Annotated in this window: 95 protein-coding genes, 2 tRNA genes, 1 other RNA gene and 2 pseudogenes (1 of these 100 cut by a window edge); 46 read left to right on the forward strand and 54 right to left on the reverse strand. The window is 68.4% G+C overall.

The genetic code is table 11. The features are described 5' to 3' along the window. Positions 1–62 precede the first annotated feature (62 nt). From VN461_14605 to VN461_14615, 3 genes are all read right to left on the reverse strand, one after another. Positions 63–138, reverse strand: a tRNA-Ala gene (locus VN461_14605). Positions 139–563: 425 nt separating this feature from the next. Then, positions 564–2,561: a glycosyltransferase family 39 protein gene (locus VN461_14610; GenBank protein ID HXB56013.1), complete on the reverse strand. Its 1,998-nt coding sequence runs from the start codon at positions 2,559–2,561 to the stop codon at positions 564–566. 192 nt (positions 2,562–2,753) lie between these two features. Then, the gene (locus tag VN461_14615; protein HXB56014.1) at positions 2,754–5,033 is read right to left on the reverse strand and encodes a glycoside hydrolase family 3 N-terminal domain-containing protein; all 2,280 of its coding nucleotides are present in this window, start codon (positions 5,031–5,033) and stop codon (positions 2,754–2,756) included. Positions 5,034–5,230: 197 nt separating this feature from the next. Between VN461_14615 and VN461_14620 the strand changes: the two genes are divergently transcribed. Together VN461_14620 and VN461_14625 are read left to right on the forward strand one after the other, a co-directional pair. Further along, positions 5,231–5,953, forward strand: a complete 723-nt coding sequence (locus VN461_14620; GenBank protein HXB56015.1) for a TetR family transcriptional regulator — start codon at positions 5,231–5,233, stop codon at positions 5,951–5,953. A 531-nt stretch (positions 5,954–6,484) separates the two neighbouring features. Further along, entirely contained in the window at positions 6,485–7,147 is a 663-nt protein-coding gene (locus tag VN461_14625; GenBank protein ID HXB56016.1) for a LysE family translocator, read from the forward strand. Between the two features lie 146 nt (positions 7,148–7,293). Here VN461_14625 and VN461_14630 read toward each other — a convergent pair whose 3' ends face one another. Then, positions 7,294–8,760 carry a PLP-dependent aminotransferase family protein gene (locus VN461_14630; GenBank protein HXB56017.1) on the reverse strand — a complete coding sequence of 489 codons (1,467 nt, stop codon included), beginning with the start codon at positions 8,758–8,760 and terminating at the stop codon, positions 7,294–7,296. 948 nt (positions 8,761–9,708) lie between these two features. Between VN461_14630 and VN461_14635 the strand changes: the two genes are divergently transcribed. The 3 genes from VN461_14635 (at position 9,709) to VN461_14645 (ending at position 14,091) form a co-directional block, all read left to right on the forward strand. Continuing rightward, entirely contained in the window at positions 9,709–10,398 is a 690-nt protein-coding gene (locus VN461_14635; GenBank protein ID HXB56018.1) for a hypothetical protein, read from the forward strand. Further along, positions 10,352–12,538: a protein kinase gene (locus VN461_14640; protein HXB56019.1), complete on the forward strand. Its 2,187-nt coding sequence runs from the start codon at positions 10,352–10,354 to the stop codon at positions 12,536–12,538. Before VN461_14635 ends, VN461_14640 begins: the two co-directional genes overlap by 47 nt. Positions 12,539–12,711: 173 nt before the next feature. Further along, positions 12,712–14,091, forward strand: a complete 1,380-nt coding sequence (locus tag VN461_14645; GenBank protein HXB56020.1) for a hypothetical protein — start codon at positions 12,712–12,714, stop codon at positions 14,089–14,091. Between the two features lie 11 nt (positions 14,092–14,102). On the opposite strand, the gene VN461_14650 is transcribed toward VN461_14645, so the two are convergent. Beyond that, entirely contained in the window at positions 14,103–17,624 is a 3,522-nt protein-coding gene (locus VN461_14650; protein ID HXB56021.1) for an EAL domain-containing protein, read from the reverse strand. A gap of 268 nt (positions 17,625–17,892) precedes the next feature. On the opposite strand from VN461_14650, the gene VN461_14655 reads away from it, so the two are divergent. Continuing rightward, positions 17,893–18,375 carry a (2Fe-2S)-binding protein gene (locus VN461_14655; protein HXB56022.1) on the forward strand — a complete coding sequence of 161 codons (483 nt, stop codon included), beginning with the start codon at positions 17,893–17,895 and terminating at the stop codon, positions 18,373–18,375. Further along, on the forward strand, positions 18,368–20,530 hold the full coding sequence (locus VN461_14660; GenBank protein ID HXB56023.1) for a molybdopterin cofactor-binding domain-containing protein: 2,163 nt from the start codon (positions 18,368–18,370) through the stop codon (positions 20,528–20,530). Before VN461_14655 ends, VN461_14660 begins: the two co-directional genes overlap by 8 nt. Before the next feature lie 89 nt (positions 20,531–20,619). On the opposite strand, the gene VN461_14665 is transcribed toward VN461_14660, so the two are convergent. Next, complete coding sequence (locus VN461_14665; GenBank protein HXB56024.1) at positions 20,620–23,271, reverse strand: TonB-dependent receptor; 2,652 nt, start codon at positions 23,269–23,271, stop codon at positions 20,620–20,622. A gap of 431 nt (positions 23,272–23,702) precedes the next feature. Between VN461_14665 and solA the strand changes: the two genes are divergently transcribed. Beyond that, positions 23,703–24,860 (forward strand): N-methyl-L-tryptophan oxidase, encoded by a 1,158-nt coding sequence (gene solA / locus VN461_14670; GenBank protein HXB56025.1) that lies wholly within the window; start codon positions 23,703–23,705, stop codon positions 24,858–24,860. A 49-nt stretch (positions 24,861–24,909) separates the two neighbouring features. Here solA and dapB read toward each other — a convergent pair whose 3' ends face one another. The 3 genes from dapB to asd are packed head-to-tail and all read right to left on the reverse strand — an operon-like array spanning position 24,910 to position 28,027. After that, positions 24,910–25,617 (reverse strand): 4-hydroxy-tetrahydrodipicolinate reductase, encoded by a 708-nt coding sequence (gene dapB / locus VN461_14675; GenBank protein HXB56026.1) that lies wholly within the window; start codon positions 25,615–25,617, stop codon positions 24,910–24,912. Positions 25,618–25,619: 2 nt separating this feature from the next. Further along, on the reverse strand, positions 25,620–26,981 hold the full coding sequence (gene lysC / locus VN461_14680; GenBank protein HXB56027.1) for a lysine-sensitive aspartokinase 3: 1,362 nt from the start codon (positions 26,979–26,981) through the stop codon (positions 25,620–25,622). After that, positions 26,978–28,027 (reverse strand): aspartate-semialdehyde dehydrogenase, encoded by a 1,050-nt coding sequence (gene asd / locus VN461_14685; protein HXB56028.1) that lies wholly within the window; start codon positions 28,025–28,027, stop codon positions 26,978–26,980. The genes lysC and asd overlap by 4 nt, the downstream gene beginning before the upstream one ends. Positions 28,028–28,083: 56 nt before the next feature. Between asd and VN461_14690 the strand changes: the two genes are divergently transcribed. After that, on the forward strand, positions 28,084–29,238 hold the full coding sequence (locus tag VN461_14690; GenBank protein ID HXB56029.1) for a deoxyguanosinetriphosphate triphosphohydrolase: 1,155 nt from the start codon (positions 28,084–28,086) through the stop codon (positions 29,236–29,238). A gap of 72 nt (positions 29,239–29,310) precedes the next feature. Here VN461_14690 and panC read toward each other — a convergent pair whose 3' ends face one another. The 3 genes from panC to panB are packed head-to-tail and all read right to left on the reverse strand — an operon-like array spanning position 29,311 to position 32,015. Then, positions 29,311–30,123 (reverse strand): pantoate--beta-alanine ligase, encoded by an 813-nt coding sequence (gene panC / locus VN461_14695; GenBank protein ID HXB56030.1) that lies wholly within the window; start codon positions 30,121–30,123, stop codon positions 29,311–29,313. Between the two features lie 14 nt (positions 30,124–30,137). After that, a complete protein-coding gene (locus VN461_14700) occupies positions 30,138–31,097 on the reverse strand; it encodes a 2-dehydropantoate 2-reductase (protein HXB56031.1) in 960 nt (319 codons plus the stop codon). 3 nt (positions 31,098–31,100) lie between these two features. Next, positions 31,101–32,015 carry a 3-methyl-2-oxobutanoate hydroxymethyltransferase gene (gene panB, locus VN461_14705; GenBank protein ID HXB56032.1) on the reverse strand — a complete coding sequence of 305 codons (915 nt, stop codon included), beginning with the start codon at positions 32,013–32,015 and terminating at the stop codon, positions 31,101–31,103. A 395-nt stretch (positions 32,016–32,410) separates the two neighbouring features. Between panB and VN461_14710 the strand changes: the two genes are divergently transcribed. Both VN461_14710 and VN461_14715 read left to right on the forward strand, forming a co-directional pair. Next, a complete protein-coding gene (locus VN461_14710; protein HXB56033.1) occupies positions 32,411–33,490 on the forward strand; it encodes a P1 family peptidase in 1,080 nt (359 codons plus the stop codon). A 224-nt stretch (positions 33,491–33,714) separates the two neighbouring features. Then, the gene (locus VN461_14715) at positions 33,715–35,388 is read left to right on the forward strand and encodes a hypothetical protein (GenBank protein ID HXB56034.1); all 1,674 of its coding nucleotides are present in this window, start codon (positions 33,715–33,717) and stop codon (positions 35,386–35,388) included. Here VN461_14715 and VN461_14720 read toward each other — a convergent pair. From VN461_14720 to VN461_14735, 4 genes are read right to left on the reverse strand one after another with little or no spacing between them, the layout of a single operon-like run. Then, complete coding sequence (locus tag VN461_14720) at positions 35,370–36,374, reverse strand: asparaginase (protein ID HXB56035.1); 1,005 nt, start codon at positions 36,372–36,374, stop codon at positions 35,370–35,372. The two genes, VN461_14715 and VN461_14720, sit on opposite strands and share 19 nt — an antisense overlap. Next, entirely contained in the window at positions 36,371–37,231 is an 861-nt protein-coding gene (locus VN461_14725; protein ID HXB56036.1) for a DMT family transporter, read from the reverse strand. Before VN461_14725 ends, VN461_14720 begins: the two co-directional genes overlap by 4 nt. Further along, positions 37,228–38,433, reverse strand: a complete 1,206-nt coding sequence (locus tag VN461_14730; protein HXB56037.1) for an alanyl-tRNA editing protein — start codon at positions 38,431–38,433, stop codon at positions 37,228–37,230. The genes VN461_14725 and VN461_14730 overlap by 4 nt, the downstream gene beginning before the upstream one ends. Next, positions 38,430–39,599, reverse strand: coding sequence for a threonine synthase (locus VN461_14735; GenBank protein ID HXB56038.1), 1,170 nt, complete (start codon positions 39,597–39,599; stop codon positions 38,430–38,432). The genes VN461_14730 and VN461_14735 overlap by 4 nt, the downstream gene beginning before the upstream one ends. A 58-nt stretch (positions 39,600–39,657) precedes the next feature. On the opposite strand from VN461_14735, the gene VN461_14740 reads away from it, so the two are divergent. Beyond that, the gene (locus VN461_14740) at positions 39,658–39,795 is read left to right on the forward strand and encodes a hypothetical protein (protein HXB56039.1); all 138 of its coding nucleotides are present in this window, start codon (positions 39,658–39,660) and stop codon (positions 39,793–39,795) included. Positions 39,796–39,962: 167 nt separating this feature from the next. Here the strand turns inward: VN461_14740 and frr are convergent, their stop codons facing one another. The 12 genes from frr to VN461_14800 all read right to left on the reverse strand — a co-directional run bounded on the left by frr (position 39,963) and on the right by VN461_14800 (position 48,523). Continuing rightward, positions 39,963–40,523 (reverse strand): ribosome recycling factor, encoded by a 561-nt coding sequence (gene frr, locus VN461_14745; GenBank protein ID HXB56040.1) that lies wholly within the window; start codon positions 40,521–40,523, stop codon positions 39,963–39,965. 3 nt (positions 40,524–40,526) lie between these two features. Continuing rightward, complete coding sequence (gene pyrH / locus VN461_14750) at positions 40,527–41,258, reverse strand: UMP kinase (protein ID HXB56041.1); 732 nt, start codon at positions 41,256–41,258, stop codon at positions 40,527–40,529. A gap of 25 nt (positions 41,259–41,283) precedes the next feature. Next, a complete protein-coding gene (gene tsf, locus VN461_14755) occupies positions 41,284–41,970 on the reverse strand; it encodes a translation elongation factor Ts (GenBank protein ID HXB56042.1) in 687 nt (228 codons plus the stop codon). Positions 41,971–42,057: 87 nt separating this feature from the next. After that, the gene (rpsB, locus tag VN461_14760) at positions 42,058–42,828 is read right to left on the reverse strand and encodes a 30S ribosomal protein S2 (GenBank protein HXB56043.1); all 771 of its coding nucleotides are present in this window, start codon (positions 42,826–42,828) and stop codon (positions 42,058–42,060) included. Positions 42,829–42,917: 89 nt separating this feature from the next. Then, positions 42,918–43,319, reverse strand: coding sequence for a 30S ribosomal protein S9 (rpsI, locus tag VN461_14765; GenBank protein HXB56044.1), 402 nt, complete (start codon positions 43,317–43,319; stop codon positions 42,918–42,920). 13 nt (positions 43,320–43,332) lie between these two features. Continuing rightward, positions 43,333–43,764, reverse strand: coding sequence for a 50S ribosomal protein L13 (gene rplM, locus VN461_14770; protein ID HXB56045.1), 432 nt, complete (start codon positions 43,762–43,764; stop codon positions 43,333–43,335). A gap of 135 nt (positions 43,765–43,899) precedes the next feature. After that, positions 43,900–44,727: a carbon-nitrogen hydrolase family protein gene (locus VN461_14775; protein ID HXB56046.1), complete on the reverse strand. Its 828-nt coding sequence runs from the start codon at positions 44,725–44,727 to the stop codon at positions 43,900–43,902. Beyond that, positions 44,724–45,503 carry an endonuclease III gene (gene nth / locus VN461_14780; protein ID HXB56047.1) on the reverse strand — a complete coding sequence of 260 codons (780 nt, stop codon included), beginning with the start codon at positions 45,501–45,503 and terminating at the stop codon, positions 44,724–44,726. Before nth ends, VN461_14775 begins: the two co-directional genes overlap by 4 nt. 20 nt (positions 45,504–45,523) lie before the next feature. Next, entirely contained in the window at positions 45,524–46,615 is a 1,092-nt protein-coding gene (locus VN461_14785) for a hypothetical protein (protein HXB56048.1), read from the reverse strand. A 49-nt stretch (positions 46,616–46,664) separates the two neighbouring features. After that, a complete protein-coding gene (locus tag VN461_14790; GenBank protein HXB56049.1) occupies positions 46,665–46,973 on the reverse strand; it encodes a DUF3467 domain-containing protein in 309 nt (102 codons plus the stop codon). A gap of 36 nt (positions 46,974–47,009) precedes the next feature. Beyond that, positions 47,010–47,615: a transcriptional repressor LexA gene (gene lexA / locus VN461_14795; GenBank protein ID HXB56050.1), complete on the reverse strand. Its 606-nt coding sequence runs from the start codon at positions 47,613–47,615 to the stop codon at positions 47,010–47,012. A gap of 53 nt (positions 47,616–47,668) precedes the next feature. Further along, positions 47,669–48,523, reverse strand: a complete 855-nt coding sequence (locus tag VN461_14800) for a hypothetical protein (protein HXB56051.1) — start codon at positions 48,521–48,523, stop codon at positions 47,669–47,671. 130 nt (positions 48,524–48,653) lie between these two features. On the opposite strand from VN461_14800, the gene VN461_14805 reads away from it, so the two are divergent. The 8 genes from VN461_14805 (at position 48,654) to VN461_14840 (ending at position 57,862) form a co-directional block, all read left to right on the forward strand. Next, positions 48,654–50,744 (forward strand): hypothetical protein, encoded by a 2,091-nt coding sequence (locus VN461_14805; protein HXB56052.1) that lies wholly within the window; start codon positions 48,654–48,656, stop codon positions 50,742–50,744. Between the two features lie 24 nt (positions 50,745–50,768). Next, a complete protein-coding gene (locus VN461_14810; protein HXB56053.1) occupies positions 50,769–51,293 on the forward strand; it encodes a periplasmic heavy metal sensor in 525 nt (174 codons plus the stop codon). Between the two features lie 36 nt (positions 51,294–51,329). Further along, positions 51,330–51,944 carry a sigma-70 family RNA polymerase sigma factor gene (locus VN461_14815; GenBank protein HXB56054.1) on the forward strand — a complete coding sequence of 205 codons (615 nt, stop codon included), beginning with the start codon at positions 51,330–51,332 and terminating at the stop codon, positions 51,942–51,944. 5 nt (positions 51,945–51,949) lie between these two features. Continuing rightward, positions 51,950–52,486, forward strand: coding sequence for a hypothetical protein (locus VN461_14820; protein ID HXB56055.1), 537 nt, complete (start codon positions 51,950–51,952; stop codon positions 52,484–52,486). Next, positions 52,483–53,007, forward strand: coding sequence for a hypothetical protein (locus VN461_14825; GenBank protein ID HXB56056.1), 525 nt, complete (start codon positions 52,483–52,485; stop codon positions 53,005–53,007). Before VN461_14820 ends, VN461_14825 begins: the two co-directional genes overlap by 4 nt. Before the next feature lie 159 nt (positions 53,008–53,166). After that, positions 53,167–54,036 (forward strand): DUF4912 domain-containing protein, encoded by an 870-nt coding sequence (locus tag VN461_14830; protein ID HXB56057.1) that lies wholly within the window; start codon positions 53,167–53,169, stop codon positions 54,034–54,036. A 9-nt stretch (positions 54,037–54,045) separates the two neighbouring features. After that, positions 54,046–55,635, forward strand: coding sequence for a 1,4-alpha-glucan branching protein domain-containing protein (locus VN461_14835; protein HXB56058.1), 1,590 nt, complete (start codon positions 54,046–54,048; stop codon positions 55,633–55,635). A 262-nt stretch (positions 55,636–55,897) separates the two neighbouring features. Then, entirely contained in the window at positions 55,898–57,862 is a 1,965-nt protein-coding gene (locus VN461_14840; protein ID HXB56059.1) for a hypothetical protein, read from the forward strand. A 31-nt stretch (positions 57,863–57,893) separates the two neighbouring features. Here the strand turns inward: VN461_14840 and VN461_14845 are convergent, their stop codons facing one another. The 6 genes from VN461_14845 to VN461_14870 are packed head-to-tail and all read right to left on the reverse strand — an operon-like array spanning position 57,894 to position 65,412. Continuing rightward, positions 57,894–58,529 carry a hypothetical protein gene (locus VN461_14845; GenBank protein HXB56060.1) on the reverse strand — a complete coding sequence of 212 codons (636 nt, stop codon included), beginning with the start codon at positions 58,527–58,529 and terminating at the stop codon, positions 57,894–57,896. Further along, positions 58,513–59,838 carry a sialidase family protein gene (locus VN461_14850; protein ID HXB56061.1) on the reverse strand — a complete coding sequence of 442 codons (1,326 nt, stop codon included), beginning with the start codon at positions 59,836–59,838 and terminating at the stop codon, positions 58,513–58,515. The genes VN461_14845 and VN461_14850 overlap by 17 nt, the downstream gene beginning before the upstream one ends. Continuing rightward, positions 59,838–61,592 carry a phospholipid carrier-dependent glycosyltransferase gene (locus VN461_14855; protein HXB56062.1) on the reverse strand — a complete coding sequence of 585 codons (1,755 nt, stop codon included), beginning with the start codon at positions 61,590–61,592 and terminating at the stop codon, positions 59,838–59,840. The genes VN461_14850 and VN461_14855 overlap by 1 nt, the downstream gene beginning before the upstream one ends. 44 nt (positions 61,593–61,636) lie before the next feature. Beyond that, positions 61,637–63,025 carry a TolC family protein gene (locus VN461_14860; GenBank protein HXB56063.1) on the reverse strand — a complete coding sequence of 463 codons (1,389 nt, stop codon included), beginning with the start codon at positions 63,023–63,025 and terminating at the stop codon, positions 61,637–61,639. Continuing rightward, positions 63,018–64,223 carry an ABC transporter permease gene (locus VN461_14865; protein ID HXB56064.1) on the reverse strand — a complete coding sequence of 402 codons (1,206 nt, stop codon included), beginning with the start codon at positions 64,221–64,223 and terminating at the stop codon, positions 63,018–63,020. Before VN461_14865 ends, VN461_14860 begins: the two co-directional genes overlap by 8 nt. 4 nt (positions 64,224–64,227) lie before the next feature. Further along, entirely contained in the window at positions 64,228–65,412 is a 1,185-nt protein-coding gene (locus tag VN461_14870; protein HXB56065.1) for an efflux RND transporter periplasmic adaptor subunit, read from the reverse strand. Between the two features lie 61 nt (positions 65,413–65,473). On the opposite strand from VN461_14870, the gene VN461_14875 reads away from it, so the two are divergent. Then, complete coding sequence (locus tag VN461_14875; GenBank protein ID HXB56066.1) at positions 65,474–66,517, forward strand: tetratricopeptide repeat protein; 1,044 nt, start codon at positions 65,474–65,476, stop codon at positions 66,515–66,517. 987 nt (positions 66,518–67,504) lie between these two features. On the opposite strand, the pseudogene VN461_14880 reads toward VN461_14875, so the two are convergent. Next, positions 67,505–68,140, reverse strand: a pseudogene (locus VN461_14880) (glycosyltransferase family 39 protein). Positions 68,141–68,221: 81 nt separating this feature from the next. On the opposite strand from VN461_14880, the gene VN461_14885 reads away from it, so the two are divergent. Continuing rightward, positions 68,222–69,583, forward strand: a complete 1,362-nt coding sequence (locus VN461_14885) for a sulfatase (GenBank protein ID HXB56067.1) — start codon at positions 68,222–68,224, stop codon at positions 69,581–69,583. 51 nt (positions 69,584–69,634) lie between these two features. On the opposite strand, the gene VN461_14890 is transcribed toward VN461_14885, so the two are convergent. Genes VN461_14890 through shc form a run of 9 tightly spaced genes read right to left on the reverse strand, consistent with a single transcriptional unit; the run spans position 69,635 to position 79,129 of the window. Continuing rightward, positions 69,635–70,552, reverse strand: coding sequence for an NAD-dependent epimerase/dehydratase family protein (locus VN461_14890; GenBank protein ID HXB56068.1), 918 nt, complete (start codon positions 70,550–70,552; stop codon positions 69,635–69,637). A gap of 12 nt (positions 70,553–70,564) precedes the next feature. Beyond that, positions 70,565–71,719 carry a DegT/DnrJ/EryC1/StrS family aminotransferase gene (locus tag VN461_14895; GenBank protein ID HXB56069.1) on the reverse strand — a complete coding sequence of 385 codons (1,155 nt, stop codon included), beginning with the start codon at positions 71,717–71,719 and terminating at the stop codon, positions 70,565–70,567. Then, positions 71,691–72,137: a DMT family transporter gene (locus tag VN461_14900; GenBank protein HXB56070.1), complete on the reverse strand. Its 447-nt coding sequence runs from the start codon at positions 72,135–72,137 to the stop codon at positions 71,691–71,693. The genes VN461_14895 and VN461_14900 overlap by 29 nt, the downstream gene beginning before the upstream one ends. Before the next feature lie 38 nt (positions 72,138–72,175). Then, positions 72,176–73,027, reverse strand: coding sequence for a hopanoid biosynthesis-associated protein HpnK (hpnK, locus tag VN461_14905; protein HXB56071.1), 852 nt, complete (start codon positions 73,025–73,027; stop codon positions 72,176–72,178). Then, positions 73,024–74,193 (reverse strand): bacteriohopanetetrol glucosamine biosynthesis glycosyltransferase HpnI, encoded by a 1,170-nt coding sequence (gene hpnI / locus VN461_14910; GenBank protein HXB56072.1) that lies wholly within the window; start codon positions 74,191–74,193, stop codon positions 73,024–73,026. The genes hpnK and hpnI overlap by 4 nt, the downstream gene beginning before the upstream one ends. Before the next feature lie 51 nt (positions 74,194–74,244). Further along, a complete protein-coding gene (locus VN461_14915) occupies positions 74,245–75,099 on the reverse strand; it encodes a hypothetical protein (protein ID HXB56073.1) in 855 nt (284 codons plus the stop codon). Continuing rightward, positions 75,083–76,090, reverse strand: a complete 1,008-nt coding sequence (hpnA, locus tag VN461_14920; GenBank protein ID HXB56074.1) for a hopanoid-associated sugar epimerase — start codon at positions 76,088–76,090, stop codon at positions 75,083–75,085. The genes VN461_14915 and hpnA overlap by 17 nt, the downstream gene beginning before the upstream one ends. A gap of 37 nt (positions 76,091–76,127) precedes the next feature. After that, positions 76,128–77,129 carry an adenosyl-hopene transferase HpnH gene (gene hpnH / locus VN461_14925; protein ID HXB56075.1) on the reverse strand — a complete coding sequence of 334 codons (1,002 nt, stop codon included), beginning with the start codon at positions 77,127–77,129 and terminating at the stop codon, positions 76,128–76,130. Further along, complete coding sequence (gene shc / locus VN461_14930; protein HXB56076.1) at positions 77,126–79,129, reverse strand: squalene--hopene cyclase; 2,004 nt, start codon at positions 79,127–79,129, stop codon at positions 77,126–77,128. Before shc ends, hpnH begins: the two co-directional genes overlap by 4 nt. 709 nt (positions 79,130–79,838) lie before the next feature. On the opposite strand from shc, the gene amrB reads away from it, so the two are divergent. Then, positions 79,839–80,648, forward strand: coding sequence for an AmmeMemoRadiSam system protein B (gene amrB, locus VN461_14935; protein ID HXB56077.1), 810 nt, complete (start codon positions 79,839–79,841; stop codon positions 80,646–80,648). A gap of 4 nt (positions 80,649–80,652) precedes the next feature. Then, positions 80,653–81,198 (forward strand): AmmeMemoRadiSam system protein A, encoded by a 546-nt coding sequence (gene amrA / locus VN461_14940; GenBank protein ID HXB56078.1) that lies wholly within the window; start codon positions 80,653–80,655, stop codon positions 81,196–81,198. 30 nt (positions 81,199–81,228) lie between these two features. Here amrA and VN461_14945 read toward each other — a convergent pair whose 3' ends face one another. Next, the gene (locus tag VN461_14945; protein ID HXB56079.1) at positions 81,229–82,974 is read right to left on the reverse strand and encodes an ATPase, T2SS/T4P/T4SS family; all 1,746 of its coding nucleotides are present in this window, start codon (positions 82,972–82,974) and stop codon (positions 81,229–81,231) included. Positions 82,975–83,046: 72 nt separating this feature from the next. Here VN461_14945 and rocF point away from each other — a divergent pair, with 72 nt between their 5' ends. The 13 genes from rocF to VN461_15010 all read left to right on the forward strand — a co-directional run bounded on the left by rocF (position 83,047) and on the right by VN461_15010 (position 93,056). Further along, positions 83,047–83,979, forward strand: a complete 933-nt coding sequence (gene rocF / locus VN461_14950; GenBank protein HXB56080.1) for an arginase — start codon at positions 83,047–83,049, stop codon at positions 83,977–83,979. A gap of 61 nt (positions 83,980–84,040) precedes the next feature. Further along, a tRNA-Val gene (locus tag VN461_14955) sits at positions 84,041–84,115 on the forward strand. A gap of 201 nt (positions 84,116–84,316) precedes the next feature. Then, on the forward strand, positions 84,317–86,137 hold the full coding sequence (gene thrS, locus VN461_14960; GenBank protein HXB56081.1) for a threonine--tRNA ligase: 1,821 nt from the start codon (positions 84,317–84,319) through the stop codon (positions 86,135–86,137). Next, a complete protein-coding gene (gene infC, locus VN461_14965) occupies positions 86,134–86,769 on the forward strand; it encodes a translation initiation factor IF-3 (GenBank protein ID HXB56082.1) in 636 nt (211 codons plus the stop codon). Before thrS ends, infC begins: the two co-directional genes overlap by 4 nt. After that, positions 86,766–86,978, forward strand: a complete 213-nt coding sequence (gene rpmI / locus VN461_14970; protein HXB56083.1) for a 50S ribosomal protein L35 — start codon at positions 86,766–86,768, stop codon at positions 86,976–86,978. Before infC ends, rpmI begins: the two co-directional genes overlap by 4 nt. Before the next feature lie 110 nt (positions 86,979–87,088). Continuing rightward, entirely contained in the window at positions 87,089–87,451 is a 363-nt protein-coding gene (gene rplT, locus VN461_14975) for a 50S ribosomal protein L20 (GenBank protein ID HXB56084.1), read from the forward strand. 49 nt (positions 87,452–87,500) lie between these two features. Further along, complete coding sequence (gene pheS, locus VN461_14980) at positions 87,501–88,580, forward strand: phenylalanine--tRNA ligase subunit alpha (protein ID HXB56085.1); 1,080 nt, start codon at positions 87,501–87,503, stop codon at positions 88,578–88,580. After that, positions 88,577–90,628, forward strand: coding sequence for a phenylalanine--tRNA ligase subunit beta (gene pheT, locus VN461_14985; GenBank protein ID HXB56086.1), 2,052 nt, complete (start codon positions 88,577–88,579; stop codon positions 90,626–90,628). The genes pheS and pheT overlap by 4 nt, the downstream gene beginning before the upstream one ends. 7 nt (positions 90,629–90,635) lie before the next feature. Further along, on the forward strand, positions 90,636–90,926 hold the full coding sequence (locus VN461_14990) for a hypothetical protein (GenBank protein HXB56087.1): 291 nt from the start codon (positions 90,636–90,638) through the stop codon (positions 90,924–90,926). A gap of 25 nt (positions 90,927–90,951) precedes the next feature. Next, a complete protein-coding gene (locus VN461_14995; GenBank protein ID HXB56088.1) occupies positions 90,952–91,257 on the forward strand; it encodes a cell division protein ZapA in 306 nt (101 codons plus the stop codon). A gap of 50 nt (positions 91,258–91,307) precedes the next feature. Beyond that, positions 91,308–91,485, forward strand: a non-coding RNA gene (gene ssrS / locus VN461_15000) — 6S RNA. A 30-nt stretch (positions 91,486–91,515) separates the two neighbouring features. Continuing rightward, positions 91,516–92,598 carry a thiamine-phosphate kinase gene (gene thiL, locus VN461_15005; GenBank protein HXB56089.1) on the forward strand — a complete coding sequence of 361 codons (1,083 nt, stop codon included), beginning with the start codon at positions 91,516–91,518 and terminating at the stop codon, positions 92,596–92,598. Beyond that, positions 92,595–93,056 carry a DUF2062 domain-containing protein gene (locus tag VN461_15010; GenBank protein ID HXB56090.1) on the forward strand — a complete coding sequence of 154 codons (462 nt, stop codon included), beginning with the start codon at positions 92,595–92,597 and terminating at the stop codon, positions 93,054–93,056. Before thiL ends, VN461_15010 begins: the two co-directional genes overlap by 4 nt. Positions 93,057–93,065: 9 nt before the next feature. Here the strand turns inward: VN461_15010 and gatA are convergent, their stop codons facing one another. Both gatA and gatC read right to left on the reverse strand, forming a co-directional pair. Beyond that, a complete protein-coding gene (gatA, locus tag VN461_15015; GenBank protein HXB56091.1) occupies positions 93,066–94,526 on the reverse strand; it encodes an Asp-tRNA(Asn)/Glu-tRNA(Gln) amidotransferase subunit GatA in 1,461 nt (486 codons plus the stop codon). Continuing rightward, positions 94,523–94,813: an Asp-tRNA(Asn)/Glu-tRNA(Gln) amidotransferase subunit GatC gene (gatC, locus tag VN461_15020; GenBank protein ID HXB56092.1), complete on the reverse strand. Its 291-nt coding sequence runs from the start codon at positions 94,811–94,813 to the stop codon at positions 94,523–94,525. The genes gatA and gatC overlap by 4 nt, the downstream gene beginning before the upstream one ends. A gap of 151 nt (positions 94,814–94,964) precedes the next feature. On the opposite strand from gatC, the gene VN461_15025 reads away from it, so the two are divergent. The 4 genes from VN461_15025 to VN461_15040 all read left to right on the forward strand — a co-directional run bounded on the left by VN461_15025 (position 94,965) and on the right by VN461_15040 (position 98,505). Next, positions 94,965–95,723 (forward strand): YIP1 family protein, encoded by a 759-nt coding sequence (locus VN461_15025; protein ID HXB56093.1) that lies wholly within the window; start codon positions 94,965–94,967, stop codon positions 95,721–95,723. Next, the gene (locus VN461_15030) at positions 95,720–96,163 is read left to right on the forward strand and encodes a DUF2752 domain-containing protein (GenBank protein ID HXB56094.1); all 444 of its coding nucleotides are present in this window, start codon (positions 95,720–95,722) and stop codon (positions 96,161–96,163) included. Before VN461_15025 ends, VN461_15030 begins: the two co-directional genes overlap by 4 nt. A 135-nt stretch (positions 96,164–96,298) precedes the next feature. Beyond that, positions 96,299–97,279 carry a glycosyltransferase family 2 protein gene (locus tag VN461_15035; protein HXB56095.1) on the forward strand — a complete coding sequence of 327 codons (981 nt, stop codon included), beginning with the start codon at positions 96,299–96,301 and terminating at the stop codon, positions 97,277–97,279. After that, the gene (locus VN461_15040) at positions 97,276–98,505 is read left to right on the forward strand and encodes a glycosyltransferase family 4 protein (GenBank protein HXB56096.1); all 1,230 of its coding nucleotides are present in this window, start codon (positions 97,276–97,278) and stop codon (positions 98,503–98,505) included. The genes VN461_15035 and VN461_15040 overlap by 4 nt, the downstream gene beginning before the upstream one ends. Before the next feature lie 390 nt (positions 98,506–98,895). On the opposite strand, the gene VN461_15045 is transcribed toward VN461_15040, so the two are convergent. Then, positions 98,896–99,258 (reverse strand): cytoplasmic protein, encoded by a 363-nt coding sequence (locus tag VN461_15045; protein HXB56097.1) that lies wholly within the window; start codon positions 99,256–99,258, stop codon positions 98,896–98,898. Positions 99,259–99,297: 39 nt separating this feature from the next. Beyond that, positions 99,298–100,470, reverse strand: a pseudogene (locus VN461_15050) (IS256 family transposase). A 325-nt stretch (positions 100,471–100,795) separates the two neighbouring features. On the opposite strand from VN461_15050, the gene VN461_15055 reads away from it, so the two are divergent. Further along, on the forward strand, positions 100,796–101,776 hold the full coding sequence (locus VN461_15055; protein ID HXB56098.1) for an NAD-dependent epimerase/dehydratase family protein: 981 nt from the start codon (positions 100,796–100,798) through the stop codon (positions 101,774–101,776). Beyond that, positions 101,773–103,671, forward strand: a complete 1,899-nt coding sequence (locus VN461_15060) for a hypothetical protein (GenBank protein HXB56099.1) — start codon at positions 101,773–101,775, stop codon at positions 103,669–103,671. Before VN461_15055 ends, VN461_15060 begins: the two co-directional genes overlap by 4 nt. Positions 103,672–103,742: 71 nt before the next feature. On the opposite strand, the gene VN461_15065 is transcribed toward VN461_15060, so the two are convergent. Then, complete coding sequence (locus VN461_15065; protein HXB56100.1) at positions 103,743–105,233, reverse strand: flippase; 1,491 nt, start codon at positions 105,231–105,233, stop codon at positions 103,743–103,745. 18 nt (positions 105,234–105,251) lie between these two features. On the opposite strand from VN461_15065, the gene VN461_15070 reads away from it, so the two are divergent. Together VN461_15070 and VN461_15075 are read left to right on the forward strand one after the other, a co-directional pair. Beyond that, positions 105,252–105,863, forward strand: a complete 612-nt coding sequence (locus VN461_15070) for a class I SAM-dependent methyltransferase (protein ID HXB56101.1) — start codon at positions 105,252–105,254, stop codon at positions 105,861–105,863. Continuing rightward, positions 105,860–107,776 (forward strand): hypothetical protein, encoded by a 1,917-nt coding sequence (locus tag VN461_15075; protein HXB56102.1) that lies wholly within the window; start codon positions 105,860–105,862, stop codon positions 107,774–107,776. The genes VN461_15070 and VN461_15075 overlap by 4 nt, the downstream gene beginning before the upstream one ends. Before the next feature lie 54 nt (positions 107,777–107,830). Here the strand turns inward: VN461_15075 and VN461_15080 are convergent, their stop codons facing one another. Then, positions 107,831–109,330 carry a flippase gene (locus VN461_15080; protein ID HXB56103.1) on the reverse strand — a complete coding sequence of 500 codons (1,500 nt, stop codon included), beginning with the start codon at positions 109,328–109,330 and terminating at the stop codon, positions 107,831–107,833. Positions 109,331–109,823: 493 nt separating this feature from the next. Between VN461_15080 and VN461_15085 the strand changes: the two genes are divergently transcribed. Further along, the gene (locus VN461_15085; protein ID HXB56104.1) at positions 109,824–112,763 is read left to right on the forward strand and encodes a TonB-dependent receptor; all 2,940 of its coding nucleotides are present in this window, start codon (positions 109,824–109,826) and stop codon (positions 112,761–112,763) included. Positions 112,764–112,932: 169 nt separating this feature from the next. Here the strand turns inward: VN461_15085 and VN461_15090 are convergent, their stop codons facing one another. The 3 genes from VN461_15090 to VN461_15100 all read right to left on the reverse strand — a co-directional run. Further along, positions 112,933–113,175 (reverse strand): GlsB/YeaQ/YmgE family stress response membrane protein, encoded by a 243-nt coding sequence (locus VN461_15090; GenBank protein HXB56105.1) that lies wholly within the window; start codon positions 113,173–113,175, stop codon positions 112,933–112,935. A 66-nt stretch (positions 113,176–113,241) separates the two neighbouring features. Further along, positions 113,242–113,901: an LON peptidase substrate-binding domain-containing protein gene (locus VN461_15095; protein ID HXB56106.1), complete on the reverse strand. Its 660-nt coding sequence runs from the start codon at positions 113,899–113,901 to the stop codon at positions 113,242–113,244. Positions 113,902–113,931: 30 nt separating this feature from the next. Then, positions 113,932–115,093, reverse strand: the 3' portion of a protein-coding gene (locus tag VN461_15100; protein ID HXB56107.1) for a polysaccharide deacetylase family protein. It continues 29 nt past the right edge of the window; 1,162 of the gene's 1,191 nt are visible here — the last part of the coding sequence; its start codon lies off the right edge, out of view; it ends in the stop codon at positions 113,932–113,934.

Raw genomic sequence — 115,093 nt, forward strand, 5'->3', positions numbered from 1 at the left:
GCTCTCGGTTTGCCGGGACCCGCCGCCGATTTGAGAAGCGGCTGAGGTTGGTTTTTGTAAGCTGGTGGACCGCGGGGGGATCGAACCCCCGACCTCCTGATTGCGAACCAGGCGCTCTCCCAGCTGAGCTAGCGGCCCGAAGGCAGACAGGATGATGTTACTGGAGGGTTCAGGAGGTTGCAAGGTGCACTCTTCGCCAGTATATGCGCGACATTTGTGACGTGTTGATTGGGGCTCTGGCGGGCCGCGGAGGGTTTCAGGATGGCTCTAGACAATCCCAGGGTATTTCTCCGTAGGCTGAAGGCGATCTGGTACTCGAAGCCCGCGAGCCAAGTATCGTCCTCGGCGTCTGACACGTCGGTTGGTTGTAGCGCGGGCTCGCACGCATCGTTGCTTGGTTGGCTGCCCTCCGACCCCTATTGAATATGTGGATGATCTTGGGGTCCGCCTCCCCGGTTAGGCTGATTGCAAGGGCCTAGCTCTCGCGTTGTTCCGGTCGGGCTCCTTAGAAGCCTACGAGCGCCAAGAGCGCGCGGCGGAGAACGCCGGGACCCTTTTTGGGGTCACCTTCCCTCGACGCGTCCCCTGAGAGCCGCGATCAGGCGGGCCTGGAACTCGGGCTGGACGGTCCGCGCGATTGCGAGCGCCTTCTGGGCGTAAAGGGCGGCCTCGTCCGGTCGGCGATTCGCGTCGAGCGCCTGGCCCACCATGGCAAGCACCCGGGCCGAGTCTGGCGCCAGCGTCTCAGCCTGTCGCGCCTCGGCGAGGGCTGCTTCGGGCTCGTTTGACCTGAGGTCCAAGCCGGCCTTCTGGACGTGGCTCAGGGCCGCGGCCAGCGGAAGATCGAAGTGCCCCTCGAACACGAACACACCGTAGTCGATGACGGCCACGGGCTTCAGCGTCTTGAACTGCTCATAGGCGTTCAGGGGGGCCGGCCCGAGTTCAAAGCCGGAGAGGGTGCCGGCACTCATCAGGACGGGGCCGTCGATTGAGGGCGGCACGTCGAACGGCACGGAGAAGGAGAGTGCGTCGGGCGTGAGGAGCGGCTTGCACGGAATCCCGTAGTACCGGTAGTCCAGCGGACCTTCGGCGAAGTAGGCGAACCAGCAGTCCTTCAGGCCACGCGCGTCCGTATAGGCCTTGACCGCCTTGAGCTGCTGGCCCCAGTCCGAAGACGAGTCGCTCAGGTACTTGTGCACGCTGCTCGGTCCGCCAAAGGCCTCGTTGGCGTAGGCAATGTACGCGGGAAAGGCGTGCAGGACCGAGACCGCCTGAAAGACGAGCAGGGCCAAGACCGCCAGGAGCCAGGGTCGCCTTCCCTTCACGAGCGCCGAGACCGCTCCGCCGACGGCAGCTGCCATGAACACGTAGACCGGCAAGACGTGCCTGATGCCGATGTTCATGCCGCCCGTCATGGCGATCACCATGTACACCGTGGCCGGAATCACCATGGTGACGATGCCCCGCCGCTCCTCCACTCTTCCCGTGAACACAGAAAAGGCGCCCGCTGCGACGAGAACAAGGAACGTCAGCGAGGACTTGATCGCCATCGCGATCGGGAAGAAGAACCAGACGGCGTGGGGGTAAGTCCTGCCGAGCACGTAGCTCGGGAAGGCCCTCGCCTCGTACAGGAAGTGCGCGAAGCCGTAGGTGTACGCCTGGGGCAGGAGGTGAAGCCCGTCGGCCGCGGCCAGGAGCCTCGCCTCGAGGGCACTCGGGACCAGAGCGAGCTCCACCTGCATGGGAGGGTTGAGAGGGGGGCCACCCTCGGCAGGGACGTACCGGAAGCCGTACGAGGCCCACAGGATCGCGAGGGAAGAGATGGCGATTACGGCAAGTGCCCCGAGGAGCCGCCTCGCAAGCGGTCCCCTCTTCTCGCCGGGGCGCCCTCCCCCGAGCTTTCGGCCCCAAAAGACCTCGACGAGAGCGAGGAGCGCGAGATCCGGGAAGAGCTGCACCGCGCTGCTCTTGGCGGCGACCGCGAGCCCCACGACGATGCTGACCGCGGCTAAGGGGAGGAGGCCTGGCTCCTTCAAGTAGCGGTAGAAGAGGTAGACCGCCCAGAACATGAACAACGCCTGGCCCGTGTCGGTCGTGGCGAGACTCGAGTGCGCCAGGAACGTGGGGTCGAACGCGAGGAGCGCAAGGGCGATCACGCCTGCGGTGACGCCGAACATCTCCTTCGTCGCCCAGAAGACGAGGAGCGCCGTGAAAAGACCGAGTGCCACCACGGCCATTCGGCTCCGGAAGAGGACCTCCCCTGCTCCCTCCTGGAAGACGAACTCCCGCCCGCCCTCCATCTCGTGCATCCGGAGGGGGCGGTTCTGAATCGAGGGCTCCTTCAACTTCATGCCGACGAGGGGAGCCGCAAGCACATACCTCGTGAGGGGCGGATTCAGGGTGTAGAACCCGTGAGCCCACTGCAGGTACCCGGCGTAGATGTGGGCCGGCTCGTCGAAGGTCGCCGAGTTACGCGAAGCCGCGAAGGTGAGCTGCAGGAAGAGCGCCAGGAGCAGGCCGGCCACCGCGGAGGAGACTGCCGGGCGACGCATCGCGTTCATGAGAAGACCTCCTCAGGCACAAACGGCGTCGCTAAACCCACTCGGCCGCTCCCGGACCACCCTTGGCCCTCTGCGCCGACGGCGAGAATCGCTCCTGACCCTTTTTCTGGACCTCGGGCAGGCGGGGGCCCGACGGCAGGCCGCCGGCGCAATCTGGCCTCCCGGGCGACCCAAGCGCTCGAGCGCCGTCTCCTACTCTGCGCGGAGCGTCGCCTTCAGAAGGTCACGGTCTCGTGACGACGGGCCCACGAGGATCTCGAAGTCCCCGGGTTCGACGACGTACTTTCCGTCGGCGTCGACGAGCTCGAAGGACTCCCAGGGCAACCTCACGGTTACCGTTTTCTTCTCCCCGGGCTCGAGGTGCACCCGAGCGAATCCCTTGAGCGCCTTGCTCACCCAGGTCACCGAGGTGACCACGTCGCTCACGTACACCTGGACGATCTCGTCGCCCGCGCGCTTACCGGCGTTCAGCACGTCGACCGAGACCGTGGCGGCCTGGCCGCGGGCGAGGGCGTTCGAGGCCAGCTGCACGTTGCTGTAGCGGTACTCCGTGTAGCTCAGTCCGTGCCCGAACGGAAAGATCGGCTCTTGGGTGAGGTCCGCGTAACGGCTGCCGTGCTGTCCGCGCACCTGGTTGTAGAACACCGGCTGCTGGCCCACGTGCACCGGGAAAGAGATCGTGAGCTTGCCCGAGGGGTTCATCTGGCCGAACACGGCCTCGGCGATGGCTCGCCCGCCCTCCATGCCGGGGTTGAACGCTTCGAGGATCGCCCGGGCGCTCTTCACGGCAGGCGGCAAGACGAGGGGCTTGCTGTTCACGAGCACCACGATCATCGGCTTGCCCGTCTTTTGGAGGGCGTCGAGGAGAGCCACCTGGCCGCCCTGCATCTCGAGCGTCGCTGTGCTCTTCCCCTCACCGATGAAGTCGAGGTGGTCGCCGACCACGGCGACCACCGCGTCCGAGGCCAGGGCGGCGGCGACCGCGCCGGGTAGCCCGGAGAGGTCCCCGTTGTTGATCGCGCAGCCCTTCTCGTAGCGGACGCTCGTCCCTGCCGGGGCCACCGCCTTGATGCCGTCGAGCACCGTCACCGTCTTGTCCCGTGGATGCTTGCCGGCCTCCGGCGGGTGCTGCGGGGAGCCGAGCGACCAGTCGCCGAGCTGCTGGAGGTCGTCGTCCGCGTTCGGCCCGATCACCGCGATCGACTTCACCCGGGAGGCGTCGAGGGGTAGCACGCCGTCGTTCTGGAGCAGCACAAGGCTCTCTCGGGCGGCGTCGAGGACGGCCGCGCGGTGGTCCTTCCGAGCAACCTCGATGGCAGCTTTTTGGAGGTCGGGCCGCCGCGGGTTCTCGAACAAGCCCATCCGGAACTTGAGACCCAGAATGCGCTTCAAGGGCTCGTCGATCTCCGACTCTTTCATCCGGCCGCTCTTCACGGCCTCGATCGCCCCCTCGTAGAACTGAGGCGTCGTCATGATGAGGTCGTTCCCGGCGCGCACGGCCATGATCGCGGCGTCGGCGTAGGTCTTAGCAACCTTCTGCTCGTGGACGAGGCGTCCGACGTTGTCCCAGTCGGTGACGAGGACGCCCTTGAAGCCCCACTGGTCCTTCAGCACGTCCCGGAGGAGCCACTTGTTGGCCGTCGAAGGCACGCCGTCCATCGACTGGTAGCCCGTCATGAACATCATGGCCCCCGCGCGGGCGGCGCGCTCGAACGGCGGGAGGAAGTAGCTTCTCAGCTTCCGCCTGGAGATGTCCGCCTCCGAGGCGTCCCGCCCGCCTTGCGTCTCAGAGTAGCCCGCGTAGTGCTTGGCGGTCGCGAGCACGGCGGTCGGATCGTCGAGCCCCTTGCCCTGGTAGCCGCGGATCAGGGCGGCTCCGAGCTCCCCGATCAAGTACGGGTCCTCGCCGAAGGTCTCGCCGGTCCGCCCCCAACGCAGGTCTCGGGTCAGGCAGAGCACCGGCGAGAAGGTCTCGTGGATGCCAGTCGGAGCCATCTCCTCCGCGGTGACCCGGCCCATTCGCTCCAGCAGGTCGGGGCTCCAGCTCGCCGCCATTGCGAGCTGGGTGGGGAAGATGTTCGCGTCCTTCCAGAAGGAGTGGCCGTGGATCCCGTCCTCCCCGACGAGGAGCGGGATGGCGAGGCGGTTCTTCGCCGCGAGGTCCATCGCGACGGCGATCTTGGCGCCGAGGACGTGGAGCAGCGCCCCGGGCTGACGAGTGTTCACGAACGACAGGTCCTCGCCCCGAGCATCGAGCATCAACAGCTGGCCGACTTTTTCTTCCAGAGTCATACGCGAGACAAGGTCGAGGACGCGCTCGTCCACGCTCAGCGCGGGATTGAGGTACTTCAGCGGTCTGGGCGCATCGGCTGAGGGCCGCGCGCGCGCTTTCGTGGCCGCGCTCTGGGTCCAGACTGGCACCGCCAGGCCAACGCACGCGCCCACGGCCAGCAGCAGACGAAAATGGTTCATCCTCCCCCCCCTGACCGTCGGCGCCGCGACAGTGCCGAAGGGCCTTCGGCCTCTCTCGAGCTCGTGGCGCCGCGACACGCGCAAGACCCGCCCCTCCACGAGGCGCGACAGCCGGGTTTACTAGGGGGCTGGCCCAATCGCCCGCATACTATTGGCACTCAGTGCCACTGTCAACATCATGGAATATGATGGACGCCATGGCGAGGCCAGATCCAAGGCGCCACGAGCGGAAGGCGAGGCCGTTCGCCCGGGCCCTGCCGCCGCTGCCCACCGCCCTCCGCCAGAGGAAGCGCGAGGTTGTCCGGGTGGCCCTCGCCACCGCCGCGGAGGGGCTCTTTCTTTCGCGCGGCTTCGAGCGCACGACCGTCGAGCAGATCGCCCACGCCGCGGGTGTGTCCCGCCGGACCTTCTTCCGCTACTACGAGTCCAAGGAGGACGTCCTGGTCGAGCGCTCCGAAAGGCGGGGCGAACGGCTCTATGCCGAGCTCGCCGAGCGCCCTCCCGGTGAGCCGCCTCTCCTCGCGATCCGCAACGCACTCATCCCAGCCGTCCGCGCGGGGGTCGAGGACGCCGAGTTCACTCGCTGGGTGATCCGCGCTCTGCGCGAGAAGAGCCCGCTCCGGCGAGCGATGATGGAGCGGCGCAGTCGCCTGGAGGAGCGGATCGCCGCCCTCATGGCCGCGCGCCTCCGGTCGGAGCCACGCGACAACACACCGATGCTCCTGGCCTTCGTCACGCGGGCGCTGCACGACACCGCGTTCAACGCCTGGTACGACCACGAGACGGGCGACGTCACCGGGCTCGTCGACGGGCTGATCGGGCGCCTCCACGCGGCGGTCGCCGAGCTTCCCTCTGAGCTCTGGTCCCGCGTGTTGCCCCGGGGGAGCACCTCCGCCCGCAGCAAGACCCGCCGGCGCTGAGGGGCTCTCGTCCCCCCCGCCCGTTCCCCGGACGCCGAGGCCCCGGCAACGAGCCGGCCGCTCGTCTTGGTCAGGGATGAGCGACCAAGGGGCACGGCACCCGGCCTGGGCTTTCGCGTGGCACGGGAGAGCCGCAAGCGACCTCCACGCTCGAGCTTACGACGGTAGACCTCGTGGCGGGGGCGGGGAAGGCCTTCGAGGCAGCGCTCGGCGCGGACCAACCAGTACTTCATGGTGAGATACTCTGGTATCAGATGCTGGCGGGGGGAGTCGCTCCCCGCTATATCCGACTGCGCCCGCGGCCGAGCCTATCGTCGGTTCTCGATGGAAGGAATGAACAGACGATGCCCGACGATGTCAACCGTTTGGTCGCGAGGACGACGATTGAGATCTTGACTCTACGACCAACGATGAGTCTAGGCCTCGGGCTGCCCACCCATCAGTGATGGAGGCGTCGAGAGAGGAGCGGTGGGGGGATCTGCTGACTTCACGGGTGTGGGGCTCTGCAACCGCTCCCCGAATGGACCAGCAGTGCCGCCGGTTGCGCGCCAAACAGCGGATCGATTGTCGACGTTGTCGGCCGCGCTCGCCGGGCTGCCGACCGCGATGAGGGAGACGCTGCCCGCCCTGATCGCCTTTGCGGCGGCGATGAGCTTCACGCCCGGCCCCAACAACACCCTGGTGACGGCTTCGGGTGCGAGCTTCGGGTTCCGCCGTTCGCTTCCGTTGCTACTCGGGGTCGTGCTCGGCTTTGCCCTGATGGTGGTTGGGCTCGGCGCCGCGCGCTTGTTCCAGGCTCTTCCCGTCCTGCACGAGATCCTGAAGGTCGCGGGATCAATCTACCTGCTGTGGCTCGCTTGGCGGATTGCGCGGGCTGGCCGCTCCGGCCCGGCGGGCGGCCGGGCCCGACCAATTTCGTTCGTCGAGGCCACGGCGTTCCAGTGGATCAACCCTAAGGGCTGGGTGTTCGCGGCCGGCGCCCTGTCGGCTTTCACCACTGTGGGCGGCGACCTGGTCGGCGAGGTCACCGTGATCACTGTCGTGCTCGCCGTCGCCTGTCTGGCCGGCATCACTACCTGGTGCGCGTTCGGAGTGGCGATCGGCCGCCTGCTGACGTCGGACCGCGCGCTGGCCGCGTTTAATTGGAGCATGGCCGGCCTGCTGGCGCTCTCGGTTGCGGCGGCCTTCGTCTGATGGCCGGCGGGGGCTCAACGTCAGGCTGGTAGCCCGTGGCCTCCCTGTCGCGAGAGGCCCTCGTTCCCGGAGCGGCCAGGACTCTGGGTTGCGGTACCGTTTGAATAGAGCCGGCATCGGCCCCGGCTGCGTTGTCGCAGCCGGGCTTAGGGGAGAGCCGCGGCCATTCGCCTCACTGCTTCCGGGAGCTCGTGTTCGTTCAACCACGCAAAGCTAAATCTCGCAAACGGCTGGGGATGTCCATCGAAAGCGTAGCGCCGACCGGTGTACCAGGAGACGCCGAACTGGACGCTCCGGCGTGCCCAGGACTCGACATCGACAGAGATGCGGAGGTGGACCCATAGGGCCATTCCGCCGGGGGCAAGCGTGAAGTCGACGCGGTCCCCGAAGGTCCGGCGCAGGCTGCGGGCCAGGATCTCGCGGCGGGTCGCGTACACGCGTCGCACACGCGCGATGTGGCGCTGTAGCTCGCCATCCTCGATCAACGTGGCCACCGCCGCCTCGGTCGCCAGGTCTCCCTGTATATCGAGCAAAGAGCGGATCGCACTCGCGCTCCGCAGGACGGCCGGCGGGGCGACGACATAGCCGATGCGAAGGCCGGGGGCGAGAGCTTTTGAGAGTGTGCCGATGTACACGACGAGGCCCGGTTCATCGGTGCTGGCCAATGGAAGTACGGGACGACCGTCGTAGTGGAACTCGTGGTCGTAGTCGTCTTCGATGATCGCAATGTGTCGGGCCCGCGCCAGGGCGAGGAGGGCCAGGCGTCGCGCCGCCTTCAGGGTCACCGTAGTTGGATACTGATGATGGGGTGTGACGCAGAGGGCGCGGAGCGTCGTGCGGCTGGCCAGTCGGGAGAGCGCCTCGACATCGATGCCATCGCCGTCGATGGGGACGGGAATGACCGTCGCCCCCGCGGCTCGGAACGCCTCCCAGGACGGGCGATAGCCGAACTGTTCCACCGCGACGACGTCGCCGGGACGGAGCAACGTCCGGGCAACGAGGGTCAAAGCCATCTGGGAGCCGCGCGTGACGAGCACATCGTCGGCGGCGACGGACAGGCCCCTCGTGTTCGCGAGCATCGATGCGAGGGCGGTACGGAGCGCGGGGTGTCCCTCGGGATCGCCGTACGCGAGCAGGTCTGGACCGCGTAGGGCCAAAACGCGCCGATAGGCGCGCCCGATAGCGCGCGTGGGGAGAAGGCGGACGTCAGGCGCGCCATTGCTCAAGTTCAGCGTGCCGGTCGGAAGGCTCGGCGGGCGAAACGGAGCGGGGGTCGGGGGGAGCGGGAAGGGCAGGGCCGACACGTGTTTAGGGGCTCCCCGCCGCCGTGAGAATGGCCGGCCGGCGGGATGAACGATGCTACGCGCGACGAAGGTTCCGCGGCCCGGTGTCGTCTCGAGCCATCCTTCCGCCACGAGCTCGGCCAACGCGGCAAGGACGGTATTGCGATGCACCCGGAGGCTGGCCGCGAGCCGCCGGCTGCCCGGCAGCCGGTCCCCCGGGCGCAGGCGTCCACGGTGGATATCGGCGGTCAGGGAGCGCGCGATCTGCAGGAACGGGGGCAGGGGTGCGGCGCGGTCGACGGCGATTACGAGTTCCCAGGGGGGCGGCATTGTTTTGGGCGGGGGATTGTACCGCGGCGAGCATTGGCTGGTCTAGGGAAAACCAGCAATACGGACCTAGACCGTTAGACCAGTGTGCCTACACTTGTGTGCTGGGGCCGCGGGTGCATCCCGGGTGACCCGAAGGGGCGCCTGCATCGCCGCGGGGGCCATACCGGGTGGCGCCGCAGGCACGTACAAAGCGGGGCGGCCCACGGTCAGCGGAGGAAGCCCATCACATGGGGAAGCGCACCGTCGGCGTCGACGCTGGCGCGCGGGCATTTCGCGACCGCCCTCCTTCTGTATGCTGTCGCCACCGCTCAGTCAAACGACTTGGGGTCACTCGCCCACCTGTACTTCGAGCTGGCCGACAGAGTAACAGTCGAGTTCACCCCGTCGGTCGGCTTCAACCTAGTGAGCAACGGCCAGAGCAGCTCCGGCGTCGGGCCGGGCGATGTCACGGTCCAGGGTCAGTACCGGTTGACGCGTTTCGTGAAGGCACCTGGATTCCCACGACCTCGATCGTCATCCAGCTGGAAGCGCGACTTGGGGGTGGTCTTCGGTACCCTCGTGATGGATACCCCCGCTTCGATCACACCACTCGTGCGCACACCCGGGGAGACTGGCTCACGGTGGCAGGCATCGCTCTGACACGGTTCGCGCATGTGGTACCGTAGTTTCATTGGAGCGCCTGACCTAACGCGACCCTCGGCAGCCGGTACGACCAAGCAGAGGCTGCCCAAGGCTATCGGACCTGACTCGGCGTCGGTTCGTGTTACCGTGGCGCCCTGACTCGCCGACATGACGGGCGCTACGGCCAGGAGGGCCGGAAGTAAAGCACGTGGAGCGTCGAGACCCTCGCCGACGTTTGGCGGACGCCGCGGGAAGTGTGAAGGGCACGTTCAGGACCCCGACTCCGATTGGGGACGGTCCTTCGCCGGGTCCGAGAGGAGACAGACGATGTTTACCCGGCGACTGATTGTCACCGGGGCGCTCTGGTTAATGGGTGCGGGCACTTTTCCCGAGTGCCTCGTCGCGGCGGAGCTGGCAGGCCGGATCGAAATCGTCGACCGGGATAGCAAGACTGTGCCCGGCGTGGGAGCTGTGGTGTGGCTTCCCGGCGTACCCCCATCGCTCACGGTCGCAAAGGGTCCTCCCACCGTTGCCTCCAAGGACAAGCGCTTTGAGCCTCACGTCGTCGCGGTGGCGCGGGGAGCCACCGTCGTCTTTCCCAACCTCGACAGGATCCTCCACAACGTCTTCAGTCGCACTCCGGGTGCAGAGTTCGACCTCGGCCTCTACCACCAGGGGAAGTCCAAGGATGTCCGATTCATTACGCCTGGGCTCGTGCGCATATACTGCAACATCCACTCGCAGATGGCGGGCTACGTCATGGTGTTGGATGGTGCTGATTTTGCCGTGGTGAACGAGAACGGGTTGTATCGGATTGACGGCGTTCCCGAAGGTCGACGTGAGTTGCGCATCTGGCACGAAAGGGCCGGCGAGACGACCGTCATGGTCCAGGTCCTGAGTGGGGGTCCGACGACCATGAACCTGACCCTCGACGCCTCGAGCTACAAGGAGGTGCCCCACAAGAACAAGTATGGGGAGGAGTACCCTCCTGTTCGACGAGATGACGATCGGTACTGACACAACCAAGGTCGGAACACCTGTCCCCCCGGTCGAGGGGACGCCCCCGGCCTCCCAAGTGGCCACTCTGCCGATGGATGGCCTGCAGAAGGAAGAAGATCCTCCAAGGGGGATCCGGCTCGCCACCCGCCTGTCTCTCACCATTGCCGTGCTTCTCGCCAGCTGTCTATCCCTGGCTCTGGCGTTCGCGACCTGGCGTGCCAACGAGGTCACGGGGGAGCGGATCCACGAGAACCTAAAGCTCGTCCCCGCCCTCTATAGCAGCTTCGCGGACTCGGAGGCCAGCGCCCGTCGTCAGCAGGTCAAGTCCTCGGCCGAGCAGCCTGGCACGAGGGCTCTCCTGGCGGAGGTCAGGGCGGGCGCGGAGACGTTCCATGACTCTGCTCAGGACTTCGCGCGCGATCTTGGCGCGGAAATGGCGTTCTTTTTCGATTCTCGGGGAGCCCTCCTGGCCCGCAGCGATCGGGCGGCCGGTGAGGAGTCGGGTCGCGATTTCTCCGCCGTCGCCTGGGTCAAGCGGCCGCTCTCCGACCTCACCGAGTCCTCTGCTTTCATTCTCGACGTGAAGAGGAAGAAAGCCCTCTTCCTTGTCGCGGCCGCGCCCGTGACCCAGGGTGAGGGGCGCGAACTGAAGCTTAACGGTGTCCTCGCGGCGGCCTTTCCCATTGACGATGCGCGCGCGATGGAGCTGGGGCATCTGATGTCGGGAGAGATTGCCTTCGTCGCCAATCTAGCTCCGCGGGGGGCAAGTCCGGAGACCGCGGTGGTGGCCGCCACCGCCCCTTTGCGAGGGGTGGGGTTCCAGGGCATCCTGGCTTCGACCCGAGCCTTGGAGCCCATCTTCGGGAGGGGAGAGCCCTTTGGGCCGTTGGAGTTCTCGTCGAAGGGCGAGGGCTACATAGCAACCGCGCTGCCCATCAAATCCGGGAGCGGGGAAGTGATCGCCGCCCTAGTGGTGGCGCGTTCGAAGGACCTGGAACTCGCGGCCTTCCGACAGATCCGGCGTGGCATCGCCTGGATAGGCGCGTTTGTCCTCATGGCATCCCTACCGATCTCCTCGGCCCTGGCCCGGCGGATTTCCCATCCCATCGAACAGCTGGCGGCGGGAGCGGAGGCGATTCGCGGTGGCCAACTCGATATCGCGTTGCCGAGAGCGAGGGGCGACGAAGTGGGGACCCTGGCCCGTGCCTTCGCGGCCATGGTCGCGGAGCTGAAGCAGAAGGCTGCCCTCGAGAAATGGGTGGCGGAGGTCCTCCGCCGACCTGGCGACGTGACGCTGGGATCGCGCGCGGTCCTGGCGGCGGACCAGGCGCTCCCCGGCTTGGGGGTCGAGAAGTTGTTCGCCAAGCGCTACTACGTGCTCTCCGTGCTCGGGGAGGGCGGCATGGGGAGGGTGTATCGGGCCCACGATCGGGACCTAGACGAGCAGGTGGCGCTGAAGGTCCTGACCCGAAGCACTTTCGGCGAGGGGACGCAGGCGGAGGAAGTTCTCAAGCAGGAAACACGGTTGGCCCGCATGATCACCCATCCCAACGTGGTCCGCGTTTACGACCTGGGCGAATCTGAAGGAAGCCGCTTCCTGACCATGGAGTACGTTCCGGGCACGACGCTCAGTGAGCTCCTGGACCGACGGGGCAAACTGGACCTTGCCCCCGGGCTGCAGATCGCAAAGCAGATTTGTCGCGGCCTGGCCGCGGTCCACAGCGCGAACGTCGTTCACGGAGACCTCAAGCCGCGAAACGTGATGGTGATGGCCAACGGCGTGGTCAAGCTCATGGACTTCGGGGTGGCCCGCGGATCCCGTGTCGGGGAGAACAAGGAGGGCATTCTCGCGGGATCCGTTCAATACATGAGCCCGGAGCAAGCCCGGGGGGCCGTGCTTGACGCGCGGAGCGACCTCTACTCTGCGGGCGTGACTCTTTACGAGATGTTCACGGGGCAACGCCCGTTCGAATCGGAGGATCGGGAGACGCTGTTGAAGATGCATCTCCATGAGGCGCCTCGCGATCCGCGAACGCTCCGTCCCGAGCTGCCGGACGTTCTCTGCCACGCAATCCTTGCCTGCCTGGCTAAGTCTCGCGTCCAGCGTCCCGCCACCGCCTCCGACCTGGAGCGGGCACTGCTGAGGGTCAAGATCTGAGGCGGACATGGAGGAGGGCCCCCGCTCTCCGATCGCCCCCCGCCCGTCCAGACGAGGACAGACCCGGCTCACGCTGACCGGACTCGCTCCGACCGGACTCGCTCCTTGACGCTGTCGGCGAAGAGCCCTAGGCTCTGGGGGCCCCGGATTGAATGATGGGCAGGGGAGGAGTCATGCAGCGTCGCCCGTATATGGGCGTCATCGTCCTTCTGGCGGCTCTCCTTCCCGCTCGAGTCCTGAGCGGCCAGGAGCAACCGGCGGCCACTCCCTCGCCGGAGCCGACCCCCGCGCCCAAGCGGTTCCGGATCGGTGGGGAGCTCAAGGCGAACTTCAGACACTCTGCCTCGGAGGAGGTCCTCGTTCATTTCCCTTTTCCGCCCAGCTTCCTTGCCCCCGGGCAGACCCAGGTCTTCGAGCGCACGACGGCGAAGGGCAGCTCCATCGAAGTGTCGAACGCCGCTTTGATCGGGGAGGGTGATTTCACGCCCGACATCTCGGCCAAGGTCGAAGTCCACTTCCTGGACCTGTACAACCGCAACCCCACCTCTTCCGATGACCGGATCGCGCTCCGCGAGGCCTGGGTCCGGTTCGGTCGAAAGTTCGAAGCGCTCGAGATAGCCCCCGCCACGTCGTTCTATGCGGTCCTGGGCAAGCTCCCCCGTTTCACCAAGCCTCGGCTTCGGCGCCTGGAGAGTTACGGGCTGTGGTCGACCGCGGTCGGGCGTTTCGAGGAGCTCCAGGTGGAGGTGGGGGGGTCGGTGGGGCGGAACTTCTACTGGCGCGGCCAGATAGCCAACGGTAACCCGCTCTTCTTCCGGGACCCCAATGCCCTCGCGGGGGACAACGGGACACCGGAGCGCGCACCGCAACCCGGGCCACGGCCCATCACGGGAACCCGCCCCATCTACGAGTCGGGCTTTCCTTTTCTCTACGACACCAAGGCGTCGGACGTGAACGTGACCGGAAACTTCCAGCTGGGAGGCGGCATCGGTTACCGCGTCAGCAACGCCGGGGATACGCGGGCCATCGATGCCCTGGCGTGGTATTTCCACCGGAAGCTGGCGGACAGCGCGCCGATCCGCGGGACCTTCTACCTGGGCGACCTCACGCTCCTGCGTGGCGTGCTCTTCCCGCTCCCGTTCGAGGGCAACGACAAGTCGGAATACGGAGTCAACCTAGAGGGACGCGCGGGGGAACTGCGCCTGTTCAGCCAGTTCGTGCATCAGGACATCGCCAAGCTGGTTCGGCAGGGGGTCGAAATCGAAGTGGCCTATCGGGTGCCCCTGAACGGCCTGCTCATCTCGGGCGACAACCCCGTGCTGACCTGGATTCAGCCCACCGTGCGCTTCTCCAATATCCACAACAAGTTCACCACTCCCTTCTTGAACCCGGCCCCCTCCGTGGGCTTCGACTGGCACAAGTTGGACTTCGGCTTCCGCCTGGGAATCATCCGTGGCCTGGACTTCACGGCCGAGTACGCTCGCCTGGACATGATCGTGCCGCCCACTCTGCATCCCGACGAGTGGCTGCTCACGCTCCGCATTGGTTTTTGAGGGCCCCGGGGTCAGGCCCGCGGCGGCCACAGGATCGGGACCTCGCCGCTCAAGAGCTCGACCACTCCCTCCGCCGCCATCGGCTTGGAGAAGTGATAGCCCTGGATGAAATCGCACTCGAGGGCCTGTAGTCGGCCCAGCTGTTCCTCGGTCTCGACTCCCTCGGCGATCACATCCATGCCCAGGTTGCGGGCAAGCCCCACGATCGTCCGCACCACCATGTCCGAGTGCGGGCTCCCCGCCCCCATTCCGCTGATGAATGAGCGGTCGATCTTGAGGGTGTTGGCGGGGAAGCGGAGCAAGTAACCCAGCGATGAATAGCCGGTCCCAAAGTCGTCGATACAGACGTGGATCCCGTGGGCTTTGAGCTCGGTGAGCATGGCGGCGGCGGCATCCGGGTTCTCCATGAGGATGCTCTCCGTAACTTCCAGCTTTAGGCTCCCCGGCGGCAGCTGTGTCTCGCGCACGATCCGGGCCACTTCGGAAACGAGATCGGGCTGCTGGAACTGCCTTCCGGAGAGGTTAACGCTCATCATCAGAGGCCGGCGGGAGGAAAAGCGAGCCTGCCAGGACCGGAGCTGGCGGCAGGCCTCGCGGAGCACCCAGAGCCCGATAGGGACGATGAGCCCCGTCTCCTCTGCGACCCTGATGAAGTCGCCCGGAAAGACCAGGCCATGGCCCGGGCGCTGCCATCGGACCAGGGCCTCGAAACCCGCAACCTGCCCCGAGCGGAGGCACATGATGGGCTGGTAGTGGGCCTGCAGCTCCTCTCGCTCGACCGCCCGATGCAAGTCGTTCACGATCTGGAGGAGGCCCACGGCCCGGGCGTGCATGGCGGTGTCGAACTCTCGGTGGCGGGCTCGCCCCTCCTCTTTGGCCCGATGCATGGCATTGTCGGCGTCCCGGACGAGGTCCTCCGCCTTTTGATACCGGGGCTTGTGCAAGGCAATCCCGATGCTGGCGGTGACGAACACCTCCCGGCTGGCGAGCTCGAAAGGGACGCTCAGGGAGCCCTGTATGCGCTCGGCGACGCGGGCGGGCACCGCCGCCTCCTCGATTTCGTCGATGAGGACGGCGAACTCGTCGCCCCCGAGCCGCGCGACCGAGTCCGCGGGTCGCAGACAGGTCTCGAGACGACGCGCGATCTGGATGAGGAGCTGGTCCCCCGCGAGGTGGCCGAGGCTTTCGTTGACCACCTTGAAGCGGTCCACATCCAGAAGCAGGGCGGCAAACATGTAGCCGGGGCGACGCCGAGCCCGGGCGATACAGATTTCCAGGCGGTCCATGAGCAAGGTGCGGTTGGGGAGTCCCGTGAGAGCGTCGTGCAGGGCGCCGTGCGCCAGCTGTCGCTCCGCCTTGGCGCGCTCCGTGGTGTCGGCCCCGAGGGCGGCGCCGCCGATGACCTTGCCCTCGGGGTCGCGCAAGACCGTGTTACTCCAGGAGATCTGCCGCCTTTCCCCTGAACGGGTCAGGATCTCGGTGTCGTCGTGGGGGGATATCACGCCGCTGTGAATCCGCTCGATGAAGCTGCGCCGGGCCGCTTCCCGTTGGTCCTCGGGGACGAAGCTGTCGAACCAGTTCTGGCCGATGATCTCCTCTTCCCGGCAGCCCACGAGGTCCAGGAGGTACTCGTTGCCGTAGGTGATTTCGCCGTTGACGTCCAAGAAGAGGGAGATCAGCTGGACGTTATCGAGAATGTCTCTGAGGCGTCGCTCCGACTCCCGGAGTGCTTCTTCGGCGAGCTTTCGCTCCGTGATGTCGAAAGCGGTCGCCACCGCCGCCGGGAGACCTTCGAGCTCGACCGGCGTCATCGTGACATCGGCCCAGCGCGGCTCGCCGCGAAGGCAGGCGAGCTTCAATTCGAATCGGTCGGGTCGGGCCCCCGGGCGCTGCCCCGCCCGGCCCCGCTCCCGGAACCGTTCCTGCGCATCCACATGAGCCAACTCCCAGAACTTACGTTTCAGAAGCTCGGGCTCCGAGAGGCCGGTCATGGACTTGAGAGCCGGATTGACATAGCGGAGGCTGTCCCCCTCCAGGATGAAGATCGCCGCCGCCTCCGTCTCCGCCAGGGCCCGGAACTTGGCCTCGCTGGCCCGAAGGGTTCGCTCCGCTCGCAACTCGTTGCTCACGTCGTGGACGAGGACGAAGCCGGCAGGGCGTTCTCCCAACTTGAGCTCGTGAGTGATGAGCTGAACCCAGATGGGGGTGCCGTCGCGCCGGCGGTGCTGCCGGACGACGGCCTCGTTGCCTCGTACGGTGGGCGAGACGTGATCGGGGGGATGGGAAGGGTCCGGGGCCGCGGCCAGGTCGTCGATCGACAGGCCCAGGAACTCCGCCCGCGAGTAGCCATAGTGCTGCAGCGCGGCGTCGTTCACGGCCAGGAATCCTAGGGTCTCGAGGTCGTAGACCCACATGGGTTGCGGGTTGGCCTCGAACATGCAGCGGTAGCGTTCCTCGGAGGCTCGCACCGCAATTTCCGCGGCCATTCTGTCGCGGAAATCGCGTGCGATCAGCACCGCCCCCGCCCCCAGGCCTCCCATGCTTTGGAGGGGGGAGATCGAGACCCTCACGTCCACCCCCTCTCCGGTTCGTGCCCGGAGGCGACCCTCTTGATCCCTCGCCTCACGGCGTTGGAGAGCGCTGGATAGCGGGCCCGAACCGTCGCTCGAGGTGTCCACCAAGGACGCGACGGGCGCCCCCAGAAGGTCCGCTTCCCGGTGGCCGAGGAGGGAGGCCGCGGCCTGGTTCAGAAGCCGGATCCTCCCTTCGTCGTCGTAGACGATGAGCGCGTCGGTCATGGTGGCGATGATCTGGGGCGCGGCCAGGGCAGGGGTGATGTCCGCCAAGTGGTAGCGCCGGATGGTACGCGCGATGAGGGCGACGAAGGCGAGGACGGGGAGGTAGCCGAAAGGATAGATGGGGATCCCGTAGGCGGCCACGTAGTCCACGCAGCCCAGGGACGCCGCCGCGAATGCCAGAAGGTACGCGCGACTTCGGAGGCGATGCGTGCGGGTCTCGGCTCCGCGGGAGTCGTTCCAGTGCTCGCGCAAGCTGAGGAGTAGCAGGCCGACGAAGGTCAAGCAGTAGGGGAGGGCGGCCGCGCGGTAGCGGGGATAGTAGCCCCAGGGGTATCGGTGGAGGCCGAGGAGCAACACGTTGGTTCCCAGGAACAGGGCCGAGAAGAGTCCGGAGAGGAGCCAACCCCCCCAAACGAGCAGCCGACGCCGCTTGTCGGCGTAGGTGACGGCCACGGTGAAGTGGTAGATGGCGGCGGCGATGAAGGGGATCCCGGCGTGCGCGATCTTGGCCCAAGCCACGGCCACCAGGGGGTCGATGGAGAGAAACATCAGCGAGAAGCAGACGAGCCAAACGTCGATGGTCAAAGGGATGAGGCAAAAGAGGAGCGCGACCCGGGAGGCCCGTTCGCGGATGACGATGGATACGCCCAGGAGGAACGTCGCGGCGGCGGTAACAAGGAGCGGAACGGCGTATGCGCTCGGGGCGTAACTCCCCGGGTCGAGCAGCCTTCCCATCAGATCGAGCCTCGGGTCACCTGGGAAACAGGATAGCCGGTCTTGAGGAGCGGGGACAGCGCTCGCCCCGGGGAAGGGCAGAGCTGGGCTCATCGCTCGGCCCCCACCGTGTATCAGGGAGGGGTCCGTATATAACTAATGGGCAGGGACTTAGGAGAACACCGATCGCTCGCGAGTGTGGCCTACCCCCTTTTCGTTCCCTGGGGGCACGGCCGAAACCGACGGCTTGACCCCGATCTTTCTCTCGACGTAGGCTCCGGAGAGTTGCATGGACACCATCAAGGAACTTCTGGTCAACGGCACCCGGCATTCCATCGACGTGGGCCCGGAGCGGAGCCTGCTGGGCGTCCTGCGCGATGAGCTTGAGCTGACGGGCACCAAATACGGGTGCGGCGAGGGCCAGTGCGGCGCCTGCACGGTTCTCGTGGACGGCCAGGCCGCGCGGTCCTGTTTGATCAAGGTGGGCAGTGCCGTCGGGAAGGCGATCACCACCATCGAGGGGCTGGAGAAGAACGGCCAGCTCCATCCCCTCCAGGCCGCGTTCCTGGAGGCGGGCGCGATGCAGTGCGGCTACTGTACGGCGGGCATGATCATGGCAGGCGTCGCCCTTCTCGGGAAAATCCCGGAACCCGGGGAGCGGGATGTCGCGCGGGCGCTCGAAGGCAACCTCTGCCGCTGCGGCACGTATCCCCGGATCGTGACCGCGGTGTGCGCGGCAGCTCGATCTCGAGCGAGGTCGTCCCATGACTGAGACACGGGAGCCAAACCCTCGGCCCGAGGTGGAGCGCTACGAGCTCTTCGCCCGACCCGGTTACCGCTTCGACCTCGGGCGGCGCGACTTCTGCAAGATCCTGGGGGGTGGCGTCGTCGTGACCGTGGCCCTCGACCCTGCCTTGGCGCTCCAGGAGTCCGGAGGTGCCCGCCGGAGTTCCGGGGACGCGATGCCCCGGGAGCTCGGCGCCTGGCTGCACGTCGCGGCAGACGGGGCCGTGACCGTCTACACGGGCAAGGCGGAGATGGGGCAAAACATCCGCACCTCGCTCGCCCAGGTCGTGGCCGAGGAGCTGCGCGTGCCCCTCCCGGCCATCACGATGATCATGGCGGACACCGCGCAGACTCCCTTCGACATGGGGACCTTCGGAAGTCGCACCACGCCCTACATGGCCCCCCAGTTGCGGAGGGCGGCCGCCGCGGCGCGCGAGCTGCTCATCGGCCTCGCGGCCGAGAAATGGGGGGTCGATCGGGCGTCGGTGGAGGCGGGGGATGGCAGGGTGGGCCACCCTCCGACGAGGCGTTCGCTAAGCTTTGGCGAGCTCACCCGGGGCCAGAAGCTCGTGAGAACGATCGGCGAGAGCGAGCCCACCAGCCCGCCCGAGCGCTGGACCATCGCCGGGCAGTCGATTGCCAAGGTGAACGGCCGCCAAATCGTGACCGGGAAGCACAAGTACACATCGGACCTCACGCGCCCGGGCATGCTCCACGGGAAGGTGCTCCGGCCTCCCAGTTTCGGGGCCGCGCTCCTGTCCCTGGATGCCCGGGAAGCGGAAGCCATCCCCGGTGCTACCGTCGTCCGCGACGGGGAGTTCGTGGGCGTCGCTGCGCCCACCGAGCCGATCGCCTCCCGCGCCCGCGACGCGATCCACGCCGAATGGAAGGCCGCCGCCCAGCCGTCGGGAAGACAGATCTTCGAGTACCTCAAGAAGAACCCGGTGGACGGCCAGGGGTTCGATGCGCGGTCGCGTCACGTCGTGGGCTCCGTCGAGGAGGGCCTCGCGGAGGCGGGGACGAAGCTGGAGACTACGTACACGGTGGCCTACATCGCCCACGTTCCCCTGGAGCCACGGGCCGCGGTGGCGGAGTGGGGGGAGGGGGGGTTGACGGTCTGGACGGGAACGCAGCGCCCCTTCGGGGTCCAGGCCGAGCTGGCCGAGGCCTTCAGGCTGACCCTGGACAAGGTGCGCGTGATCGTCCCCGACACCGGCTCCGGCTATGGCGGCAAGCACACCGGCGAAGCGGCCGTAGAGGCGGCGCGCCTGGCCAAAGCCGCCGGCCATCCGGTCAAGCTGGTCTGGACGCGGGAAGAGGAGTTTACCTGGGCCTACTTCCGTCCCGCAGGGGTGATCGAGGTGCGCAGCGGTGCGCGAGCCGACGGCACGCTCCTGGCATGGGAGTTCCACAACTACAACTCCGGCCCTTCCGCGATCCACACCCCCTACGAGGTACCCCACCAGAAGATCGAGTTCCATCCTGCCCGCTCGCCCCTGCGGCAGGGGTCCTATCGGGGCCTGGCCGCCACCGCCAACCACTTCGCGCGCGAGACGCACATGGACGAGCTGGCCTCGGCCCTGGGTCTAAGTCCCCTGGAGTTCCGCCTCCGCAACCTGAAGGACGCTCGCCTGCGCGCCGTCCTCGAGGCGGCCGCCGAGCGCTTCGGCTGGGGGAAGGCAAAAGCCTCCCCGGAGCGCGGCTTCGGCCTGGCCTGCGGGGTGGAGAAGGGAGGGTACCTGGCCAGCTGCGCGGAGGTGTCCGTCTCGCGCCCCGCGGGCGAGGTTCGGGTCGTGCGCGTGGTGACGGCTTTCGAATGCGGCGCCATCCTGAACCCGGACCACCTCCAGAACCAGGTGGAAGGGGCCGTGATCATGGGCTTGGGGGGTGCGCTCTTCGAGGCCATCGAGTCCGAGGGCGGAGAGATCCTCAACCCCCGGCTTTCCGGCTATCGTGTGCCCCGCTTCAAGGACGTACCCCTTCTGGAGACCGTACTCCTCGACCGCAAGGACCTGCCCTCGGCGGGGGCAGGGGAGACGCCGATCGTGGGCGTGGCGCCCGCGCTGGGGAACGCCTTGTTCTCGGCCACGGGCCTCCGTCTTAGGTCGCTGCCCCTCGCGCCCCGCGGCTTGCCCGCCTAGTCCAACGTCGGGGACTCCTCCCTCGCGGCCGGAGTGGGCAGGGGACGGCCCCGACTCACCCGTGCCCCTGTGCGGTCCGAGGACCCGCCCTAGAAATCCACGCGGGCGACAAGGCCAAACGTCCGCGGCTGGTTGGTCAGGTAACCGATGCGGGCCCGGGTGCCGCGCTCACGGTCCAGGGCCAGCAGGGCCCGCTCGTCCGTCAAGTTGTCACCGTAGAGGCTCACGTCCCACTTGCCCCGGCGAATCCCCACCCGCGCGTTGAGGATGTTGTAGGCGGGCATGATGGGGGTGTAGGAGAAGAATTGCTGGGTCAGGGGGCCGCCGATGGTGTTGGCCCCGAACGACGTCATGTCCAGCGTGCCCGGAGCGAGGTTGGAGGGGAAGGCGACAACATCGTCGCCGACCTGGGTCAGGCGCGAGCCGATGTGCTGGAAGGAGCCGGTCAGGTAGCCCGCCCACCCCTGCTTCATCTGCCAATGGTAGGTTGCGGCGGCCGCCATCTGGAACTGGGGCACGCTGGGCAGGCGGCCCCCGCTCTGGAGGCCCTGCACGACACTGACCGAGCCGTCAGGAGCGGTGGAAGTCAGAGTCGACTGCAAGGTGGCGCTGTCGTAGCTGGCGGAGATGGCGAAGTCGAAGTCCTTGGTGGGGGCCGCGCTCAGCTCCACCTCCCCGCCTAGGCTGCGGGACTTCGGCACGTTGAAGATGAGGCGGGACGAGCAGGAGCCCGCGGTCACCGTGGCCTGGAGATCTCGGATGTCCATGTAGAAGGCGGAGACGTTGAACGAGCCGCGTCCGCCCAGGATCCGGGACTTGGAGCCGAGCTCATAGTCCCAGGCCGTCTCGTCCTTCCAGGCCGTGCGCCCGCCGAAGGTTACGAGGTCCTGGGGGGTGCAGAGAGGAGCGTTGATGGGGTCGTTGATCCCTCCCAGCCGGAAGCCCTTGGAGACCTGGGCATTCACGTTCGTGGTGTCGCTCGCCTTGTAGCTGAAGATGATGCGCGGGGCCACGCCGTTGGCGGTGGTGGTGCCCGGCTGCGACACCGGGTTGCCGTGCCCGTCGTCCCCGAAAATGCCGTCGAAGACCTGGGCCTTGTCCTCGCTGAAGTGGTAGTAGCGCAATCCCCCGGTCAGGCTGAAGCGGTCCTGGGTCCAGGTGGCCTCGCCAAAGCCCGCAAACTGGTCGAGCTTGTAGCCAAGGCTGGAGAAGAAGAGAACGTTGAAGGGGGCGAAGGTCTCCTTGCTGGGAATGCCGCTCAACTCCGTGAAGTTGGCAACGTGCAGCTGCTGGCCGTAGGTGCGCTTGGTGTTGGCGTAGAAGCCCCCGAGCACCCACCGGATCTGACCCTTGCCCCCGGCCAGGCGCAGTTCCTCCGTCCATGTCTTGGCGGGGTCGGTGAGGTCGTTCAACGGAGCGTTCAGGGTGTAGATGCTCGGGGGGAGGCCGATGCTGCCGCCGGTGATGCTCGAGGTCAAAGCCCCCGCATCGCGGACCACGAGGACCTTGCGATGGGTGTAGGAAGTGATCGAGGTCAAGGCTACGGTCCCGAAGTTGTAGTTGATGTTGAGGTCGCCCAGGTAGAAATCGTCCGTATAGGGCTCCGCAACCTGGGTGAATTGCTGGCGGGGCCCGAGGGTCACGGGGGGACGGGTGGTGGTGTAGGGATTGGCCAGGATGTTGAAGGCATCGACGCGGTTCCAGCCATCCATGGTCACACGCTGATAGACGAAGCGGGGAGTGATGCTCAGGCGGTCGCTGGGAGCGAAGAGGAAGGTGATCCGCCCGCCCTCCCGCTCCCCGCTGTTCACGTTCTTCTTCACGCTCAGGTTGGGCTGTACGGCGTCGATGAAGCCCCCCAACCGGTTGTAGTAGGCCAGCGCGCGCACGGCCGCGGTATCGCTCAGTTTCAGGTTGCCGCCCAGCTTGAAGTCCCCCCCGAAGTCACCGCCGTGCAGGGCGTTGCCCCCGAATTCCGCGAACCCCTTGTTGCCGGAGATCTCCGGCTGGTTGGTGATGTAGCGGAGGGTTCCCGACTCGGAGCCGGAGCCGAAGAGCGTGCCCTGGGGCCCGCGCAAGACCTCGACCCGGTTCATGTCGAAAAGATCGATATCCGGGGTAAAGAGGGAGAGGGAAATCACGGATTCGTCCAGGTAGGCGCCCACCTGCTCCTTGACCCCCGGCTGGTCGCGCGCAATCTGCCCGGACGATACGCCGCGCATCGCGACCTGGCTTTGGCCGGGGCCCAGGTTCTGGATCGTGAACCCGGCCACGTTGGCGGCCAGGGATTCGATGCCGTCGATGCTGCGCTCTCGCAACGTTTCCTCGGTGGCGGCGGCCACGGAGAAGGGAGTGTTCTGGATACTCTCCTCTCTCTTCATGGCCGTGACCGTGATCTCCTCCTCGAGCTTGGTCTCGAGGGAGAAATCTGCGGTCACCGTCGCGCCGCCGTCGACCTTCAGGTCCTTGCGGGTCTGTTTGCCGAACCCTTTGAGGGTCACGGCCACGGAGTAGACGCCGGGAGGCAGGCTGATCGTGTAGCTGCCGTTGGCGGTGGAGGTTACGGACTTCGTGGCGCTGGTGGTCTGGTTGATGGCCGTAATTGTCGCCCCGGGGACGGTGCTCCCGCTGGGGTCGCGCACGGTTCCGCCAATGCTCCCCGCGGACTGGGCGAGCGCGGGCACGGCAGACAGCGCGGAGAGAAGGGCGAGAGACCACACCCACACCCGTGATTTCAACATGATGCCTCCTCGTCGTGATTGCTTGGCCGAAACCAAGAAGTTGCGTTTCCGTGACGGCGGCTCGTGCATCTTCATACGGCCGCGCGTGAGCTTTGTCAAGGGCGGGCACCGGGGGGCGGACGCGCATACGCAGGTGAGAGAGCGAGTTGCGAGGCGGGAGGGGTAGCCTAGGGGCTGGAGGGAGGCGGCCATGGAGGGAGGCGGCCATTGCCGTGGGGGCGGGAGAGGGGTATGGTCTCGGCCCGGGCGGAGCCCGAGCCCGGGGCGCCGGGTGGCGGGGAGCGGCCACTACCGCCGTTCGCGCCGCCGAGGGCTTTGCCCCGAGGGAGCAAGGAATGAATACGACACGCCGTGGCTTCGTTCGGACGGCCGGGGCCGGCGCCCTGGGAACTGCACTCCTCCCCCGGCTTGTTCGTGGCCAGGCTCCGGCCATGCCCCGGAGCCAAGAGTTCGACGTAGCCGTGGTGGGGGCCGGGGTCTTTGGCTCTTGGATCGCATACCAGCTGCAGCGCGCAGGCCGCCGGGTCGCCCTGATCGATGCCTACGGGCCCGGCAATGCCCGGGCGAGCTCGGGTGGGCAGACCCGGGTCATCCGCATGGGCTACGGAGACAAAGAGATCTACACGCGGTGGTCCCTCCGCTCGCTGGAGTTGTGGAAGGACGTGTTGCGGGAGGCGGGTCGGCCTGCGCTCTTCCAGCGGACGGGGGTGCTCTGGATGGCGCGGGAGCTCGACTCCCTCACCACGAAGACGATCGCTACCCTCGAACGGCTCGGGGTCAACCACGAACGTCTCGAACGCACCGTGCTCGAGGCCCGCTGGCCGCAAGTCGGTTGGGGCCCCATCACCTGGGCCATCTACGAGCCCGAGAGCGGCCTTCTGGCCGCTTTTCTGGCCGTCCAGACCGTGGCCGAGATGGCCAGGAAGGCGGGGGCCACCTATCTGGAAGAGAGCGTGCTCGCCCCCGTGGCCAAGGGGGGGCTGGCCGCCGTCACTACCCGCTCCGGCAAGACTGTCTCCGCGAAGACGTTTGTTTTTGCGGCCGGCCCTTGGCTGGCCAAGCTGGTCCCGGAGGTTCTCGGCGACCGGATCTTCCCCACCCGGCAGGAGGTCCTCTACTTCGGGGTACCCCCCGGGGACGAGCGCTTTTCCTGCCTGGCCCTGCCCATCTGGGTGGACTTCGCGGAAGAAATCTATGGCATACCCGACTTCCAGGGGCGGGGTTTCAAGGTCGCTCCTGACCGCCATGGTCCCCCCGTCGACCCCGACTCCCTCGAGCGGGTTCCGAGCCCGGAGGCCGTCGCTCGCGTGCGTGAGTTCGTGGGCCGCCGCTTCCCCGCCCTCCGGGAGGCGCCCATCGTGGGTTCCGAGGTGTGCCAGTACGAGAACACCTCAAACGGGGATTTCCTCATCGACCGGCACCCGGAATGGGAGAACGCCTGGCTAGTGGGTGGGGGCTCCGGCCACGGCTTCAAGCACGGACCGGCGGTGGGGGAGTACGTGGCCGCGCGGATAGCGGACGGGAAGCCCGTGGAGGCAAAGTTCAGCCTGGCCACCAAGGAGAGGGTTCAGGCGCGGACCGTCTTCTAAACGGGATCTCCGGTTTTCGCTCCCCTCCCCGGCCGCCGCGGGCCTTGCCTCAAGGGCGAGCGAGCTCTTCGAGGACGGCGTCGAAGGGGTAGAACCCCGTGCGATCCGCGATCCACTCCCCGGCAAGGACGGCACCCAGGGCAAAGCCCCGTCGCGAGCGAGCCCGGTGCTCGAGCAGTATCTCGTCCGCCCCGGAGTCGAATCCCACCGTGTGCTCGCCCACGATGCCGCCCGCCCGAACGGAGGCCACGTGGAAGGCGTCGGGGGGAAGAGCCCCCTCCAGTCGAGTGGCGGCCCGGTGGCGGGCTCCCCCCGCCTCCTCTAGGATCGAAGTCAGGACGCGGGCCGTACCGGAAGGCGCGTCCTTCTTCTGGCGGTGGTGGCGCTCGAGGATGTAGGGATCGTAGTCCGTGAAGGGGGCGAGGGTTTTCGCCGCCTGGCGCACGATTCGGTAGAAGAGGTTGACGCCTATGGAGAAGTTAGCGGCATGGACCAATCCCCCCCCCGAGGTCTCCACCAGCATCCGTATCTCGTCCAGGTGGCCGCTCCAGCCCGTGGTCCCCACCACGTATCGGCTGCCCGCCACCAGAGCCGCGGCCACGTTCGCCACCACCGAGCTCGGGGCCGTGAAGTCGATCCCCACCACGCAGCCGGGCGGGTAGGCGGTCCCGCGGCTGGCGATCACGGGCAGGTGGCCCCGCTCCAGCAACACCGTCTCCACCTCGCGCCCCATCTTGCCGTAGCCGACCACCGCCATCTTCAAGGCTGGCCCCTCTCGAAGAACTCCCGGTGCAGCAGACGTACGGCCCGCTCCGCGTCCGCGTCCGCCACCACGAAGGAGACGTTCACGTCCGAGGCCCCAAACGAGATCATGACCACGTTCACGGAGGAGAGGGCCTGGAATATGCGGCCCGCCAGCCCGGAACGCCGCACGAAGCCGCGGCCTACCACGCTGACGATGGCCATGGCGGAAATGACCCGGACCTCACCAAGAGAGGCCAGGTCGGCCTGGACGGCGGACAGGGCGGCGGGGTTGTCCACGGTCAGGGAAATGGAGACTTCGGAGGTGGCGATGAGATCGACAGGCGTGCGGTGACGGGCAAAGACCTCGAACACCTGGGCCACGAAACCGTGGGCCATCAGCATGCGGGGCTGGGCGATCAGAATGACGGAGATCCCCTTCTTGAAGGCGATGGCGCGGGGCTCGCCTTCCGCCCCCGGGGCGGCGGCCGTGATGAGGGTGCCGGGAGCGGCGGGGTTCAGGGAATTGAGGATGATGACGGGGATTCCCCTCTCCACCGCGGGCTTGATGCTCGCGGGGTGAAGGACCTTGGCCCCGAAGTAGGCCAGCTCGGCCGCCTCGTCGAAGCTGATTTTGGGTATGACCCGCGCCCCCGGGAAGACCCGCGGGTCCAGCGTCATTATGCCGTCCACATCCGTCCAGATCTGGATCTCCTCGGCGGGGAGCAGGGAGCCGAAGACGGAGGCCGACCAGTCTGAGCCCCCGCGGCCGAGGGTCGTGGCGACACCCTCCCGGGTGCTGCCGATGAACCCGCCCAGGACGGGGATGATCCCCTCCTCCGCCAGCGGCCGCACGTTTTCCCTAACCCGTGCCCCCGTCTCCTCCAGCAAGGGCTGGGCGCGGCCGAAGGAATCGTCGGTGAGGAGCACGCTACGGGCGTCGAGGGCGCGGGCGGGGACATCGGCCTGCTGGAGGGCGGCGGCCACGATCTCGCAGGAAACGCGCTCGCCCATGCCGGCGATGGCGTCCAGGGAGCGGGGGGTCAGCTCCTCCAGGTAGTGCACGCCGGTGTACAGGATTCGCAACTCGGCCAGCACTTCCTCCACCTGGGCGAGGAGCCGGTTGCGGACCTCTCCCGCGGGGATGAGGTCGCGGATGGTGTCGTTGTGCCGGGCCTGCATCTCCTGAACGACGGCGTCGCTCGCGGGGTCGCGGGCGAGCGCGGCGCGGGCCCCGCGGATCAGGAGGTCGGTGACTCCGGCCAGGGCGGAAACGACCACGACCGGCCTGCGCTCCCGCCGCTCCCGGACGCGTGCCACCAAGTTCAGGATGCGCTGGGCGGACCCCACCGAGGTCCCCCCGAACTTCATCACGATCATGGGAGCAGGCCCCGGGCCTGGAGGAGCTCCGCGTTCAGAATGGCGGCCCCCGCGGCGCCCCGGATCGTGTTGTGTACGAGGGCCTCTAGGCGCAGGTCGAAGACCTTGTCCTCGCGGATGCGTCCGACGGAGACCGCCATCCCGCCCTCCCGGTCTCGGTCCCGCCGGGGCTGGGGCCGGTCGGGCTCCGTCAGCACGTGAATGGGCTGCCGGGGCGCGCTGGGCAGGCGGCGCTCCTGGGGCTCTCCCCGGAAGTCGGCGAGGACGCGGGAGGCCTGGGCGGGGGTGGCCCGGGTGCGCAAACGCACGAAGATGGCCATCGTGTGCCCGTCGACAACCGCCACGCGGTGAACGGAGGACGAGACCGGAAACGGGGCGGGAGAGAAGGCCCCCTGGGCAAAACCGCCCAGGATCTTCTGGGGTTCGCTCTCGATCTTCTCCTCTTCGCCGCCGCCGATGAAGGGGAGGACGTTGTCCTCGATGTCCAGGGAGGCGACGCCCGGATAGCCCGCTCCGGAGAGGGCTTGGAGGGTGACTACGACCACCGACTCCAGGCCGAAGGCCCGATGGAGGGGGGCGAGGGCCAAGACCAGGCCGACCACGCTGCAGTTGGGGTTGGTGAGGATGTATCCGCCACCCGTGCGCCGGCGCTGCCCCTCCAGGGCCGCCAGGTGGTCGGCGTTGATCTCAGGGACGAGGAGCGGCACGTCTGGATCCATGCGGTGGTTCCGGGAGTTGGTAACCACGGCGTGGCCCTTGGCGGCCAACGCGGCCTCCGCCTCGCCCGCCACGGAGGAATCCAGGCCCGAGAAGAGGAGGGGGGAGCGAAAGGGGGAGTCGAGCGAGGAGACGACGCGCTCGCTCACGCTCGGGGGCACGGATCCGGGCAAGCGCCAGGTGCAGGCCTCGCCGTAGGGCTTGCCCGCGGAGCGGTCGGAGGCAGCGAGCTCGGCCACCTCGAACCAGGGATGATCGGCCAGGAGCTGGATGAATCGCTGTCCGACGGCGCCGGTGGCGCCCAGGACGGCGACCGGGGTCTTGGGCATGCAACAAGTGTAGTGCATCCCTCCCGGCAGTAGAATCGGACGCGGGAGGTAGGGGGATGGTCCTCATCGACCGGCGGGCCCAGGAGAATCGGGAGGAGGAGCAGCTCGCGCCTTACGGGATGCGGAGCGCGCGCAGCCGCGGGCGCCGATATCCCGAGGAGGAGCACCCCCTGCGCACCTGCTTCCAGCGCGACCGTGACCGGGTGATCCACAGCTCGTCTTTCCGTCGCCTGGAGTACAAGACCCAGGTCTTCGTCAACCACGAGGGGGACAACTACCGGACTCGGTTGACCCACAGCCTGGAAGGGGCCCAGATCGGCCGCACGGTGGCCCGGGCCCTGGCCCTGAACGAGGAACTGACAGAGTGCCTGGTTCTGGGGCATGACCTCGGCCACACGCCCTTCGGCCACTCGGGCGAGCGGGTGATGGACGAGCTGATGAAGGACCACGGCGGCTTTGAGCACAACCGGCAGACCCTGCGCATCTTGGAGGTGCTGGAGCAACGCGACCCGCGCTTCCCGGGTCTCAACCTGACGTGGGAGGTGCGGGAGGGGATCATCAAGCACCAGCCGGAGAGCGACGCCAGCGCGCCCGCGGAGTACGCGCCCGGGGAAGCTCCCACCCTGGAGGCCCAGCTCGTGGATTTCGTGGATGAGATCGCCTACAACAATCACGACGTCGACGACGGCCTGAGCTCCGGCATGTTCACACTGGACCAGATCCGCTGCGTGGACCTTTTTCGGGAGGCCCACGACGCAGCCCTGACCCAGGGGATCGAGGACGAGCGCATCCTCCGCCATCAGGTGGTGCGCCGGATCATCAACCGCTGTACGGAAGAGCTTCTATCCGCCTCCTTGCGTAACCTGGAGGAGGCGCAGATCCAGTCGCTCGACGACGTGAGGCATGTCGGGCGGCGGTTGATTTCATACTCGGCGGCAATGGCGGCCCGAGTGCGGGAGCTGAAGGATTTCCTGCTCAAGAACATGTACCGCCACTACCGCGTGGTTCGAATGGGGGACAAAGCGGGGCGGATCCTGCGCGCCCTCTTCCAGTCCTTCGTGAGCGAACCGCGGCAGCTGCCCCCGCGCTACCACGAACAGATCGAGCGAGAGGGCGCTCACCGGGTGGTCTGCGACTACATCGCGGGCATGACCGACCGCTTCGCGGTCGACGAGCATCAGAAGCTGTTCGATCCTCTGGTCCGGGTCTGAGGCCCTCGGCCGTACGCGAACCTCATCGCCCCGGGCGGCTTCAGACGCTTGGGAAAGAGATTGGCCCGGCCTTCAGAGCCGGAGGTTGTCGATGAGGCGGGTGGGCCCGAAGAAAACGGCCATGGAAATGAGCAGGGGTGGGTGGGCGTGGTCCCGCTCCTGCAGGGTGTCGGGGTCGGCCACGCTGACATAGTCGACACGCGCCAGGGGCTCGCGGGCGAGCATGTCCGTCATGGCGCGGCGCAGGCCCTCGGCGTCGCGCTCGCCCGCGGCCCAGCGATCGCGGGCCGCGCACAGCGCCCGGAAGAGAACGGGGGCGGCGCGCCGTTCCTCGGCGGATAGGTAGCTGTTTCGGCTGCTCAAGGCCACCCCGTCGGGCTCGCGGACGATGGGGCAGCCGCAGACCTCCACCGGCAAGTCTAGGTCCCGCACCATGTGGCGAATCACGGCGAGCTGCTGAGCGTCCTTCTCCCCAAAATACGCGCGGTCCGGCCGGAAGAGGTGGAAGAGCTTGAGGACCACGGTGGCCACGGCCCGAAAGTGGCCGGGTCGGCGCGCCCCCTCCAAGGGAGCGGCGATGCGTCCCACGTCCACGGTGGTCTCGAAGCCGGGGGGATACATCTCCTGGACGGAGGGAGCGAACAGGACATCGCAGCCCGCCTCCTCGAGCAGGCGCTGGTCGCGGGGCAAATCGCGCGGGTAGCGGCCCAAGTCCTCCTGGGGGCCGAACTGGGCGGGGTTGACGAACAGGCTTGCCGCCACCCGGTCGTTCTCCCTGCGGGCCCGGTCGAGGAGGGAACGGTGGCCCGCGTGGAGGTAGCCCATGGTGGGGACGAGGCCGAGGGGGGCCCCGCTCTGGCCCCGCCACTCCCGCAGCGCGGGAATGGCGGTGAGGGTCTTCACACGCCCGCGCTGGGCGCGGGAGGAGGCAGGGGGCGTCCCTCCCGCTCCCGCACCCGACGCCAGAGATACTCGTTGACGGGGGTGGGCACGCCAACCGCCTGCGCCTCCGCGATGACGGCGCCGTTCAGGGCGTCGATCTCCGTCTGCGCTCCCCGCTCGAGGTCCTGGAGCATGGACGAGCGGTTGCTGGCCGTGCTCTTCGCGACCTCCACCGCAAGCGCGGCGGCGTCGGCGCCCAGGTGTATCCCCTTGGCGGTGGCGACCACCCCTACCTCTTCCGCGGCCCGGATCAGCGTGTCCAGGGGCTGGGGCCCCTCGAGGAGGGCGCCGTTGGGCCGGCCGGTGAGGGCGGAGAGGGGGTTGATGGCGCAGTTCACGATCAGCTTGCGCCAGATGGTCTGCTCGATCTCAGCCGTTACCTCCGTCTGGATCCGGGAGGCGCGGAGAAGGTCGGCCAGCGGCGCCAGCGGGCCGGAGGCCCCCGCGTCAGCGCCGAGCACGATGCGGCCGGGGACGACCCGGACCCAACCGGGCCCGAGGGTGTTCGCTCCCATCAAGGCTACCCCCTGGGCTACCCGTCCGGGCGCGGCCACCTCCAGCAGTTCGCGATTGCCGAGGCCATTTTGGAGGGTGACGGCGAGGCCCCGGGGCAGGAGGCAGCGGGCGGCGACCCGCGCGACGGTGTCGGTCTGGTGGCTCTTGACGAGCACGAGCACAAAGTCGGCGGGACCCAGGGGGCCGAAAAGCGATGAAACCCCGACCTTGGCCGACCACGTTCCCGCCCCATCCTCCACGGTGACGCCATGGAGGGCGATCTCGTCGAGGGCTTCGCGCCACGTCCCGACCAGGGTGACCAAGGCCCGCCCGAAACGGGCCAGTCGCCCCCCGAGCGCGCAGGCCATGGCGCCCGTGCCCAGGACGTGCACGCGCGGGCGCCGGCGGGAGGCGGCAACCACGGGCTACCGGCTCGCGGCGGTGACGGGTAGTTCCTCGCCCAGGGAGGCCAGGAACGCCTCCCACTCCTCGGTGGGGAGGTTGTAGGCGTGCTCCGGTCCTGGGAAGAGCCCCGCCACCACGTCTGCGCGAAAGGCGGCAAAGGCGGTGGCCATGGCCTGGCCGAGGTCGGCGTAGCGCTTGGCGAAGCGGGGGGTAAACCGGTCGTAGAGCCCGAGGAGATCGTGGGTCACGAGCACTTGGCCGCTGGTGCCAGGCCCGGCGCCAATGCCGATCGTAGGCACCTCCAGCCGCTCCGTGATGTAGGCGGCGAGCCGCGCGGGGACGCTCTCCAGGACGATGGAGAAGCAGCCCGAGTCTTCGAGGGTTAGGGCATCCTCGAGGAGCGCCCGCGCGGCCTCCGCCGTCCGGCCCTGGACGCGCCAGCCCCCGAGCTGGTTCAGGCTCTGGGGAGTGAGACCGAGGTGGCCCTGGACGGGGATCCCCGCTTGGACGATGGCCTTGACCGCGGGGGCGACGGACCGTCCGCCTTCCAGCTTGACCGCGTTCATGCCCGCTTCCTGCAGGAACCGGCCCGCGTTGCGCACGGCTTCAGCGACGTCCGCCTGGTAGCTCATGAAGGGCATATCGCCGATGAGGAGCGGGGTTGTCGCCCCCCGGCTGACCGCGCGGGCGTGGTGGAGCATCTCGTTCATGGTCACGGAGAGGGTGTCGGGATGGCCCAGGACGACCATGGCGAGAGAGTCGCCGACGAGGATGGCGTCGACACCCGCCGCGTCGAGGGCGTGGGCCGTCGGGTAGTCGTAGGCGGTCAGCACCGCGATCGGTTCCCCGCGGCGACGTTTGTCTCGAAAGGCAGCGACTGTGACCTTCGGGCGTGGATCGGACGAGGCGTCACTCCCCGCGAGCCGCGTGCTCATAGCATCCCTCCGGGGAAGGCCATGCAGAGGGGCTCGTAGGACCGTCTGGTCAATCCGGGGGGGGCGTCCCGGTCCCCGCGGGGATCCGGGCGGCGAGTCCACAATCGCATGGTGCACTCCCACTCGCCGCCCCGAGAATGGGGTCGGCGGCACTAAACACGGTATCACGGCCCCATGGCGCCGGCCACTCGGTTCAAACGGCCCGCCCTTCAGACCCTTTCTGGCCGCGCCCTGTATGATTCTGCGGGACGAAGCCACCCCGCGCGGGAGGCGTAGCTGAACGTGAACCGGAGGAGGGCGAGTCGGGTCGGCGGGCGACCCCGGGCGGAGATTCAAGGGACGGCCAAAGGCGCAGGCGGGCGGCCGCGGCCGAGCCGGAGGGACCGATGGGGCAGATGGATCGGAGGGATTTCGGTCGGGTACTCGCTGCGGGTGTGGCCGGCGCTCTCGCTGCGCCCTCTGCGGAGGCGGTGGCACCTGTCGGGCCGGGGGGCGGGCTGACGGAGGTGGCGGGCATCAAGGTGGGCCACTTCACAGACAGCCGTCGGCCCACCGGGTGCACGGTAGTCCTGACGGAGGAGGGAGCGGTCTGCGGCGTGGACGTCCGAGGGGGGGCGCCGGGCACCCGCGAGACGGACCTTTTGGCTCCCGTGAGCATGGTGCCCACGGTCCATGCCCTCGTGCTCTCCGGAGGGAGCGCCTTCGGGCTCGATAGCGCCACCGGGGTCATGCGCTATCTCGAGGAACGGCGAATTGGGTTTGAGGTGGGAGTGGGGCGAGTGCCGATCGTGCCCGCCGCGATCCTGTTCGACCTCGGACTCGGTGACTGGACGGTGCGGCCGGACGCGGCCGCGGGCCAAGCCGCAGCGCGAGCGGCGAGCGCGGGTCCAGTGGCGGAGGGGAACGTGGGGGCGGGGGCGGGGGCCACGGTGGGAAAGTTGTTCGGGCCCGAGCGGGCCATGAAGAGCGGCCTTGGAACCGCCGCGGTCAAGCTTCCGGGGGGAGTCGTGGTGGCCGCGTTGGTGGCGGTGAACGCCTGGGGCGACGTGAGCGATCCCTGGACTGGAGCGCTGGTGGCGGGGGCACGTGACGCCGACGGCCGGCGCTTGCACGGCACCATCCGGGCGCTGCTCGAAGGTTACGGACCGGGCCGGGGCGCGACGGAAGGCCAAAACACGACGATCGGTGTCGTGGCGACCAACGTCTCCTTGACGAAAGCGCAGGCCACAAAAGTCGCGCAGATGGCCCACGACGGCCTGGCTCGCACCGTGCAGCCTGCGCACACGCCCTGGGACGGGGACACCCTCTTCGCAGTCTCGACGGGGGCGATCCGCATGGCGACGCCGGACCTGGTGGTGGGCATCGTCGCGGCCGAGGCCGTCGCCCGCGCGGTTCTGCGCGCGGTCCAACTGGCCAAGGGACTCCCCGGCCTGCCCGCGGCCGCCGATCTCGCTCCCTCGCGAGGGTCGGGATAGGAGCGGTGGAAAAGCTGTTGAGGGTCTGTGAACGCCCTGTGGGTCTTCTGGTCAAGCCTGCGGAAAACGCGTGGATATCTCGGAAAAGGACGGGCGCGCGAGGGCTGACCCTTGAAGGCATCGGGACCCGGGGGGGGCGGTGCAAATGCTGTGGAAGGCCTGTGCGTTCTTTGTGGGAGGGTTGTGCAAGAACTGTGGAGAATGGGTAGGGGGAAGGCACCCTCGTGAGGGTCACGGCCGCGATCCTGCTCCTCGTGGCCAGCGCCACCTTGACCGCGGCCCTGGGCGCGCTCTTGGTGGGCTCGCTGACGGTGGGGGTCTCTTGCTTGAGCTTGGGCCTCGGCCTGCTCGCCCTGACCGCGGCCTACCGGGCGTGCGGATCCACGCTGAGCCGGACGCCGCTTCGGCCCTTCGACTACTTGGCCGGCGTCCTATTCCTCGTCGCCGCCCTGCGGCAGTTCGGCTGGATCTGCTTCCGGCGGGGCGACACAGCCTACACACTGCTTCCATTCAACTACGGTGACCTGCCGCTCCACTGGACCTACATCGAGTACTTCGCGAACGGGGCGCCCTTCTGGCCGGAGAACCCGATCTTCACGGGGCAGAGGCTCCGTTATCCCTTTGGCGTGGATCTCTTCACCGCCCTCTTCGTCACTCTCCGGGTCTCCTTGCCTGGTCTCCTCGAGGTCATGGGCCTCGTCGCGTCCGTGCTGGCGCTCGTCGCCCTTCTTCGCTGGGGGCGGGGCTTCGCGGTGGGGGCCTTCCTCTTCTCAGGCGGTCTGGCCGCCCTCGGTGCGGGGCCCGGCCCCGAAGCGGGCGGCCCCGCCGAGCTGGCCTGGAAGAACCTGTTCCTGGCCCTTTTCGTCCCCCAGCGCGGGTTCCTCTTCGCGCTCCCGGCGGGCCTGATCCTTCTCTGGAGCTGGCGCGAGCGCCTTCTTCGGGGCAGCCGCGGGCTGCCCGCCTGGGTAGAGGGGGCGGTCTGGGGCGCGCTGCCGCTCTTCCACCTCCACACCTTCATCTTCATTTCCGTGATTTTCGGCCTCTGGAGCCTGGGGGGCGGGAGGGGCCAGCCGTGGCGGGGGCCATTGCTCTGGGCACTCGTCCCCGCGAGCTGGAGCGTTTGGGAGGTGACGGATCACTTTGCCGCCGCGTCCCTGGTGGGCTGGACGCCGGGCTGGATGATGGGGGCCCAGAACCCGCTCGTCTTCCTGGCCGTGAACTTCGTCTTCTTTCTGCCCCTCGTCCTCTGGGCGGCGGCGCGGGCGATTCGGCGCGGAGACCGCGGCCATCTCCTGCTGCTGGGGCCGGGCCTTTTGCTCTTCGCGGCTCTGTTCTTCGTGAGGGTCGCCCCCTGGGCGTGGGACAACACCAAGATGATGGTGTGGTGTTATCTGCTCGTGCTTCCCGCGGTGGGGGAGTTGGTGATCGACGCCCTGGCGCCTGGGCCGCGGAGCCTGATGCTCCTCGCCGTGTTCCTGCCCGGCATCGCTTCCGTGGTCGAGGCGTCGGTCGGCTCGGGGCCGCCCCTCGAAATCTTCAGGGTGAGCGAGCGGGAGGCGGTCTGCTCCGCCCTCTCGCCGCTCCCCATCCGGGACCGGGTCGCCACCGCCCCGACCTTCAATCATCCCGTGGCCCTCTGCGGCCATCCCTTGGTGGCCGGCTACGCCGGTCACCTCTGGAGCCACGGGATCGCCGCCGAGCCTGTGACCGCTCGCCTCGGAGACCTGATGATGGGGAGGCCGGGCTGGGAGGAGGCGGCGCGGGCGGTGGGCGCCCGCTACCTGTTCTGGGGCGCACGAGAGGAGAGGGAGTTCCCGACGAGCGACCGGCCGTGGGAGACCGCCCGCCGCCCTCTCGCCCGGGGCTCGTGGGGGATGCTCTACGATCTAGGGGAGTAGGTGCCGTCGCCCTCGAAGATCCGCCGGATCTCGAGCGGATCCGGCGTGAGGCCGAGGGCGACCATGAGCTTGATGCGGGCCTTGGGCCCGGGGAGATCCCCGCCCAGGATGACCCCCATCTCCCGGAGCATCCGCCCACCCCCCTCGTAACCGTAGGCGGGGGAAACCCGGCCCTCCGCGCAGCGGGAGGCCAAGATGATGGGCAGGCGGGAGGCCAGGGCAGAGCGCAGGCCGGGCAGCGCGGAGGGGGGGACGTTGCCGCAGCCGGTGGCTTCCACGACCAGGCCTCTCGCTCCCCGCGCCACCGAGGCCCGGATCAGGGCGTCGTCAACGCCGGTGGCCATGATGTGCAGATCGACTTCCGCGACCAGACGCTTGGCCCTCAGGCAGGGAGGGTGAAAGGGAGGCCGCCGATAAACGATCTGCCCGCGATCCAGGACCGCGAGCGGGCCAAGGGGGCTGCGAAAGGCGGCCAGGCTCTGGGTGTGCCACTTGTAGGCCTCGGCCGCGGCGAGCACCTCCTCGCCCACCGCCACCAGAACCCCCCGGTCCCGCGACGCAGGGTGGACGGCGGTCCGCACCGCGGTCATGAGGTTGGCGGGGCCGTCCCAGCTCGGCTCGGAGAGGGTGCGCATCGCGCCGCAGAAGACGACGGGCTTGGGGCTGTCGAGGGTGAGGTCCAGGAGGAAGGCGGTCTCCTCGAGGGTGTCGGTCCCGTGGGTGACCACGAGCCCATCCACGCTCGGATCTTCCAGCACCGAGGCCACCCGTGCCTTGAGCCGCCACATCCAGTGCGGCGTCACGTGGGGGCCGGGAAGACGGGCGTAGTCCTCCAATACGAGTCGGGCCTCGCGGCGGAGGCCGTGCACGCGGGAGACGATCTCCTCCCCGGAGAGGGAGGGCACCGCCGCTCCCGTGCCGGGGTCCACACGCATGGAAATCGTCCCCCCCGTGAAGATCACGTGCACCGTGCGTCGTGCGCTCACGCACGCCCCCGTAGGACGAGGGCGAGGGCTGCGAACACGAGCGCGCCCCCCGCCAGGGTCCACCGCCCGGGAACCTCCCCGAAGACGATGTAGGCGAGTAGGGAAGCGGCCACCGGCTCCCCTAGAAGGAACAGGCCCACCGTGGGGGCGGGGAGGCGGCGCAGCGACTGGTTCACCAAGCCGTGGCCGGCCAGGGTGGGCACGAGGGCGAGGGCGAGGAAGAGACCGAAGGTCCGTGGGCTGTACCCGGTCAGGGGCACTCCAAAGGGGAGGCAAAGGAGGGCGAGGCTGAAGGCAGCCGTGGACCAGACGCCGAAGACGTAGGCATTCAAAGGGAGGGCCGCGCGCAAGCCCCGGCCGATAACGTGATAGAGGGCGAGGGTGCCTGCCCCGACCACGGCCAGGAGGTTGCCGCCCAGGGAGCCGGGAGTACCTGCCCAATCCCCGGCCGCGATGAGCGCGGCGCCCCCCAGGGCCAGACCGATGGCACCCAGCACGAGCCGGGAGACGCTCTCCCCCAAGAAGACACGCGAGAGGCCGACGGCGAAGAGGGGGGCGGTGTTGACGAGCAGAACCGAGGACGCGATCGAGGTGTAGGACAAGCTGGCCACCCAGGTCGCGAAGTGGAGGGCCAAGGCGGCGCCCGCGGCCAAGAGAACGGCTCGCTGTCGGGGAAGGAGCGTGGCCCAGGCCCGACGGGCCGGTGCGAAGGCGAAGGGGGCGAGGCAGAGCGCGGCCAGGAAGATTCGGTAGAAGGAGACGGCCAAGGGCGGGGCCTGCGCCAGCCGGACGAGAATCGAGCCGAAGGACACAAGGAGGACGGCGAGGGCCAGCGGGAGGTAGGGCGAGACGGTCATCCGGCCTTCGTGCGGACCGCGTCGGCGGCGCGGGCCAGGGCCTCGTCCAGAAGGGCCGGCCGCTCGCCGCCGCCCTGGGCCAGGTCACCCCGGCCCCCTCCGCGGCCGCCCAGGGTCTCCACCGCCGCCTTGAGGAGGGCGGGGATGTCGTGGGGTAGGCCCGGGGATTGCGCGAACACCAGATGGGCTTTGTCCCCCCGGCTGCCCAAGAGAGCCACACAGGGGGAGAGAGCCACGAGTTGCGTGGCCAGGGTTCGCAAGTCCTCCGGGGGCCAGCGTTCGTAGACCGAGACCACCACCGCGGGCGGGGCCGCGGTGGCGAGCAGGCGCCGGGCCTCGCCCTCGAGGGCCCGCTCTTGGAGCACACGGCACTGCCGAGTGGACTCGGCGAGGGCAGCCAGGGCCCGCTGCGCCGCTTCCGGAAGTCCCGGGAGCGGCGCGCAGAGGAGGGCGCCCAGGCGGTCGAGCACCGCCGTCCGCTCGCCAAAGGTCGCCAGCGCCCGGTGCCCGCAGACGAAGCGGACGCGGCTCCCGCCCTTGTAGCGCTCCCGGCCGAGCACCAGAACCACTCCCACCTCCGCGGTGGAGCGCGGGTGGGTCCCTCCGCAGGGCTGGAGGTCGAAGCCCTGGGCCTCCACCAGGCGAATCGCCTCTCCCGCCTCCGGCGGGGGCTCCACGCCCAGGGCTCGGGCTTCGGCCCGGCTAACCACCTTGACCTCCACCGGCCTCGCCTCCCATACCACCCCGTTGGTCCGGACCTCGGCGAGGCGGACCTGCTCCTCACTCACCTCGCGGTCGAGGTCGATGGAGGAGGCCTCCGCTCCGAGGTGGAAGCTCACCGTGTGGGCAGAGAAAAGGTCGGAGAACGCGCGCGACAGGAGATGCTGCCCGTGATGCTGCTGCCGGTGGTCCCGCCGCCGCTCCCCGTCCACCTGCCCCCGCACCCGTGATTCCTTCAGGGGGGCGGCCAGCACGTGCAGGACCTCGTGAGCCTCCTCGATGACGGCCAGGACGGGCACGCCGGAGAGAGTGCCGGTGTCGAAGGGTTGGCCGCCGCTCTCCGGGTAGAACGCGGTCCGGTCGAGGGTCACGGCCAAGCGCCCCTCGTGTTGCCGGCGGCCCGTAACCGTGGCCTCGAAGTCGAGCAGGTAGGGATCGTGGTGGTAGAGGCGCTCGGTCCGGGGGAGGGCCGGCGACGTCACCAGAGGGGCGCCAGGTTCTCGACGTACTTGAAGGCCGTTCCCGTGTTGAAGACCACCACCGTGTCGTCGGGCGTGATGTGGCCCGACGCCTTGAGCCGGCGCAAGGCGCTCACGCAAGCCCCGCCCTCGGGGCCGGCGAAGATGCCCTCCTGGGCGGAGGCGTCGCGCACCCCCTGCACGATCTCGGCCTCGGAGACGGCCACCCCCGCGCCCCGGCTCTCGCGCAGGGCCTTCAAGATCAGGAAGTCGCCGAGGGCCTTGGGGACGCGCAGGCCATGGGCAAGAGTGTTCGCCCCCTCCCAAAGCGGGGCCTCGTCCCGTCCCTCGGAGAACGCCTTCACGATAGGGGCGCAGCCCTCAGCCTGGACGGCGTACATCCTCGGGCGCGAGGCGCCCACGAAGCCCATGGTCTCCAGCTCCTGGAAGGCCTTCCACATGCCGATGAGGCCGGTCCCTCCCCCGGTGGGGTACAGGACGGCATCCGGCAGCTTCCAGCCCATCTGCTCGGCCAGCTCGTAGCCCATGGTCTTCTTGCCCTCCAGCCGGTAGGGCTCCTTGAGGGTGGCGCATTCGTACCAGCCATGCTCCTGGGCGAGCTGGGCACAGAGGCGGCCGGCGTCGGTGATGAGCCCGGGCACGGTCTGTACGTGGGCACCGTAGGCCTCGGCCTCCATGATGAAGACGCGCGCCACGTCCTGGGGGATGAAGATGTGGGCCTTGAGCCCTCCCCGGGCGGCGTAGGCGGCCAGCGCGCTGCCCGCGTTGCCGGCGGAGGGCAGGCAGACATCGGTCGCGCCCAGAGCCCTGGCCATCGACACCGCCACCGACAGGCCGCGGGCCTTGAAGGAGCCCGTCGGGTTACCGCCCTCGTCCTTGATGAAGAGGTGGGGGAGGCCGAGGAGGGTGCCAAGGCGCGGAGCGGGGAGGAGGGGCGTGAAGCCCTCGCCCAGGGTGATCAGGTGTTCCGGGCTCTCGAGGGGAAGCACCTCGCGGTAGCGCCAGAGGTTGGGGGCGCGCAAGGAGAGGTGGCCCGGCCGCATGTCCTTGGCCGCGCTCTCCAGGTCGTAGCGGGCGAAGAGCGGAGCGCCGCACTGGCAGAGGTTCCAGCGCTGTCCAGGCGGAAAACGTCGGTCGCACTTCGTGCATTCGAGGTGGACGATCGGCACGCGCCGATTATACGACCCTCGGCCGCGGTCGAGAGAGCAGGGTGGCGAGGGACCCTCCTTGGCGGACCCCTTCTTGGCTCTGGGGAGCGCCTACTACCGCTCAGGCGCGCTCGGGGACGCCGAGCGCGAGTATCTGGCGGGTATCAAGGTGAAACCCGGCTTCGGCGAAGCCCACAACAACCTGGCCGTCGTTTAAATGCTCACCGGCCGCTTCGACGAGGCAGAGGGGGAGATCAGGCTGGCCGAGAAGGCTGGCTTCAAGGTCAGCCCGAAGTTCAAGGACGATCTGGCGCGGCGCTCGAAGGGGCAATAGCCGGCGGGGGCTTTTCTGCCCGGGGAGAGCAGGGCACGGCGGCGTGCCTTTCAGACCTCGAGGATCTCGGCTTCCTTTTTCTTGAGGGCGGCGTTGATCTCCTCGATGTGCTGGTCGGTGAGCTTTTGCACCTCGGCCACCGCGTGCTTCTCGTCGTCCTCGCTGACCTGGTGGTCCTTGAGGAGCTTCTTGAGGTGGTCGTTGACGTCGCGCCGCACGTTGCGGATGGCCACCCGCCCATCCTCCGCGCTTTTGTGGGCGTGCTTGACCAGGGTCTTCCTCCGTTCCTCGGTGAGGGAGGGGATGGGGATGCGGATGATCTTGCCGTCGTTCTGGGGGTTCAGGTCCAAGTCTGAGGTGCGGATGGCTTTCTCGATAGCGGGGAGCAGGGAGGGATCCCAGGGCTGGAGGGTGATGAGGGTGGGGTCGGGGGTGCCTAGGTTTCCCACCTGGTTGAGGGGGGTCGGGTTGCCGTAGTAGTCGACCCGAATCCCGTCCAGCATGGACAGAGAGGCCCGTCCCGTCCGCATGGTCGCCAACTCGCGGAGCACGGTCTCCACGGAGGTATGCATCCGCTGCTTCGCGTCCGCGATCAGAGGTTTGATGGCCATGGGCTACTCCTTGACGAGGGTCCCGATTTTCTCGCCGAGCACGATCCGGCGCAGGTTCCCCTTGCGCTTGAGATCGTAAACGATGATCGGGAGGCGGTTGTCCATGCAGAGAGAGATGGCGGTGGTGTCCATCACCTTCAGGCCCTTCTGCAGCACCTCGAAGTAGGTCAGGCGGTCGAACTTCTTCGCCTTCGGGTTCTTCATGGGATCCGCGTCATAGATGCCGTCCACTTTCGTCCCTTTGAGGATGATGTCGGCCTTGACCTCCATGGCCCGGAGGGCGGCGGCGGTGTCGGTAGAGAAGTAGGGGTTGCCGGTACCGGCCGCGAATATGGCCACCCTCTTCTTCTCCATGTGGCGGATGGCGCGGCGCCGGATGAAGGGCTCCGCCACCTCTTGCATCTCGATGGCGGAGAGCACGCGGGTGAAGACGCCCACCCGCTCGAGAGCGTCCTGGAGGGAGAGGGCATTGATCACGGTGGCGAGCATGCCCATGTGGTCGGCGGAAATGCGGTCCATCCCGGAGGCGCTGTCGGAGACCCCGCGGAAGATGTTGCCCCCTCCCACCACGGCCGCGATTTCCAGACCCAGGTCGTGGATCTCCTTGATCTCCCCCGCCAGGTAGTCGGTGAAGGCCCGGTCTATGCCGAAGGCTTTGTCATCCCCCAGCAGAGCCTCGCCGGAGAGCTTGAGCAGGATCCGGTGGTAGGCGAGGGCCTTCTTGGCGCCGGGCATGGTGCTCCTGCCGTCCGCCCTAATCCTACCGCGGAGCCGGCGCTGACCGAAGACCCTCCGGGTCCGGATCCGGGCGGGCGGATGTTACTCCCTGGCCCGGATCATCCCCGCTAGCGGGGTCCTCGCCCAGCCGGAAGCGGGAGAAGCGGCGGACGACAATGTTTTCCTTCAGAAGGGCGATCTTCTCCTGCACCAGGTCGCCCACCGTAATCTTGCCGTCCTTCACGAAGGGCTGCTCGAGGAGGCAGAAGGCGGCGTAGAAGTCCTTCAGCTTGCCCTCCGCCATCCGCTCCTGGACGGACGCCGGCTTGCCCTGGGCGGCGGCCTGGGCCCGGTAGATCTCCTTCTCCTTCTCGAGGACCGCGGCCGGGACGTTCTCCTTCGCGAGATAGAGCGGAGCAGCGGCCGCGATGTGCATGGCGGCGTCCTTCACCAGAGCCTGAAACTCCGCGGTCTTGGCCACGAAGTCGGTCTCGCAGTTGATCTCCAGCAGCACCCCGATCCTACCCCCGGGATGGATGTAGGACCCGACCAGTCCTTCGCACGCCGCGCGGCCGGCCTTCTTGGCCGCCGCGGCCAGGCCCTTCTTGCGGAGAATCTCGCGGGCGCTCTGGGCGTCGCCCTTGGCCTCGACGAGCGCCGACTTGCACTCCATCATGCCCGCGCCCGTCTCCTCGCGGAGCCTGCGCACCATATCCGCCGAAATGCTCATGGATAATTCCTCATTGAAGGCGATGAGCCGTCACGAATGTCGGGACGACGGTCCCGCGACCGTCCCCGGCCGAGCTCGACCCCGCCCTCAGGCGGGGGTGGTGGGGGCGACGACCGGGGGCCGGGGCTTGGGCCGTCGCACCTCGGCCGCTTCGCCGCCCGTTGTCGCCGGGTCCGGCGTCCGCGCCTCGCGGAGACCGCGGCCGGCAAGCACCGCGTCCGCCATTCGGCTGGCGAAGAGGCGTATGGCGCGCAAAGCGTCGTCGTTACCCGGTATCACCACGTCCACCTCGTCGGGGTCGCAGTTCGTGTCCACTACGCCCACCACCGGGATCCTCAGCTTGCGGGCTTCGGCCACCGCGATCGCCTCCTTGCGGGTGTCGATCACGAAGACGGCATCCGGCACCGACTTCATGGTCTTGATGCCCTGGAGGTTTCGCTCGAGCTTGCCCCGCTCTTTCTCGAGGTGGGCGATCTCCTTCTTGGTCAGCCGCTCGTGGCGCCCGTCCGTCGACATGAGCTCGAGCTCCTTCAGCCGGTCCAGGCTCTTGCGCACGGTGACGAAGTTGGTCAGGAGCCCGCCCAGCCAGCGCTCATTCACATACGGCATCCCGCACCGCTTGGCCTCCTCGGCGATGGCCTCCTGCGCCTGGCGTTTGGTGCCGACGAAGAGGAGGGTCTTGCCTTGGGCGGCCAGATCCTGCACGTACTGCAGGGCGTCCTGGAGCAGGCGGTGGGTCTTCTGGAGGTCGACAATATAGATGCCGTTGCGCTCCCCGAAGATGTAATCCTTCATCTTCGGGTTCCAGCGGCGGGTCTGGTGGCCGAAGTGGACCCCCGCCTCCAGAAGCTCCTTCATGGTCACGGTCGTAGACAAAACTGCCTCCTTAACGCGTCAGCCCCGGGCCGCGGCGGTCCGAGGGCTTTCCGGCCCCGCAGGGCTCGAAATCAACGCTTGCTGAACTGGAACCGACGGCGGGCCCCCTTCTGCCCGTACTTCTTGCGCTCCTTGATGCGGGCGTCCCTGGTAAGGAAGCCGGCCTTCTTGAGCTTGCCCCGGAGTTCCAGGTTGAATACGCAGAGGGCGCGGGAGATGCCGTGCCGTAGGGCCCCGGCCTGGGAGGACACTCCCCCCCCATGGATGACGGCCAGGACGTCGAACTTGTCGGTCGTCTCCGTCAGCGCGAACGGCTGCCGGACGAGCATCTTCAGGGCCTCGTGGCCGCCGAAGAACTCCTCCATGTTGCGCTCGTTCAGCTTCATCTCCCCCGTGCCTGGGCGGAGGTGGACACGAGCGATCGAGGTCTTGCGCTTGCCGGTGCCGTAATACTCTAGGGCGGTCGTGCTCAATGCTCCCCTCTCCTCACTTGACGGGCATCGCCAGGGGCTTCTGGGCTTGGTGGGGGTGGTGGTCGCCCGCGTAGACCTTCAGCTTCTGGAACATGGCCCGTCCCAGCTTGGTCTTGGGGAGCATCCCCCGGATCGCCTCTTCGACCACGCGCGCGGGGTTTTTCCTTCTCAAGTCGCCCGCCGCCACTGATTTCAGGCCCCCCACGTATCCCGTGTGGTGCCGGTAGAGCTTGTCCGTTGCCTTTCTTCCCGTGAGGTGAACCAGAGCGGCGTTGATTACGATCACGTGATCACCTGTGTCCAGGAAGGGCGTGTAGATCGGCTTCCGCTTGCCGGTGAGCGCGGACGCGGCGATCGCGGCCAGCTTGCCGAGGACCTTGCCCTTGGCGTCGATCACGAACCACTTCCGCTCCAGGGGGTCGGCCTTCGGTATGTAAGTCGGCATCCGGTATCCCTCGTGCGCGTCTCCCGCGCGCGCTGCAAACCTTTAACTTATAAAGCATCACGGCCGCTCTGTCAAGGGTATCCCCTGGATTTGCGGCACCTTCCGGGCTCCTTGTGAGGGGAGCGCCCCCCCGCCTCAGCGTAGACGGGCGTGGTCCAAGGCCGGAAGCTCGCGGCGGATCCGGTCCTGGCGCGGGAAGTCGAGCTCGGCCAGAGCCACGCCTTCCCCCTCGGGCGCCTGGGCCAGGACCGCGCCCCAAGGGTCGACGATCATGGCCTGTCCGTGAGAGGCCCGACCCGGCCCGTGGGTGCCGACTTGGGCCGGGGCCAGCACGTAGGCGAGGTTCTCGATCGCCCGGGCGCGCAGCAGCACTTCCCAGTGGGCCTTGCCCGTTCGCTCCGTGAAGGCGGAGGGGACGGCCAGGACGCGGGCCCCCCGGCGGGTCAGCTCGCGGTAGAGCTCGGGGAAGCGCAGGTCGTAGCAGATCGAGAGGCCCATCGGTCCGAAGGGCGCCTCGGCGAGGACCACTTCGTCGCCGGGCACGACGGAACGCGACTCCTTGAGGTGCTCCATCCCCGGCAAGTCGATGTCGAAAAGGTGTATCTTGCGGTAGACGGCCAGGGTGCGGCCGTCCGGACCCAGGAGAAGGGATGTGTTGCGGACGCGCGAGTCGCCGGACACCTTCTCCGGGATGCTCCCGAGCAGGAGGGTGATTCTCAGGCGGCGGGCTAGGTTGGACATGCGGCCCACCCAAGGCCCGTCGAGCGCCTGGGCTTCCGGCACCGGCTGGCCCTCCGCGCGCAGGTAAGCGAAGTTCTCGGGCAGGCCAACGAGGGCGGCGCCGCGGGAAGCGGCCTCCTCGACCAGCCCTTCCGCCGCAGCCAGGTTCCGCTCCGCGTCCGCGGTGGACGTCATTTGCACGGCGGCGGCGAGGATACGACCGTTCCCGCTGGTTGGCGTCATCGCGCCCTCCTTGGGCTCCGGCCCGCGGCCCGCGGAGGCCCCTCGCTCGCGGCCCAGGCCTGACGGCTCTCCCAACGGCAGAGGCCAAAGAGCGGGCAAGCCCCGCAGGCCGGCCGCCGAGCATCGCACACCTTGCGGCCGTGGAAGATGATGAGGTCGGTGGTGCGGGTCCAGCGTTCGCGGGGGATCAGCTTCATGAGCTGGGCCTCGACCGCCACCGGGTCGTCGTCGGCCACGAGGCCTAAGCGATTCGCCACCCGGAGCACGTGGGTGTCCACCGCGATCCCCTCGTTGACGCCGAAGGCATGTCCGAGGACGACGTTGGCGGTCTTGCGGCCGATGCCGGGCAACTGGACGAGCGCGTCCATGCTCGGGGGAACCGCACCGCCGTGACGCGCCACGAGTCCCTGGGCAAAGCCGACCAGGCTGCGCGCCTTGGCGCGGAAGAAGCCGGTCGAGCGGATGATGTCTTCGAGCTCCGCGGAAGGGGCAGCGGCGAGGGCGGCGGGGGTGGGGAAGCGAGCGAACAGGCGGGGGGTGACCATGTTCACGCGCTCGTCGGTGCACTGGGCGGAAAGGATGGTGGCCACCGCGAGCTGGAAGGGGTTGGCGTAGGACAGGGCGCAGGTGGCCTCCGGGTGGGCCTTCTCCAGGATGTCGAGGATCCGCGTCGCGAAGCCCGTGGTCGGGCGTGGCTTGCGCGGCCGGGGTCTGACCGAGCCGAGGCGGCGCGACACGCCCCTGCGCGCGGTCCGGCTCTTCCCGGGGGCCCTCATCCGCAAGATTCTAGCCCGGCTCAGCGGCGGGCGGCCTCGAAGGCCTCGGGGAAGAGGAGAGACTGGGAGTCCGGGCGCTCGAGGCGGCCAAGGCGGACCCGGAGCCCACGCACGCTTGGGCCCGGCTCGAGGAGGGGACCGGCCAAGGCTCGGACCACAGAGCGGAGGGTCTCCTCATCGGAGACCCCCGGGCTGAAACTGTCGCTCCGGCGCACGGCATCCGCGGACCGCTGCACCTCGACCGTCACCTGGCGAGTGCGGAGATTGAAGCCGCGGAGCCGCCGGCAGGCGCGGCTCGCCAGGCCCTCCACCACCGCCTCCAGCGCCGTCCGGTCCGATCGCCGGTCCCGGATGGTCACCTCTTCCAGGATCCAGGCGGGGGGGGCGGTGACGGGGATCGGCTCCTCGTGCTCGCCGCGGGCGGCCGCCCGGAGACGGGGGGCGGCGGCGGCCCCCACGACGGCGGCGAGCGCGGATTCCTCGGCCTGCCCCACATGCCCGAGGGTCGTGAGACCCGCCCGCCGCAGGGCCGCCTCCAGGTGCGGGGGGAGGGCGGCCAGGAACGACAGGGGCTGACCGCTCAGGAAGGACGCTTCGTAGCCCGGCAGGACGAGCAGAAATCCACGCGGCCGGGCCCAAGAGGAGGCAGCCCGGGCGCCCAGGCGGGACGAGGCCATCCCCAGCGAGGCGTCGAGCCCGAGCCGGCGTTGGATTTCGTCCTTGATCTTCTCCGCGGCCGGGACCGGGTTGGGGCCGGACGGATCCTCGGGCGTGAGGTCCACGTAGGCCTCGTCGGCCGAAGGCCGCAGCACGCGGCGGCTGGCCGCGAGCAGGATCGCGGTCACATCGTCGCTGAAGCGGCTGTAGGTGTCGAGATCGCCGCGGCGAAAGACGCCTTGGGGGCAGAGGCGACCAGCCTTGGCCAGGGATTGCCCGGGGCGCACGCCGGCCAGGCGGGCCTCTGGACTGGCCGCGGCCACGAGGGCAGACGAAGCGTCGTCCCCCCCGACGATGACCGGGCGTCCGCGCAGGCCCGGATCCAAGCTCCGCTCGACGGAGACGAAGAAAGGATCAAGGTCAACGTGCAGGATCCGCCGCCGACGTTCGCTCACGTGACAAGCATAGGACGGGACCCAGCCGTAGCGGGTCCGCCGCCGGCGGTCAGTGCAGGGGGCCTTTGGGGGGGGCGAAGGAGTCTTGGTAGAGGCGGAAGTTCTCCTGGAGGGCGGCGATGAGGCCGGGGATCATCTGCACGGGTACGACCATGCGGGCCCGGACGGGCGCTTTCACGATGTGGGTCGTCTGGGCTTGCTGGACCTCGCGCTCGCTGATGGGCAGCATCTCGCAGAAGGTCAGGGTGAAGTCGAAGGGCGAGTTCTGGATCGAGCAGAAGTTGCTATAGACGCGGGGGACGTTCGAGGTCTCGTCGGGCACGACCGTGAAATTGACGGATTTCTTCTCGTTCTCCATGGGGTGGGCGGGCCTCCGGCGGCCAGTTTACTGCGTCTAGTACTTGCGGAGCACGCCGATGACGACCCCCTGGACCCGGAGGTCGCCCTCGTCCACGAGAATTGGCCTCATCCGGGCGTTGGCGGGCTGAAGCCGCACACGCCCATCTGCTTCGCGATAGAGCTTCTTCAGGGTAACGTTCTCGCCCTCCAGGAGGGCGATCACCATCTCTCCGTCGCGAGCGACCTTCCGGTTCTCGACGATGACGTAGTCGCCGTCCCGGATCTGCTCGTCGATCATCGAGTCTCCCTTGACCTGGAGGACGTAGGTCTCCCCCCGTCCCAGCATGTCCTCGGGTACGTAGATGGTCTCGGTGGACTCAATGGCCTCTATGGGGGTCCCGGCCGCGACCCTTCCCAGCAGGGGCAGTTCCACGGCGCGGACCACGACCTCGGTGGGGACCAGCTCGAGGGCCCGGCTTCGGTTCCAGGCCCGCTTGATGAGGCCCTTCCCCTGCAGGTTGGTGAGGTGCTTGTGGACGGTGGCCAGGGAACTGAGCCCGAAGTGATCACCGATCTCTTCGATGGTGGGAGCGTAGCCTTTGCGGTCGATGTGCCGGGTGAGAAAGTCCAGGATCTCTTTCTGGCGCCGGGTCAGATGCACGACCGACAGCTTAGGCGAAACTTAGGCGAAAGTCAAGCCGGGGTCGCGATCGGTCAGGGCTTCGCGCGCCCAGATCGATGGCTCGGCAGGGGCGAGGCGGGCGGGCCCGCGCGCGCGACCGGACCGCGATCCGAGAACGTGTGGCGGACGCTGGGGGGGATCGAGGACGGGACCGACTGCCCCCGGAAGGCGTGGCGGCGGACGGAGAAGCGGGGCAACGCTACAAAGCCGCCATAGGGCAGGTAGGGGACTCCCGCCGCACCGTAACCCAGGCCCATGCCGCCGTAGCCGGCTTCGGCCTGCTGGGCCTCGGCTTCCGCGGCGCGCGCTCGGGCCTCGGCCTCACGCGCCCGGGCCTCGGCCTCGCGTGCCCTGGCCTCGCCCTCCACCCGAGCCCCGTACGCGGCATCCGCCTCCGCCTCCTCGCGCAAAAGCGCGGCATGCTCCGCCAGCGTCACCCAGCGCCCGTCGAAGGGAACCAGGCCGCGGGCGCGATACCCTTCTTCGGCGCTGGCCCAGTGATCGCCCACGAGGACCCGGCCCAGGGCTTCATTGGCCTCGCCGTTGGCGGGGTCGATCGAGAGAGCGTGCGTGAAAGCCTCGCGCGACTGGGTGAGCAGGTCCTGCTGACGGGCCCACCGTCCCAGGGCCAGCCAGCCCGCGAGGTCAGTGCGGGAGAGTCCCGAGGCACGCTCGCGATAGAGGGCGAGGGGAGTGGGGCCTTCCTGGATGGCGAGTACGCGCGAAAGGGGCAGGGTGACAAGCCCGGGCCCCACCTCTACGACGACGGACGACGCCGTGCGCTCGACGATGACACCCGTCACCTTGCCGCCTCCCTTGAGCAAGACTTCGTCCGCACCCGCCAGGGTCGGGGTAAAGCAGAGAAGAACCAGGACGGCTCGGCGCATGGCACCCTCCTGCTCCACTATGAACCTCAGGCCCGGAGGGGTCAACGGGAAAAGCGATCCCTGGAGGGTAGAATGCCCAGCGCCCATGGTGCGCCGGACGACGTGGACGTCTGCGGCCGGATGGGCGACCTTGGCTGCCGTGGCGTGCCTGGCCCTAGGTGGGGCGGCGGCCCGCCCGAATGGGCTTCTCCTGGGCGTGCCGGGCGTCGCCGGCCTCCTCCTGATCATCCTCGGTTCGACTGCGGCGGCAACCTGGGGGGCTGCCTCCTCCGTGGGCATGGCCGGCCTGGGCCTGCTCTTGCCGCTGCTGCTCCTCCTGTCCGGCTTGCCTCTCCCGGGGGTGCGGGCGGTTTCCGGGCCTCCCCTTTTCGCCCTTGTGCTGGCGGTGGTGGCGGTCGTCCTAAGCCAGGCGGCCCCTCGGCTCTCCCGCGCGGTCTTCCTGCCCGTCGTCTTCTTGCTTTACGCCGGCATCGCCGCCCGCTCGCAACTCCAGGTTGGGCCCGAGGGTGATGAGCCGCAGTACCTCATGGTGGCGGACAGCCTTTGGCATGAGGGCAACCTTTCGCCAGAGAAGGGGTTTTCCGAGGGCCGGTACCTGGCCTTTCATGACGGCCCGCTCGCCCCTCACTACCGGGTCCGGGGCAAGGGCGGACAGATCTACTCGCTCCACGCGGTGGGCCTCTCCCTCCTCATCTTGCCGGTTTATGCGCTAGGAGGTTATCCGGCTGCCTCCTTTTTCATGGCCCTCCTTACGGCCCTCCTGGCCTGGCAGATTCGGGAGTTATTGCGGACCGGCACCGGATCCGACCCCTTGGCGGAGGGAATGGGGTGGGTTGTCGCGTTGAGCCCTCCGCTCATCCACTATGCAGGCCTGATCTTCACCGAGGTGCCCGCGGCGCTGATCCTCGCCACCGTGCTCCGGCAGGCCCAAGACGTGAAGGGTTGGAAGTTACAGACCGCCCTCGGCTTGGGCATGGGGTTGGCCTTCTTGCCCTGGCTGAACATCCGATACGCTCCTCTAGCCCTCATCCTGCTCGTTTACGGCCTTTGGAGCCGGCCAGGGCGGTCCCGGTCCCTGGCTTTAGCCCTTCCGAGTCTGGTTTCCGCGCTGGGAATCGCCGCGTATCATTCCGTCCTTTATGGATTTTTTGACCCTCGCCGGGTCTACGGTCGGCGGCCCGAGATATCGCTCACCAACGTTCCCGAGGGTTTGCCGGGTCTTTTGCTGGATCAGGAGTTTGGCCTGCTGGTGTACGCCCCCCTCTTTGTTCTGGCCCTTCCCGGGTTTTGGTCGCATTGGCGCAAAGATCGCAAGCAGTCAATCACGTCGATGGCCCTCCTGGCCGTGGTTTTCTTGACCGCCGCCTCGTGGCCGATGTGGCGAGGGGGCTTCAACCCCCCTGCCCGGTTCCTCGTGCCCGTTATCCCAATCCTGGCCCTGCTCAGCAGCCTGGCCGTCCAGCGGGGACTGGGAGCGGGGGGGGCCCTTCTCATCGGGTGGAGCCTTTGGGCCGGCGTTCTGGGGGCCTGGGAGCCCCGCCTGGTCCACCGCGATCGGGACGACACCGCGCCCCTCTTCAGGGCCTATTCCGGGGCTGAGGAGTGGACGCGGCTGCTTCCCGGCCATGTCCTTGCAGATCCTGACCGTTACCGCCTGAGCCTGGTCTGGGGCGCCGCGCTCGTGCTGGCCGTCAGCCGACGGCGATCGCCGGCGACCCCGACCCGAATGGCTGCGGCCTCGCTGGGCCTCATTGCGGCTGCCGGCATCGCCTCGTCCCTGTCGCACGCTCGGGTGGGCGGCCGGGATGCAGTGCGGTTGATTGGGCAGCGGGCGCTCGAAGTGCCGGGCTGGGCTTGGGCGGGCCCGGCCGCCCGTTGGGGTCCCTCGGATCTCGCCTGGGGGCCCCTTTACGAGCCTCATCGGCATCCCGAGGGCGCCGAACTGGGTAGCCGTTTGACGCTGCCCGCTGGGCGGTATCGGATCGTTCTTGAAGCGGAAAATCTAGCTCCGACGCAATCTTCCCCTGTCCTCGTCGCACGCCCGGACGCTCCTGGGGCGCCGGAGGGCCTCTGGCCCTTGGCCCCGGTGGGTCCCGGCTGGACCGGCGTCTTCGAGGTGCGGCAGGGCGGAGCCGTGACCCTTCTTGTCCGGGGGGGAGGGCCTTTCCTTCTGCACTCATTGAGCTTAGAGCCTCAACCCTCGAGAGTAGATCCGGTCTAATCCACCGAGGGGAGGAGGACACCGATGAAAAGGCACCTCTTGTTGGCGATGGGCGTGCTCGCCGCGGGCGGAGCGGCTTTGGCCGCCCTCCCGGATCCCGATCCCGCGGCGGCGGGCCCGGATATGGCGCGGATGCAACAGCAGGCGGGGCTCACGGATGCCCAGGTCACCCAGCTTAAGAAACTCTGGGGCGACCAGCGAAAACTGGCCATCCGACGGCGGGCTGACATGGCGATCGCCCGTATGGAGATGGAGGAGCTGCTCGATGTCCCCTCTATCGACGAGAAGGCCCTGAACGCCAAGGTGAAAGAGCTGAGCGACTTGCAGGCGGCGACCCTGCGCTCGCGGGTGGATGCCCAGCTGGCCCTCCGGAAGGTCGTCACCCCCGACCAGCACCAAAAACTCCGAAATCTGCTCCGCGAGCAGCGGTGGCGCGGACGGGAAGGTCCTCCGCAGCGGGGCGAGCGCCGGCCCGGGCCGGGTGGGGCGGGCGGGGGAGACCGTGAGAGGGATGACGAGGGGGCGGACACGCCGGGGGCGCCTCGTTGACAGCCTGCTAAGCTCGGTGCGACAGTGGGTTCCACCGTGACCGCAGAGACGCTCGTTTCACCCTTCGCCCTGGCCGTGGCCGGGGAGAGGCCGCCCGCCTTGGGGTCGCGCCTCCACGTGGAGGACCGCGAGGCCGTCGAGGCCTGCCAGGGCGGGGAGCGCGAGGCCTTCGACCGGCTCGTGGAAAGGTATCAGCGGGACGTCTATCGGCTCTGCTACCGCTACGTGAACAACCACGAGGACGCCAACGACATGGCCCAGGAGGTGTTCATCAAGGCATACCGGGCCTTGGGCCGTTTCCGGGGCGACAGCTCGTTCTCGACCTGGCTCTACCGGATCGCGGTCAACACCTGTCTCAACTTTCGCGCCTCCCGCCGCCCTCCGGGGGAGGAGCTTCCCGAGGGCCTTCCGGACACCTCGGCGGCCGTGGGGGAGCAGCTGGAGAGGGAGGAACAAGCGCGGCGGGTTCGCGAGGCCGTCCGCCGTTTGCCCGAGAAGCAGCGCGCCACCTTGATCCTGAAGATCTACAACGACCTCACGCATCAAGAGGTGGCCGTCATTCTTGGCTCGACGGTGGGGACGGTGAAGGCAAACCTCTTCCATGCCCTTGGAAACCTCCGGCGCATCCTGGCCGTGGCGGGCGGGGAGTGAAGTCGATGGCAAAGCACCTGTCGGAAGAGAGACTGCTGGATGTCGTGGAAGGCGCCGCGGATGGGGACGCGCGCGCGCACGTGACCGTCTGCTCCGCCTGTCGGCGCCGCGTGGACGAAGCTGCGCTCGGCCTCGCTCTCGCCCACGAGGCGGAGGTGCCGGAACCAACCCCGCTGTATTGGGAGGCCTTCCGGCGCCAGGTGGGCCGGCGCCTCGTCAGCGAGGATCGGACCTCCTGGTGGTGGAGGCTGGTTCCCCTGCTGGCCGCGGCCGCCGCCCTCGTGGTCATCGTTCCCAGCCTCAGGGCGCCTGCGGTCGCCCCGGGGTCGCTAGCCCCGGTCGTCCCCGCCTGGTCGGCGCTGCCCCCTTCGGAGGAGGATCCGGGATGGGTCGTTCTCCAGGGCCTGGCGGCATCGGATCCGGAGCTGGCTCCGCCGAGGGAGGGCCGGGGCGTGGCCGAGCTTTTGGGCGACCTGTCGGAGGAGGAGAGCCTGGCCTTGACCGATGCGCTGCGAAAGAAACTGAAGGAGGGCGAGCTGTGAGCTCTCTCCTCCTGGTCGCCGGCCTCGCCCTTCTGAGCGCCGCTGGTCCCACCCAGACTCCCGGCCCCCCCGCGCCCCGCAGCGGCCCGGGCTTGGAGGCGGCGAAGATGATCGATGCCTACATCGTGAGCAACCTCCAGGAGAGCCTCGGTCTCAGCGACGAGCAGTTCGTGAAGCTGCTGCCGCTGGTTCGCCATCTTCAGAGCGACCGCCGTGACTTCGTGCAGCGGCGCAACAAGACGGTGCGGGAGCTGCGACGGGAGCTGAACTCGGGCACGGCCACCGAGCCGCAGGTGCTGGACACCTTGCGGGAGCTGAAGGCACTGGAGAGCGACGGGCCTTGGAAGGTCCAAAAGAGCCTGGAGGCGATCGACGCCGCCCTGACCCCTCTCCAGCAGGCCAAGTTCCGGGTTCTCGAGATCGAGGTCGAGCAGAAGATCCGGGAGCTCATGAACCAGATACGCCGCCAGGGACAGCCTGCGGACCGTCCCCCCCGGGATCGCCCGGCCCAGGACCCCTGACCCGCTAGCGGAGGCTTGGCGAGCGGTCCGGAGGCTTGCCGCTCTTTCGGTCGTCCCCTATACTGCGGCGTCATGGCAAAGAGCAGCGGCGGCCAGGGACGAGGGCCGAGGACCGGAAAGCCGGGGAAGACCTCGCCCGCAAAGCCGGCGCGGAGGCCCGTGAAGCCTCCCGTCGCGGCAAAGGCGGCTAAGGCCAAGCCCAGAAAAGGCGGCCCCGGGCCGCGCCCCGCGCGCGGGGAGGGTCCTGCCAAGGCGGGTGAGCGCCCAGGCGCCTCCCGGCCGGGCCGGAGGAGGGGAGACATCGGCCGCCGCCCTCCGGTGGCCAAGGCGGCACCCCCCGCCCCGCGCGACGAGAATGCGCTCAGCGAGGAAGACGCCATCCGATCCGCTAAGTTCCTTCCCCGCGATCTGCCCCCGCGTCTGTTCGAGGAGGAGCGTTTCCTCTTCCCGGAGAGCTACGGCGTCAACCGCGTCCGGCTCCTGGTCAAGGATCCGGAATGGCTCTTCGCCTATTGGGATGTGAACCCGGCATCGTTGGGCGATCTGGGCCAGGGCCTGGGGGAGCGGGCGCTAGCGGTGTCGCGGCTCACCCTGCGCATCAAGGATCCTGTCCACGGCGGCTCGAGCGACATCCTCCTGCCCCCGGGAGCCCGCTGGTGGTACGTCCGGGGCGATTCCGCTTCCCGCTCCTACCGGGCCGAGCTCGGCGTGACCCTGCCTTCGGGCGAGTTCCGTCGGCTGGCGGAGAGCAACACCGTGGTGACTCCGCGCGTGGGGCCATCCTCGCAAAGAGCCACCCGCCGGATAACCTATAGCCAAGTGCCGGCCATGCCCCCGCAAGCGCCGGGGACGGGAGAGGCGGACGAGAGCCGGACGTCCCCCGGTCAGGCGGTCGGGCCCTGGCAGGGGCCGTCCGGCGACGGACTCCGCTCCGGACCGGGCGCGCCCCGCGAGCCCACCCCGGCCGGGCCGGGTGGGGCGAGCGACGCCTTCTCGCCGGGCGGGGCCAGCGACGTCTTTCGGCGCTAGAAGCCCTTTATGCCTGCCGGGTACTGGTGTCCGGTCCTCCACGCCCACCTTCCGTACGTGCGGCATCCCGAGTACCCGCAGTTCCTCGAAGAGGACTGGTTCTTCGAAGGGCTGACCGAGACCTACGTCCCTCTCGTGGCGGCCCTCGACGGCCTACTCGCGGATGGCGTGGACTATCGGCTCACCATGACGCTCTCGCCCCCGCTCATTTCCATGATGACGGACGGGCTCCTTATCGCCCGGTACCACCGCTACCTGGACAGCCTCCTGGACCTGGCTGGGCGCGAGGTGGAACGGACGCGGCACGCCGACCACCGCTTCCACGACGTGGCCCAATTCTACGTTCACGAGTTCGGCCGGATCCGGCACGTCTTCCGCGATGTCTACGGCTCGAACCTGCTCCAGGCTTTCCGCAAACACCGTGACGCAGGCAAGCTGGAGATCATCACCTGCGGCGCCACCCACGGGTTCCTGCCCCTCATGGATCCCGTGCCCCAGGCCGTGCGCGCCCAGGTGCATGTGGCGGCCCAGCACTACCGAAAGCATCTCGACCGCGATCCCATAGGAATCTGGCTCCCCGAGTGCGGGTACTTCCCGGGGCACGAGACCTTCCTCCGGGAGGTCGGCCTCCGCTTCAGCTTCCTGGAGGCCCACGGGCTCACCGACGGCCACCCCCGGCCCAGCTACGGGGTCCACGCCCCGATTGTCTCCCCGGGGGGCATCGTCTTTTTCGGTCGGGACATGGAGTCCTCGCGACAGGTGTGGAGCGCGGAGTCGGGCTACCCCGGGGACCCTGACTACCGCGAGTTCTACAAGGACGTGGGGTGGGAGCTTCCCCTCGACTACCTGGCGGACTTCCTGGGGGGCGGTCCGCGCCGAAACCTGGGGATCAAGTACTACCGGGTCACGGGCAAGGTGGGGCTGGGGGACAAGCAGCCCTACGTTCGCGCCTGGGCCCTGGAGAAGGCCGCCACCCACGCCGGCAACTTCCTCCAGAACCGCCAGAAGCAGGTGCAGCACTTGGCGGGGACGATCAGCCGCCCGCCAATCGTGGTGAGCCCGTACGACGCGGAGCTCTTCGGGCACTGGTGGTTCGAGGGCCCGGATTTCCTGAACTACCTCTTCCGCAAGATGCACTTCGACCAGGAGGTGGTGAAGCCCATCACGCCCTCGGAATTCCTCCAAAAGTTCCCGGAGCTCGAGGTCGTCCAGCCCCCCATGTGCACCTGGGGGGCCAAGGGCTATGCGGAGGTGTGGCTGAATCCGGGCAACGACTGGATCTACCCTCACCTGGACATGGCCGCCGAGCGCATGGTGGAGCTGGCCCGGCGCTACCCGGCGCCGAACGATCGCGAGCGACGGGCCCTGAATCAGGCGGCCCGGGAGCTGCTCCTCGCCCAGGCTTCCGACTGGGCTTTCATCATGAAGACGGGCACCACCGTGGAGTACGCCAAGAAGAAGACCCGGGACCACATCGCGCGGTTTGACTACCTCTACCGCGTGCTCTCCGGCGGGTTCCTGGAGGAGCCGATCCTCCGGGAGTTCGAAGACCGCGACAACATCTTCCCCGACATCGACTATCGGGTGTACACGCCGTAGGGGGTGTGGCTTTCGAACTGGGACAGGAGCGTTTTCCGCCCGGCGCCGTCTCGTTCTCTCCCCTCGAATCGACCGGACGAATTGCGGGCGAGCCATTCCGACTGTGAGCCTCGGTCGGTTCGGCGGTCCTTGACAGGCTCTCGGGCCGCGTAGTACGGTCCCCACATCCCTCGGCCTCTCTCGGTTCCTGCACGCGCGGGGATCCGTTTCGCTGCCGTTGTCCGCCACCGCTGAAGGGCGGCCCGCTCACGAGGAGTCTGCCATGGCTCGCGTCCTTTCTTTCTTCGGAGTCCCGCTTGGAGTCCTGGGCCTCCTCTGCGCTCCGGCCCAGGGTCAAGAAGTCGACGCTTCCGCCGGACCTGCCCCGGAGCAGGCTGAGGTCACAGGAGCGGTCCACCACGATGCCTCCCTGCCCCTCTGGCTCTTGCCCCCGGCCGCGCGGGTCCCTCGCCCTGACCACGAAACCAAGCCCCTGCCCCGTCCCCTTCGAGTCGGACCCCCGCTCGCCGACCAGGCGCTGCAGGCGGACGTGGCTCCGGCGCTTGCACCCGCCCCGCGCGTAAACGTGGACGGAGTGGGAGACGGTTTCAGCGGCCCGTCGGGCACATTCGTCGTCAACTCCGCCCCCTCCGACTCGAATGGAGACGTGGGCCCGAACCACTATGTGGAGACGGTCAACACCGACTTCGCGGTCTTCGACAAGACCGGCGCGCCGGTTTTTGGCCCGGTGCCGATCAACACCCTCTGGAGCGGCTTCGGGGGGGACTGCCAGGCGAACAACGATGGCGACCCCATCGTGAGCTATGACCGGATCGCCGACCGCTGGGTCATCACGCAGTTTTCGGTCACGGGCGCGAACGGGACCACGAGACCGTTCCTGCAGTGCGTGGCCGTGTCCAAGACCCCTGATCCGACGGGCGCGTACTACCGCTACGCGTTTCCTTACGCGAGCTTTAATGACTACTCCAAGCTCTCGGTGTGGCCGGACGCCTACTACATCACCTTCAACATGTTCGATCCCACGGGGACGCTGTTCCAGGGGGCCAAGGCCTGCGCCTACGACCGGGCGAAGATGTTGCTCGGTCTGCCCGCCACGCAGCAGTGCTTCAGCACCAGCGTCTTCTTTGGCGGGCTGCTCCCCGCCCACGTCAACAGTGCGCTTCTCCCCCCCGCCGGCGCGCCCAACCCGCTCGTAGCCCTGGGGGCGGCCGTGAACCAGCTCGCGGTCTGGAAGTTCCACACGGACTGGACAACCCCCGCCAACAGCACGTTCACGGGGCCCACGACGCTCTCCACCGCGGCCTTCAGCGAGGCCTGCGGCCTCTCGGGACCCTGTATCCCACAGCTGGGAGGGGGCTCGCTCGACTCCCTGGGGGACCGTCTCATGTACCGCCTCGGCTACCGCAACTTCGCCGACGGCCACCAGTCGCTGGTCGTCAACCATTCGGTCACCGCGGGATCGAGCATCGGCGTGCGATGGTACGAGCTTCGCCTCGACGCGGGCGGTAACCCAAGCCTCTTCCAGCAAGGCACCTATGCGCCCGATGCTAACTACCGCTGGATGGGTTCGATTGCCCAGGATAGGGACGGCAACCTGGCCCTGGGCTTCAGCGTTTCCGGCTCCGGGTTGAAGCCGCAGATCCACTACACGGGTCGGCTCGCCGGCGACCCGGCGGGACAGATGACACAGGGAGAAGGGGCCATCATCGACGGGGCCGGGGCCCAGGGTGCCAGCCTCCAGCGGTGGGGCGACTACTCGATGATGGCGATCGACCCCAGCGACGACTGTACGTTCTGGTACACCAACCAGTACCTTCCCGCGGACGGCACCTTCAACTGGCGGACCCGCATCGGCTCCTTCCGCTTCCCGGAGTGCGGGACTACCGCGCCCGTCATCACCCTCAGGATCAACGGGCAACATCCGACCCCGCCCGTGGTCACGGTCAGCGGCCCCACCCTGCTGACTCTGGATGTGTCGCCCGGCACCCTCACCGCTCCCGTCGATTGGTACTGGGCGTTTGACTTCAACGGAACGCTCTTCTGGGTGACCTCGGGTGGCATCTCGACCACGCCCGCGCCGTGGTTCCACGCGCCCCCCGTGGCCTTGACCAACGTGACGCTTTTCAACCTTACCTTGCCCCCCGCCAGTACCATCACCAACCTCGTCTTCATGGCGGATGGGGCGAGCGCCCTGAGCTTCGACTTCATCACGGCAACGCGACCCTAGGCCAAAGAAGGGTTCAGCCAGGCCCACGCGATCAGCTTGGGGGGCTCCCCGAGCTCTGCTTGTGCGGAGCGGTCAAGGAACGCCAGAGGTGCCTTGCCCCCTGGAAGAGAAGGCCGGTTAGCCCCCAGATCGAGACCAGGGGGTCGAGCACGTAGTCCCAGAGGTTGGTGGATTCGTGCCCGCCGAGGGCGTAGGCGAGAACGGCCCCGGCCAGGCAAAGGCTCACCAGGGGCAGCCGTTGAAGCCAGGCGGCCAGGGCCAGGAGCAGCACCAAGCCGACGAACCAGGGCGTGGCGTAGCCCAGGCGGTAGGGGTCGACGGGGCCGAGGCCCAGGGCAAAAGGATAGAGGGCGAGGCCGCCCCCGGCCACGACGCCTTGGAGGGCGAGCCGGCTCCGGGGGTCGATGGGGCCCCAGCCAAAGAACGGCCGGCCGAGCGCGCGCAGGAGCAAAACGGTGGTGGTGAGGCTCAGGTCGCCCAGGACGCCACGGACATAGCCGGCGGGCGTTAGCCCCCCGAGGGGGGCCAGGGCGAGGATGGCGGTCGCCGCCAAGAGGAGGGCAAGGCCGGCGCGGGGGAGGCGGCGGACCCCGGGCCAGAGCAGGGGCGCGGCCGCGATCAGGAGGGCGGCGCTCCAAAGCCCGGCGAGATCAGTGGGGCTCGGCATGGGAAGCACCCGACAGCTGTTGGTCCAGCCAGGCCCGATTGAAACGGACGTGCTTGATGAGCGTCCGGTTCCAGGCGTAGACCAGGTGAAAGTCTCCGTCTCGGGTCTGGATCAGGGACGGGTACGAGAACTCGAAATGATACCGGTCGCCCCAGCGCATGGCCCGCTTGACGGCGGGGCCGTAGGCGCTGGGGTCGGCGAGGGCGGAGTCCGAGGCGCGGGCCAGCCGCTCGATGATCCGGAGATAGCGCCCCTCGTCGGGGGGCCGTTCCCGCCGGGCCAGTTGGTCCTCCAGCTGATGCACGGTCTCCCAGCTTTCCCCGCCGTCCCCGGAGATCACCAAGGACAAAGCGTCCCGGTCGACCTCGATGTTGTTGAGGGCGACCAGGAGTCGACCGTCGGGCAGCACCACCCCGGAGAGGGCGGCGTCCGGGTTGGACAGGGTCGACCAGGTCGGTCGGGTCCAGTGCTGTCCCGCGTCCCGGGTCACGCACCGGACCACGCGAGGGTGCCGTTCGGGGCCCGCGTAGCGCATGAGGGCCACCGCCTCGCTCGGGCCTCTCACCAGGACCACCGGCTGCAGGCCGAAGCCGCTGGGGCTCAGCCGCTGTTTGTCGATGACCCGGCCCGCCCCGTCCAGGCGCAGGAGCTCTGCGAACTGGCCGATGAACTCATGGTAGACGGGGAGGCCCATGGTTCCATCGGCGTAGAGGAAGGGCGCCCCCCGGACGAGGGTGCTCACGTTGACGAAGGGAGAGGTGATGAGCCGTCGAGGGGCACTCCAGGCCTCTCCCTCGTCGGAGGAGGTCATGGCGGTGATGGAGCTGCCGGCCCAGCCCCCCACCGAGACCGTGACGTAGAAGAGCCACAGCCTTCCGTCCGCGGCGCGGCCCGCGGTGGGGTTCCCGACCTTCTTGACGAGCCGCCGCACCGAGGCCTGCGTGCTCTCCCGGCTCGCGACCGTGGTCTCCCCGCTCCAACCGCCCCGATGGGGGTCGAAGACGGCGCTTCGGATCTCGACGTCCTCCGCTCCTTCGCGGCTGCCCGCATACCAGAAAGCACGCACGCGCCCGTCCTTGAGCTCCACCAGGGAGGCGGCGTGGGCCTGGGTGTTGTTGCGGGCGGAGACGAAGGCGCTGTCGAAGCGGGGCTCGTCGGGCCCCCGCTCTACCGGGGAAGAGGCTCGAAAGGGTGCGGGGGGGAGACCGGGGTTTCTCAGGATGGCCGCGCCAAATGAGAAGAGGATGAGGGCGAGGAGGAGGGGCGGACGAGAGGGGGCGCCGCCGGGCGCGTTCGTGCCCATCATCATCAACGGGGGCTCGAGCTAGGGGCGGGGTCCCCGGGGCCGGAAGCGCGGGGCGGGGAGGCGAGCAGGAGCTCCTTGATGAAGAGCTGACGATCGATCCCCCCGAGGAGGAGCTCCCGCAGCTCGCGCGAGTTGTGGCGCCCCTTTAGATCCAAGCGCTGGCCGAGGAGGGTGGCCTCCGGCGGGATCGGGTCCGCGAGGGCCTGGCGGACGGCCACGATGGGAAACCGTGCGAGGAGCGCGGGGGCGGTTGACTCCGGCCCTTCGCGGTAGCCGCGCAGGTCCGCGCCGGGGAGCAAGAAGCGATAGCGCTCATCGCCCGCGATGAAGTCGTAGGGTACCCCCACCTCCTTGCCCTTGAGGTACTGCTGAATCTGCGGCTGGTAACGGCCCCGGGGGCCCTCGAAGGGCCGGAGGAAGGCGGCGAAGCACAAGAATCCCAGGAGGATGGGGGCGTGGACGCAGGCATGGGTGAGTCGTGGCCGGCCCAGACCGACGAGAACCACGGCTTCGGTGCCCAGCAGGAGCAGCCAGTGTCCCCACCCAAAGGGCGGCATGCCGCCGGCGGCGGCCTCTTGCAGCCGGACCGACAAGTACGCGATCCCCGTCACCACCGTCGCGGTCAGAAGGAGGGTGAGGACAAACGCCCGCCTGCTGATCCGGTGCCAGTTGAGGGCGAGGAGAACGGCCAGCGCGGGCATGGCGGGCAGGAGGTAGCGGCTCGACCGCTGGCTCGGAAGACTGAAGGTCAGAAACAGGGTGAAGACCCAAATCCAGAGCAGTTTTTCCTCGTCCGTCAACTCGTGGCGCCTCTTGAAGGCGATCAGGAAGAGCGCCAACACCGGGACGGCGAGCAGGCCGGCGTTCACGGGATAGCCGAGGGCCAGGCTCCAGATGCTGGAGGCGCCGCTCAGGAGCTGCCGCCAGTAGCCGCCCGGGGAGGCAAACTTGCCGAGGTTCTCGGCAAGGACAAACTCCCTCCAAATGGCCCCCGGATCCGGGTCGAGGAGGAACCAACTACTGAAGAGGGCGAGGGAGATCGACGTGGCGAGCACGACCTTCTGCGCGTCCTTGGTCAGAAACTCCGCGAGCCGGTAGCGGCGGTGGTGCCAATACCACCAAGCGAGGCCGAGGCTGGCGGGTGCGGCGAGGGCAAACGACTTGTAAAGGAGGGCGAGGCCAATCGCCAAGCCGGCGAGGATGGGGAAGACGAAGCGGGAGTCGAAGGCGAACGGGTGCCAGTAGAGAAGAGCGAAGAAAGGCAGTCCGAGCCACAAGACCTCGGCCGGACTTGTGAGAAAGGGTCGCCCAAAGCGATAGGTGCTGAAGAAGGCCATGAAGCTCAACCCGCCCAAAAAGCCCGTCTCCAGGCGATGGGACAGCTTCCAGGCGAGCAGGAACACTGTCGCCGCCGTGAGCAGGGTATAGAGGACGCTGGGGTAACGGAGGTTCCACAGGGTCCAGTCTCGCCCCCCGTCCGTAGAGGCGATCCCTTGCCAGAACAGCAGCGGGGGCTTGGTGTTGCGCATGTCGGGCAGTTCCGACCGGAGGGGCAGGAGCCGGCCGCTGAGCGCGGTCAGGCGCGCGATGTGCTCGTAGGGGCACTCATCGCCGTTCTTGGGGATGTGCTGTCCGTCGAGGCCGTAGAAATACGCACCCACGGCCAGCAGGGCGACGAGTGCGTGCCAGGCGAGGCCCGACGGGCCCCCCGTGGGGCCCACGGAAACCGGCGTCTTGGCGGAGGGATCGCCGCTCATGGGTGGCCCCGGGGCGTCGTCCGCTCGCCCACGGTTGGAGCCGGCTATGGTTGGCTCCGGGTCTCCCCGCCGGACCCCGCCGCGTCCGCGGTCGGTACCAGCGAGTCCGCGGTCTGCGGCGGGGTGGGGGCGCTCAGGAGCTCTCCCCGGAGGCTCAGCCGCTGGGCGCGGGCGCCCAGGAGCTCCTCCTGGGCGCGAACGACCTCGTCGTGGGCGTCCGCGACCGCGACCTCCCGGCTCTCCACCTCCGCGGCCCGGGCGCGGCCTTCGGCCTCGAGGGTCCGGGCCACTTGAAGCTCCCCCTGCGCCACTCCCTCCGCGCGGCGAGCAAGGCTCGTGCGGGCGGTGGCGCGGGCGAGGGCGGCCTCCGCCCGCCGCACCTGCAACTCGAGCTCTGACTCCCGGGCCCGGCGTCGGGCCAGGACCCCCTCTCGGTCGGCCTGGACGCGGGCGGCGGCGTCCGCGGCGCGGCCGCCCGTCCAAAGGGGGAGCCCGACCCAGAGGCCCGCGCTCCAGTTGTCGGCCTTGAAGGTCCGATAGAAATCGTCGTATCCGGAGTAATGCACGAGCCGGGAATACTGGGCGGCGACGTTCACGACTGGCGCCCACCACCGACCACGCCAGGTCTCGGCCCGCTCCAGGCTGTGGGCGGCCGCGTCCAGCCCGCGGAGCTCCCCGTCGGCCGTCCGCGCCAGGGCCAGGTCGTCGCCTTCTCGGGAGTCGGGCAGGCTGGTCAGGGGATCGCCGAGGAGGCGCAAGGGGGTGTTCGCGGCCCAGCCGATGAGCAGGCGCAGCTCGAGCTGGTCGAGGTCGCGGTCGGATTCGCGGTCGAGCCGGGTCTGGCGGGCCTGGGCCTCCAGGAGGGCGGCGCGCTCCACCTCGAGCGGTGTGGCGCGCCCCTCCGCGAGCAGGGCCTCCGCCTGCGCGCGGAGCCGGCCGTAGGCCTCGAGGCGCCGCTGGGCATCCGCGAGCCGGGCTTCGTCGGCCCAGCATCGGCCGTAGGCCGCCACCACCGCCCGCGCGGTCGTGACCCGGGCGGCCTCGAGGCGCGCCCGCGCCAACGACCACCGGGAGCGTGCCTCGTAGGCGTCGGCGCGACGGGCGGGATCGAAGAGGGCCTTTCGGACCTCGACCTCCGCGATGGCGGGAAGCCGACCACCCGTTCCTCCGGGTAGGCCCTGGGCGTAGCCCGGTGTCGTGGTCAGCACGGCCTCGGGGTTGAGGGCGTCCTCGGCCAGGCGCGCGCCGGCCGCCCCTTCGTTCTCGTTCGCGAAGGCCACGGCCACCTCGGGGGCGTGGGCGAGGGCGAGCTCGATCGCCCGCTCCAGGCTGATCGGCTCGGGGGCTTGGGCCCGGCTGGAAGGGCCGAAGGCAGAGACCATGACGGCCAGGATCGGCGCCCAGGTCCAGGGGAAGAAGGAACGGTCATTCATGGCGAAGGGCCTCCACGGGATCGAAGGATGCGGCGCGCCGGGCGGGCACGACCCCGAACAGCACCGTGACGCAGCAGGAGAAGAGTACGGCCAAGAGGGCGGAGGCCATGGAGATGGACACCGCGACCTCGGGCCAGACGAGCTGGGCGAGGAGGGGAAGACCGAGGCCGATGGCCGCCCCCGCGGCGGAACCGGCACCGCCGAGCAGGAGCGCCTCCAGCAGGAATTGGGCGAGGATGTCGCTCCGGCGGGCCCCCAGGGACTTTCGGAGTCCGATCTCGCGTGTTCGCTGCTCCACGGAGACGAGGAGCACGTTCATGATGCCGACCCCCCCCACGAGCACGGAGACCGCGGCCACGATCACGAACACCCCCATGAGGCCCCAGGAGATGCGGTTGGCCATTCCGATCACGGTGGCCATGCTCTCGACCTCATAGCGGGAGCCGCTGTGATGGCGTTCGGCCAGGATCTGGCGGGCCGCCTGGGAAGCGTTCGCGATCTGCTGGAAGTCGCGGACCTCGGCGAAGAGCGTGCTGACCCTGCGCTCGGGCGTGAACAGCCAAGCGGTCGTGATGGGGACGAAGATCGAATCGGGAGTCACGTCGCCCTGCCCCAGGGTGTCCACCGGCTCCTCGAACTCGCCCACCACTGCGAACGCCACCCCCAGATTGCGGACCATCTTGTCGGGGGAGTCGTCGTTGGCGAAGAGCTCCTCGTACAGGTGGCGGTTGACCACGCACACTTTGGCCCGCGTGCGGACGTCGTCCTCGTCCAAAAAGCGCCCGCGCAGCACGCGCAGGTTCTTGCGGACCCGGGGATAGTTCGCGGTCGTGCCGAGGACGGTCAGGTCCACCATGCGGGCGAGGGCGGGGGTCTGGCCGTGGAGGATGAGCAGGGGGGTCACGCCGGAGAAAAGGTCGGTACGCTCCAACCAGGCGGTCAGGTCGCCTTCGTTGATGCGGTCGCTGAGATCGCGGGCCACCCCCGAGGTCACGGTCCCGGTGTAGCTGGCCCAGATGAGGTGCGAGCCCACGCCCTCGATCTGGGACATCACAAAGCCCCGCCCGGTGAGGCCCAGGGACACGGAGATGATGATGGAGGCCGTGCCCACCACGAGGCCGGCCAGGGTCAGTGCGGTCTGGAAGGGGTGGGTGCGGAAGCGCTGGAGGGCGGTCTCGAGAATCTCGGGCCGTCTCATCGGGTCAGGAGCGGGGGGTGACGCGGAGCCCCCCAAACAGCGGCCCGTCGCCGGAGAGGATGACGCTCTCCCCCTCCGTGAGCCCGGCCGTGACCTCCACATCGGTCAGGCCCACGAGCCCCACCGAGATCTCACGGCGCTCCGCGCGCCCGGCGTGCTCGACATAGACGAACCGCCCCTGACCCTCCTGATGGAGAGCGGCCCGGGGGACGAGCAGGGCCGACGGCTTCTCGCCCACCACGATCTTGACGTTCACGGAGGCGTTGAAGGGAAGGTCTTGGCCCCCGCCCGTGAGCGCGCCCAGCACCTCCGCCACCTCCCGGCCCGAGGCCTCGCGCAGGCCCCGGCCCACGGCCTCGATGCGACCATCCCACTCGCGGTTCGGGAGGCCGTCAAAGGTGACCACGAAGCGCTGGCCCTCGGCCACCAGGGGCAGGTCCGGCGGATCCACGCGCAGCCTCACGTAAGGGTGCGCGGGTTCCGTGACGCTCGCCACCACCTGCCCGGGGGAGACGGGCTCTCCCACCCGGCGGGGGAGGCCGTAGACGACGCCCGCGGCGGGCGCGCGCACGGTGAGGCCGTCGAGTTGGGCCGCGAGGTCCCTCGCGCGGGCGGCCACGAGGTCGAGCCGCGAGACCGCGCCCGGGCCGCCCCCGGCAATCGATCCCATCCGAGCCTCGGTCACGCGAAGCTGAGCTTCCGCCTGCCGGGCCGCGAGCTCATCCGCCTCGTAGGCGGCGCGGGAGATCGCCTGCTGCTCGAGAAGCCGGCGGTCCGCTTCCCAGACGCTGCGGCGGTAAGAGGCCTCCCGTTTCTCCCCGTCAAGCTGCGCCTCCGCGACAGCCTTCGCCTCGCGCAGAGCGAACAGCTCCTCGCGGGCCGCGGCCGCCTTGCCCGCCAGCTCGGGGGCGTCCAGCCGGAGCAACGGCGCCCCCTTGAACACCCGCTCGCCCTCCCTCACCCAGATCGCCCCCACCAGACCCGCCTGGCGGGCCATGAGGTCGCCGCCGGGTGGGGGTTGGAGGGTGCCCGCGCAGAGGACGGGCACCACGAGCCGGGAGCGGCTGGCCCGCCCGAGCCGCACGGAAACCCGCTGGGCCCGGGCGAGATCGAAGGCCACCCCGGCGGCCAGGAGGACGGCGATGCCGGCGACCCAGCGCCAGCGGAAACGGAGAGCAGGGTCGATCATGCTGGCAATGCTCACACCCTCGGCGGAAGGAGCGCCTCCCTACGCGACACCCGATCATATTATGCAAGACTTGAGCGGGATGGCGGTGGGCAGGCGTCGGGCCGTGCGGGGGGCGGTGTGGCTCGCCCTGCGGCCGGGACCGGCGATGCTGTGCGCGCTTCTGGCCCTGCCCCCGGGACCGCTCCGCGGAGAGGGGGCGTCGGGAGAGGCGCAGCGGGCCTTCTCCGGGGGAGAGTACGCCCGGGCCGCCGCCCTGTTCAAGGCGGCGATCGAAAAGGATCCCTCCGACCCCGGTCCCCGCCATTGGCTCGCACGCTGCCAATACGAGCTTCGCCAATACGACGAAGCGGCCAAGAGCGAGGAAAGGGCCGTGGCCATCGACCCCGGCCGCTCGGAGTATCACCAATGGTTGGGCCGGGCCTTGGGCGGCCGCGCGGAACGGGCGGGGTGGCTGACCGCCTTCGTGCTCGCCCGGAGGGTGGGGGCGGAGTTCGAGCACGCGGTGCGGCTGGACCCTCACAACCTGAGGGCCCAGCGCGACTTGATCGAATTCTACGGGCGCGCCCCTGGCATCGTCGGCGGCGGGCAGGCGAAGGCGTGGCGGCAGGCGGAGGCTCTGGCCGGGATCGCTCCTCTGGAAGCCCGCCTGGCGCGGGCCGAGCTCTGGCGCGACCAGGCAAGGCCGGATCGTGCCGAGGCCGAGTATCGGCTGGTGCTCGAGGCACGCCCGGGGCTCCCGGGCCCCTGCCTCGAAGTGGCCGACTTCTATGAGCAGCGCCGCGACGGTCCCCGCATGTCGGAAGCCGTGGAGGCTGCCACCGCCGCCGACCGCGGGGACCCGCAGCTGGCTTACTACGCGGGGGTAGCCGCCTTCCTTTTGGGGGGGCGGGACGCGGAAGCGGAGAGGCTCCTGGCGAAGTACCTAGACACCGTGCCCCCCCGCAGTGACCTGCCCACCCCGGCCGCGGCCCGGGAATGGCTGGGTCGGCTCTACGAGAGAGGGGGCCAACGCGCGGCTGCGGCCCGGGAGTATCAGAGCGCGTTGGCGCTCGATCCGGATCGGAAGGGCGCCCGCGAGGCCCTGCGCCGCCTCGGCCGGGAATGAGGCGCCCCCCGGGCCGAGCACTCTTCGGGGGGTCATCGCGAGACAGGGGGCAGTTGGCCACGGCTGCGAGGGGCGTTCTTCTTCGGTGGGAGCCTCGAGTCCGGGCGGCGGCCCCATGCAGCAGGGGGGCATGACCGCTTCCGCGCTCCCGGGCCAAGCTCGTTCCGGGCCCGCCGTTTCCCACTTAGGGGTCGGCCGGCCGCGCGGGGCGTAGACGAAGTAGGGCCGCAGGTACGCGCGCCGCGCGTAGTTCCGGCCCAGGGCCGCCCAGAGCTCGGGGGTGAAACGCTCCCGGGCATCATCATCCGTGAGAGGCTCCTCCAGGGGGGACTCCGTCACCACCCACGCCACGCGACGCTCCTCCACCTCCCGGAGGAGCGGTCCCTGGTCCCACCTTCCCATCTGGGCCAGGCCGGTGAAGTGAAAGAGCTGGATGTGGATGTCCCCGCGGGTGAAAAGGGAGAAGCTGCCCTGCTGAGAGATCACCGGGCCCGGAGCGCTCTCCAGGATGGCCCGAACCGCGGGAGCCGCCCGGATGCTGTCCCGGTCCCAGGGTCCCTCTTCGAGCAGGACGAAGGCGGGCCCGTAGGCCAGCACGAGCGCGAGCTGGGCGACGGCGAGACGCCGGTGGGCGGGGGGGAAGAAGAGGCCACCCGTCCGGAGCAGGAAGAGGGCGCCCACGACCAGAAGCTCCACCACCCACTGCCCGGAGGCGCCGGCCCGGCCCAGAGAGGGGATGGTCACGAGCAGCACCACCAGCAGGTAGCAGTCGATGGGCTCCAGGGTGCCCGCACGCAGGCGGGTGGCCAGACGGGATAGAGCAAGCCACAAGAAGGGGAAGAAGGCTCCCGCGTGGTGGATCAGGACGGGTGCGATCTGCGCGGCGTGATAGGGAAGGACGTTCATGCCCACCACGCTGTCGAGGAAGGTGCCCGCGGTCCAGGCTTGAAGCCAGGGGACGGGGGCCAAGCCGAGGACGGCGACGGTGGCGGCGTATGCGATCAGCCGCGGGCGGTCCTTGGCCAGCAGCCAGAGACCCAGAGCCAGGGGCAGGACGAGCTGGGTCTGCTTGGTGTAGACCGCGAGCACCGCCAGCAAGGGGCTGAGGACGGCGGCCAGGATACGGTGCCGGCTCTCGAACAGGGCGAACGACCAGACGGAGAGGGCGACGGCCAGCATTTGGGGGTGCGGCCGGGCGACGTTGTAGAGAACAGCAGGGAGGAGGAGGAGGAGACAGGAGGCCCAGAGGCCCTCCCGGGCGTGGCCGCGCCACCTTTGGGCGAGCCCGGCCAGGGCCGCGGCCAGGGCCAGGCTGGCGAGGAGGGAGAGAAAGCGGGCGGGCCGGTAGCCGAGATCGGTGATGCGGAGGGCGGCGGCAAGGAGGGTGTGGTACAGCGGTGTGTAGGGGCTGACCACCCAGGGAGGCGCGTTCACGCCATGATAGAGGGGCTCCCCGCGGGAAAGGCGATAGGCGTTGTTGAGGACCTCAGGGTCCGCGTCGTCCCAAGAGTGTCGCTGGGGAAGGATGAGCGGGGCCCAAAGGAGGCAGGTGAGGAGCGCGACCCAGGGCACGAGCCGCCGCAAGCGGGTCTCGAGATCGGGGGCGGGCGCGGATGCGTGCATGCCGGCCCGGATTCTATCCCTGGCCGGCGAGGGCGCGGGCGACCCCTGCCTGCAAGCGACGCTGTGCTATCGTTTCCAAGAATGCGCGGTCCCCTGGCGATGCTGCTCCTCCTTGGCGGTCCCCCCGCCCTGACTGCGGCAGAGCCCCCGCGCGCGATCGTCCTCGTGACCATCGACACCCTGCGCGCCGATCACCTAGGTGTCTATGGCTATGGGCGGCCCACCTCGCCCTTTCTGGATCGCCTGGCGCGCGAAGGGGTTCTCTTCGAAAACGCCTTCGCCTCTTCGTCGATGACGGCGGCCTGCCACTCCTCGCTCTTCACCGGCCTTCATCCGCCCCAACACGGAGTGAGGCTCAACGACGAAGGCTTCAGCGCCCCGAACCACCGGCGCTTCCGTACCCTGGCGGAGACCCTGTCCGGGGCGGGCTACACGACCGGCGCCTTTTCCGCGGTCGGGTTCCTGAACTCGATCGCGCAGGGCTTCGAGACCGTTGACGCCGGGAGCGGGGACTACCTGCGGTACCGCCAAGCGGACGCGGTGGTCGACCGGGCCCTGGCCTGGGTGGGAAAACGGAAGCGCGACGAACGATTCTTCCTCTGGGTCCACCTATTCGACGTGCACCCGCCGCGCCGCTCCCCCCCCCACGGCACGAGCCGGCTCCTCTTCGAATCGGCCGCCGCCGCCGAGCATTTCGCGCGGGAGGCCATGGAGCGCCGTGGCGTCACGCCGAGCGCTTACCCTACCCCGGCCGCCCTGGCCCTGAGCTACGCCCAGTACGACACCGAGGTCGCTTTCGTGGACCAGGAGCTGGGGCGGTTGTTCGACCGCATGGGAGCCATGCACTTGAACGAGCGCGCGGTCTGGATCGTGACCGCGGACCACGGCGAGGGCCTGGGGAACCACGACTGGCTCGATCATGTTCGCTTTCTTTACAACGAGGCGGTCCGCGTTCCTCTGATCATCTACGCGGAAGAGCGATGGGAAGAGCGGCGCGTGAAGGACCTCGTGCGGCATGTAGACGTCATGCCCACCCTCCTCGCCCTCCTCGGCCTTCCCTTCGAGCAGCCGGGCTTTACCCCCGTGGGACGCTCCCTGCTCCCCCTCTTGGAAGGAGGCAAGATGGTCCCCGCCATGTCGTTCTCTCTGCGGCGGCCCTGGGGCTCCGATCACCGCGACTGGGAGCGGGGAGAGGTCTTCGCCCTGCAGGACCTGGATTGGAAGTACATCGCCCACACCGACGGCAAGGACGAGTTCTTCGATCTGCGGAGCGATCCCCTCGAGCTCCGGAACCTGGTGGATGCGCCCTCACCCGTGAGAGACCGTCTCTCGGATATGACGCGGGAGGTCTTTGCGGCCCTGCGCAGAGAGGGGCAGGTGGCCACCAAGCACGCCGAGCCGGCGGTGACGGACGAGCTCAAAGCGCTCGGCTACATCCACTAAAGAAGGCATCGAACCCGGACCCGGGCGTGGCCGGCCGGCCCCGCGCGCCCGTTACCGAGCCCACTTCTGACGGAACCAGTCCACGGTGATGCGGATGCCCACCTCGAAGTCGACCCGGGGAGACCACCCCAGCTCGCGGCGAGCTTTCTCCCCCGAGACCTCCTTGCCCGCAAAGTCACCGGCACGTTCCGGACCGAGCTCGATGCGCACTCCGTTGCCGAGGACCCGGCGGATCCCCTCTGCCACCTCCAGCACCGTGACTTTGCGCACACCCTCCAGGTTGTAGGTCTTGTTGGCCGCCACGTCGTTCATGGCCAGCAAGTGGCCCTCGGCCATGTCGCGCACGTAGATGAACTTCCGGTATTGATCGCCCGTGCCCGAGACCGTGAGTGGCTCCCCCGCCAACGCCTTCTTGATGAACACGGGGATGAGGAGTTCCTCGCGCATGCGGGGACCGTAGGGGATCCCGTAGCGGAGCACGGTGAAAGGGACGCCGTAGAGCTGGCCATAGTTGTGGCAGACCATCTCGCTCGCCATCTTGGTGGAGGTGTAGATGTGGCCGGCGCCGTCCAGGTAGAAGGGGGTGCTCTCATCCACCGCGTCTCCGCCGGGAGCTCCGTTGTAGACCCAGACCGTGGACGCCAGGTAGAACCGCCGCGCCCCGTTGAGGCGCGCCGCCTCCAGGATGTTAGCCGTGCCCACCACGTTGAGGGTGGCGGTGTACACGGGGTACTTGAGGGCGTAGTTGACGTTGGACACCGCGGCCAAGTGGAAGATGTGTTCCGCGCCCCGGGTCGACGTGAGCACGGAGGAGAGGTCCATGAGGTCCACGTCCTCGAAGCGCACGTCCGGACGATGGGGCCGCACGCGGTGATCGATGACGGTCACGTCGTGCCCGGCCTCGATCATGACGTCCACCACGTGGGATCCGATGAAGCCGCTACCGCCGGTGACGACGACCTTCGCCATGGCGCCTCTCCTCTAACCGATGGTTTCTCGGATGGCCCTCATCACGAGCTGGGTCTGCCGGGGTTCCATCCCCGGGAAGATGGGCAGGCAGATGTGGCGGGCACAGAGATCCTCGGCCACGGGGAGGGCCGATGATGCGTAAGCACGGAAGACGGGCTGAGCGTGGAGGGGCGTCTCGTAGACCTCGCCCGCCAGCGACACCCCGAAGCGTTCCTTGAGATGCTTCTTCAGGGCGGGCCGGTCGCGCCGCTCGCGGAGGACGGCGACGTACTTGTAGTAGTTGGACACCCCACCCGGGGGCACGGCGAGGGGACGAAGCCCATGCTCACCCCGGAGCCCGTCGTCGTAGGCAGCGGCGATGGCCTGCCGCTCGGCCATCAGGGTCGGCAGCCGCTCCAGGTGCCGGAACCCGATGATCGCGTGCGGCTCCGACATCCGCCAGTTGTAGCCCAGCCGGACGTGGGCGTTCTGCCCGAAACTGGCCTTGCCCTGGTCGCGGTAGATCCTTGCCTCCTCCGCAAGGCGGTCGTCGTCGGTCACGATCATGCCCCCCTCCGCGGAGGTCACCACCTTGGTGGGGTAGAAGCTGAAGGAGGCCGCCACCCCGAAACGGCCCGCGGCCACGCCGCCGTGGGAAGAGCCGTGGGCATGGGCCGCATCCTCCACGAGCCAGAGGCCCTTTCCCCGGGTCCACTCCGCCAGCTCGCGCATCCGCCGCGAAATGAGACCGCCGATGTGGACCGGGACCACCCCCACCGTGCTGGGTGTGATCCGCCTCTCCACGTCCTCGGGGGAGATGCCGAGGGACTCGGGATCGGTGTCCACGAAGATGGGCCGGCCGCCCGCGTGTACGACCGCGGCGGCGGTGGCGAAGAAGGTGTTCGTGGGGACGAGCACGTCCTTTCCCTCGATCCCGAGCACCCTGAGGATGATCTCCAGGGCGCTGGTTCCGCTGTTCACCGCCACCGCGTGGCGGGCCCCGCAGAGGCCGGCAAAACTCTGCTCGAAGGCAGCTCCGTACCTCCCCAGGGTGAGCTCCCCCGAGGCCAGGACCTCCTGGATCCGCTCCGCGATCCAGGCCCGGTCTTCGGGCGGAAAGTGGATCCGGGCGGCGGGGACGCTGAGCGGAGCGGCGGAATCAGCTCTCTCGGGCGGCAGGGGCGGCATGGCTTTCCTCCTTTCCCGTGGGATCTCCGCTCCCACGCGGCCCGCTCTCGGCCAGCCCGATCAGGACTACGCCCCCGATCACGAGGGCGATCCCTAGCCAGCGAAGGGCGGGCACCGCTTCCTTGAGGATCACGACCCCCAGCACGGCGGCGAAGGCGTACTCCAGGGCGGTGAGGGGAAGCGCGACCGTCACCTCCGACCAGGAGAGAACGGCCAGGAAGAGAAGATAGAAAATCGCGTTCATCAGCGTTCCCCCGATGACGTAGGGGTTGGCCGCGGCGCGCACGAAGTAGGCGACGAGATCGAGGGGGGCCCATCGCTCGAGGGAGCCGACCTGCTGCATCCCATATCGAACCAGGATCTGTCCGACCGCGGCGCTTGCGCAAGCCAGGGTCATTGCGGTGAGGGTTCGCGACATCGGGCTCTCCTTCCGAGCTCGGCCCCCAGCCCGCTCGATCAGAGGTCGCCGAAGGCAATCCGGCACGCGCCGGTCGCCCGCAGCGCCTCCATCACCGAGGGGCTAGTGAGGGCTTGTAGCTCCGCCTCGTGCCGATAGGCGGGCATGTGCCGCTCCGTCTGGGGACAACGGGCGGTGGCGGGGTGAAAGTACATCTCGGTGACTCCGTCCGGAAGCCTCTGGAGGAAGCGGGCCACGAGCGCGGCGTGCATGTTGCCGCTGTCGTGGAGCCCGAAGGCGAACTGGTTCGACTTCAGGCCGGCTTGGGCGAGCCGCCGCCTCAGGAGCCCGATCCAGGGGGCGAGGAAGGCGGAACCCAGAAGCCGCCGCGCGAAGGCGGTGCGCGCGGCGCCCCACGAGGCCAGGGGAGGCTCGTAGGGCACGCGGACGGCAGCCAGGCCGAACTCTCGCCCCACCTCCACGATCATGGCCAGGACGGAGGGGTGCAGGTGCATGTGGTTGTGGGCGTTGACGTGATCGAGAGGGAGGCCGGTGGCGGCGAAGGCCTCGAACTGCGCGCGGATCTCGGCCCGAAGCTGCCGCCGGACGCGACTTCGGAAGAAGAAGCGGACCCCCGCGCGCACGAGGTGAGTCGAGAACTCGCCGTGCTCGTCCACGAGGTCGGGGACGACGGCGGGGGGAAGCAGCGGCCTCCCCTCCACCAGGACCAGGTGAAGGCCCACGCCGAGGGAGGGGAGCCGGCGCGCGCGCTCAATCGCGTCTGCGGTGGCCTCCGCCCCGACCATCAGGCTGGCTGCGGTCAGGATCCCCCGTTGGTGGGCCTCTTCGATGCCCTGGTTGACGGGGAGGGCCAGGCCGAAGTCATCGCCGGTCACGATGAGCCGCTTCACGGCAGGGGCTCCCGGGCAACCATGCGCCCATCCGGGGTCAGGTTGAACTGCTCCCCCCGCCAGATGACGGTCGGTTGGATGAAGGCCAGGGCCCAGGACACGAGCCCGGCCAGGTCGCGCAAGGGGAGAAGGCCTAGCCTTCCCACGCTCTTGCCGTCCCCGAGCCCAAAGCGGAGGGTCACCGCGGCGGCGAGGAGCCGGACGGCGAGGGCACCAGCCAGGACCTCCCAACCCAGAGGGTCGAAGAGGCGGACGACTGCGAAGAGGAGCGCGAAGGGGACGGAGCGCACCAAGACCGTGCCCAGGAATCCCCAAGGGTTGGCGGAGCGCGTGTTCTGATCCCAGTACACCTGGTGGTTCCACCATTGCCGCGGCGACTTGAGGTCCACAATCGTATCTACGAAATAGGGGGCCACGACGATTCGCTTACCGGCCGCGAGTATGCGCCGACCCATCTCGAAGTCCTCGACAAGGTAATCGGAGAGGGCGGCGAGGCCCCCGATCTCCGCGAGGACAGAAGAGGAGAGGGCGGTGGAGGCCCCGAGCACGAATCGGGAGGCCCCGCTCCAGGCGGCGAAGACCAAGCTGGGTACGAAATCAGCGTTGAGCGTGAGCTGCTCCAGGGCTTCGTACCAGCTCTGGGCCCCCACCGCCTTGTAAAACGTGCAGGCGCAGCCCACTCCCGGCTCGGCCAGAAGGGGCACGATCGTTACGAGGTAATCGGGTCTCAGGCGAACGTCGCTGTCGCTGATGACCAGGAAAGTGTGCCGGGCCCGGGGCAGCGCTCCCAGGAGATTCCGGATCTTTCCGTTGGGGGCGGTCTGGGTGTCGTCGACCACGACGTCGACCTTGGCGGAACCGAACTCCTGCTGGAGCCGGAGGAGGAGGGGGAGGGCGGGGTCGTCTTTTCTCTGCACGGAGAAGATGACCTGGAACTCGGGATAGTCCTGCTGGCACGTACTCCGCAGGTTCTCCTCCAGGCCCTTCTCCAGCCCATGAATCGGCTTCAAGACCGTGACGGGCGGAGAGAAGGCGAGCCCCGCTCGCCCTCGTCCCGGCCCCCGCCGGAGCCGGAGCACGGCGGCCAGACACAGCACCGCGTAAACCGAACCTCCGGCCACGGGCAAGAGCAGCGCCCACTGTAGGGCGAGCCAAAGCGTCAACATGGGGGGGCTTGATACACGGTGATCCGGCGGGAGCGCGGCTCGGTCATGACGTCACGGCCTTCGCTCGAGACTCGGTATTGTCGCTCCATTCTGCGGCCCCGCCCCCCCCCGGGGATCGCGCGCCGCCTCCCCCTTCAGGAGCCCCTCGACAAAGCGGGCCAGACCCTCCCCTCCGGATCGCGTGCGGGCGCGCAGGGCGATCAGGTCGGACACGAGCCGGGGGCGGAGGAGGGCCTGGCGCACGACCTTGGCCCGGCTCAGGCCACCGTCGGGGTCCTGGCAGCGGGCGAGGATCTCAGGCAGGTTCTCCTCGGCCCGGTCGAGGACGCTGCGCACGATCAGGTAAGGGATGCCCTTCTCGGCCGCCACCCGCGCCCAAGCCGCCGACTCCAGGTCGACGGCCGCGGGTTGGGCGGGGGAGCACGTCCTCCAAAGGGAGGCCTTGCCCTCCGCACTCCAGAGCAGTTCGTCCACGGTCACGAGGGTGGCCCGCCGGGGGGCCCCCTCCGAGCGCAGGGCGCGTTCCACCCAGGAGGCGTCCGGTGCCCCCACCGCGCCCGAGGAGTCCCGGACAGGGTCGCCCACGAGAATCTCTCCCGCGCCCAGGCCCGGGGAGAGGCCCCCCGCGACCCCCGCTCCCAAGAGTCCGCGGACGGAGAAGGCATCGAGCAACGCCCGTGCGCCCCGGTCCGCCCTGCGCTGTCCGACCCCGGTGCAGGTCATGACTACGGGTTTTCCCGCGAGGTCTCCCAGGAGGAAGCGGGAAGACCGGGCCCGGGTCGCGCGCACGTTCGCCGCCCGCCGCCGGAGGGGAGCGAGCTCCTCGGGGAGGGCGGTGACGATGCCCAGGAGAGGGGTCGACGCTTCCCAACCCTCGGTGCCCGGCCGGCTAGCGGGGACGGACATAGCCGTTCTCTCGAAACCAGCGGACCGCCCGCTCGAGCGCGTCCTCGATGGCGGTCTGCGGAAGCCCCAGCTCGCGCACGGCCTTGCCGGCATCGAAGAACATGCGATGACGGGAGAGTCGGACGCTCTCGATCGGTATCTCAGGGGAGCGCCCGACCAGGCGCGCAAACGATGTGTCCACCGCGGCCACGGCGAGAGGAATCCAGTGGGGGACGCGGAGGCGCGGCGCGGGGAGGCCGGTCAGCCGGGCCAGCGTCTCCAGGAGCTCCTTCAAGGTCATGTTCCGGTGCCCGAGGATGTATTTCTCGCCCACCCGGCCCTTCTCGGCGGCCAGGAGGTGGCCCTCGGCGACGTCGCGGACATCCACCAGGTTCAGGCCGGTCTCCACGTAGGCGGGCATGCGGCGGTTCAGGAACCGGACCAGGATCTGGCCGGTGGGGGTGGGTTTGATGTCCAGCTCGCCGACCGGCGCCGAGGGATTGACGATGACGAGGGGGAGCCCCTGGACGGACCACTCCTGCGCCACCCGCTCGGCCAGGAACTTGCTGCGCTTGTAGTGACCGACCATGTCCGCGAGGGCGACCGGGGTCTCCTCGGTGGCGGGCCGCCCAGTTCGGTTGAGGCCCAGGGCCCCCACCGAACTCGTGTAGACGACCCTCGACACCCCCGCCTCGGCGGCGGCGCGGAGCACGTTCCGGGTTCCCTCGACGTTGTTGGCGTAGGTCTCTCGGGGATCGCGCACGTAGAGCCGGTAGTCGGCGGCGCAGTGGAACACCGTGGCCACGCCTTGGGTCGCCCGCCGGAGGGATGCCGCATCCGTGAGGTCGCCGGGAACGATCTCAACGGGCAGGCCCGCGAGGTTGCGCCGGTCGCTCGTGGGGCGGACGAGGCAGCGCGGGCGCTCGCCCCGCCCCACAAGGGCGCGCACGAGGTGGGCTCCCAGGAAGCCGGTGCCGCCGGTGACGAGGGTGGGGCCGGACGACGAGGCCATGGACCCGAGCCTCGACCCCTTTGGTCGAGGGCCCTCTTCAGCCTAACAGGTTCCAGGCCACGAGCCGGACCATGTCCCCCGGGCTCTTGGGGAGCTCGCGGACCACGGAGGCCTCGAAGCCCGAGTGCATCGCGCAGTTCTGGCACAGCCGGTTGGTGCGGGACTCCCAGTATGGCCAGTTCGTGCCGTTCCAGAACTCCTCCCAGGAGAAGGTGTAGGTCTGGCCGATCAAGTAGCAGGGCCCCTTCCAACCTCGGGGGGTGAAGGTGACCGTGCTCCAGGGCGAGCATTTGTAGTCGCGCAGGCCGGCTGCGAATTCGAGGAACATCGGGGTCGAGGTCAAGCGGTACCGCTTCGAGATCTCCAAGATCTTCCCGAACTTCTTTTGGATCTCGACCTTCGTCATGAAGATGTCCCGCTCCACCGACTCGTAGTGGTAGCCGGGGGTGACGAGCATTCCCTCCACTCCCAGCTCGCTCAGGAGATGGCAGAGCTCCTCGACCTCGTCCACTTCGGTGTCCTTGAAGACGGTCATGTTCGCCATCACGTGATGGCCCAGCTCGAGCCCCTGCTTGATCATGGCCAGCGCCTTGTCGAAGACCCCCGCCCGGGCGCAGACCCGGTCGTGGGTCTCCCGCAGGCCGTCCAGGTGCACGTTGATCATCAGCCTCTTGTTGGGCGGGATGCGTCCGTAGACGCTCTCGTCCAGGAGGAGGCCGTTCGTGCAGAGGTAGATGTGCCGGCTGCGGGCGATGATTTCCGTGACCAGCTGGGGGAGCTCGGGGTAAAGGGTGGGCTCCCCCCCGCAAAGAGAGACCACCGGTGCGCGTGATTCCTCCACCGCTTGCAAGCACGCGGCCACGGGCAGGCGATCCTTGAGTTTTCCCGTGTGACGCTCGACGGCGCAGCCGATGCAGGCGAGGTTACAGGCGTACAGCGGTTCCAGCATCAGCACGTAGGGGAACCTCTTGTTCCCGCGGAGGGCGTTGCGGACCTGGTTGCGGATCATGTCCGTCGTGATGTGCAGGGGGTATCTCATGCCCGCATCTCCTCGATGAGCGCGAAGGGGGCGGTCGTGCCCTCGAGCGCCTGCAGGCTCTGGAAAACCCCCAGGGCCAAGAGCGGGGAATAGACCGCATAAAGGTGATAACGCAAATAGAAGACCTTGGGGAACCCGGTACCCGTCCAGTAGTCGTCGCGCCACCCTCCCTCCGGGCCCTGGTTGCGCAGCAGATACTCGAGGGCACGCCGGACCCCGGGGGAGTCCAGATGGTTTAGGGCAAAGAGCGCGAGCAGGGCCCACGACGTCTGCGACGCGGTGCTGGGGCCGATCCCCTTCTGGGCGGGATCGTCGTAGGAGGTGGGCAACTCCCCCCAGCCTCCGTCGTCGTTCTGGCAACGGTAGAGCCAGGTCGCCGCCCGCTGGTAGCGTTCCTGGGTCAGGTCCTCACCCACCTGCGCGAGGCCGCGCAGGGCCAGCCAGGTGCCGTAGAGATAGTTGCAGCCCCAGCGCCCGTACCAGGTCCCGTCCGGCGCCTGCTTTGCCCGCAGAAAAGCCATGGCCCGCCGTAGGGCGGCACTCTGGGGGGAAATGCCCAAGTGGTGCAGGGCCTCCAAGCCGCGGCCGGTGATGTCTTCGCAACTGGGGTCGATCATGGCGTTGTGGTCGGCGAAGGGAATGAAAGTGAGGACCTCGTTGTCGCAACCTTTGTCGAAAGCCCCCCATCCCCCGTCCGCGTTCTGCATGCTGAGAAGCCAGCGAAGCCCCCGATCGAGGGCTTCCCTCCGGTCCTGATCGCTGGCCGGATGGGCCAGGCGGAGGCGGCTCAAGGCGGTCAGGACGGCGGTGGTGTCGTCGGCGTCGGGATAGAAGGGGTTGCGGTACTCGAAGAACCAACCCCCCGGCTCCGCTTGGGGACTCCTCCGCTGGTAGTCGCCCGGTCCCCGTGCCTCTCGGTCCAGGAGCCATCGCGCTCCTTTCTCGAGCGCGGGGTGCGCGGCGGGCAAACCCGACTCGAGGAGAGCCTGGAGGGCGAGGGAGGTGTCCCAGGTAGCCGAGAAGCAGGGCTGAATCCGCAGCGTGTCCTCGTCCTCGATCTCCAGCTTCTCCAGCTCGCCAACTTGGCTCACGAGCAACGGGTGGTCGAGGGGGTAGCCCAAGCAGCGGAATGCGATGACGGTGTTGATGATGGGAGGCAGAATCGCCCCCAGGCCATCGCTGCCCTCGAGCCGCTCCCGGATCCAGGACTCCGCCCTCTTGAGGGCCCTCGCCCGGAGTGGGGTCAGGGAGGCGGCCTCCAGCGCTTTGAGAGTCCAGTTGGCGGCACGGAAGAAGGTGGTCCACAGTCGCTGCCGGAGCCCGCCCGCAGGGCGGCGGGGCTCGAGGGGCGCGCCCGGGCGATGAAGCTCGAGAATGTTCGCGTGGTCCGGGACCGGGCAGGAAGGTCTACAGGCCCAGATGATCGAGAGGGGGACCACGATGGCTCTCGACCAAGACGAAATCCGGTAGATGTTCAAGGGGAACCAGTCGGGCAGCAGGATCAGTTCGGGTGGCACGGCGGGGCAGCTATCCCAGCGGCACTGCCCGAAGATGGCCAGGTAGATCCGAGTGAAAGAGTTGCAGGCGTCGATGCCCCCCAGACCCAGGATCACGTCCCGGGCTCTGACCATGTGGGGGGCACCGGGATCGTCGCCCATCACCTTGAGGACAAAGTAAGCCTTGACGGAAGCGCTGACCTCAGGCGGACCGCCGGGATACACGGCCCACCCCCCCCGGGGAAGCTGCCGGCGCCGGATGTACTCGGCGGCCTTGCGCGCCCGCGCCTCACCGCTACGGCCGAGCAGATGGAGAGTGAGCAGGTATTCCGATTCGACGATCGTGTCGCCTTCGAGCTCGCCGCACCAGTGGCCATCGGCTGCTTGCAGGGAGAGCAGGTACGCTTGCGCCGATTCCACCGCGGCGCCCACGCGGGCGCCGAACGACGCGTAGACCTCCTCGGCCCTAAACTGTAAGTCCTCCACCAACGGGCGTGCCCTCATGTCCAATGCACCCTCCCCTTCAGAAAGGGCTCCTATCAGGGAAGGGGTGCGTTAACGATGGTGCCTTTGTACTCAAGACTGAACCGCGTACGTCGGCGATTCTTGGCTGCCTACCCTTTGCTCCCTTGCGCGTGGGCGCGCGTGCGAAGCAAGACAACGTAGCATAGGCGGTTTTCGACGGCAATCCCCGAATGGCCACCGTCCAGACTCGACCGCAATGCCCCCACGCCAGTTTCCTACGCCACGGCCCGGTCGCGCAAGGGGTGCGGTCGACAGGCGCCGGGCTAATTGTTATTTTTTGTTAAGAGTCGCCGCGGGTGACGCTTCCAAGCGGGGGCGGCCGTCGTGCTCATCGCCAGGGGAGGCGACGTTCAGGGCCAGGTGGTAGCGGAGAGCGCGACCGGTGGTTCCGAAGCGGCGAACGCCGCAGAGGTCGGGGGAGAGGTTCTGCGAGTCGAGGTCCGATGACCCGCCTCCCTTCGGACTCAACCTCCTCCCGGGGTTCACCTTCGATCAAGCGCTTCAACGTGGGCAGGGCTCCTTGAGGAATTGACCTTGGGGTAGTGGCGACGGTGATCTAGACGGGGTGGAGATGGCGGGGGCGGGTGACGACCCAGGGGTGGCAGGCTCGACCCAAAGGGATGTATAGGTAGAGGAAAGGGCGGCGGAGTCGCCCGACTTTATGTCAGGAGCCGTCCGCAGGTCAGCCGTGGCCGGGACCTGGTATCCCGGCAGCCCCCGGGGAATCGTGGCCGAGGTCGAGGAGTACCTCGCGGCCGCGGGGAGGCCCCAGGTCGACGGGCGGCTCGTGGGCCTCATCAGCCCCCACGCGGGTCTTCGCTACTCGGGTCCGGTGGCCGCCCATGGCTACTCTCTGCTGCGCGGCCGGTCCTCCCTCACCGCCGTCCTCGTGGGCCCCTCCCACCGAGCGGCCTTCCCCGGCGTCAGCGTTTTTGCCGCGGGTGCGTTCGAGACCCCGCTCGGCCGGGTCCCCATTGCCGAAGACCTGACCGCCGCCCTCTTGGCCGCGGAGCCCGCGATCCGCGACCTGCCCGGGCCCCACGGGCAGGAGCACTCCCTGGAAATGCAGCTGCCATTCCTGCAGCACCTCGTTCCCAGCCTGCGCATCGTGCCCCTCCTCATGGGTAGTCAAGCCCGGGCCGAGGTGGAGGTCCTGTCCCGGGCCCTCGCTCGCGTTCTTGCCGGACGCGAGGCCCTTCTCATCGCCTCCACCGATCTCAGCCACTATCAGCCTGCGCCCGTGGCCCACCGTCTGGACGCCCTCGTGAGCGGCGATGTCGAACGCTTCGACGCCGACGGCCTCCTGGACCGCCTCGAGTCCTCGCCTGGCCATGCCTGCGGGGGGGGGGCCCTGGCCGCGGTGATGAAGGCGGCCCGGGCTCTCGGAGCGGATCGCGCCGCCGTTCTGCGCTACGGGGACAGCGGCGACGTGAGGGAAGGGGATAAGAGCCAGGTCGTGGGCTACCTGTCCGCCGCCCTCGTGGCGGGCTCGGCCTGAGAAGGTGGAGCTCTCGGCAGAGGACGGACGTCGTCTCCTTCTCATCGCACGGCGTGCCATTGCCGCCCATCTGGCGGGGGAGAGGCCGGGCCGGGAGGAGCCGGCCCTCGGCCTGCGCGTGCCGCGGGGCGCCTTTGTCACCCTGCGCCGCCGCGAGGGGGGGGAGCTTAGGGGATGTGTCGGCTTGATGGAAGCGCAAGCCCCTCTCTCGGAGACGGTGGCGCGCGTGGCGGTGATGGCGGCCAGCGCGGATGGGCGTTTCGATCCCGTGACCCCGGGGGAGCTGGCCGGGCTGGAGCTCGAGGTCTCGGTTCTGGGTCCTCTCTGTGAAGTGCGGCCCCAGGAGATCGAGGTCGGGCGCCATGGGCTCCTCCTGAGATCGGGGGAGCGGCACGGCGTCCTGCTCCCCCAGGTGGCCCTCGAGCAGGGTTGGGACCGCGAGACCTTCCTCGACCGGGCCTGCGGGAAGGCCGGGCTCCCCGCCGGCGCTTGGCGCCAGGCGGGGGTCCAGGTCCTGGCCTTCACGGCCGAGGTGTTCAGCGAGGAGTAGAGAGGGGGCCCGCGGTCCTCTGCGCGGCCGTCATTTGCCGGTCACCCGCACCATCTCGGTGGTGGTGGTGATGCCCCGGAAGACCTTCTCGATGGCCGCCTCCTTGAGCGTGCGCAGCCCCTCCTCGCGTGCGGCCTTGAAGATATCGAGGGAGCCGGCCTGCGTGCTGACCAGGCGGCGGATCTTCTCCGTCATGGGCAGGACCTCATAGATGCCCGTGCGGCCGATGTAGCCGGTCTCCCGGCAGTGCAGGCAGCCCTTGCCGCGTTTGAAACTGTAGGGCTGGAGCTTCTCCATGGGGATGCGCAGGGCCACCCCTTCCGCGGGCGTAGGCGCGTACTCCTCCACGCAATGCGTGCAGTTCTCGCGGACGAGGCGCTGGGCCAGGATCCCGATCAAAGTAGAGGTGATGAGAAAGTGGGGCACGCCCAGGTCCAGGAGTCGGGTGATGGCAGAGGATGCGTCGTTGGTGTGGAGGGTAGAGAGGACCAGGTGGCCGGTGAGGGCGGCCTGGACGGCATGATCCGCGGTCTCGGCGTCGCGGATCTCACCCACCATGATGATGTCCGGGTCCTGTCGAAGGACGGTGCGGAGGGTGTTGGCAAACGTTATATCGATCTGGGGGCGCACGGACACCTGGTTGAAGTCCTCGAAGACCATCTCGATGGGGTCCTCGATGGTGACGATGTTCACCTCGGGCTTGGAGAGGTGCTTGAGAACGGAGTAGAGGGTGGTGGTCTTGCCGCTCCCCGTGGGCCCCGTGACCAGGATGATGCCGGTGGGGCGCGCGATGAAGTCGTGGAACTTGGGCAGGTCGTGGCCGGACAGTCCGAGTTGGTCGACGCTCTTCAGCAGAATGTCGGGATCGAAGATGCGGAGCACCGCCTTCTCTCCGAAGGCGGTCGGCATGGTCGAGACCCGGAGCTCCACCTCCCTGCCGCCTTGGTCCCTCTTGATCCGTCCATCCTGGGGGCGACGCTTCTCGGCCAGGTTGCAGCCGGAAAGGAGCTTGATGCGCGACACCACCGCTTGGTAGACGATCTTGGGGATGAGGTGGACATCGTGCAGGATCCCGTCGATGCGCAGCCGCACCAGGGTAAGGTCGCGCTTGGGCTCGAAATGGATGTCGGAGGCGCGCTGCTCGAAGGCGTAGCTGAGGATGTGGTCGAGGGCCCTCACCACGGGGGCGGCCGCGGGGTCCAGCTCGGTGGCCTCGGCGGAGAGGAACTCCTGGTTCCCGAGGTCCATGGTGGACAGCCGGCTGGCCGTGAGCTGCTTCTCCGCGGTCTGGAGGCTGGTCTTGAGGTCGTAAAAGCCCTTGTTGATGGTCTCCACGTCGGTGCGGGTGGCCACCACCCGCTCCACGTCCAGCCCGGTGACTCGTTTGATGTCGTCGGCAGGGAAGGGAGCAGAGGGGTCGAAGACCGCGATCGTGATCTTCTCCGCGGTCTTGGAGATGGCCACCATCCCGTGCTTGCGGGCGAAGGGACCGGCGATCCCCTTGGTCACCACGTCAAGGTCCAGGTCGAGGGGGTTGAGCTTCACATACGGAAGCCCGGCGTGGGCGGCCAGGGCCTGCGCGATCTGGACCTCGTTGGCGAAGCCGAGCTGGATGATGACCTGCTCGGGCGAGACCCCGCCCACCTTGAGGGTGCGCCGCACGCGGTCCGCCTGCTCCGAGGTCAGGACCTTGCGGGAGACGAGCAGGGGGAGGATGTCGATCGCGTCGGGGGCGGCGGCGGGTGGGCTCGGCTTACGATGCGAGGGGGTGCTCATGGCCAAGAATAGAAGATTATCCGGACGCGTGGCGGTCGAAGTCAAACCCGGCTTGAAGCCGCCCGCCGCCGCATGCTAGCGTCTGCCGCCATGTCGAAGCGCGCGGTCACGTTGATCGGAGTACCGCTCGACTTGGGTGCGGGGCGGCGGGGGGTGGACATGGGCCCCTCCGCCTTCCGGGTGGCCGAGATCGAGCGAAAGATCCGCGACCTGGGGTACGGGGTCGAAGACGCGGGCGACCTCCCGGTCCGCATCCCCGAGACCCAGAGCCCGGGCGACCCCCGGGCCAAGTACCTGCAGGAGATCAAAGAGGTCTGCGAGACCCTCCGCGACAAAGTGGGGGTAGTGCTGGAGGAGGGGAAGCGGCCCGTGATCCTGGGCGGCGATCACTCCATCGCCATGGGCACCCTGGCCGGGCTCTCGCGCTTCTTCAGGGATCGGGGGGGGAGGATCGGCCTCATTTGGATCGATGCCCATGCCGACTCCAACACCCCCGAGACCAGCCCCTCGGGCAACATCCACGGGATGCCGCTTGCGGTCGCCCTCGGGCTCGGCCCCCCCGCGCTCGTGAACCTGCCCGGCTTCTCTCCCATGGTCGAGGGCTCGGCGGCGGCCCTGGTAGGCATCCGCGACGTGGACCCGGCGGAGCGAACGAACGTCAAGGCCTTGGGCATCGGGGCCTTTACCATGCGGGACATCGACGAACGCGGCATGAGGGCGGTCATGGAGGAAGCCATCGCCCGGGCCAGCCGCGACACCGCGGGCATCCACGTGAGCTTCGACCTCGACGGCATGGACCCCGACTTCGCCCCCGGAGTGGGCACCCCATCCCCCGGGGGCCTCTCCTACCGGGAAGCCCACCTGGCCATGGAGATGCTGGCCGACTCGGGCAAGGTCGTTTCCGCGGAGTTCGTCGAGGTGAACCCGATCCTGGACCACCAGAACGGGACGGCCCGGTTGGGCGTGGGGCTCCTAGCCTCCCTGCTGGGCAAGAAGATACTCTGAAGATACTCAGAGCATTGACAGTCCCGTATCCCTCCGGTACGATGCGACTTTCGCCTGTCGTAGGCGCGTGGCTCAGTGGTAGAGCGCTTCCTTGACACGGAAGAGGTCGGTGGTTCAATTCCACCCGCGCCTACCAGGGCTGAGTGGAATCGGAGGAGCGTGGTTTTCGAGGTGAGGAGAGCGTCACGAGAGCGCCGACCGCGGCGCGATCGTTTCCGCCCGGCCGGGATTCCCCTCCCGCGGGGCGGCACGCGATGAGGGCGCCGGAGCGGGGCTTCACCTCTCTCGCCCGCCGCATTCGCTCGCGCCTGCGCGACCGGCCGCGTTTCCGTTGAAGATGTCGACCGCGCTGGAGCCACCCGATACCACCGGTCCTTCGGGCGAGAGCAAGCCGGCCGACTCCCCGATCGAGATCTACCGCCACTCCTCGGCCCATCTCTTGGCCGCAGCCGTGACCGAGCTCTTCCCCGAGGCTCAGTGCGGCATCGGCCCGCCCACCGAGGAGGGCTTCTTCTACGACTTCCTGGTGGCCAAGCCCTTCACGCCCGAGAACATCGCGGCCATCGAGAAGCGGATGGGGGAGATCATTAAGCAGGACCGGCCCATCGAGAAGAAGATCCTGCCCAAGGCGGACGCCCTCGCTCTCTTCAAGAGCAAAGGGCAGACCCTGAAGTGCCAGCTCATCGAGGAGAAAGCGGGTCCGCAGGTGCAGTGCTACACGATGGGCAGTTTCATCGACTTCTGCTTGGGCCCACACCTGCCCTCCACCGGGCGCATCAAGGCCGTCAAGCTCTTCCCGACCCCCTCGCAGTCCTATTGGAAGGGCCGGGAGGGGAACCCCGCCCTCCAGCGCATCCACGGAACCAGCTTCTTTACCCGGGAAGAGCTGACCGCGCACCTGCAGCGGCTGGAGGAGGCCAAGCGACGCGACCACCGCAAGCTCGGCCGCGAACTCGACCTCTTCTCGGTCGCGGAAGAGACGGGGGCGGGGCTCATCCTCTGGCACCCCAAAGGCGGTTTCATCCGCAAGCAGATAGAAGACTTCTGGCGGGACGAGCACCTCAAGGGGGGATACGACCTCGTCTATACCCCCCACATAGCCAAGCTCGACCTTTGGAAGACCAGCGGCCACACCGAGTACTACCGGGACTCCATGTACGCCCCCATCGAGATCGAAAACGTGGAGTACCAGCTGAAGCCCATGAACTGCCCCGGGCACATCACGATCTATCGGGCCCGCCCCCACAGCTACCGTGAGCTGCCTTTTCGCTTCGCGGAGCTCGGCACGGTCTACCGTTTCGAACGCTCGGGGGTGCTGCACGGCCTCTTGCGGGTGCGGGGCTTCACCCAGGACGACGCCCACGTGTTCTGCCGCCCGGACCAGCTGGAGGCGGAACTGGTGCGGGTGTTGGACTTCGTGACCATGATCCTGCGCACCTTCGGCTTCGAGCGCTACGACACCTACCTCTCCACCAGGCCGCCGAAATCGAGCGGCACCGACGAGCAGTGGCAAGTCGCCACCGCCGCCCTGAAGAAAGCGCTGGAGGTGCGGGGCCTCCCCTACACCGTGGACCCCGGGGAGGGGGTCTTCTACGGTCCGAAGATCGACATCAAGATCAGGGACTCGCTGGAGCGGGCCTGGCAGTGCTCCACAATCCAGGTGGACTTCCACAACCCCGACCGCTTCCAGCTCGAGTACATCGGAGAGGACGGCAAGGCCCATCAGCCCATCATGATCCACCGAGCTCTCCTGGGAAGCCTGGAACGGTTCTTCGGCGTTCTCATCGAGCACCACGCGGGGGCCTTCCCCCTCTGGCTGGCCCCCGTGCAGGCGGTGGTGGTGCCGGTGGCCGAGCGTCACCAGGACTATGGGCGCAGCGTGGCCGATCGGCTGCGGGCCCAAGGGGTGCGCGTCACCGTGGACGATCGCAACGAGAAGATGGGCTACAAGATCCGAGAGGCCCAGGTCCAGAAGATTCCCTACATGCTGGTGGTGGGGGACAAGGAGATCGAGGCTAAGAACGTGGCCCTCCGGCACCGTCAGGCGGGGGATCTCGGGGCCGCGGACGTGGACGCCCTGGCCGCACGCATCGCCCGGCTGGCGGCCGAGCGCGCGCTCCACGAGGAAACGCCGCCCTCTTCCGGAGGTGTCTCATAGACAACAAGACCGTCCGCATCAACGACCGCATCCGCGCCAAGGAGATCCGGGTCATTGACGACGACGGCACCCAGCTCGGGATAATGCCCCCGGCCCAGGCCCTGGTCATCGCCGAGGAGAAGGGTCTGGACCTGGTGGAGATCGCAGCCACCGCCGCCCCGCCCGTCTGCCGGATCATGAACTCGGGGAAGTTCTTCTACCAGCAGGCCAAGCGGGAGTCGGAGGCTCGGAAGCACCAGCGCCACATCCAGGTCAAGGAAGTGAAATTCCGGCCCAAGATCGACGAGCACGATTTCCAATTCAAGCGCCGCAACGCGGAGAGGTTCCTGCTCGACGGCAACAAGGTGAAGTCCACCGTCATCTTCCGGGGCCGGGAGATGGTTCACAACGAGATCGGCCGCCGGATCCTGAACCGGCTGGCCTCGGAGCTGACGGAAGTGGCCCTGATCGAGGTTCCTCCCCGGCAGGAGGGCATGACGATGGTGCAGATCCTGGGGCCCAAGAAGGAGGCCCCGGCCCGGCCGGCAAAGGCAAAGAAGGCCCTCCGGGCGCCGGTCGGAGAGAAAAAGGAAAAGCGGAAGGCGGAACCGGCTCCGAGCGTGGAGGCGGGGAGCAAGGAAAGCGAGAAATGAGAAAGCCCAAGAAGCACCTCAAGCTGAAGAGCAAGCGGGGGGCGGTGAAGCGCTTCAAGCTGACCGCGAGCGGAAAGGTCAAGCGCGGCCACGCCTTTAAGCGGCACATCCTCACCAAGAAGGCGACCGGCCGCAAGCGCGGCCTGCGCAAGTCGACCTTGGTCTCGAAGGCGGAGACGCCGAGCGTGCGGAGGATGCTGCTGGGGTAGTCGGCGGAATGGTTGGTCAAGGGGCGGTCGTCGCACCGCCCGGGCTTCGTCGCCGCCTGGAAGAGTGACGGGCTGGCCGCTTCCGGCCAGGCCTTCGAAGGGAAGTCGTGATGCCCAGAGTCAAACGGGGAAGCAAGCGCCGGGAGCGACGTAAGAAGATCCTGGGGTTGGCAAAGGGGTACTTCCTCACCAAGGGGAAGCTCTACCGGTCCGCCAAGGAGTCCATCGAGCGCGCGGGAAACTTCGCCTACGTCGGTCGGCGCAACAAGAAGCGGGACTTCCGTCGGCTATGGATCATCCGCATCAACGCGGCCACCCGGCTGCACGATCTCTCCTATAGCCAGTTCATCGCGGGGCTGAAGCGGGCGGGGGTGGACCTCGACCGCAAATCACTCGCCGACCTCGCGGTCCGGGACCCCCAGGGCTTCGGCCGCCTGGTGGAGTCGGCCAAGGCGGCCCGGGCGAGCGCCTGATCTCCTAGAGGGGCGGGGTCCGGCACGCCGGGAACCCCGTCCGGCATCCATGGCTGATTCGCCAGACGACCTGCGGGGAAAAATCCACGCCCTGCGCGAGGAGTTCGAGCTCGCGCTGGCGGACCTGCGGGACCCCTCCGGCCTCCAAGCCCTTCGCGACAGGTACCTCGGCCGCAAGGCGGGGTCCGTGACCACCCTCCTCAAGTCGGTGGGCGGGCTGCCCGAGGGGGCGCGCCGGGAGGCGGGCCGGGAGTTGAACGCCCTCAAGGCCGACTTGGAGGCCCGCTTGGACGCGGTCGGTAGCGCGCTGGAATCGCGCGCGCGCGAGGAGCATCTCCGCCAGGACCGCGTGGACATCACCCTCCCGGGCCGTCCCCTCGACCTCGGCCGGCGGCACCCCCTCTCCGTCGTTCAGGAGGAGCTGGAGGACATCTTCCTGGCTATGGGCTACGAGGTATACGGGGGCCGTGAGGTGGAGGACGACTACCATTGCTTCGAGGCCCTGAACATGCCCCCGGACCACCCCGCCCGGGACATGCAGGACACCTTCTACCTCAAGGGATCGCCCGGCGTTCTTCTGCGCACCCACACCTCGTCCGCCCAAATCCGCTACATGCTGGAAAACCCTCACCCCCCTCGGGTGCGCATCATCTGCCCGGGGAAGGTCTATCGGCGGGACAGCGACATCACCCATTCCCCGATGTTCCTGCAGGTAGAGGGGCTGGTGGTGGGCCCCGGCATCAGCGTGGGCGACCTCAAGGGCACCATCGAGGCCTTCCTGCACGCCCTCTTCGGCCCCGGCTACCCCTTGCGCTTTCGCCCCTCCTACTTTCCCTACACCGAGCCCTCGGTCGAAACGGACCTCCGCTGCGTCGTTTGCGGAGGTTCGGGGTGTCGGGTCTGCAAGGGCACTGGCTGGCTGGAGATTTTGGGCTCGGGTATGGTCCACCCCGCGGTCTTCGAGGCCGTGAACGCCCGCCTGGGCCGGGTGGTCTACGACCCCGAGGAGGTCACGGGCTTCGCCTTCGGGCTGGGCATCGATCGGGTGGCCATGGTGAGGCACGGGGTGGACGACATCCGGCTCTTTTACGAGAACGATCTCCGCTTCCTGGAGCAGTTTCGGGGATGAGGGTCCCGCTGTCCTGGCTAAAGGAGTTCGTGGAGGTGCCGGTCGAGGCGGCCAAGCTCGGCGAGGACCTCACCCTGGTCGGCCTGGCTCTGGAGGGCCTGGAGACGATCGAGGGAGACCCGGTGCTGGACCTCGACATCACCACCAACCGCGTGGACTGCATGAACGTCTACGGCGTCGCCCGCGAGGCGGCGGTGATCTACGACCTCCCCTTGAAACCGCTGGAGGTCGGTCTCCGCGAATCGGGACCGCCGGCCGCGGAAGCCCTCGCGGTCTCGATCGAGGCCCCCGACCTCTGCCCCCGGTTCTGTGCGCGGGTGCTCGACGTCCGGCTCGGCCCCTCCCCGGCCTGGCTTCGCCGGCGGCTGGAGTCGGTGGGCCTGCGTCCCATCAACAACGTCGTGGACCTCACGAACTACGTGATGATGGAGATGGGGCAGCCCTCCCACGCCTTCGACCTCGCACGCATCCCCGACGGCCGGCTCCACATTCGCTGGGCCCGCGAGGGGGAGGGGCTCGTCACCCTGGACGGGGTGGCGCGGACCCTCTCCCGGCAGGTGGGGGTGGTGTCCGGGCCCCGAGATCCGCTGGGCCTGGCCGGGATCATGGGCGGTGCCTCCAGCGAGGTCTCGGCCGACACCAGGGCCGTGGCTCTCGAGGCCGCATACTGGGAGCCCCGAGCCGTACGGCGCGCGGCCCGGGTCCTGGGCATGCACACGGAAGCCTCGCACCGGTTCGAGCGGGGGGCGGACCCGGAGGGGCCGGTGGTGGCCACCGCCCGCATCGTCCACCTGCTCGAGAAGATCGGCGCGGGAACCGCGCGCCCGGGGCTCGTGGATGTGGTTCCCGCGCCGCGGCCCCGGCGACGGACCCTCCTCCGGTCGTCGACGATGGCCACCCTCCTCGGGACCGAGGTGCCGGAAGAGCGGGCTCGCGCCATCCTGCGCGGCCTGGGCTTCGAGATCGGGGGACGCGAAGGGGAGGGAGTCATCGTGGAGATCCCGACCTGGCGCGGGGACGTGAGCCGGGAAGCGGACCTGATCGAGGAAGTGGGACGGCACCACGGGTTGCAGAGGATCCCTTCCACCCTACCCGCGGGCGCCGGTCTGGGCGGGCTGGGCCCGGGCCAGGGGCGAGAGCGGGCCCTTCGACGCGCTCTGGTCGGGGCCGGACTCAGCGAGGTCATCAACTATGCGTTCGTGGGGCAGGGGGCGATCCCCCCCGGGCCCCGCCCGCCGGTGACCCTCGCCAACCCCCTGGCCGACGAAAAGAACGTGCTCCGCACGTCCCTCGCCGTCCCTGGCCTCTTGACGAACCTAGAGACGAACCAGCGGCAGGGCAGGCACGATCTGCGGCTTTTCGAGTTGGGGCGCATATTCCAACCCAATCACGTGCTGCCCGTCGAGGAGCAGCGGCTAGCCGTGCTGCTCACGGGCGCCGCCCGCCCCCGTCACTGGGGAGAGAGACCCCTCGGGGGGGAGAAGCCCCGCTCCCTCGACTTCTTCGACCTCAAAGGCCTCCTGGAGGGGCTCTTCCAGCGGTTGGGTCTGGAAGCGCCGGTGCTGGTCGGGGACCTTGAGCGACCGCCGTTCTTGCACCCGGGCAAGAGCGCGATCGTCCGCTGGCGTGGAGGTGACCTGGGCTTTATCGGCGCCCTCAGCCCCGGCCTGCGCGAGGCGCGGGACGAGGTTCTCTTGGCCGAGATCAGCCTCGGGGGGGTCCTGGGGGCGGAAGTCGCCCCCGTTCGTTTCCAGGCCCTGCCACGCTTTCCGGGGGTCAGCCGCGATGTGTCCTTTCTCTGTCCGGAGGGCCTGGCCGCGGCCGAGATCGAGGCGCGCATCCGCGGGGCGGGAGGCGGGCTCCTGCGCGAGGCGCAGGTGGTGGACCGCTACCAGCGTCCAACCTTCCCGCCCGGCTACGTGAGCCTCACCGTGAGCCTCCGTTACCAGCACCCCGAGCGGACTTTGACCGGCGAGGAGGTCCAGGCTTCGGTGGAGGACGTGATCCGGGAGCTGCGGTCCGCAGGGGCCGAGATCCGGGGAGAGTGAGGGAAAGGTGGAAGACGGCTTCGAGCTGCTCGAGCAGAAAGTCCGCAAGGCGGCCGAGCTGGTGAGGCGACTGCAGGGTGAGAACAATGTCCTCCGGAACGACCTTGGCCAGGCTCAGGCCCGCTTCAAGGAAGCGGAGAGGAAGCTGGAGGGGCCGGAGACGCGGGGAGGCGCGTCCGCGGAGGAGAGCCAGCAGATCGACGCCCTCGGGCGCCAGCTGAAGGCCCTGCGGCAGGAGCGAGCGGACGTTCGGGCCCGAATCGTCAAGCTGGTCGAGGTCCTGGACGGTCTTGACTAGCCGGGGGCGCTATAATCGGCGCCCTATGGCGGACAAACCGAACCTGGTTCACGTCGAGATCTTCGGTCAGACCTACGCCGTGCGGGCGGGGGCGGACCCCGGATATGTGGAGCGGCTCGCCGCCCACGTGGACGGGCAGATGCGGGAGGTGAGTCGGGCGGCGGGGGCGGTGGACTCCATGCGCATAGCCGTCCTGGCCGCGCTGAACCTGGCCGACGAGTGCTTCCGCCTGCGATCGCAGCTGGAGGAGGCGGAGAACCGGGCGCGGGCGCGCGCGGCGGCCCGGGCCGAAGACCTCGCCCGCCAGCTGGCCGCGGCCCTGGGGGAATGATTCTCTCTTCGCTTGCCTGGAGACCCGGGCACGGCTATGATGCCGCTCGAGGTCCTCTGTATTGTTCGTGATGGATTCGAAAGCCTCGAACCAACGTCCTTAAGTCGGGGACTCAAAGTCGCTCCGCGGTGTGCATGCCTCCGAGCCGAGGAAGCCTAAAGCGGCGCGCAGGGTTCCCACCTGGTGGCCCGGTTCAGGTCACGCTCCACACGGCAACGCGGAGGGCCTTTTTTGCCGGTTCTCGGAATGAGGTCCCGCTTGCTTCAGCCTGAGACCCCGCTGGGCGAGATCGGAGAGCGAGAGCTGGTTCGCCACCTGCAATCGCGCATCCCGCTGGGGCCGGGGGTCGTGGTGGGAGTGGGGGACGACGCGGCGGCGGTGGAAGTGGGGCCCCTCACCCTGGTGACGGCGGACAGCCTGGTCGAGGGCGTTCACTTCCGCCGGGAATGGTCCCCCCCGCGCCTCCTCGGCCGCAAGGCCCTGAGCGTGAATCTCTCGGACATTGCCGCCATGGCCGGCGTCCCCCGGCACGCCACCGTCAGCCTCTGCCTGCCCCCGGAGACCACGCTCGCGTTCGTGGACGGTCTCTACGACGGCTTGCTCGAGCGCGCCGCGGAGACGGGGGTCAATCTGGTGGGCGGGAACCTTTCCGCCAGCGGCAACGCGATCGTGGTGGACGTGACCCTCCTGGGCGAGGCCACGCGCATCGTGCGCCGCTCGGGGGCGCAGGTGGGCGACCTGGTCGTGCTCACGGGCTCCCTCGGTGCTTCCGTGGCAGGTCTCCGCCTGCTTCTGCAGGGGGCTCGCCTGGACGAGGAAGGCGAGCTTCTGGCCACGGGCATGTGGACAGAGACCTCGGCGGAGGCCGTCGGCCACTGTCTGCGCGCCCACCTCGATCCGCGCCCGCCCCTGACCTTCGCCCGCGCTCTTTCCGAGCGGGACTTGGTGCATGCGGCCATCGACGTCTCGGACGGGCTGTCCGGGGATCTCCAGCAGGTCTGCCTGGCCAGCGAGGTGGGCGCGACCATTGACGGGGCCACGGTGCCGGTGAACCGGCACGCGGCGGGACTGGAGCGGGCGCGGGGAGGGGACGCCCTGAGCTTAGCCCTCAACGGCGGGGAGGACTACGAGCTGCTGCTCGCCGTCCCTCCGGATGGGCTGGGCGCGCTCCGGGACCTGGCCGTGGTCTGGAATCTTCCCTTGACCGTGCTCGGGGAGTTCACCTCCGGGCGGGATGTCTTGCTGAAAAGAGGGGAAACGCTGGCTCCCCTGCCCGCGGCAGCGCACGATCATTTCCGCTCCCTTCGATCGGACCCTCCGGCGGCGGGGGGTGGAGGGTGAGCCGCATCCGCCACGTCGTCCAGCTCCTGGTGCACGTCGACGATGCGCCCGGACGCGTGGCCCTAGCCTTCGCGGTCGGCGTCTGGATCGCCTTCTTCCCCATTCTGGGTATCCATACCGGCTTGGCCCTCGCCATCGCCTTCATGTTCCGATTGAGTCGGGTGGCCATCCTGACCGGAGCCTGGATCAACAACCCCTGGACCCTGGGCCCCATGTACATGGCGGGCACAGTCCTCGGCTGCAGCATCCTGGGGGTCTCCACCGAGGGCCTGGAGGGAATCGACTGGAGCCTGCACGGCCGGGCGTTCTACGTCGCCCTCCTCGAGAGCCTGCGACCCTACGTCTTGCCCTTCATCGTCGGCAACACGGTCCTGGGCCTGGCTTGCGCGGTCCTCGCTTACTTCCTCCTGCGTACGATCCTGGAGCGCCGTCGCCAGATCGCGGCCCCTGCGCCCTAGTGGGCGGGCTCAGAGCGGCGGGGCCAACCGATGGTGGGGGCTGGCCTGCTGGTAGGCGTGGCCGGCCCGGAGTAGCGTGGCCTCGTCGAAGCTCCGGCCGAGAAGCTGCAGGCCCACGGGCAGGCCCGCGGCCGGCCCGCAGGGCAGCGAGAGGCCCGGGACCCCGGCCAGGTTCGCAGGCACGGTGAAGATATCGGCCAAGTACATCTGCAGCGGGTCCTCCGTCTTCTCCCCGAAGCGGAAGGCGGGGCTGGGGGTGGTGGGCGTGGCCACCACGTCGCAGCTCCCGAAGGCCTGCTCGAAGTCCCGACGGATCAAGGTCCGTACCTTCTGGGCGCGCAGGTAATAGGCGTCGTAGTAGCCTGAGGACAGCACGAAGGTGCCGAGGATGATCCGCCGCTTCACCTCGGGACCAAAGCCGTGGTCGCGGCTCTCGCCGTACATCCTCCCCAGATCGGGGGCAGGGGCGCGGAGGCCGTAGCGTACGCCGTCGTAGCGGGCCAAGTTGCTGGAGGCCTCGGCGGTGGCCACGATGTAGTAGGTGGCGATGGCATGGGGGAGGTGGGGCAGCGAGACGTCGACGACGCGGGCCCCCACTCCCTCCAGCACCCGCAAGGCCTCCCGAAAAGACGAGAGCACCCCCGGCTCGACTCCCTGCTCCAGGAAGCTCCAGGGCACCCCCACCCGGAGCCCTTCCGCGCCCGCGGCCAGGCCCTGCACGAAATCGGGAACCGGCCGTTCTGCGCTCGTGGCGTCACAGGGGTCGGGGCCGCAGAGCAGAGAGGCCACGCGGGCCACGTCCTCCACGCTGCGGGCTAGCGGGCCGACCTGGTCCAGGGAGGAGGCGAAGGCGACGAGCCCGTAGCGGCTCACGCGGCCGTAGGTGGGCTTGAGGCCGACCACCCCGCAAAGGGAAGCGGGCTGGCGAATCGAGCCGCCGGTGTCGGTGCCCAAGGCCAGGCACGCCATTCCTGCCGCCACCGCCGCCGCCGAGCCCCCCGAGGAGCCGCCGGGCACGCGGGTCGGATCCCACGGGTTCTTGGTCTTTTTGTAGGCGCTGTTCTCGGTGGACGACCCCATGGCAAATTCGTCCATGTTGGTCTTGCCCACCACGATGGCCCCGGCCGCCTCCAGGCGGGCCACGGCGGTGGCGGTAAATGGGGGCCGGTAGCCTTCGAGGATCCGGGAGCCACAGGTGGTGGGGAGCCCCTCCATGTCGAGCACATCCTTGACGGCCAGGGGTACCCCCGCCAGGGGGGGCGCCGGTCGTCCCGAGGCCAGGGCGGCATCGAGGTCGCGGGCCTTCCCGAGAGCGCGGTCGGCAAGGACCTGGAGGAAGGCGTCCACCTTGGGCTCGACCGCGGCCAGCCGATCCAGGTGCGCCCGGGTCACCTCTTCCGCGGAGTGCTGCCGCGCGGCCACACGGCGGGCGATCTCACCGGCGGTGAGGCGCCAGAGCGGCTCCGTCATCCGCCGAGGACCCGGGGGACCCGGAAGAGGCCGTCGGCAGGGTCGGGGGCGGCGGCGAGCACCCGTTCCCGAGGCAGGCACTCGCGGGGGGTATCCTCGCGGAAGCCGCCGGATGTCAGGGCGTGGCTCATGGGCTCGACACCCGAGGTGTCGATGGCCTGGATGGACTCCGCGTAGGCAAGGATCTGGTCGAGCTGGCGAGCGAAGAGCACGCGCTCCTCTCCGCTCAGGGAGAGGTGGGCCAGCTTCGCGACGTGGTCCACGGTTTCAACGGTGGCCCGCGGCATGGTCGGCTACTATACCGCGCACCGGCGGGGCCGGTAAACGCGGGCGCGGCCTTGACCGCGGTCGCCCCTGCCCCTAGACTCGCGGGCAGTACCAAAGAAACGGCGACCCGGTTGGCTTGCTGAAGGCGACGTCGCCGCGCGAGAGTCTCCCATGGCTTTGTGTCCCTACTGCGCGCAGCCGCTTCCGGAGCCCCCGGACCAGTTCTGTCCGAGTTGCGGGCGCGACCTGCCCCCCTCGCTGCCGCCACCGGCAGCGGGGGGAACGCCCTGGGAGCGGCGGGCCCAGATCGGCATCGTCACCGCGCTCATCGACACCACGCGGGAGGTGCTCACGGGCCCGACCGCCTTCTTCCGCTCGATGCCCGTGGTGGGGGGCATCGGCGCTCCCCTGGGCTACGGGGTGATCGTGGGTTACATCGGCCTCGTGGCCCAGGCCCTCTATCAGGCCATCTTTCGGAGCGTGCTGGGGAGCGGCCTGGGGAGCCTCGCGGGCCGGCCAGAGTGGGAGCGTCTCGCCACCACCTTGCAGAGCGGGCTCGGCCTGGTTATCCAAGTCATCTTGGGGCCGGCGATCCTGACGGTGGGACTCTTCCTGTCCGCGGGCATCGTCCATCTTCTGCTCATGCTCCTGGGCGGGGCCCGACGGAACTTCGAGGCCACCTTCCGGGTGGCTTGCTACGCGGAGGCCCCCGCCCTCTTCGCGTTGTTGCCCTTCTGCGGCGGCATCGTGGGGATCATCTACCGGCTGGTCCTCTACATCATCGGCCTGGCCGAAGCCCACCAGATCGGCAAGGGGACGGCGGCCGCGGCCGTGCTCCTTCCCATCCTCCTCGTGTGCTGCTGCTGCGCGGGGGGGATCGCGATCTTCGCGGGCAGTCTGGCCGCTCTCCTGAGCCGGGCCGCCCGATGAGCGCCGAGGCCCACATCCCTCCCGCCCCTCCCCGTCTGGTGCGCTTCTCCGCTCCGGTCGGAAAGCTGCCCCTGGGCGCCATCTTCGGGGCTCTGGGCTTGCTGGGGGCGGTGGGGGTAGGCGTGCTCCGGCTGGATCACCTGCCCTTCACGCTGTGCGTGTTCAAGCACTTCACGGGCTTGCCCTGTCCGACCTGTGGCTCGACGCGGGCGCTCGGTCGGCTGTTCGCCCTCGATCCGGCGGGGGCGTTGGCCATGAATCCCCTGATCACGACGGCCGCCCTCCTTCTTCTGCCCTGGGCAGCGGCCGATCTGCTGTTGCTGACTCGGGGGCGGGCCCTCGATCTGGAGGTTTCGGCCCCCGCGGCGCGGACTCTGCGCGTGATGGCGGTGCTGGCGGTTCTCCTGAACTGGGCGTTCCTTCTGGCCGCGGGACGTTAGCCCGGAAAGGAGCGTCCTCAGGGTCCGGCGCTCCGCGCCCGCTTCGGCCTTCCTGGGAAGAAGGCGGCTCCCTCCTAAGCCGCTCTAGGGCCCACGCCGGACCCTCGCTTATACTCGTCGCCAGTGTTGAATAGCGTGCGTCCCCGGATCTCCGTCGTCATCCCCTTGTTCAACGAGGCGGAAAACGTCGAGGACCTCTACCGCGAGCTTACGGCCACCCTGGAACAGCTCGGCCGCGCCTACGAGATCCTTCTCGTGGACGACGGCTCCACCGATGGGACCCGGGAACGGCTGGCCCCGCTCGAGGAACGGGACCCCCGCGTGCGCGTGCTGAGACTGCGGCGCAACTTCGGGCAGACCGCGGCCTTCTCGGCCGGCTTCGACCACGCTCGCGGGGACGTGGTGGTCACTTCGGACGGCGACCTGCAGAACGACCCCGCCGACATCCCGCGGCTGCTCGCCAAGCTGGACGAAGGGTTCGATATCGTCTGCGGATGGCGGCGACGGAGGATGGACTCGCTGTCGAAGCGCGTCCCCTCCTGGTTTGCAAACCGGCTCATCTCGTGGGCCACGGGTGTGCATCTCCACGACTACGGCTGCTCGCTGAAGGTGCTGCGCGCCGATGTGGTGCGGCAGATCAAGCTCTACGGGGAGATGCACCGGTTCATACCCGCGGTGGCCTCCTGGATGGGAGTGACGGTGGCTGAGATCCCAGTCGGCCATCGGCCGCGCACCCGCGGCGCCAGCAAGTACGGGCTGGGTCGAACCGCGCGCGTGGTGCTCGACCTCTTCACCGTGAAGTTTTTGCTTTCCTACGGTACCCGCCCCGCGCACCTCTTCGGCCTGATGGGGCTGGGCTTTGGCGGGGTCGGCCTGGCCATCCTGACCTACCTGTCCTATATCCGTCTGTTCGAGGCCACCCCCATCGGGGGCCGGCCCCTTCTCCTGCTCGGTGCTCTCCTCTTCCTCACCGGGGTCATCCTCGTGAACTTCGGCCTTATGGGAGAGCTGCTGGTGCGGACCTACCACGAGAGCCAGGGCAAGCCGACCTACGTGGTGCAGGAGCGGCCGCCGACCGCGGAGCCGGAGCCCGGACCAACCCTCTCCCGCCGTTGATACGGATCCTCTTCCTGACCGAGTCCTTCCATCCCGTGCTGGGGGGAGGCGAGCAGCACATCCGGGCTCTGGGGGAGCGTCTCGTAGAGGGGGGGATGGGGGTCACCGTGGTCACGCGGCGGGGGCACCCCTCCTGGGCGCAGGAGGAGTTGCTGGGGGGAACCCGGGTCGTGCGCGTGTTCCCCCCCGGGCCGGGGCGCACCGGTAAGTACGCCATGGTCCTGCCCGCGCTGGCCGCGCTTTGGCGCGAACCGCACGACCTGTTGGTGGTGCGGGGCACCCGCGTCCTCGGCCTGCCCGGGCTCCTCGCTGGTCGGGCCCGGAGGCGGCCGGTCGTGCTGCAGCCCGACCTCAACGGCGAGATGAGCGGGGAGGTCTACCTCTGGGGGACGCCCTGGGCGCGGGGGCCCGCCGGATCGCTCGTGCGGGGGGGGGTCGCCCTTCGCAACATCCTGTTCCGCGACGCGGATGCCTTCGTGGCCATGTCCCGCCAGATCCGCGCCGAGCTGCTCGGCGCGGGCGTGGCCGAGGAACGGGTGACCCTGATCCCCCACGGTGTCGACACCGGGCGCTACCATCCCGCGGACGCCCGCGAGCGGGCCGACCTCCGGGCGCGGCTGGGCCTGCCGGCCTCTGCCCTCCTCGTCACCTACACCGGCCGGCTCCTGAAGGGTAAGGGGCTGGAGACGCTGATTGAAGCCTTCGCCGCCCTAGCCGCCCGTGACGCGCGCGCGCACCTCCTGCTCGTGGGCACGGGGGCGGGCCAGGCCCTTTCCATCGAGGCGGAGATCAAGTCGGGCGTCGCAGCGCGCGGCCTGGGTGAACGGGTGACCTTCACGGGGCGGGTGGAAAACGTGGAGGACTTCCTCCGAGCCTCCGATGTCTTCGCCTTTCCTTCCGTATTCGAGGCGCTGGGCTTATCGCTCCTGGAGGCCGCCGCCTGTGGCCTCCCCTGCGTGGGCAGCCGGACGGGTGGGATCGTGGACGTGATCGAGGACGGGCGCTCTGGCCTGCTCGTGCTCCCCGACGACGGGCCGGCACTCGCGGGCGCCCTGCTCGCGCTCGCCTCCGATCCCGACCAGCGGCGGGCCATGGGCATGCGGGGCCGCGAGGTGGCCCTCTCTCGCTTCGACGTCGAGGACAGCATCGACCGCTACCGCAGCCTATTCCGCGAGCTCTGCTCCCGAGCCGCCGCCTCCCCGACGGCAAGGGGTGGGGCCGCCTGAGGCCCGGCCCGGGCGTGCGGGGCGATACCGCAATTCCGGGAAGGGCCGGGCTAACGCTTGTAAATCCCGACGCAGACCAGGGTGGACTCGACCCGTTCGCAATGGGTGGACTTCTCTTGGTAGGCCTTTTCCGCGCCCACGCGGTCCTCTGTAGGCGACCGCCCTGTCCACCATGGCGACCGCCTCCGCCACGGACCCGAACTCCTCTGGGCGCCGGGGGCGGCGCCGCTCAGGCCCCTAGGAGAGTGACTGCGACCGCGCTGAGATATTGTCAAGAGTTGTGGATCGAAGACTAGGCGGCGCTCCTCTCTTTCTTCGTATCCTCTCGCTCCACTCGAAGGCCATCTTGAAATCTCACACCCGCCCGGACGAGCGGCAGTAGCCTGGGGACTACTTCAGTTCAACGATCAGCGCATGCACTTCGGTATCCCCTAAGTTCTCGCCCTTATGCGTTATCGGCTGGCCCCAGAAGACGTCGCCGGCTTTGCGCTCGAAGACCTTGGAGGTACCGTCCGCCGCCGTGTTCTTGACGCGGTAATTAGTGAGCGCGTAGAGCACGTACTGTGGATGGGTGTGAAACCCTTCCTGCTCGCCTGGCTTGAGCCGAAGCTCGAGGACGCGCACTTTCTCGTTCTCAAGCCTGAGTGTCAGTCTCTGGCTCTCGAGGTGCGGGCCAGCATGCGCCCAGGCTCTGAGCACAGCGAAAAGAAGTCCCAGGATCGCGCCCACTGCATACGCGTGTCTACTCTTCATTAGGAGTCCTCCGACTCATCTGAGGTATGTCAAGAGAAATTAGGCGGCGCTCCTCTTTTTCTTCGTATCCTCCCGCTCCACTCGAAGCCCGTCTTGAAATCTCAATCCCGCCCGGACCAGCGGCAGTAGCTCGGATGCATTGAGTCGGCGCCAGCGTTGCTGCGCCATGAGGAGCAGCCTGAAGGCCATCACGAGCCCCTTCGTTCGTGAGCCAGCTCCTTTCGTCACTCTCTGACGAAGCCGGACCGTGGCAAAAGGCGACTCGATGGGATTTGTCGTCCGCAGATGCACCCAGTGCTCCGCCGGGAGATCGTAAAAAGTGAGGAGCTTGTTCCTTCGTCTCCGCCTTCATGATCTCGTGCAGGGCTCGTTTGGCCTTGGGCCGGAGACCCTTCGGGAGTTTGTCGAGGACATTGACCAGACGGTGCACCCAGCATCTCTGCTCCCGGGTTTCCGGAAAGACGTCCCGGACAGCTGCCCAGAATCCCAGGGCTCCATCCCCGTTCCCCAGCACCGGAGCGCGCATCCCTCGCTTCTTCAATCCACGGAGCACACGCGCCCAGCTCTCGGCGCTTTCTCGATATCCATCCTCCACCGCGATCACTTCCTTCGTCCCGTCCGCACGCGCCCCCATCAAAACCAGCGTGCAGAGCCGCTCTTCCTCAAGCCGGATATTGAAGTGAACCCCGTCGGCCCAGACGTAACGTAGTCACGGTCCGACAGATCCTCCTTCCGAAACTCCTCGTACTCCTTCTGCCACTCCGCGGTCAGCCTCGTGATAGTCGTCGGCGACAAGCCCGAGGCGTCTTCCCCCAAGAGAACCGGCAACGCCTCCCGAAAATCCCCGGTGGAGAGCCCCCGAAGGTAAAGAATGGGGAGGACCTCTGCGACCTTCGGCGAACGGCGCATGTACGGCGGCAAGATCTGGCTGCTGAAACGCTCCCTCTCCCCAGCCCCGTTCACCCTCCGATCGTTGACTCGAGGCGCCCTTACCTCCATCGTCCCCGCCCCCGTCGTCACCTTCCGAGGTCGCGCCAGGCCGTTGCGGACGACCAGGGCGTGTCCCTTCTCATCCCGAGCCTCTCCGTGACGCTCGATGTACTCCTCGACCTCCGCCTCCAGAGCCCTCACCAGCATCCTCCGGGCCCCCTCCCGCGCCAGCTCGTCCAGGGTCGTCCTCGAAATCTCTTCCTCAGAAGCGTCCTCTTGTATTACTCTCAACACCGGTGGCGTCTCCTTCCTCCTAGCCCTGACAGGCCGGGTGTTGGTTTGATTGCTCAAACTCAAACGGGAGGATACGCCGCCTCTTCTTTTCTTACTCCCTCATCCACAACTTTCGGTTATACCTCGACCGCGCTCGCGTTGGTCCCTCCATAGGAGAGAGCGATCCCAGATCCCTCGCCGCGGGAGCGACCTCCTCGGGAGAAGGGGTCCGCGGGAAGGCCCAAGGGCTCACGTACTGTCGATTGAGACTTCTCCGGTAAAGTACGTTTGTGATCCACCGGAGTCAAGGAAAGCCCAGCGCGGGAGCGTCGGCGTGAGGGTCGCCCTCACCGGCGCCTCGGGCTACACGGGTGGACGCCTTCTGGCCGCACTCCTGGCCCGGGGCGACGAGGTCTCCGCCCTCGTGCGGGGAGGGCCGGGGCGCAGGGTCCCGCTCGGGAGGGGAACCCGCATCGTGGAGGGCGACCTGGCGGACGGCCGGAGCTTGGCGGGCCTGGTGGAGGGGGCCCAGGCCGTGGTCCACGTGGCGGCCGTTTACCGCACCGCCGGCCACCCGGATTCCTACTACCGGGATGTCAATGTGAGGGGGACGGAGCGGCTGCTGGAGGCCGCGGCCCGGAGCGGCGTGCAGCGGTTCATCCACACCTCCAGCGTCGGAGTCCATGGCCACGTAGCCACGCCGCCCGCGGACGAGACGACACCCTTGGCTCCGGGGGACATCTACCAGACCACGAAGGCGGAGGCGGAGCGCCTGGCCCTGCGGTATCACGGAAAGGACGGATTGCTTGTCTCCGTGGTTCGCCCGGGCGCCATCTACGGCCCGGGGGAGACACGACTCCTGAAGCTCTTCCGTGCCATTGCCCGCGGCCGCTACGCGATCGTCGGCTCCGGGCGCCCGTTCTACCATCCCGTGTACATCGACGACCTCGTGAGCGGCTTTCTCCTCGCCCTCGACCGTCCGGAGGCCCCGGGGGAAGCCTTCCTCATCGCGGGCCCCCGCTATGTCTCGCAGTCCGAGCTGGCGGCTATCATCGCCCGCCATACCCACGGCCGCGTGCTGCCCTTCCGCATCCCCGCCTGGCCCGTGCAGCTGGCCGGCGACCTCTGCGAGGCTCTCTGCGTGCCCTTCGGGATCGAGCCGCCCCTGCACCGGCGCCGCGTGGACTTCTGGACGAAGAGCCGGGCCTTCTCCATCGAGAAGGCCCGGCGGCTGTTGGGTTACGCGCCGAAAGTGGACGTGGAGGAAGGGGTCGCCCGGACCGCGGCCTGGTACTCCCAGGAAGGGTGGCTGTGACCGAGCGGGCGGCCCGGCTGGTCCTGGGTGCGCTCGTGGCCGGCTTGGCGGCGGCGGCCCTGGCCACAGATTTGCCCAAACTCTCGGGCGGCCGATTCTGGGGCGACGGCGCCACCTACTACGCGATGGCGGCCAGCCTCGCCGAGGACGGCGACATCCGTTACGAAGCCCGGGATGTCCTCCGCATCCGGCGCGAATACTCGTTCGGGCCCCAGGGTGTGTTCCTAAAGAGGGCGAGCGGGGGCTTTACGCTCGACCGGGGGGCCGGCTTTCCGTGGGTCCGCCGCGTGGGCCCGGCCGAGCCCCGCCTTTACTACGCGAAGGCCCTCGTTTACCCGGCCCTGGCGGCGCCCTTCGTGGCTCTGCTGAAGACGAGGGGTCTGCTTCTGGTCAACGCCCTCTTCCTCGGGCTGACGCTCGTGCTCGGCTACAGCGAGCTGCGCCGCGGGGCGAGCCCCGCCTCCGCCCTGGCCCTGACCGTGGTCCTGTTCCTGGGAACGGTGACTCCTCTCTACGTGCTTTGGCTCACACCGGAGATCTTCACCCTCGCTTTGGTCACGGCCGGTCTCGTGGCCGGGAGGCGCGGCCGGCCCGCCCTGGCCGCGGTCCTCTTGGGCATCGCCGTCTACTCAAAACCCAGCAACCTGTTCTTGGCCCTTCCCCTGGGCGTGGAACCGGTGCTGCGCGGTTGGACGGGGGAGGCGGGGGAGCGGACCTGGCTCCGCGGCCTTCTGGAGTCGGCCCGCCGCGGCGCCATCCTGGGCGCGGTCGTGCTTGCGCTCTTCGGCATCAACGCCGCCGTCACGGGGGAGGCGAACTACCAAGGCGGGGAGCGGAAGACCTTCGACGGGCGATATCCCCTCGAGTCCCACGGGGTCACTTTCGACAGCAGCGGCTTCTGGATGACGACCGAGCACGTGGGGCCGCTCGTTCAGGGGGAGGACGAGGGGCAGCAGTCGGAGCGGACGGACCCCGTGCGCTCGGGGACGGAGCTGCGCGCCTCCCTGCTTTGGAACCTCGGGTACTTCTGGGTGGGCCGGTTCGGGGGGGCGGTGCCGTACTTCTTCCCCGCCGTGCTGGCGGTTGCCCTCTTCCTCCTCGCGGGCCCGCGGGAGGGGACGGGCGGGCCTTACCTCGCCGCCCTGCTGGTGTCGTACCTGTTCTACATCTGGTTGATACCCGCCAATTGGTACGGGGGCGGGGGTGCGGTCGGCAACCGCTATTTCCTGAACCTCCTTCCCCTCGTGCTTTTTCTCGTCCCCCGCGGCCGGGAGTGGGTGGTCGTGACGGGGGGCGCGATGGCAGGAGTGGTCTTCCTGGCCCCGATCCTGGGCGCCCCCGTGGAGCACTCGCTGAATCCCGGGCGGCACGCCACCTACGAGACCTTCCGCATCTTCCCGATCGAGCTCACCGAGCTCAATGACCTCGCGATCTTCACCGAGACCTGGCGCAAGAAGCTTCGGTTCGGCGACACGGAGGGCAGCCGCGTCGAGCATCGGGCCTCCGATCCGAACGCCTACTACCTGTACCTGCCCGACAACGGGACCTGGGGCAAGGAGACCGCCTTTGAGGGCGAGGGTGTGTGGCTGCGGGGGGGAGCGAGCGCGGAAGTGATCCTCCGGGCCCTCGAGCCTGTCCGGAGAATGATGGTGCGGATTAAGGGGGGGCCGGGGGGCGACGAGGTGAGCCTCAAGGTGGAGGGGGCCGCCCTCACAACCCGGGTGGGCCCTGGGGAGAACCACGAGCTGGAGCTGGCCCCGGCGCGGGGATTCCCCTACTACGGGACGGTCCTCTACGACCTCCATTTCCGCTCGCGGGCGTCGGGGCCACCGGACGCCGATGGGCGCATCCGGGGGGCCTTCGTCCAGATCAAGCTCGAGGCGGAGCAGCCCTAGGCCAGGCGGGCGAGAGCGGACCCGCTTCCTTTGACCCCGCTCGGGGCTCGTGGCCTGGCCGGCCAGTCCGACTAGCCTTGCGGCCGCCCGAAGCTCTCTGGGGGTGGGTCTGGCTCGGGGCGGAAGAGCCGGCGCAGGGTGGCTCTTTCCGCGGCATCCCAGACCCCGAGCAGGAACGTCGCGAGCAGAAAGACCGCGCTGGCGACGCCAGCCGCGGCCACTAGGCCAAAGCCGCGGGAAGCCCAGAGCGCGGCGGCGAAGGCCAAGGTGGCCAGGAGCGGCCGGAGGGCCACCGAGGCCATGCGCGTCCGATAGCCGTAGAGATGCAAGGCGGTGACGGTCAGGAGGGCGTACGCGCCCTCGGCCAGAAGGCGGGCCAGGGCCGCGCCTGTCCCCCCGTAGAGGGGGATCCAGACGATGTTCAGGACGACGTTCAGGAGGAGAGCGAGGGTCGAGGTGACCACGATCGTCCCCCAGCGGTTGACGCAGGCGAGTGTCGTCTCGCTGAAGTTTGAAAGGAACATGAAAAGAGCGGTGGGGAGGAGCAGGCGAGAGAGGGGGATGCTCGGCCCATAGGCGGGACCGAAGACCAGGCGGATGAAAGGCTCGGACGCGAGGAGGCCGAAGGCGGCCAGGGGCATGCCCGCCAGCAGCAGGTACTTCTGGCCGCGGCGATAGAGGTCGCCTACCGCGGCCGGCGAGCGGACATTGAGGGCGGCCATGGTCGGGAGGAGGGCGTAGCCGAGGACGCGGGGAACGAGCGTCAAACCTTCCAGGATTCGCACGGGCGCGCTGTAGAAACCGGCCTCCACCGCGCCCCGCATCTTCTCCAGGAGCACGATGTCCACCTGGAAGAGCAGGGTGATGACGAGGCCGACGTAGGCGAAGGGCAGGCCCTTGCGCAGGAGCTCCGCCCAAAGCGCGGGGTCGCGGGCGGGGCGTAGGCGAAGGACGCGGGCGTTGGTGTAGGCCCAGAGGCCGGTGGTATCGAAGCTACGGACGATCACGAACACGAGGACGAAGCCGATCGCCCCCCGGCCGGTACGGAGGCTGACCAGGCCCAGCGCCAGGAGCGCGACCCGCTCCAGGAGCAAGGAGACGGCCTCGGTGCCGAAGCGCTGGAAGCCCTTCAAGAGCCAACGGAGGGTGGCCTTTGCGGACTTGAGCACGAGGTCGAACGAGAGCAGGAGGACCGCCGTCCAGGTGATGCCATCTTCGGGCGCGGAGAAGAGCATGCTCCCCAGAGCGAGGCAGAGGGCCACGGTCAGAAGGGAGAGGACGCCCTGAAACCCGAGCAGGTTGCCTATGAGGCGGCCGGCCAGCGAACGGTTCCGGCTGATCTCCAGGGTGGAGGCATAGGCCATCCCGAAATCGGGCAGGATTCGAAAGATGCCCACGAAGGCGAAGGCCGCGCTGTAGGCGCCAAACGCCTCGGGGGCCAGGTAGCGGGCGGCCAGGAAGCCGAGCAGGAAGAGAAGGAGGTTCGATCCTTCCCCGATGGCCGAGAAGATCGTGTTGCGCGCGATCCGGGGGCGTTCGGGAGCCGTATCCAAGCTGCCCATGCTACCATCACCACCCGAGTGGCCGAGCGTGGCGAGACCAGCCTGTGGGAGGACGCGCGCGACAAGCTGAAGTCGCTCCTCTTCCACGGCCTCAACGCATGGCTAGGATGGGACGTCACTCTGGACACCGATGACCGGCGGGTCCTGGACGGGATCATCCTGCCTCATTTGGCAGCCGCCCCCGAGTTCGGCAAGGTCCTCTTCGTGGGCAGCGACTGGTACACCCGACGCTACAATCGGGTCTTCGCGGACAAGGAGTACTGGACGATCGACAAGGATCCGAGCCGAGCCCGGTACGGTGCCTCCCGCCACCTGACCGACGTGCTCCAGAACCTCGAGCGGCACTTCGCGCCCGGCTATTTCGATCTCATCCTCTGCAACGGAGTGCTTGGCTGGGGCCTGGACGCCAAGGACGATGCGGAGGCGGCCTTCGCGGCCTGCTGGCACACCCTGCGCGAGGGGGGGGTCTTTGTTCTCGGCTGGAATAACATTCCCCGTCGGCGGCCGCTCTCCCTCGAGTCGTCGACGGGCCTCGCCCGTTTCAAGCCCTACGTCTTCGCCCCTCTGAAGGAATCGCGGTACCTCACGCGTAGCCGGAACCAACACACCTTCGACTTTTACGTCAAGTGACCGATCGCCACGCACGCGTCGCCCTGGGCCTGGTGACGGCGGCCTTCATGATCGCCGGCCTGAGCCTGGACTTGCCCGGGCTCACGGACCATCGCTTCTGGAACGACGGGGCCACTTATTATTCGATGGCCCGCAGCCTGGCCGAAGACGGCGACTTGCGCTTCGAGACGCGCGACCTAGAGCGCGTGAAGAAGGCCTACCCCGCGGGCCCGCAGGGCATCTTTCTGAAGCGGACCCGCGGCGGCCTCGTCTTCGACTCGGGGGCGGGCTTCCCTTGGCTCCGGCGCGCCCGGGCGGACGAGGGGCGGCTCTACTTTGCCAAGCCGTTCGTCTATCCGTTGGCTTCGCTCCCGTTCGTGTGGGTGTTCGGGGCCCCCCGGGGCCTCCTCCTCACCAACGCCCTCTTCCTGGGCCTCGCGCTGTTCCTGGGGTATGGGGAGGTGCGCCGCGGGGGGAGCCCCGCCTCGGCCCTGGCCGTGGTGCTGGTCCTCGTTCTCGGCACCGTCACGCCCCTCTACTTCCTTTGGCTGACGCCCGAGATCTTTGGGCTGGGGCTCATCACCGCCGGCCTGGTGGCCTGGCGGGGGGGGCGGCCCCTGCTCTCCGCGCTCCTGCTCGGTGTCGCCACCTACGCGAAGCCCACGAACCTGTTCCTCGCCCTCCCCCTTTGCCTGGCTCCTATGTTTGGCGGCGGGAGCGAGGGGGAGTCACGAGCCCCCGCTCGCCTCCTCAGGGGCTTTGGCGAATCGTTGCGGCGGGCGGCGGTGCTGGCGGCGGTTGTGCTCAGCCTCTTCGGGGCGAACGCCCTCGTCACCGGGGAGATGAACTACCAGGGGGGCGAGCGGAAGACCTTCTACGGGAAGTTCCCCTTCGAGGCTCCGGGCCTCGATTTCGACAACACGGGCTTCTGGATGACGACGGACTACGTGGGGCCCCTCGTCGAAGGTCAGGACGACGAAAAATACACCGGGCGCACAGCGCCTCCGCGCCCGCGGGAGGAGATCCCGGACTCGTTCCTCCGCAACCTGGCCTACTTCTGGACGGGACGCTTCGGGGGGGCCGTGCCCTACTTCTTTCCAGCCGTTCTGGCGGGGATCCTGTTCCTGGCCCGGGGACCCCGCGACCGGCCAGGCTGGCTGGCCTTGAGCGCTTTGCTCGTGTCCTACCTCGTCTACATCTGGCTAATCCCCGACAACTGGTACGGCGGAGGAGGGACGGTGGGGAACCGCTACTTCCTGAACCTGCTTCCCCTTGCTTTTGTCTTCATGCCCCGGGGGCGGGAATGGGTGGTGGTGGGGGGGGGGTTGCTCGCCACCGCGACCCTTCTCGCCCCCATCTTCGTGGCTCCCCTGCACCACTCGCTGCATCCGGGGGATCACGCGACCCTTGGCCCTTTTCGAGTCTTCCCGGCCGAGGTGACGATGCTCAACGACCTCTCCGTGTTCCTCGACGTCTGGCGTAAGAAGAGGCCCTACGGGGACACGGAAGGGGACGCCCGTAGTGGTCGCTCCGCCGATCCCACGTCCTACTGGCTGTATTTCGTGGACGACGGCACGTACGGGCAGGAGTCCTCCTTCGGAGAGGACGGCTTCTGGATCCGGGGGGGCGAGCGCGCGGAGGTCTTCCTGCGCGCGCTCGAACCGGTGCAGAGGATGACGGTCCAGGTGACGGGGGGGCCCGCGGGGGACGTGACCACGGTGCGGGTGGGCGGCCATCGTGCTCGGCTGGCCGTGAGCCCGCTCCACGCCCAGGAGGTGGTTTTCGACATCGACCGGCCCGGCTATGGGTTCTACGACTCCTTCGTCTACCGGTTGGAGCTGGCCTCCCGTTTCGGGAGCGTGTCGGAGAAGGATCCACGCCCCCTAGGCTCCTTCGTCCGGATCACGCTCCAAGTCCACGCGCGTCGTCCCTGACCGACTCCCCGCGGGGAGCGATCCGGGAACGGATGACCCCGGCCCCGGTGCTGCCTAGGGCGGAGGTCGACGCACCAGGAAGCGGCGCAGGAGATCCTTCTCCGTCTCGTCCCACACCCCGACCAGGAAGGTGGCCAGGACGAAGGCCGCGGAAGCCAGGGCCGCCCCCCAGAGCAGGGGCCATCCCCGGAGGAGCCAGAGCACGACCGCGAAAGTGCCGGCGGCAAGGAGGGGGCGGACGAGGAGCGATGGCCAAGAGGCGCGGTAGCCGTAAGCGAACAGAGCCAGGGCGGTCATGGCGAAGTAGGCGGCTTCGGTGGCGACGGTAGCCCAAGAAGCGCCTTGGCCGCCGTAACGCGGAATCCAGAACAGGTTCAGGCCCACGTTCAAGGCCAGGGCCAGCGTGGCGGTCAGAACGATGGTGCCCCAGCGGTTGACGCAGGCCAGAGTGGTCTCGTTGAAGTTGGAGAGGAACATGAAGGCGGCGGCGGGGAGGAGGACCCTCGCCATGCCCGCGCTGGGCCCGTAGTCCGGACCGAACAAGAATGAAATGAAGGGATCGGACGCGAGGGCGCCGAAGGCGGCGATAGGCAGACCCACGAGCAGGAGGTACTTCAGCCCCCGCCGGTAGAGCCGGCTGACCGCCTCCCGCGGTCCTAGGTGCAAGGCGGCCATGGTGGGGATCAGCGCGTAACCCAGGATGCGCGGGACGAGAGTGAGTCCCTCCAGGACGCGCACGGGGGCGCTGTACCACCCCACCTCCTGCGCCCCCCTCATCTTCTCGAGCATGACCGCGTCCACCTGGAAGAACATGAGGATGACGGCTCCCGCGTAGGCAAAAGGCAGGCCCTTGCGGAAGAGTTCCCCCCAGAGCCGGAGGTCGGCGGCCGGGCGCACGGGGATGACCCGCGTGTAGACGTAACCGTAGAGGGCAGCGTCGTCGAAGAGCCTTACGAGGGCGAAGACGAGCACGAAGCCCACCACACCGTAGCCCGCGTGCAGACTCGCCCAACCGAGCAACAGAAGCGCCGTTCGCTCCGCCAGGAGGGAGAGCGATTCGGCGCCGAACATCTCGAAACCTTTGAGTAGCCAGCGGAGCGTCGCCTTGATCGACTTCAAGATGAGATCGAAAGACAGGACCAGGACCGCCGTCCAGGTCGGACCCTCGTAGAGCCAGTGCCCGATGCCGAGGCAGAGGACGAGGGTCAGGACCGAAAGTACGGCCTGAAACCCGAGCAGGTTGCCGATCAGGCGAGCGGCGAGGGAGCGGTCTCGGCTGATGGCCAGAGTGGTGGCATAGGACATCCCGAAGTCGGGTAGGAGTCGGAAGAGGCCCACGAACGCGAAGGCCGCGCTGTACTGGCCGAAGGCCACGGGGGCCAAGTAGCGGGCGGCCAGGAAATAGAGAAGGAACAACGGCAGAATCGAGGACTCGCCGATAGCGGAGAAGAGCGTGTTGCGCGCGATCCGGCTGGGGCTGGGCCCGGGGGGGGGAGTCAGCTGCCCGGCTCCGGGGGGAGCAACCCGTCCCGCAGGCAGCTGATCCTGAGGCAAGTCATGCGCCAGTAATTTATGGTCCCTCTGTCAGTTACGACTGACCTCGGCTTCTGCCACTGCCCCCAGCTGGCAGACAGACTGGCCACGGCCCTGCGTCCGCGCGTCGTCGAAAGAGAGTGGCCGCTCGCCCGTGGGAGGGTCAAGGCGCCAAGCCGACCCCGCCAGAGGCCCAGACACCCTTCCCGGCCCCGCGCATTATGGCCCGGCATCGCCTTTGCCGTCCATTAGCGCGAGCCCGGACGGACAGCCTGGCTTTCGATCCTGTTGAGGGCTGCCTTCGGGGGCATCGAGATCCGGCGCCCCGCCAGACGCTTCCGCCCGCCCTTCTGATCCCTTCCGCGGGCCTTTAGTTACTAGCTCTGGTAGTAGTTGTGGGCCTGCCGCTATAGTCCCGCTCGTATCGGGCCTCTTGAGGCTGAGAACTCTGCCCCTGGAGACTCCGGCCGGGAGCGAGGTAGCAACCCCAAGGCGTCGACCAACGGAGCAAGTGATGATTCTCGCGCGTCTAGCCATCCGCGTGCTTATCGGCGGTGTTTTCGCCACGGCCGCGGTAGTCTCGGCCCAGAGCCCCGAAGCATCGATTGTCGGCACGGTGAAGGATCCCTCGGCGGCCCGGGTTCCGGGGGCCCACCTCAGCGCCAAGTCTCTCGCGTCGGGTGCCGAACGGGAGACGAACGCCAACGCCCTGGGGGAGTTCCGTTTCGATCTTCTCCCTCCAGGGCGGTATCAGGTCCGGGCGGCGGCGCCCGGCTTCCAGGTCACGCAAATCGAAGTGGCCCTGGCCACGGGTGTCACGCACGCGCTCGAGATCCAGCTCGCCATTTCCGGGCCGAGAGTGGAGGTCGAGGTTCGCCGACCCATCGACACGGCCAGCAGCGTGGTCCAGACCGTGGTGTCCGCGCGCGACACTGCCTCGATACCGCTCGCCGCACGCAGCTTCGCAAACATCGCCTACTTCGCCCCCATGACCCAACCCGTCGAACCTTCCGATCCGACCAAGGCCCGAATCACGGCGGTCTCCTTTGCGGGAAGCTCCGGCCTGAATGTCGACCTCTCCGTGGATGGAGGCGACAACAACGACGACTACATCGGCGGATTCCTGCAGAATTTCTCGCCCGACGCCATCGAGGAGTTTAACGTTCGCACGGCACAATTCGATGCCGACACTTCGCGCACCAATGGTGGCTCCGTGATCATTACCACCCGGCGTGGCAACGACCAGTGGCACGGTAGCGTCGCCGACTACTTCCGCGGCGCGGGGCTGAATGCGCGCAATCCCCTTGATAACCCCGAGCCCAATCCCAAGCAGCCCTTCTCCCGAAACCATCTCGCCGGCTCGATTGGCGGCCCCATTGTCAAGCAGAAGCTCTGGTTCTTCACCGCCTTTGAGTACGTCGATGAGGACGCGAGCATCTCCTACAGCAATCAGAGCCTCGCCCAGTTCCAGGCGCTGGCTCAGCTGGCTTCTATGGGTCTCGTTCCCGGAGTGACCTCCATCAGCATTCCGTCATCGGTGCCGGTTTTATTCCGGGATTCCATCTTTTCCACTCGAGTCGACTGGCGGCAATCGGATCGTTCGGAATGGTTTCTTCGGGGTGCCACCGACCGGTACCACACCGCCAACGATCTGCTCCAGCAGGCCACGCTTCCTTCCACGGGCGCCTACTCTCGTTCGAACTACTGGAACGTTCTCCTCCACAACGACTTCCAGTTCAACCAGAGCTGGCTAGGCGTGCTGACTCTGCAGGCCAACAGCTTCCATCGCTCCTTAGAGCGAAACTCGAACTACGGCTTTGCCCTCGCATTTCCGTTCAGCACGACGCAAAGCACCATCTCCGGCTTCGAGACCTTCGGCGACAACCAGTTCGTCACGCCCATCACCGCCTTCCCTGTGGAACGTGACCAGCGCAAGTACCAGGTCCGGTACGATCTGGCCCGCTCAGGGATCAAGCACTCGGTCAAGGTTGGTGTGAACTTCATCGATGAGCCGGAGCTCTCAGGCCGACTGTCGGACAATCCTGAGACCCTGGTCAGCTTTCCCTTGGATCCGACCGACTACCTCGCCAACCCGACACAGTTTCCGCTGGACTACGCCGCCGGCTCATCGCCACTGGGCGGGTCAAGCGGCATCTTCTCGCAGCATGTCCGCCGTTTTGGCGTGTACGCCCAGGACGCGTGGCGCATGAGCCCTTCCCTCACCCTGAATCTGGGCCTCCGCTATGATACGACCTTCGGGCTCTTCACGGCCTCCGGCCGGGAGCAGGATCAGAACTCCGCCTACATCACCCTCAAGGCCCTGGGCCTCGACCTCGTCTCCGGCATTCCCCACGACTACCGGGGTGCCATCGCTCCCCGCATCGGGCTTGCCTGGGCTCCCGGCGGTAGCGGGAAGACCGTCGTTCGCGCCGGCATCGGCCTTTACTACAACGACCTCGCTCAGAACGGTTGGGTCGCCGCCTTCCAAGCCGTCAACGCCCCGCCCGCGGGCCTGCTCCAACCCGCGGACAAAGGTGCCCTCATCGATCCACGCTACAAGACCCCTTACGCCCTGCAAGCGAGCCTCGGTTTCGAGCACGACCTCGGTAATGACTGGCGGGTCGACTTGCGCTACCAACACCAGCAGGGAGTCCATCAATATCGCCGGTACGAATACGTTTCCGGCAGTACGCTCCCCGACGACGCCCCCAGCATCTCGCTCTTCCGGTCTGACAATCGTTCCCGCTACGATGGGATCTCCTTTGGGATCCAGCATCGCTTCTCCAACCGCTTTGACCTTTCCGCGCACTACACGCTGGCGAGCGCCGCCACCTGGGGAGCGGTGGTGGGGGAACTGTTTGACTATGTCAACGGCGTCAGCGACGTAAGGAACCCTTTCGGGCCCGGCGACCACGGGCCTTCCGGCGAGGACGTTCGGCATCGCGTCGTGGTCACGGGGAGGGTTCAGCTCCCGGGCAAGTTTGAGTTGGCCACGCTGTCCCAGTTCGAGAGCGCGCGTCCTTTCACGCTTGCCACCTCGCTGGACGTCAACAACGATGGGAACCCAGCAAACGACCGCGCGGTGGTGAACGGTGCGCAGACGTCCCTGGATCAATTTCGCGGCACGGCCTTCATCCAGGTGGACCTTCGGGTGAGTCGCCCTATTCGGCTCTCGGATCGTACCGAGCTCCGGCCCTTCCTTGAGCTTTTCAATGTCTTCAATCGGCAGAATCCCGGCAACAACTACGTCGGCCAGGTGGCAGCCCTCTCCGTCCCCCCCAACCAACTGGCCAACGTCACCCAGCACTGCCTTGATCCAGGCTGCACCGCCACCCGTGCTGTGACCCTGAACGATCTCCGCGTGCCGGCGGGAGCGCTCGGCGATTTCTTCGGCCCCGGGACCACAGTGGGGATTCCCTTCACCGCCCAGCTCGGCCTCCGACTGAGCTTCTGACCAGTCGCACGGAGCCAACACCTTGAGGGACGGCAATCCGCAGCCCGTCTTTAGCCTCGTCGCTGTCTTTAGTCTCGACTGGCTTCCCGCGTGCGCGCTTTTGGCAACGGCCTCGTCCGACCGCACAGCTTGTTCGAGGCCGTGCTGATCAGAATCTCGGGGTTGCTGGCTACACCCTCTTGATTGCCCTTACGATTAACACCAGTACGACCGCCCCGATGGTGGCAACGATGATGCTGGCCAGGGTTCCGCCAGCCGCGATCCCAATCATGCGAAAAAGGAATCCGCCAACGAACGCTCCAATCACGCCGAGCACGATGTCACCCAGGACCCCGTACCCGGATCCCTTTGTGATCTTTCCCGCCAACCAACCCGCAACCAAGCCAACCAACAAGAACCACACTAGATGCACGGGTTACCTCCCTTCGTGATAGGACTGGCCCTTGACTCCTCTACGAGAACGAGGTGACGGAACGTCTCAATCGCCTTTCTCCTTGCGGAGCAAGGCATCCAGCCCGCGGCTGATTTTGAGGCAGCGCTCCAAGGGATCGGACTCCAGCAGCTTTTGGCGGGCCGAGGCGGTGATCGGCAAGTGCTGACAAGCGAGGTTGACCCAAGACATGGGCTCCTTGGACCGACGCTGCTGGTCTAGGAATGAGCGGAGGTCGGCATGGGTGTGAAGATAGCGGGCCAGGGCCTCCACCGCGGGTCCCCATTCGTCTCCGGGATCCTCTTCGTCGAGGGGCTGGACCTCCGCGATGAGGACGTCCACTCCGATCAGGCTCACCACCTTGCCCCGGCGGAGCCCATCCAACTCCACGCGGCGGCCCCCGTCCGTGAGCGGCAGGTCCTCCATGAGAAAGGCCACCGTGCCCACCGACTGGAGGTCGCGGGGGTTGGGACTGGCCGCGGTCGTGTCGCGCTGAGCCATCGCGAGCAGGCACTTGCCGCCCCGGGTGGCCATCTCCACCGCGGCCAAGGCCCCCGGGCGCGACACGACCAGCCCCAATGATGATTCCGGGAATAGGCAGACCTCCCGGAGGGGGAGAACGGGCAGAAGGAGGTTGCCCGGCGTCGCCCCCGGTATCGAGCGGGTCAGGCTGACCTCCTTGTTCCGCGGCGCGTCCCAGAAGCCCAGGGGGGACGCCCGCCTGTGCGGCGCATGTTACTACGGGGTCCCGCTGAGGCGCCGGGACAACTTTCGATAAAGAATAGACGAGAGGCTGAGGCGATCCCGGCCGGGGAGCAGTTCGAGGTAGTCCTCCCCGATGCGGGCTACCGTCTCGGGGTCGCCCCCCACCCGCGTGATCGGGACACCGGGGACCTTCCCCGAGAAAGCCGTGCGGTAGCCCAGCTCCCGGACGAGGCGCCGGGCGCTGGGACCGGAGGCGTGCCAAGGGTAAGCGAGGTGGACCACGGGCTTGCCCGTCCGCGCCTCGATGAGCCGCTTCGATTCCGCCAGCTCGGTGCGGATGGCCGCTTCTCGCTGGGCCGGGGACTCCAAGCGGCCACGAATGCGGCTCCGGCTGGTCAGCCGCCTCAGTATCGTCTCCCAGTCCTTGCGCGCGAAAAAGCCCTCGCCCCCTTGCTGGGTGACGGCCTCCACGCAGGCGGTGCGGATGTACGGCTCCTCGTGGAAGCGGAGCGACTCCGACAGCCGGGGTGCGGAACGGAGGAGGGGCGTGCCCAGGGGAATCTCCTCCCCCATGAGGTCGCGTCCCGCCTCGCCGATCAGGGGCAGATCCATGGCCGCGTAGCCCCGGCGGCTCTGGGGCGTGGCGAAGCCAGCCACTTGGGGGCTAACGTGGATGCGGGCATGGAGAAGGCTGTGGCTTTGGAAGTCCAGATAGCCCGCGCGGGACAGAGCCTCGACTTCCTCCCAGGAGAGGAAGGCGGCTTCCCCCTGCTCGCGCCCCAGCACGGCCTCCGGCCGCACGCGTCCAGCCTCGACCTCCTCCCAGGTGGGGGGCAGGGGACCCGGACGCTCGCGCATGCGTCCGGGAACCAGAAACACGACCCCCCGCATGGCGTACCGCCGCAGCAAGGGCGCCCCCACGCCCCAGACGCTGCTGCGCCCGTCATCGAAGGTGAGGAGAACGGCCCGTTCGGGTACCGGCCCCGCACCCATGAGAGCCCGGAAGTACTCGTCCGCGGAAAGGGTAGAGTAGCCGTTCTCAGCTAGATAGCGGAGCTTGCGCCCGAAGGACTCCGGCTCGAGGCTGTGGAAGACGAAGACGGGGATGTCGCCCCGGGCGAGTGGCCCCCCCGTCACAAAGTCCGGGTAGCGGCCCAGGAGGAGGTCCCGCGGTACCTCCCAGGCCGGGCCGGCG

Source organism: Vicinamibacteria bacterium (assembly GCA_035570235.1).
GTDB lineage: Bacteria > Acidobacteriota > Vicinamibacteria > Fen-336 > Fen-336 > DATMML01.

Bases quoted from the DNA above. Each gene is read 5' to 3' on its own strand.
- VN461_14660 (HXB56023.1), top strand. From the start codon at position 18,368: ATGACTGAGACACGGGAGCCAAACCCTCGGCCCGAGGTGGAGCGCTAC.
- VN461_14995 (HXB56088.1), top strand. From the start codon at position 90,952: ATGGCGGACAAACCGAACCTGGTTCACGTCGAGATCTTCGGTCAGACC.
- rplT (HXB56084.1), top strand. From the start codon at position 87,089: ATGCCCAGAGTCAAACGGGGAAGCAAGCGCCGGGAGCGACGTAAGAAG.
- VN461_14710 (HXB56033.1), top strand. From the start codon at position 32,411: ATGGATCGGAGGGATTTCGGTCGGGTACTCGCTGCGGGTGTGGCCGGC.
- VN461_14790 (HXB56049.1), bottom strand. From the start codon at position 46,973: ATGGAGAACGAGAAGAAATCCGTCAATTTCACGGTCGTGCCCGACGAG.
- VN461_14635 (HXB56018.1), top strand. From the start codon at position 9,709: ATGTTTACCCGGCGACTGATTGTCACCGGGGCGCTCTGGTTAATGGGT.
- shc (HXB56076.1), bottom strand. From the start codon at position 79,129: ATGAGGGCACGCCCGTTGGTGGAGGACTTACAGTTTAGGGCCGAGGAG.
- VN461_14875 (HXB56066.1), top strand. From the start codon at position 65,474: ATGCAAGACTTGAGCGGGATGGCGGTGGGCAGGCGTCGGGCCGTGCGG.
- rplM (HXB56045.1), bottom strand. From the start codon at position 43,764: ATGCCGACTTACATACCGAAGGCCGACCCCCTGGAGCGGAAGTGGTTC.
- solA (HXB56025.1), top strand. From the start codon at position 23,703: ATGCCCCGGAGCCAAGAGTTCGACGTAGCCGTGGTGGGGGCCGGGGTC.
- VN461_14615 (HXB56014.1), bottom strand. From the start codon at position 5,033: ATGAACCATTTTCGTCTGCTGCTGGCCGTGGGCGCGTGCGTTGGCCTG.
- hpnA (HXB56074.1), bottom strand. From the start codon at position 76,090: ATGGCCTCGTCGTCCGGCCCCACCCTCGTCACCGGCGGCACCGGCTTC.
- VN461_14945 (HXB56079.1), bottom strand. From the start codon at position 82,974: ATGAGCACCCCCTCGCATCGTAAGCCGAGCCCACCCGCCGCCGCCCCC.
- hpnI (HXB56072.1), bottom strand. From the start codon at position 74,193: ATGTTGACGCTTTGGCTCGCCCTACAGTGGGCGCTGCTCTTGCCCGTG.
- VN461_14800 (HXB56051.1), bottom strand. From the start codon at position 48,523: ATGCGCCGAGCCGTCCTGGTTCTTCTCTGCTTTACCCCGACCCTGGCG.
- gatC (HXB56092.1), bottom strand. From the start codon at position 94,813: ATGCCGCGGGCCACCGTTGAAACCGTGGACCACGTCGCGAAGCTGGCC.
- VN461_14890 (HXB56068.1), bottom strand. From the start codon at position 70,552: ATGGCGAAGGTCGTCGTCACCGGCGGTAGCGGCTTCATCGGATCCCAC.
- VN461_14620 (HXB56015.1), top strand. From the start codon at position 5,231: ATGGCGAGGCCAGATCCAAGGCGCCACGAGCGGAAGGCGAGGCCGTTC.
- VN461_14725 (HXB56036.1), bottom strand. From the start codon at position 37,231: ATGACCGTCTCGCCCTACCTCCCGCTGGCCCTCGCCGTCCTCCTTGTG.
- lysC (HXB56027.1), bottom strand. From the start codon at position 26,981: ATGATCGTGATGAAGTTCGGGGGGACCTCGGTGGGGTCCGCCCAGCGC.
- VN461_14885 (HXB56067.1), top strand. From the start codon at position 68,222: ATGCGCGGTCCCCTGGCGATGCTGCTCCTCCTTGGCGGTCCCCCCGCC.
- VN461_14915 (HXB56073.1), bottom strand. From the start codon at position 75,099: ATGTCCGTCCCCGCTAGCCGGCCGGGCACCGAGGGTTGGGAAGCGTCG.
- VN461_15065 (HXB56100.1), bottom strand. From the start codon at position 105,233: ATGGGCAGCTTGGATACGGCTCCCGAACGCCCCCGGATCGCGCGCAAC.
- VN461_14610 (HXB56013.1), bottom strand. From the start codon at position 2,561: ATGAACGCGATGCGTCGCCCGGCAGTCTCCTCCGCGGTGGCCGGCCTG.
- VN461_14855 (HXB56062.1), bottom strand. From the start codon at position 61,592: ATGAGCGGCGATCCCTCCGCCAAGACGCCGGTTTCCGTGGGCCCCACG.
- rpmI (HXB56083.1), top strand. From the start codon at position 86,766: ATGAGAAAGCCCAAGAAGCACCTCAAGCTGAAGAGCAAGCGGGGGGCG.
- VN461_14775 (HXB56046.1), bottom strand. From the start codon at position 44,727: ATGACGCCAACCAGCGGGAACGGTCGTATCCTCGCCGCCGCCGTGCAA.
- VN461_15085 (HXB56104.1), top strand. From the start codon at position 109,824: ATGATTCTCGCGCGTCTAGCCATCCGCGTGCTTATCGGCGGTGTTTTC.
- VN461_15030 (HXB56094.1), top strand. From the start codon at position 95,720: ATGAGCGCCGAGGCCCACATCCCTCCCGCCCCTCCCCGTCTGGTGCGC.
- VN461_14860 (HXB56063.1), bottom strand. From the start codon at position 63,025: ATGAATGACCGTTCCTTCTTCCCCTGGACCTGGGCGCCGATCCTGGCC.
- gatA (HXB56091.1), bottom strand. From the start codon at position 94,526: ATGACGGAGCCGCTCTGGCGCCTCACCGCCGGTGAGATCGCCCGCCGT.
- VN461_14630 (HXB56017.1), bottom strand. From the start codon at position 8,760: ATGCCGCCCCCCTGGGAACTCGTAATCGCCGTCGACCGCGCCGCACCC.
- rpsB (HXB56043.1), bottom strand. From the start codon at position 42,828: ATGAAGGAGCTTCTGGAGGCGGGGGTCCACTTCGGCCACCAGACCCGC.
- VN461_14845 (HXB56060.1), bottom strand. From the start codon at position 58,529: ATGCCGAGCCCCACTGATCTCGCCGGGCTTTGGAGCGCCGCCCTCCTG.
- rocF (HXB56080.1), top strand. From the start codon at position 83,047: ATGCTAGCGTCTGCCGCCATGTCGAAGCGCGCGGTCACGTTGATCGGA.
- VN461_14690 (HXB56029.1), top strand. From the start codon at position 28,084: ATGGTCCTCATCGACCGGCGGGCCCAGGAGAATCGGGAGGAGGAGCAG.
- VN461_14820 (HXB56055.1), top strand. From the start codon at position 51,950: ATGGCAAAGCACCTGTCGGAAGAGAGACTGCTGGATGTCGTGGAAGGC.
- panB (HXB56032.1), bottom strand. From the start codon at position 32,015: ATGAGCACGCGGCTCGCGGGGAGTGACGCCTCGTCCGATCCACGCCCG.
- VN461_14895 (HXB56069.1), bottom strand. From the start codon at position 71,719: ATGCCGCCCCTGCCGCCCGAGAGAGCTGATTCCGCCGCTCCGCTCAGC.
- VN461_14900 (HXB56070.1), bottom strand. From the start codon at position 72,137: ATGTCGCGAACCCTCACCGCAATGACCCTGGCTTGCGCAAGCGCCGCG.
- VN461_14650 (HXB56021.1), bottom strand. From the start codon at position 17,624: ATGGGAAGGCTGCTCGACCCGGGGAGTTACGCCCCGAGCGCATACGCC.
- VN461_14850 (HXB56061.1), bottom strand. From the start codon at position 59,838: ATGATGATGGGCACGAACGCGCCCGGCGGCGCCCCCTCTCGTCCGCCC.
- VN461_14655 (HXB56022.1), top strand. From the start codon at position 17,893: ATGGACACCATCAAGGAACTTCTGGTCAACGGCACCCGGCATTCCATC.
- VN461_14640 (HXB56019.1), top strand. From the start codon at position 10,352: ATGGGGAGGAGTACCCTCCTGTTCGACGAGATGACGATCGGTACTGAC.
- pheT (HXB56086.1), top strand. From the start codon at position 88,577: ATGAGGGTCCCGCTGTCCTGGCTAAAGGAGTTCGTGGAGGTGCCGGTC.
- VN461_14645 (HXB56020.1), top strand. From the start codon at position 12,712: ATGCAGCGTCGCCCGTATATGGGCGTCATCGTCCTTCTGGCGGCTCTC.
- pyrH (HXB56041.1), bottom strand. From the start codon at position 41,258: ATGCCCGGCGCCAAGAAGGCCCTCGCCTACCACCGGATCCTGCTCAAG.
- tsf (HXB56042.1), bottom strand. From the start codon at position 41,970: ATGAGCATTTCGGCGGATATGGTGCGCAGGCTCCGCGAGGAGACGGGC.
- VN461_14665 (HXB56024.1), bottom strand. From the start codon at position 23,271: ATGTTGAAATCACGGGTGTGGGTGTGGTCTCTCGCCCTTCTCTCCGCG.
- VN461_14870 (HXB56065.1), bottom strand. From the start codon at position 65,412: ATGATCGACCCTGCTCTCCGTTTCCGCTGGCGCTGGGTCGCCGGCATC.
- VN461_14835 (HXB56058.1), top strand. From the start codon at position 54,046: ATGCCTGCCGGGTACTGGTGTCCGGTCCTCCACGCCCACCTTCCGTAC.
- VN461_15025 (HXB56093.1), top strand. From the start codon at position 94,965: ATGGCTTTGTGTCCCTACTGCGCGCAGCCGCTTCCGGAGCCCCCGGAC.
- VN461_14865 (HXB56064.1), bottom strand. From the start codon at position 64,223: ATGAGACGGCCCGAGATTCTCGAGACCGCCCTCCAGCGCTTCCGCACC.
- VN461_14810 (HXB56053.1), top strand. From the start codon at position 50,769: ATGAAAAGGCACCTCTTGTTGGCGATGGGCGTGCTCGCCGCGGGCGGA.
- VN461_15045 (HXB56097.1), bottom strand. From the start codon at position 99,258: ATGAAGAGTAGACACGCGTATGCAGTGGGCGCGATCCTGGGACTTCTT.
- dapB (HXB56026.1), bottom strand. From the start codon at position 25,617: ATGGCGGTGGTCGGCTACGGCAAGATGGGGCGCGAGGTGGAGACGGTG.
- nth (HXB56047.1), bottom strand. From the start codon at position 45,503: ATGAGGGCCCCCGGGAAGAGCCGGACCGCGCGCAGGGGCGTGTCGCGC.
- asd (HXB56028.1), bottom strand. From the start codon at position 28,027: ATGCCCAAGACCCCGGTCGCCGTCCTGGGCGCCACCGGCGCCGTCGGA.
- hpnH (HXB56075.1), bottom strand. From the start codon at position 77,129: ATGAGATACCCCCTGCACATCACGACGGACATGATCCGCAACCAGGTC.
- pheS (HXB56085.1), top strand. From the start codon at position 87,501: ATGGCTGATTCGCCAGACGACCTGCGGGGAAAAATCCACGCCCTGCGC.
- thrS (HXB56081.1), top strand. From the start codon at position 84,317: ATGTCGACCGCGCTGGAGCCACCCGATACCACCGGTCCTTCGGGCGAG.
- frr (HXB56040.1), bottom strand. From the start codon at position 40,523: ATGGCCATCAAACCTCTGATCGCGGACGCGAAGCAGCGGATGCATACC.
- VN461_14840 (HXB56059.1), top strand. From the start codon at position 55,898: ATGGCTCGCGTCCTTTCTTTCTTCGGAGTCCCGCTTGGAGTCCTGGGC.